Source organism: Mycolicibacterium sp. XJ1819, from assembly GCF_053483675.1.
This window is the reverse complement of sequence record NZ_JBEFST010000002.1, coordinates 1-114,386: the sequence shown is the minus strand read 5'-3', so window position 1 is coordinate 114,386 and position 114,386 is coordinate 1. Positions and strand designations below refer to the sequence as shown.

The window sequence follows — 114,386 nt, the reverse complement described above, 5'->3', positions numbered from 1 at the left end:
GCGCGGCGGCGCCGACCTCGCCGAAGTCATCGACTTCCTCGGCATTCCGGCATCCGCGCATCCGGTGGTCGAGGCGTCCTACTCGACGGAGCGCAGTTACGTGGAGATCGTCGCCGGTGACCACCGCGACGGTCACCGCATCAGCACCGACGTCGGCGTCAGCGTCGTCGACACCCGCGAGGGCCGGGTGCTCGTCGCGCCCTCGCGCGCCTACGACGGGGAGTGGGTGTCCACCTTCACCCCCGGCACACCGCTGGCGATCGCCACCGCGATGGAACGGCTCACCGCCACGCTGCCCGACGGGCCGTGGTTTCCGCAGTTGCAATTGACCAGAGACTTCGGCCTCGACCACAGAACGGAACCCCAGCAATGGCGTCAGACAGTTCATTGACCTCCACCTCGACGTTGCGGGCGACACCGATCGTGCGTGTCGCCGTGTTCGCCGCGGGCGGTCACGGCGATACCGGCGGAGGTCGCCTCACCGATATGGCGCTGCCGAGAGAACTTCCGCTGCGCGAGATCATGCCCGCGGTGCGCCGGATGGCCATGCCGACCGACGACGGCGACGGCACGCCGGTGGCGCTGTCGCTGGCACCGGTGGGCGGTGCGCCGTTCAGTCTGGACGCCACCCTGGACACCGTCGGTGTCGTCGACGGTGATCTTCTTGCGCTGCAGCCCCTTCCGGCCGGACCGGCCGCACCCCGGATCGTCGAGGACATCGGCGACGCCGCGGTGATCTTCTCCGCTGCGCGCGAGAAGCCCTGGGGCGCCGCGCATATCCAGTGGGGTGCGGGTATCGCGGTCCTGTGCTTGATCCTGGTCGTCACGGCGTTCGCCACCGCGCACCGGACCGTCACGGGAGACGATGTCGGTCTGTACGCGGCCAGCGGCGTCGCGGTCTTGACGGTGCTGGGCGCCATGTTGGCGCGGGCGCGTTCGGCGCGGTGGGCCACGGCGCTTTCGGTGACGGCGCTGGTGCCGATCGCGGCCGCGTTGGGACTGGCGGTGCCAGGGGAGTTCGGGCCGTCGCACGTGCTGTTGGCCGCGGCCGGGGTGGCGGCGTGGTCGATCGTGAGCATCACTCTGTTCGAGGGCGCGATCGCGATCCTGACCGCGGCCACCGTCGTCGGATCCGGAGCACTGGTCACCGCCGGGGCGGCCACGGTCCGGGAGCTGAGTCCGGTGGTCATCGCGTCGGTGCTGATCGTGCTGGCGCTGCTGGTCATCGTGCAGGCCGCCCAGTTGTCGGCGATGTGGTCGCGGCTGCCGGTTCCGGTGATCCCCGCGCCCGGTGACCCGACACCGTCGGCACCGTCTCTGCGGGTGCTGCAGGATCTTCCGCGCCGGGTACGGCTCAGCGACTCCCATCAGACCGGCTTCATCGCGGGCGGTGTCCTGCTGTCGACCGCGGGCGCACTGGTCCTCGCGGTGCCGCACGATGTTTCGCCCTGGGCCTGGTATGTGGTGGGTGCGCTGGCGCTGGGTGCGGCCCTGCGGGCGAGGATCTGGGACTCCGCTGCGTGCAAGGCGTGGTTGCTGAGTCAGCCGTTCCTGCTTGCGGTCTCGTTCCTCGTCGCGTTCGCCGTCGACGGCCGTTACCCCGCGGCGTGGTGGTCGTTGGCGGCCCTGGCCGGGCTGACGCTGGTGTGGGCGATCGCCGCGCTGTACCCGCGGGTCGCGTCGCCGGACACCTACTCGCTGCCGATGCGGCGGTTGGTGGGCTTCGCGGCCTCCGGCGTGGACGCATCGCTGATCCCGGTGTTGGCCTATCTGGTCGGCCTGTTCGCCTGGGTGCTGAACCGATGAGGAATCGGTGAGACACCAGAGGCTACGCACCGCGCTCGCCGCCGCGGCGGTCCCCTTGGCCGTCGCGGTCATGAGTTGTCCTGGCGCACAGGCGGTCAGCCCGCCACACGTCGACCCGGACGTGGCGCCGCCTGCGGGTGGCGCCGGGCCCGTGCAGCCGATGTCGCAGCGCGGAGCGTGTGTGACCACCGGAGTACTGCCGGGCACCGACCCCGGCGTGGTCAGCCCGAGCCAGGACACGTTGAAGCTCGCCGACGCGTGGCGGTTCAGTCGCGGCGACGGGCAGTTGGTGGCGGTGATCGACACCGGTGTGCGGCCCGGTCCGCGACTTCCCAACGTCGACCCCGGCGGTGACTTCGTCGAGGCCACCGATGGGCTCACCGACTGCGACGGCCACGGCACACTGGTGGCCGGCCTGATCGCCGGCCAACCCGGACCCGACGGATTCTCCGGCGTCGCCCCGGGCGCCCGGGTGCTGTCCATCCGGTCGACGTCGGCGCGGTTCTCGCCGAGGGAAGCCGGTGAGAACCCGGCGACGGCGCGCGTCGCGGTCGACGTCGCCACCCTGGCCCGCGCCGTGGTGCGCGCGGCGGATATGGGTGCCCGGGTCATCAACATCTCGGCGGTCACCTGCCTGCCCGTCAGTGAACCCCTCGACCAGGACGCGCTCGGCGCGGCTCTGCGCTACGCGGCGCTCGACAAGGACGCGGTGATCGTCGCGGCGGCCGGAAACAACCGGGCCGGACTGAATCCCGGCTCTGCTTGTCCCTCCAACCCGCTGTCGGCGCCCGGGCGGCCCGAGGATCCACGGAACTGGGCGGGTGTGACCTCGGTGTCGATCCCGTCGTGGTGGCAGCCCTATGTGCTCTCGGTCGGGTCGGTCTCGGCATCCGGGCAGCCGTCGGACTTCACGATGGCGGGCCCGTGGGTCGGCATCGCGGCGCCCGGCGAGAACATCTCGTCGGTCGGTAACGCCGACGGCGGCGGGCTGGCCAACGCGTTGCCCAACGATCAGGGCCGGCTCTTCGCGCTCAACAGTTCCAGCTTCGCCGCGGCCTACGTGTCCGGCGTTGCGGCCCTGGTACGCAGCCGGTTCCCCGAACTGAGCGCCGAGCAGGTGGTCGAGCGGCTGTCGGCCAGCGCGCAGGGCGCCGCCCGTGCACCGTCGAACCTGACGGGGGCCGGGATGGTCGACCCCGTTGCCGCGTTGACCTGGGACGTCTCCGACGCCGGTGACGCAGAGGTGAGACCACAACCCAAACCCGTTGCCGCGCCGCCACAACCCGGACCGCCAGATTCCACGCCACGCATCGTCGCCTATGTCGGCACCGGGGTGCTGGCGTTGGTCACCGTGGTGACCGCTGCTGTCGTCGGGCACCGACGCAGCGCCGGGACCGCGAACAGAACGGAGACAACGTGACCATCCGAATGACGTTGGTGCTGTTGGCCATCGTGTCCGCGGCGATGGCCTACCCATGGCAGTCGCCCACCGAGCGGTGGGCGGCGGGTATCGCGGGTTTCGTCGTGGTCGTCGCCCTGGCCTGGTGGCGCGGGCAGTTCGTCACCACCATGATCGGCCGACGATTGGGGGTGTGGCGTCGTAATCACCTCCGGCCCAAACCACGGCCCTCGAACCGGGTCACGATGCTGGTGCGCGTCGAGGACCCCGCAGGAGTCGGCCTGTCGCTGCCGGTGGTGGCCGGATATGTCGACCGGTTCGGTGTGCGGTGCGAGAAGGTGCGGGTCACCAGCCGCGACCGCGGCGGGGTCCGCATGACGTGGATCAGCCTGACGCTGGATGCCGGCTCCAATCTGGTGGCGCTGCAGGCCCGTTCGCCGGAGTTGCCGCTGTCCGACACCGCCGAGGTGGTCGCCAGGCGGATGGCCGACCACCTCCGGGAGGACGGACTGGACGCGACGATCGTGACCGCCGCCGAGGCGCCCGTGGCCGCACCGGCCCGGGAGAAGTGGAGCGGGGTCCGCGACGAGCGCGGGGTCGTGTCGGTGTTCGGAATCCCGGTCGATCACCGCTATTCCGAACGACTCGACGATGTGCGCGCGCAGCCCGTCGAAACCTGGACGGCGGTGGAGTTCGGCGGTACGGCGACACAGCCGACCGTGGCCTCGGTGTGCGCCTTGCGGACACCGGAACTGGTTCGGTCCGCGCCGGTCAGGGGTCTGGTTCGGCACGCCGGCGTGCAGGGCCTGTTGGTGACGGCGTTGGACCCGCAGTCCGATGAGCCGCTGGGTGTCCCGTATGTCGCGCTGTCGGGCCAGCTTGTGGAACGTGTCGACTGGCCGGCCGGTTCGGCGGCCGAGATCAGTCGAACATGAAGTCACGCATGAACCGAGTCATCCGGCGCAGGTAGTCGGGTTGGCTCACATGCAAGATGTGGTTTCCGGGAAACCAGTGAAAAGCGCAGCGGTCCCAGTGGTTCCACAGCATCTCGGCCTGCTCCGGTGGCGCTAGCCGGTCACCGAGCCCGGTGATGATCAGCCTGCGGTCCTTCGGCACCTTCGGCGAGTAGTTCAACGGTGAGGAATACTGCGTGGCCGTAGCGACGAGTTCGCGATCGGTGCCCGACAGCAGATTACGCACCTGCACAACCTTGTTGGCGGGAAACCATTCGTCAATGGTCCGGTCGGGTGTGACGACCGGAACGTTCGGGATCACCGCCTGAATCCTGTCGTCCACGCTGGCGATCAGGGCCGACGTATAGCCGCCCAGCGACATCCCCGTCAACGCGATCCGGTCCACACCGGTGAACTCCAGATAGTCGATGACCGAGCGGAAGTCGTGCACCGCTTGGGCCATGGCCTCGGCGAAGCCGGCGAATCCGTGTGCGAACATGCCGTAACCGCTGAACGGAGAACCCTTTTCGGCGCGGCTGCCGTGAAACGGCATCATGTAGAGCAGGACGTCATATCCGGAGCGGTAGAACCACGGCAGCGAGAAGAACAGGCCGTTGAACAGATAGGGCGATCCCATAAAGCCGTGGATGACACACAGTGTGGGGTGCGGTCCGTCGTCATGGCGCCAATGCTGGGCGTGTACGACGTTGTTGCGCACGTAGCCTCGGCACTGGTCACGCAGAGCGGGGTTGACGGCCTCGAAGCTGCTGTCGAATCGGATGTTGTGGACATTTCCTTTGGCCACCCACTCGGCGACCGGATTCGCGGGCCGGGAGGAGATCCGCGGCACGTTCGTCGGTGCGGGGAAGGCTGACTCCGGGTCTTTGGCCGCGGCAAGATCGGCGTAGAACTCAAAATGCCGGCGCTCGGCGCGGGAGTGCGACCGCCAACTACCGAGCACGGTGGGCAGCATGGTTGCGGCCAGCAACGACGCGATCCCCGTGCGCAGCGCGATATCGGCGACCGCCGATGAGTCGACGATGAAGCGTTGGCGCAGTGTGAGATCGGCGCGGCGCGGCAGACCGCGGGCGCTGGCGTCCGCACCGGGAACATCGGGGACGGGGATGGGCGGGTCGATCGGTGCGCTCACCTTCGCATGGTAACCCGGCGGGACGGGCAGAATGGGCTCGTGTGGAATCCGGATGTGTACTTGGCCTTCGCCGACCAGAGGGGGAGGCCGTTCTTCGACCTGCTCGCCAGGGTGGGCGCGGATGCCCCGCGTCGGGTCGTCGATCTCGGCTGCGGGCCGGGCAATCTCACCGTCAGCTTGGCGACGCGATGGCCCGACGCCGTGATCGAGGCGTGGGACAGCTCACCGGAAATGGTCGAGGCAGCACGCGAGCGCGGTGTCGACGCGAAGGTCGGCGATGCGCGGGACTGGAGGCCGCAAGCCGATACCGATGTGGTGCTGAGCAACGCCACCCTGCAGTGGATTCCCGAACATCCGAAGTTGCTGGTCGGGTGGGCGGGTCAGCTGGCGGCGGGCTCGTGGATCGGTGTGCAGATGCCGGGAAACTTCGAGGCCGCGTCGCATCAGGCGGTGCGGGACCTCGCGCATCGGCCTCCATTTGCGAAGCTGTTGCGGGACATGCCGTTTCGAGTCGGCAAGGTCATCGAATCTCCCGCCGATTACGCGGATCTGCTCACGCAGGTGGGGTGCACCGTGGACGCCTGGGAGACCACGTACATCCACGAACTCACCGGTGAGAATCCGGTGCTGGAATGGATCAGCGGAACGGCGCTGCGGCCGGTGAAGAGCCGGCTGACCGATCAGCAGTGGCGGCAGTTCCGGGCCGAACTGGCTCCGATGCTCGCTGCGGCCTATCCGGCTCGGTCCGACGGCAAGACGTTCTTCCCGTTCCGCCGGGTGTTCGTCGTCGCGCAGGTGATCTGAGCGTCTCGGGGTTATCCCCAACCGGAAATTCATCCACAGCCCAGACCTCGAGGCGGCGCCGCGCCGCGGGTCTTGTCACCGGGCGTCCTTAACGTCGGAGACATGTTCGATCAGCTGGTTTCAGCCGCAGCCGGGGCCCGGGACGCCGCGGCGGCGGGCGCGTGGGCGCGGGTGGAAAACGCGGCTTGCGCACGGCGGCTGGCCGCGATCGCCGACGAACTGGACCGCGCGTTCGCCGCCGCCGGATCGGCCGAACGTGAACAGTGGTGCCTCGACAACTGGGACATGGTTGCCGCGGCCGTGGCCGCTGAGCACGACGTCTCTCTGGGGGTCGCCTCCCATCAGCTCGTGATCGCCAGCGTCCTGCGTGAACGGCTTCCGCGCCTCGCCGAGGTGTTCGCGACGGGGGCGATCTCGTATCGGCTGGTGACCACGGTGGTATCCCGTACCCGGTTGGTCAGTGCCCCCGGGGCGTTGGATCAGATCGACACCGCGCTGGCCGCCCGGATCAGCCAGTGGGGGTCCTTGTCGGCGGCCAAGGCCGAGGCCGCGATCGATTACTGGGTCGACCGGCACGATCCGGCCGCGTTGCGCCGCACCGAGGTGAGCGCGCGGGGCCGGCACGTGGACGTCGCACCGGCCGAAGACGGGACCGGCCTGGCCTCGGTCGAGGCACGGTTGTTGGGCCACGACGCCGCCGCGCTGGACGACAGGTTGGACGCGATGGCCGCCGCGGTTTGTGAGCGCGATCCACGCACTGCAGAGCAGCGCCGCGCCGATGCGCTGGGTGTCCTTGGCCACGGCGGCGACCGCTTGGTCTGTGAGTGCGACGATCCCGACTGCGCGGCGGCCGGTATCGCACCCAGTGCGGTCGTCGTGCACACCATCGCCGAAGAGGCCTCCCTCAACGACGTCAGCCCGGTGCAGATCGACGGTGCGCCGCCGCCGGGGCCCACCCGCGAGCAGATGGGCGGTATGACGATCGCCGAACTGCTGGGCCCGCGCCCCGGGGACGCAGAGGGGCCGTCCGCGACGACTCCCGCGGTGATCATGGGGAAAGGGTTGCTGCCGGCGCCACTGCTGGCGGCGAAGGTTGCGCCCTCCGCCAAGGTGGTGCCGCTGGTTCACCCCGGTGATGACCCTCCACAGAATCGCCACACGCCGTCTTCCGCGCTGGCCTGGTTCGTGCGCTGTCGCGATATGACGTGTAGGTTTCCCGGCTGCGACCGGACGGCAACGAAGTGCGACATCGACCACACCATCGCCTACCCGGCGGGGCCGACGCAGGCGTCCAACCTCAAGGCACTGTGCCGAAAACACCACTTGCTCAAGACATTCTGCGGCTGGCGCGATCGACAGCTGCCTGATGGCACCGTCATATGGACCAGTCCTGGCGGCCAGTCGTACACCACACATCCGGGCAGTCGGCTACTGTTTCCCGCCCTGTGCCGGCCGACCGCGCCGGTGATCGCCGCAGAGATGCCGGACACCGGCGACGAGGTCGACCGTGGCGCCCGCACGTTGGCCATGCCTCGACGCCGCCGGACCCGCGCGGAGAACCTCGCCCGAGCGATCGACGAGGAGCGTCGACGCAACCAACCCGACGCCGAGCGACGCCTGGCCGAACGCAATCGACCGCCACCGTTCTAGCTGTTGACGGTAAACACCGAACTAGGGATGGTAAGGCACGCCGACCGCTCGGAAGACGTATTCGGGTGGCACGTCGAACGCCAGTGACCGCTGCGGCAGCCGGGCTAGCACATCGGCGGGAACCGCCACCTTGTACTGCAGCGAGAGTTGGCCTTCGAAGCGCTCGTCGACCGCCTGCAGGTCGACGTCGAGGCCCAGACCGGTCTCGGACAGTTCGGCCGTGACGGTCCCGGACTGCGGTGCGTCCCAGCGCTGGTCGACGGTGCGGCCCGCGAGCTTGGGCACGGTGGACAACGTGGCCAGGGCCCGTCGGTTGGTGAACACCACCGACCCGACGTAGCTGGCGACGTCCCCGCGCGCGCGTTTGCCCGGAATCTTGCCGCTGAACCGGCGGGTGACCGCTACGTACTCGGCGAGGAAGAGCACTCCCTCCGCCTCGACTTCAGCGCGCAGGTCTTTGGGCAGCGCTCCGATGCGGAGCAGCCTGCGCAGAATCACCGCCATGAGCAGCCACACTAATACGGCAGCGGATCGTGGGTGGTAGAGCTATTTCTGTGACATTCTCACGCCGCCGGCTGCTCGCCCTGGCGTTGGCCTGTGTCGCGGTCTACGCCCTGCTGTGGATCGGCTATGTGCTCCAGTGGAACTGGCTCGTCGCGAGCGACGCCGCCGCCCTGGAGGCGGCTCACCGTTTCGGGGCGTCCCGCCCGGGTTGGGTGACGGGGTGGGATGTGTTCTGCACGCTGCTGGGGCCGACGGCCTTCCGATTGGTGACGTTGGTGGTCATCGTCGTGGCTCTGGTGCGACGCCACCTCCGCGTCGCGATGTTCCTACTGATCAGCGTGGAGTTGGCGGGGCTGGTCACCGAGGTGGCCAAGGCGGCCGCCGATCGGCCCCGACCGGACACCGCGCTGGTCATCGCCCCGTCGACGTCGTTTCCGTCCGGGCACGCGCTCGGCGTGATGGTTGCGGTAGCGGCGTTGTTGACGATCATCTGGCCGGTGGTGAAGCCGTCGTTGCGGGGGTGGCTCGTTGGCCTCGGCGCAGTGATCGTCATCGCGATCGGGGTGGGCCGCGTGGTGCTCAACGTGCACCACCCCTCCGATGTGTTGGCCGGATGGGCTTTGGGCGCCGGGTATTTCGCGATCTGTCTGCTCCTGGTGGCACCGAGGCGGCCCGTCACGACAGTGGACGAAACACCGGCAGCGCCCGATAACGCACAGTGAAGCTGGCCTCGGTGCATTCGTTGCCCACCTCCCCGTCATGGGCGAGCACCGTGGGACCGTCGACCGCCGTGAAACGGAATTCGGGGACGTGCAGTTCGTGGTACAGCGGGCTGCGCTCGAGCTGACCGAACGCCAGCGCGGCGAGAATTCGGAGTTTGGCGAATCGGCGGCCGGTTTCCAGAAACCGCACATCCAACAGGCCGTCGTCCATTCGGGTTCGCCGTGACGGGGCGAATCCCGACGGCAGGTACAGCGAGTTGCCCAGGAAGAACAACGACGTCTGCACCGACGTGTTGTCGAAGCGGATCCGCACCGGCTCGTCGTGGCGCAGCACGTGCAGCATCGCGTAGAGACCGGCCAGCGGTTTGCCGATCTTGTGTTCGAGCTTCTCGCGGGTCTGCACGAAATGCGGATAGGCCCCGATGCTCGCGGTGTTGATCACCAGCCGGTCCTCGTTGAGACACGCCATGTCGACACACGCGACGCTGCCCTGCCGGATCGCGTCCACCGTGGCCGCGACCGTGTCGCAGCCGATGTCCTTGGCGAAGTGGTTGAACGTGCCGCCCGGGAACACCGCCAGCGGGACACCCGCCTGCACCGCGATGCCCGCCGCGCACGCCACCGTGCCGTCACCGCCCGCGATCGCGAGCACCTCGGCCTTCTCCGCGACCTTGCGCAGCACCTCCGTGACGTCGTCGTCCTCCGCGAGCTCGACGATCTCGGTGCGCGGCAACGCTTCTCGTACCTGATCGACCACTTCGGCGCCTGCCCCGCTCCCCGAGGCGGGGTTGACCACCAACGCAACGCCCGCGCCGTCCGGGCGCTGCGGCGTGTCCACCCGCAACGGATCGGCCGCCGGGATCTCGGTCGGCACGATCGGCGGCACCACCCGTGCCCCGAGCACCGCCACCCCGGCGCCGAGACCGAAGCCGGCCAGCACGTCACCGGGATAGTGCGCACCCGTGGCCACTCTCGACATGCCGACCAGACCGGCCAACAGCGCCAACACCAGCCCCAGCGGCGGACTCTCCAGACCGACCCCCACCGCGAACGCGGCCGCACTGGCCGAATGGCCCGACGGCAGCGAGTTCGACGTCGGCATCCGCCGCGCGCGGCGGGCCAGCGGCACCGGCAGGCTGTTGGGCCGCGCGCGCTTCCAGACCCGCTTGGCAGCCTGGTTGGTGATCAGGCTGGTCGCGGCGAGGGTGAGCACACCCCGGCCGGCGCCGCGCTTGGCCGACGGACCGCCGAACGCCCTCAGACCCGCGGCGATACCCAGCCAAAGCTTGGAGTGGTCGGCGGCGCTGGTCAGCCGCGGCATCACCGTGTCGAGCAGCGGGCTGGGCGACTCTGCGATCGCGTCGAATACCTCGCGGTCCAATGTCCCCAGACCCTGGCCGATCTGCCGGATGCCGCGTCGGCGCCGGGTGGGCAGCAGTTTCATGCCGGTAATCTATCCACGTTCTTGACAAATTATTTTGTCAATCGTGATGATGACGCAGGTGCTCGACGTTGAGGTGATCGCCGACCCGGCCGCCGCGGTCACCGCGCTCGACCCCATCAAGAGCCGGTTGCTTGCCGAGCTGAGCGAGCCCGCCTCGGCCGCCACGCTCGCGTCGCGGCTCGGCCTCGCCCGTCAGAAGGTCAACTACCACCTGCGCGCTCTGGAGGATCACCGGCTGGTGGCCGAAGCAGGTGTGCGCCGGTGGGGTGGCCTCAAGGAACGCCTGCTGGTCGCCAACGCGTCGTCCTACGTGGTGTCGCCGAGCGCTCTCGGCCCGGTCGCCGTCGACCCGGGACGCGCCGACGACCGGCTGTCGGCCGGTTACCTGATCGCGCTCGCGGCGCGCGCGGTGCGCGAGGTGGGTGAACTCTGGCGGCAATCGCGCCAGCAGAACAAGCGGTTGGCCACGCTGTCCATCGACACCGTCATCCGATTCCGCACTGCCGCCGACCGCGCCGCCTTCACCAGCGAACTCTCCGAGGCCGTCACCTCATTGGCGGCGCGTTACCACGACGAATCAGAGCCCCAGGGTCGCGCGTATCGAGTGATGGTTGCGGCCTACCCGAAACCGAACGAGGACCGGTGATGCCGCTGAGGAGGGACGACTCGGGACGGCAGCGATGGCCGGGCACGCCGGTGGCCGAGCGCGTGGACGCGAATTCCCGTGCCCGTCGGCGCCTAGCATGGGCTGATGCGCCGACTGCTGATCACGCTGTGCGCGGCGATCGTGCTCGTCGCCACGGCGCCGACCGGCCACGCGCAGAGTGCGCCGTGGTTCGCACACTATGTCGGTGACGCCAGCCAGGTGATTTCGGTTGTCGGCGTTGGGGGTTCGTCGGCGAAACTGGATGTGTACCAGCGCACCCCGGCGGGGTGGCAACCGATCGCCGCCGCGATCCCGGCATACGTCGGCGCCAACGGCATGGCCTCACGGACCCACGACGGCGAAAAGAAGACCCCGATGGGCTTCTTCACGCTCGACTTCGCGTTCGGCACCGCACCGAACCCCGGCGGAGGCCTGCGGTACGTGCAGGTGGGCCCCGACCATTGGTGGGACGGCGACATGGCCAGCCCGACCTACAACACCATGCAGGTGTGCAAGAAATCGCAGTGCCCGTTCGACACCGATCCCGCCAGCGGCACCGAGAATCTCGACATCCCGCAGTACGTGCACGCCGTGGTGATGGGGGTCAACAAGGAACGGGTGCCGGGCAACGGCGGTGCGTTCTTTCTGCACGCCACCGACGGCGGCCCGACCGCGGGCTGCGTGGCGATCGACGACGCCACGCTGGTGAAGATCATTCAATGGCTCAAACCGGGCGCGCTGATCGCCATCGCCCAGTAGCCGTCAAATATTAAGTGCCCGGCCGGTTTTCAACTTGAAGTCGAGGCCCTCCACCGACATGGTGGCGTCATAGGTGCGGTCGTACCCGGTCTTGCAGATCTTCCATCCGTCGGCGGTCCTACGGTACCGGTCGTGGTAGAACGCCGCGCCGATCAGCATGAAGTTGAAGTCGGGCACGATGACCCGGTCCTGCAGGTACCAGATACCTGAGGCCTCATCGCCTTCCAGGGTGATCTCGGGGTGGGTGACACGGTGTTCGGTGATGATGTTGGCGGGCATCGACGCACGCATGAACTCCACCAGCGAGTCCCTGTCGGTGAAGTGATGTGATTCGCCGATCGACGCGTCATAGTCGCCGACGATGTCCTCAGTGAGCGTGTCGGCGAACTCGTCCCAATGTTTGGTGTCGAGAGCCCGCAGATACCGGTACTTGACTTGTGTGATGTCGTCGATGTCACCCATGGTCGTCATTGGAGCACACGGTGAGGTTGCGTGTCGCCGGTCCCTCCAGCAGCGTGCCGTCGGGGGCGAACCTCGATCCGTGCAGCGGGCACTCCCACGACTCGTCGGCGTCGTTCCAGTTGACGATGCCGCCCAGGTGCGGGCACACCGGCGAGACCCGGTACTCCCTGCCATCCACCACCGCGCGGCCCTGCAGTTGCCACGGCGGGCCGCTGACCACGCCGCCCTCGTCGGGAGTGCGGTTGCCGATCCGGGTCACCGGCGTGATCCAGCCGCGGGCCAGGTACAGCCCCACCTGCGCGTTGATCTGCATCGCCTTCGGAATTCCGGACAGCTCGTGCGGACTCCAGCTGGCGAAGGCCTCCGCCCAGTCCATCCGGCCGCCGAGGATGCGGCTGGACAGCGCGAGCGCGGCCGCGGTGCCGTTGGTCATCCCCCACTTGTCGAAACCCGTTGCGACGAAGATCTTGTCGTTGCCGGGCAGGATGGGCCCGACGTAGGGCAGTTCGTCGATCGGTGAGTAGTCCTGTGCCGACCAGTAGTGCGTCTGCATCGCGCCGGGGTAGTGCAGTTTGGCCCACTGGTCGAGTTCCTGTACCGACGACGCGGGGTTCTTCTCGTGGCCGACGGGATGGCCGGCCCCGCCGACGATCAGCCGATCGCCGTCGGGGGTGGGCGCATAGCGCACCGATCTGGTGGGCGAGTCGGTGGAGATGTACATGCCGCGGGTCAGGCTGCCCGGCACCCGGTAGGCCATGCAGTAGGACCGGTTCGGCTTGAGCCGCGCGAAGAAGCCGCCGCGATCGAGGATGGGAATTCCGGTGGCCAGCACGCATTGTCCCGCAGCGACGTCGAACTCGTCGCCCGCACTGGTGCGCACACTCAGCGCCAGACGATCGCCCTTGCCCGAAACCCGTTGCACACGAACGTCTTGCGCCAACCGGCCGCCGCGTTCCTCGAGTTCCACGATGAGGCTGTCGAGCAGGGGCATCGGGTCGAACTGGGCCTGCTGGGCGAGGCGGACACCGCCGTGGAACGGGAACGGCACGTCGGCGTCGTCGACCCAGTCGACATCGAGACCCACGGCCTGACACGCCTCGAGTTCCTCGCGCGCCGCCGCGACCCCCTTCTGGGACTGGGCGTAGGTGTAGGCGTCCTCCCGCTGCACCGCGATGCCGTGGCCCTCGCAGTGCTGCACCAGCCACTCCTGTCCCTCGCGGTTCCCCTCCAGATACTGCTTGGCGCGTTTGACTCCGTGCTTACCGACGATCTTCGACATCTTGGTGCCCTGCAGCAGCGAGATTTTCGCGGTGGTGTTGCCGGTGGCGCCCGCGCCGGGGGCGAACGCCTCCAGCACCAGGACGTCCTTGCCCGCCCTTGCCAGCAGTACCGCGGTGACCAGACCGGTGATGCCCGCGCCGACCACCGCGACGTCGGCCGAACGGCCGGATTCGGTCAGCGCCCGCGACGGGGCCGACTCGGTGACGCGGTTTGCTAGCCACAATGAATTCATGGCCATGGTGGTACCCATTCGGGCCCACCCAAAACCGTGATGGCCGAACGCCGTTGGCTCCGGAGTGTCTAACCGATATCGGCAGGTCGGACGGCTATGGTGGCCCCGTTATGAGCGACCCGTTGGGGTTGTCGGTCGGGACGACGAACTTGGTCGCGGCGCGAGTCGGCAATCAACCTGTGACACGGCGTTCGGCGCTGACCATGCCCGGTGGCGGTGTGTTGAGCGGTTTCGTGGAGCGAGTCGGTGACCCGGTGCCACTGGTCGCACCCGACGGTTCCACCCATGACGCGGGCCGGTTGTTGGTCGAGGCGTTGGCGGCGATGGCGCGCACGAGCAGGGTGGCGCCCTCACCAGACCTCGCGGTCGCCGTGCCCGCCCACTGGGGGACCGCCACCGTGCGGGCCCTGCGCAGCGCACTGACCGCCGATCCGCATCTGGCACCGAACGGGCTGCCCGCGCGGCTGGTCTCCGACGCCGTCGCCTGCCTGACCGCACTGCACGCCAACCCCGGGCTGCCGTCGCACGGGGTGGTGGTACTGCTCGATTTCGGTGGCAGCGGCACCAGCATCACCTTCGCCGAGACCGGTGCGGCCTTCGAGCCGATCGGTGAGACCACCCGCTTCGCGGAGTTCTCCGGTGACCAGATCGACCAGACGCTGCTCGCCCGCATCCTGGACGGCGTCGCCGAAACCGGCGGCGTCGATCCGGCGGCGACCGCGGCGGTGGGCTCGCTGACCCGGCTGCGCGAGGAGTGCCGGCGCGCCAAGGAGCGGCTGTCCACGGACCAGGTCACAAGCCTTGCCGTCGAACTGCCCGGCTACCGGTCGGTGATCGAGGTGACGCGCGCCGAGTTGACCGACCTGATCGCAAGACCATTCGGCGGCGTGCTCGCAGCGCTGGAAAACGCCTTGAGCCGCAGCGGGATTGGCTGGTCGGATGTCTCTGCGGTGGTGGCCGTCGGCGGCGGTGCCAGCATCCCGCTGATCACCCACCGACTCTCGGAGCACGCCAGCGCACCGGTGCTGACGACGCCGCAACCCGCGCTGGACGCCGCGGTGGGCGCGGCGGTGTTCGCGGCCTACGGCGTGGAGGCCGCCGCCGAGACCGGACTGGCGCAGGCAGCTGCCGCCGATTTCGACACGGCAGCCTCGTCGCCGGCCTCGTCGACACTCAGCGCGCTGGCGTGGTCCCAGGACGACGACGTCGCCGATGACCTGGTGCCCTACACCGGCGAGAACCCCTATGACGTCGACGCCGCCGCCATGCGTTCACCGGTGCAGTACGTGCCGCCGACCGGGCCCATCGAGGAGCCGCGCGCATGGCAGCGGTTGCCGCAGTTGGTGATCGGGATCGCGGCCGCCGTCGCGGTGATCGCCGTCGGCGGTGCGGCGATCGCCTTGACCAGCGTGTCCAACAGCACGGCCACCGAGCCGCCGAGCGCACCCACCTCGGCGCCGCCGCCCAGCGCCGAACCGCCGCCGCCGCCGTCGAACCCACCGGTCGAGACCGTCACCGTCACCAACGAGGCACCGCCACCGGTCGTCACCCCACCACCGGTCACCACGTACGTCACCACCACCGCGCCGACGACCACGGCCCCCACCACGACGACCACCACGACGACGACCACCACGACAACGACCACCACGACGACGACGACGACAACGACGACGACCACGACCCCGACCACCACAACCCCGACCACCACCCCGATGACCACGACCTACCTCACGGTGCCGTTCGTTCCGGTGCCGATTCCCATCGAGGTGCCAAGGCAAGGACCCTGACGATGACTGTCCGCATTTTGACCACCGGCGCCGCGATGGCCCTGGCTGCGGGGATCACCGCGGGCGCCGCGGCGGCCACCCCGCCGTCCGGCGAGGTGGAACGCACCGACCTGGCCGAAGGCACCAGCACGGCACTGATCGCGATCGTCGCGGTCGGTGTGCCGACCACGCTGTACGTCCAGAACATCGTGCTCGGGCCGTCGGCGAGCAGCGGATGGCACACCCATCCCGGACCCGAGCACTCGGTGGTCAACGACGGCACCGTACATCTGCAGGTGGCCGGCGCATGCGCACCGGCAGCCTTCGCACCCGGACAGGCGATCTTCATCCCCGCCGGCGTTCCGCACGTCGTCTACAACGAGGGTCCCGAGCATGCCGAGGCGGTGGTCACCTACACGCTGCCCGCCGAGCGACCCGTCCGCGACGACGCTCCGGCGGCGTGTCCCTGAGGATTACCGCTGACCGGGGTATTCCGGCTCGTGGAACCGGTTGATGATCGGGATGCGCTCGATGATCCGGTCCCGAAGCCGCGGCTTCTGCGGTACCGGCGGAACATAGGCGGGCGCCGGGGGAGTATAGGCCGGAGCCGGCGCCGTGTACTCGGGCTCCGGCGGAACGAATTCGGGCTCGGGCGCGGTATAGGCGGGTGGCTCGTAGGCCGGTGCCGGTGCCTCCGGGGCGGGCGGAACGGCCATCGCGATGGTCTGCGCCACCACAAAACGCGCCTCCCGCGGCGTGGTCACCCGGGCGGGCTCCTCGGAAGCGGGCGCGGCCGTCGCGGTGGCAGCAGCGGATGCCTGGTCTGACGCTGACCCGTCAACGGCGTTGGCGGCCTGCGGTTCTCCGGTACTCGAACCAGGAGTGAGCCCGAGACTGATCGCCGCCGAAAGCGTCACCACGAACGTCACCGACGCCGCGACGAGCACCGAGGCCAGCGCCCCGATCCTCGACGGCAGCCGGGGACGGACGGCGGCCAACCCGTTCACCGCGCGTGCCGAGGCCAGCGCCGCGCCGCGGGCCATCGCGATGTCGGCCTCTGCGGCGGAGATCACCGGCGCCTGTCCCAGCGACTCCAGGCTGGACACCACCATGTCGAGGTCTTCGGCCGAGCCGACCACGAAGATCGCTTCGGGTTGCCAGTTGTCCAACTCCAACAGCGAGATCACCGAACTCGGCAACTCCACGACGTCGGTGCCGTCGAGGGCACGCCCGATCCGGTCCACGGCGACGCCTTCGGCGCTGACCGTGGCCACGACCGCGGCGTCGGGTTCCACGATGCACACCGCGACGTCGTCGTATTCGGTGATGTCGGCGATACCGTGGGCCAGCACGTCACCGGCCTCGAGTTCCGAGACCGCGATCACGTTGCCGAAGCCCCTTGCCGCCAAGGCGTCGAGCATCCCCGACGCCGCACTGTCGGCCTCGTCGGTCCAGGTCACGCCGATGGCGTGGAACCGGTCGTCGTCCCGGTCGACGAGGACCACGTCGAGCAGATCCTCGGGTTCGATGTCGTCGAGCAGATCGAATGCGCCGCGGTCCACGGTCGCGCCCTCGCCGGTCGTTCCTTCGACGAGCACCCACCGAACCGCGGTCGACGTCATCGATAGGCCGAGCACGAGGTCCATGACAACCCCCGATCCTGGTGTCAATCAGGACTGAGGTTACCCCGTGTCCCCGGCGCGGTATCGGGCAGTTACACCTTCACCTTGGTCAAATCCGTGCGCATCAGCCGCACCTGGTAGTTGCCCCAGGTCGACAGGTTCCAGAACAGGTACTGCTGTTCGGCCTCGGGCAGGTTGGTCGTGCCCGACCACGGATGGATGTACGGCGCGTACTTGCCGGACAGCGTCCAGGCGCCCACCAGGACCTTCGGCTCCGACCACAGGCCCTCGGGGGAGTCGGCTGTGCGCAGCACGATCCGGTTGCTCTGATCGCCGTAGAGCATCACGTACTTGCCCAGGTACGGGTTGTATTGCACCGACATCTCGCTGACGGTCGGGTACTTGGTGCTCTTGAAGAACCCGAAGAAACTGGTGGTCTTGCCCGGGAACAGCGGCGTGGCGGCCGACGGCGCGTTGGCGACCCACGACGAACCGTTCCAGTACTCGTACTTGGTGGCGTCGAGGATCTGGGTCTCCTGCACCCGCGACAGATACACGGTGCCCTTGCGTCCCGACGGTGTGCCGTAGGAATACACCCACCCCTGGTCGCTCTCCGCCGAACCCTCGGGCGGTTTGACGAACGCGCCCTGCTGGAAGTTCTCGTTGCCCGCGACGTAGGGCACCGTGGCCCGGCCCGCGGCCGCGGTGCGGATGCTGGTGGGTGCGATGCGCCAGGTCTGGCCGTTGTCGTCGGAGTAGGCGACACCGGAATAGTTCGTCGTCCACCGCCCCGCGGTGTCCCACGACCTGATCGACATGAAGCTCATGTACTGGCGCGCACCCAGCTCGTTGCCGTACCGGGTGGAGATGCCCGCGGTCGGGATGATCGTCACCTCGGGGCCGATCGCGTACGGCGGTTTCGGAGGCTGGCCGGGGCTGGGCAGAATCGGGTCCGACCAGTTCGGCCTCTCCATCGGCGACCCGCTGAAGATGTCGAACGGGACGCCGTTGGGCACGTACAGCCCGTCGTTGAGCTTGCCGTCCGCGCTGCGGAACAGGGTGTTGAACCGCCAGACCCCGGAGCGTGGGGCGGTCTGGAAGGTGTCGCCGAACGCGATCAGCACCTGACTCTCGTTGACGTCGGTGGTGGCGGGGTCGTCGGGGATGCCGTTGTCCCACATGATGCCGAGGTCGGTGCCGCCGATGGCAAACCGCGTCGTGGTGTTGTTCAGGTTGCCTTTACCGGTGAGGTATTCGATCCAGTGGGTGTTGGTGCTCACCTTCACCGGCTTGCGCGTCGTGCCGGGATAGTTGAGGACGGCGGCCGTCGCGAAGTCGGCCATCGCCAGCGCGGCGACCGGCACGCTGCCGACCGTGCGGGCGAGCGCGTCGACCGGTTGGCTGAACTCGCGGCGCGATCCCAGCCCGAGTACGGCCATGACGAACGGCGACCACACCGGGGCGCCCGGCAGGTTCGACGCGAATGCGCCGATGCCCAGGCTGGACAACAGGCCCACGACCACCCGCTGTAGAAGCGGCTGCTGGGCCGCGGTCTGCGGGCCGGCGAGCGCGACGGGAACGGTGTCCTCCTGCGCCGTCGTGGAGAACGACTGGGTGACGAACGTCAGATCGGTGTCCGCGCCGGTCTCGTCCAGGGCCGGGTCGTCGCGGGTGTCCAGCGTCTGCACCGAGTCGAAGGCCTCGACGGTCTTCGTATCGGTAGAGGTGTCGGTGACGGTGATGCGGGACTCTTCGGGCTCGGGCGTCACCGCCGACGTATGGCCGGTCGAGATCTGCATATCCCCGTTGTCCGCAGGTCCGTCCGGGCCGTCCTCGTCGTCCTCGACGGCGTCGCCGGGCTCGTCAGGGTCGTCGGGGTCGTCGGGGTCCCCGCCGACCTCGCCCAGGTCGGGGTCGGTGAGGGCTTCCTCGGTGTCCTCGGTGATGTCGATGTCGTCGGACGTCGGGTCCTCGGACGTGGCGTCCTCGCCCTCCGACGTCTGCACCTTGTCCTCTGTCGGCGCGTTGGCTGTCGGCGACCCCTCAGACGCCGACTGCGCGTTAGTCGACGTGGTCGTGTCACCTTCGGTCGCCCACGCCACAGAAGGCCCGGTTGCCACCGCGACCCCCACGCCAAGTACTACGGCCAATGCCCCCACGCGGCCGACGTATGCAGATGCACCCATTCCCCATCCTCGAATCATGCATCCCCGACTTGGGGCAAAGGTTCTCACATTTGACGCAGGCGTTCATAGCAAACGACAACAAAATCTCGGGGCCCGGCGAATCGAGCTACCCACGCGGGGCAGGGTTCAGGGCCATGGCGAAGAAGTCGAGGCGCCACAGTTCCTGAAAGAGTTTGCGCGCGTATTTCTCACGGGCGGCCGGACTGTGGTGCCGGCCCGCGCCCTCGGCGATCTCCCGGATGGTGCGCTGCCCGTCGGCCAGGCGCGCGTAGGGCAACTGGGTCTCGTCGAGACGCATCCGCCAGTCCGGGCGGTAGATCTCGTTGCCGGCCAGCCCGCACCGGTATCGCAATTCGGGAACGTAGTCGAGGCAGTCGAGGGTCGAGAAGTCGATCGCGTAGCTGCGTTTCGGCCGGTCGGGATGGCACGCGACGAAGAAGTGGCATGCGTTTCTGGTCTGGATGCGTTCCATCACCGACCAGATCTTCGGCTCCGGCAGCGTGTTCACCGCCGCGTAGAACGCGTTGTCCGGGGCGTGCAGGTCATGGGGATAGTAGGGGGCATTGAATATCCAGCCCGCGAACGTCAACCCGGCCGACTCGACGAGGTCGATGCAGTCGTCGACGGTGTAACTGCGGTCGCGGCCGTGCAGGAAGGTATCGACAAGACCGGCGTCGTACTGCAGGTCCGGCGCGATGCTCTGGTAAGCGGTGATCGGATGAAAGGACTCGACGATGGCCGCAGTCGCCTTGACCATCTGCAACCCCGCTTCGTCCTGCCGCAGGCCGAGATCACGGAAGATGGACTGCAGCATCTCGACGCCGGCCCGCCCGTAGCGCGCGTAGAGCATGATCGATGCGACACCGTCGGGACGCAGGCACCTGGCGAGCGCCTGCATGCCCGCCTGCGGATCGGCCAGGTGGTGGATCACGCCGGTCGACAACACCATGTCGAAATCTCGCTCCAGCGTGGGCAGGTCCTCGACGGGCAGCAGGTGCAGTTCCAGGTTCGACAGTCCGTGCCTGTCCTTGAGGTATTTCTGATGGTCGAGCGAGGGCTGGCTGATGTCCACCGCGACGACGTTGGCCTCGGGGTTGGTGAAGGCGTAGATCGCGGCTTGGTTGGTGCCGCAGCCGGCGATCAGGATGTCGAGCCCGGGTTTGTAATCGCGGTCGGGCCAGAGGATTCGGTGTGAGTGCGAGGGGTCGCCGTACTGCCAGTTGTCCTTGGTCCACGCTTCGAGATCATCGATGGGGGCTGGATACATCCACCGCTCGTACTGGTGCGTGACGACGTCGGCGCGAGGATCGGAACTCATTGCGCGGTGTTTTCCCCTTATTTGGCTGGCCGTAGGGGCAACATTACGCCCGCGCAAGGCGGCCGAGTGCCCGGATCAGGCGCCGGCGTCGGAACCCGACCCGGAGCCTGTGCCGCTGCCGGTCTTCTTCGGCTTCAGCCCACCCAGCACGCCGCCGACGGTGTTGGTGACTCCTCCGGTGACACCACCGACGACCCCCGTCACCCCGCCGACGGTGCCGCCCACGGTGTCGGTCACACCACCGGTGACACCGCCGACGACGCCGGTGACGCCGCCGACAACGCTGCCCACCGGTCCGGGTGCCTTCGGGGACGCCGACGGGCCTGCGGGTTTCGTCGTGGTGCCTGCCGGCTCGCCAGCCGGGCCCACATCGCCTGCCTTCTCGTCGATCTCCACGGCATTGACGCCGGTGTTCTCCGGCAGCAGTAGGGGATTGGCGGGCGCGCTGTTGCCCGTGGGTGCGCTCGACGGGGCCGCGACAGTCCGGGCCGACGCTGCCGCAGAAGCGTTGGCCGCCAACGGAGATGCGGCGGCGGAGGCCGCGGTGAGCGGATTGAGTCCGCCCGTCACGGCGCTGATGACCTCGCCGATTCCGCCGAGGCCGAGCGAACCGCCGCCAAGGATGCTGCTGAGCAACTTGAAGACTCCGGTGATGGCGTTGGGCGTACCCGGTGTGGGGTTGCCGCTGAAGAACTCCTTCTGAATGCCCGCGACCATCAGGTTGAAGATGTCGCCGGGTACCTGGGCCCAGTCGACGTCGGGGAACGACATGAACGGCGTCGCGTCGCCGGCCTGATCCAGGGTGCGGATGTAGGTTCCGTCGGGCATCCTCTTGACGTCGGTGTACCCCAGGTTGACCAGGCTGGTGAGTGCGGGCGCCAGGGCATTGGCCAACGTGCCCAGCGGATTCGGAAAGGCGCCCAGTGTCATCAGGTTGGTCAGGTCGGTCAGCAGGTACAGCGGTTCGAGCAGCGGAAGGCTGTTCGCCGGCATGGTGAGATAGACGTTGAGGGCCAACGGATCCGCGCCGATCCCGGTGAGGATGTCGGTGAGCGCCGCCTCGAGTTGCGGTGTCAGGTTGGACATGTCCACGCCGCGCAAGATGTAGGTGGGCAGCAGGAAGCCGACGAGGTTGTTGGCGATCGAGAACGGGTTCGGCCACGCCGCGAAGTCCGAGAACAGGTCGTACTCGACGGTGGCGTCGAACTTGACCGGCACCAGGTTCGCCCCGCCGAGCGCGAGCCCGGTGTTGAGGATCGGAACGCCGCCGCTGTGGGTCACCTCGGTGTCTGGTGTGACGGTGTCGATGCCGAACAACCTCGCGAAGGGATAGCCGCGGGCGAGCAGCCCGCCGTTGGCGCGACCGGGGTTGCGCAGCAACAACATCGGCAGAATCGTCAGGCTGCCCAGAAGCGGGTCGGTGGCCGCGGTCGGTGATTTCGCGCCGCCGGGTTGATACTGCAGGTCCTCGACGATCTGCGGGTACGCCGCTCCCGCGGCGAAGGCGCCCATCCCGAAGCCGACCACGATGGGGACACGGAGGTCGATCACGTCGAGACCTTCCGGAATCACCTCCACGACGGTGCCGAGCAGGTCGACCAGACCACCGAGATCGAGCACACCGCCGAGGTCCAGCAGGGCGTCGGGTCCGAGGATTCCGCCGAGATCCAACAACGGGTTCTGGCCCTCGAGCAGTTTGAGCCGGTCCAGCACCGTGGTGAGCAGGCCGTTCACCCCGATGGGTAGGTATTCGGTGTTGTTGACCTCCGCGGCAATGGAATTCGGCAGTCCGGGCACCCATCCGAGGTCCAGGCCGAGAAGCTTCAGCAGCGTGAACGCCGGCCCGGCCGTGATGAGGTTGAGGCCGGGGACGTTGAGGCCGGACAGATTGAGCGGATCGCTCAAGTCGATACCGAGCAGTCCCAGCAGCTTGCCCACCGTGGTGATGCCGGCCCCGTCGGTGATGCCGAGGGTCTGCAGGGCCGGCAGCAGCACACCGTCGGCGATGTCGAGGCCCAGCATTTCGGTGAGGATCGGCAACAGGTTGACCGGCGCGGAATCCAGCACGCCCAACAGCAGGTTGGGGGGAAGGCTGCGCAACAGGCTCTCGGGATCCATCCCCGCGGACCGGGCAAGCGCCATGAGGTTGATGTTGTTCGCGATCGCTTCGAGGATCGCCGCGGCGATGGCCTGCGACAGGTCGTATCCGGCGGTGCCCAGGCCACCGGTCAGGTCGGGAATCGCGTCCGGTTCAGGGAACATCGAGACGGCCGCGGTGAGTTCCACGTCGCGGTGCAGCATCTCCGGGGTGGGAGACGGGACGAGGCCGACTGTCAACGCGGCGACGGTCATGGTGGCCGCGCCGGCGAATGCGATCCTCTTGGTTTGCTTGCCGAGCCTGTGTGCGCGCTTGCGATCGTGTGTGCCCGACATGTCGTCCGACCTTTCGCCGCTGTCGCCCATTGGCCTCGCTGCACGCAGCCTATGACACCGCGAGCTAAATAATCAAGAATTACCAAATCCGTTATATCGGGTACTTTTGCTAGTCAAAAGTAACCGCTGCGTCAATAGAATACGTTCTATCTGCGCAGGTAAACAGGTTTTGAATGCGCAATTGGGCGTCGTCGGCGGTCTCGAGTCGCCACGGTTGACCGTTACGCTGCGTGCGATCACAGCAAATAAACGGGCCTGGGAGTGGTTGCCCAATATTGGGACACCACCCCCAGCATGAGGATGACTAGCATCGGGCGTGAGGCGCTTGATCAGCGCGGATTGATGATGGATCGCGGACCCCGGCCGAGAATCTTCGCCTCGATGATTGTTTGCTGAGGCGATGGCGTGCGAGTGTAGCTGTGCGGCGCGGTGATTCGGTTTGCCGGTGGAGTCACCGCCGGTCGCCGGTCCCGGCCGTTCGCGGCGTGGCTGCGGCGGATAACGGGTTGATAACAGTAAAATCTCAGCGCGATTACCTGCGGAAACGTGTCTAAGTAGCCATTGCGAGCTGATTTTCGCTTGATGAGCACGTAGAGTGCTACCCCGTGGGCCGGCACTCATTAGCTGCGAAGCGACGGAAGCCATCGGTTGGGGTGGCTGCCGCGATCCTCGGCCCGGCCGCACTCTTCTTTGCGATCAGAGCTGACGTGCCGCCTCCCGAAGTCGTGGCCGAACCCGAGCCGGGTGTGCAGGAGGCCGTCCCGTGCTGTCTGGAGATCATCGCGGCACCCGAGGGCCAGGCGCCCGTGCTGCAGATCGACCAGGCCGGCGCGAGCGCTGAGCGCGGCGACGTCGTCTCGGCGTCGCGGTGGCGCACTGTCGACCGGTCGCTGCCCGAAGGTGTGGCTCCCGAACGTGGACTTCAGGTCCGGACGATCCTCGCCTCCCGCGCGATCAGCGACGCGTTCCCGCAGATTCAGAACATCGGCGGGGTCCGGGCGGACTCGTTGCGGTGGCATCCCAACGGGTTGGCGCTCGACGTGATGATCCCCAACCCAACCAGCGCCGAGGGCATCAGGTTGGGCAACGAGATCGTCAACTTCGTCATGCGCAACGCGAAGCGGTTCGGCATTCAGGATGCGATCTGGCGGGGCGTCTACTACACACCGAGCGGCCCGTCGGGTAGTGGTAACGGGCACTTCGATCACGTGCATGTCACCACGACCGGCGGCGGATATCCCAGCGGCGGCGAGATCTACTTCCGCTGAGTTGTGGAGCCGGTGACGGGAATCGAACCCGCGTTCTCAGCTTGGGAAGCTGATGTTCTGCCATTGAACTACACCGGCCTGTTCGAGCACGAAGGCTAACACTTCAGCGGCTACGCTCGTCGGGTGCTGCTCTCCGATCGCGACATCCGGGCCGAAATCGACGCGGGACGCCTCGGCATCGATCCGTTCGACGACAGCCTGGTCCAGCCGTCGAGCGTCGACGTCCGACTCGACAATCTGTTCCGGGTCTTCAACAACACCCGCTACACCCACATCGACCCCTCGACGCGGCAGGACGACCTCACCTCCCTGGTCGAGCCGAAGGAGGGCGAGCCGTTCGTGCTTCACCCCGGCGAGTTCGTGCTCGGCGCGACGCTGGAGCGCTGCTCGCTGCCCGACGACCTTGCGGGACGGCTCGAGGGCAAGTCGTCACTGGGCCGGCTGGGGCTGCTGACCCACTCCACGGCGGGCTTCATCGACCCGGGGTTCTCCGGCCACATCACCTTGGAGCTGTCCAACGTCGCGAACCTGCCGATCACCCTGTGGCCCGGCATGAAGATCGGCCAACTGTGTCTGCTGCGGCTCACCAGCCCGGCCGAGTTTCCCTACGGCAGCTCGCAGGCCGGTTCGAAGTACCAGAACCAGCGCGGCCCCACCCCGTCGCGCTCGTACCAGAACTTCCTCAAGTCCGGCTGACCCGCCGGTGAGCGTTCGGTAACGCGGCGGAAATACGAAACAAAGCGGAAACACGCGCGTCCCGCGGCCGAAACGTAGGGTCGTCAGGCTCTTCTGCGACTGCGAGGGGAGCCCCGATGGACGCGATCGATCCCGCCGCCACCGCCTGGCTGCTGGCCGCCACCGCCATGGTTCTGCTGATGGCCCCGGGCCTGGCGATCTTCTACGGCGGGATGGTCCGCGCCACCGGCGTGCTCAACATGATCATGATGTGCTTCACCGCGATCCCGGGCTGCACGGTGGCCTGGTTGCTCATCGGCTACTCCCTGGCGTTCTCCGAGGACGTCGGCGGCGGAGTGATCGGCGACCTCGCGCACTTCGGGATGCTCGGCATCGACCCGACGACCGCGCGCGGAGCGGTGCCCGAACTGCTGTTCGCCACCTTCCAACTGACCTTCGCGATCGTCACCGCCGCGCTCGTCAGCGGCGGCATCGCCGACCGCGCGCGGTTCTCGGCCTGGGTGATGTTCGTGCCGGTGTGGACGATCGCGGTGTACGCCGTTGTCGCCCACTGGGTGTGGGGACCCGACGGGTGGCTGGTCGACCTCGGCGTCCTCGACTTCGCCGGCGGTCTGGTGGTTGAAATCGTCTCGGGCGCTTCGGCATTGGCGCTGGTGCTGGTGCTGGGCCCGCGGATCGGTTTCAAGAAGGACGCGATGCGCCCGCACAATCTTCCGTTCGTCCTTCTCGGCGCCGGCCTGCTGTGGTTCGGCTGGTTCGGGTTCAACGCGGGCTCGGCGTTGGCGGTCAACGGTACGGCGGCCGCGGTGTTCCTCAACACCCTGGTCGCCGGATGCCTGGGCATGCTGGGCTGGATCACCGTCGAGCGTTTTCGTGACGGCAAGCCGACGACGTTCGGTGCGGCCTCGGGGGTGGTCGCCGGCCTGGTCGCGATCACCCCGTCCTGCGGAACGGTGAACACCCTCGGTGCCCTGGCGGTCGGCCTCGCCGCGGGCATGATCTGCTCATACGCGGTCGGGTTGAAGTTCCGCTTCGGCTACGACGACTCACTCGACGTCGTGGGCGTGCACTACGTCGGTGGGCTCGTCGGTGTCCTGCTGATCGGATTCCTGGCCACCGAGGCCATGACGGCCGGACCCGAAGGGCTGTTCTACGGCGGCGGTTTCGCCCAACTGGGTAAGCAGGCGCTGGCCGCCGTCGTCGTCGGTCTGTATGCGTTCACCGTGACCTACGTGCTGGCCAAGGTGATCCACCTGGCGTTCGGGTTCCGCGTCAGCGCCGAGGACGAGACCGCCGGCGTCGACTTCACCCAGCACGCCGAGACCGCCTACGCCGAGGGCGTGCAGGGGCAGCAGCCGGTGCGCAGGCCCGTCTTCGGGGATCTCGCCGCCAAACCTGCCGGCCTCGGCGTCTTCGACCGGCAACCCGAGCCCGCCGACGACCCGGCGGAGTGAAATTCGGCCGGTTTGAACGGTGGGGCGCCACCTGTCGTTGTCCCGAGTAGGGTCGAAGTGCCGGTGAAGTGAACACCTGTGCCGTCACGGATCCGGTCCACAACTCGATTTCCGTCAGCAAATCGCCTTCGGATGTAACGCCTGCGCTGGTCGGGCCGATTAAGTACTAGTTGTCGGCTCATATCAGCGAAGGAGCCCAACGGCGATCTAGATAGCGTAGCAAACACTTTGGAGGTGTCTGTGGACATCGTGCTAGGTGTGTCGATGACACCTATGACGGTCCGCATGGTGCTGGTCGAGGGGGAAATGGCCGACGGCGTCACCGTCGACCACGACACCTTTGACGTGACTGCGGGCGACGGCTCGGCAACCTCGGTCGCGGCCGCTCAGGTAATGGATGCGATCCTCGGTACCCAGGAGAGCGCCAGCACCGGCGGTCACGACCTCAAGGCCATCGGCATCACGTGGAGTGACCACGCCGAGGCCACCGCCCTGCGCGGCATGCTCGCGGCGCGCGGCATCGACGAGGCGATGCTGGTCTCCGAGGGCCACGCCGCGGCGGCGCTGGCCCAGGCGGTGGGCAGGGCCGTGGGCTACGACACCACCGCGCTGCTGTTCATCGACCGCGACACCGCCACGCTGTCGGTGGTCCAGACCGACGGCGGGTCGGTCGTCAAGGTGCTCAGCCGCAGCCTGCACAGCGAGGACGCCATGGCGGTTCTGGCCGACATGGCCGCCGCCGTCGACGCGCAGGAGAGCCCGCCGCAGGCCATGTTCGTCGTCGGCTCCGGAGTCGACGTGGCATCGGTCAAGGAACATCTCGAGCACCTGCTGACGCTGCCGGTCAGCGCCCCTGACGAACCGGAGTTGGCGCTGGCGCGCGGCGCGGCGCTGGCAGCGGCCAACGCGCCGGCCTTCGAGGCGTCCACCGTCGGTCTGGCCTACTCCCAAGATCCCGACGGCACCACCGCCGGATCGGTGTATGCCGGTCTCGCGAACGCCCAGACCCAACTGGCACCGGTCGGCGCGGCCGGTGCCTCGCTCGTCGACTACGAACCGCAGACCGACCTGCAGCCCGCAGCCGAGGAACGCAAGCCGTTCCTGCTCGTCGGCAGTGCGCTGACCTCAATCTTCGTCGTCGGTGTTGTGGCCCTTGTCATTTCGCTGGCGGTCAGCATCCGCCCGACGGCCGACCAGCGGCCCAGTCCCGCCGAGAGCGCGATCGGTCCGAGCACCCCGGTGCCCGCGGCGCCGCTGGTTCCCGAGGCGGCGGCGCCCATCGAACCCCCACCACCGGCGCCGCCCGCCGAAACCATCAAGGCGCCGGTGCCCGTGGTGCAGGAGGCGCCGCAGGCCCCGCCACGCACCGTCTATGTCGAGGCGCCCGCACCCGCCCCGCAGGCCCCGCCGCCGGCGCCCCCACCGGCGGCCCCGCCACCACCGCCACCGGCCGCGCCGGTCCCGGTCCCGGCCCCGCCGGTGTATGTGCCGCCGCCGGTGTACAACCCGCCATCGATCTGGTACCCGCGGCAGCAGAGGCCGTGGGATCCGCCGTGGCGGCCGCCGCGGCCCACGTACCTCCCGCCCAAGCCGACGTACCTTCCGCCCAAGCCGACGTGGACCCCGCCGCCGCCGACATGGGTACCGTCACCACCCTCGCAGGTACCCACGCAGCAACCACCCCAGGTGCCGCCCTGGCAGAACGGCAGCGGCTCGAGCGGTTCGGGTTCGCAACGCTCGGGTTCCGAGCGGTCGGGCTACGGCGGCTCGGATTCCGGTCGCTCGCCGGGCGGATCGTCCGGTCGCGGCGGTTCGGGCGGCGGGTGCTTCCTGATCTTCTGCAACTAGTCATGGTGCCCGTGAAGCAACGCGCGCGCTGGCTGGCGCTGCACGGTTTCGTCCGCGCGCTGTCGCGGATCGGCGCGCGCCGCGGCGACCCCCAGGCCCGGCTGATCGCCGACCCGCTGGTGCGGGAGAACCCCGCCGCGTTCGCCGACGAAATGAGACGACGCGGTCCACTGGTCCGCGGTCGCGCCGGCCTGCTCACCTTCGACCACCAGGTCGTCAACGACCTCTTGCGATCCGACGACTTCCGCGTTTCCTCGCTCGGCGGCAATCTTCCCGCAGCGTTGCAGCGGGTGGTCCGCAGGACCGACCCCGGCCTGCTGCATCCCATCGAACCGCCGTCGCTGCTGTCGATCGAGCCGCCCGACCACACCCGCTGCCGCAAGTTGGTGTCGTCGGTGTTCACCACACGCGCGGTCGCGTCGCTACGCGAAGGTGTCCAGCGCACGGCCGACGAGTTGCTCGACGGCATCGATGACCGTACCGGCGTCGTGGACGTAGTGAAGGAATACTGCGCCCAGTTGCCGGTCTCGGTGATCAGCGAAATCCTCGGTGTCCCAGCACAAGACCGACCACGCATCCTGCGCTTCGGTGAGCTCGGCGCACCGAGCCTGGACATCGGACTGTCCTGGAAGCAGTATCTGCAGGTGCATGACGGCGTCGCCGGGTTCAACGACTGGCTCGCCGAACATCTGCGCCGATTGCGCCGAAACCCCGGTGAGGACCTGATGAGTCAACTCATCGCGGCTTCAGACGAGGGCGACAAACTGTCGGAGCGTGAACTGCAGGCCACCGCCGGACTGGTACTCGCAGCGGGTTTCGAGACGACGGTCAACTTGCTGGGCAACGGAATTCGAATGCTGTTGGGGGCCCCGCACCATCTGCAGACGCTGGCGGCGCGGCCGGAATTGTGGCCGAACGCCGTCGAGGAGATCCTTCGATTGGATCCGCCCGTACAGATGACCGCACGAGTGGCGCGCAAGGACATCGACGTCGCCGGGGTACGGGTGAACCGCGATGAGATCGTCGTCTTGCACCTGGCCGGCGCCAACCGCGACCCGAAGGTGTTCGACGATCCGCACCACTTCGACATCGAACGCGACAACGCGGGCAGGCACCTGTCGTTTTCCGGTGGCCGGCACTTCTGTCTGGGCGCCGCGCTGGCGCGCGCGGAGGGGGAAGTCGGATTGCGTACGTTCTTCGAACGCTTCCCGCAGGCACAACTGGCGGGCGACGGCAGCCGCCGCGACACCCGCGTGCTGCGTGGGTGGGCATCCCTTCCGATCAGGCTTGGAAAGGCGCGCACCACGGTAAGTTCGTGACCGTGGATTTCCGAGCGGCGCTGCTCGACCACACCCAGGCTTTCGGGGAGTTGATCCGCAGCGCAGACCCGTCGACGCCGGTACCGAGCTGTCCCGACTGGACGCTCAAGCACCTGTTGCGCCATGTCGGGCGCGGAAACCGGTGGGCCGCCCAGATCATTGCCCAGCGCCGCAGTGACCCGCTGGATCCCCGCGATGTCTCCGACGGCAAACCGCCCGATGATGCCGACGGCGCGATCACCTGGCTCAACGGCGGTGCGCAGCAGGTGATCATCGCCGTGGAGCAGGTCGGCTCCGACGCTCGAGTGTGGACGTTTCTCGGCACGCGTCCTGCGGGCTGGTGGATTCGCAGGCGTGTGCACGAGGTGCTGGTGCACCACGCCGACGCGGCCCTCGCGCTGGGCGCCGACTTCGAGCCGCCGCCGGAACTGGCGGCCGACGCGATCAGCGAGTGGATCGAGTTGATGACCGTCCAGGCCAAGCGGCAGTCACCGCCGCTGGCCGCGGGGCGCACGCTGCACTTGCACGCCACCGACGCCGGCCTGGGCCCGACCGGCGAGTGGACGATAGCCAACGACAGGAACGGAGTCGGCTGGACACACGAGCACGGTAAGGCCGATGTCGCGCTGCGCGGCCCCGCCAAGGATCTGCTGTTGGCGATCACCCGCAGGCGCCGGGTCGCCGACGACAGCATCGAGGTGTTCGGCGACACCGCGGTGTGGGACGCCTGGCTGGAGCACACACCGTTTTGAATACCGTAGTTTCACGACCATGACCACTTCGGAGATCGCGACGGTCCTCGCCTGGCATGACGCGCTCAACGAGCGTGACCTCGACACGTTGGCCCGGTTGTCCAGCAGCGATATCGAACTGGGTGACGCCCGCGGCGCCGCGCAGGGCCGCGAGGCCCTGCTCAAGTGGGCCCGCGGCCTCGATGCCAGGGTCGAGACGGGACGGATGTTCGTGCGCGACGGCGTGGTTGTCGCTGAACAGCAGATCACCTCGGTCACCGGCGAGACCGGTGCGGCGGCGTCGGCCTTCCGGGTGGTGCGTGACCACGTCACCTCGGTGTTCCGGCACCGCGACCTCGCGTCCGCGCTGGCGGCCACCGACCTCACCGAGCAGGACCTCGCCGACTGATGCGCGGCATCATCCTCGCGGGCGGGTCGGGCACGCGGCTGCATCCGATCACGATGGGGGTCAGCAAGCAGCTGGTGCCCGTCTACGACAAGCCGATGATCTACTACCCACTGTCCACGCTGATGATGGCGGGCATCCGGGACATCCAGGTCATCACCACCGCCGAGGACGCGCCGTCGTTTCACCGGTTACTCGGCGACGGTTCGCAATTCGGCATCGACATCACCTACGCGGTCCAGGACCGTCCGGACGGCTTGGCGCAGGCGTTCGTCATCGGCGAACAGCACATCGGTTCGAACTCAGTGGCATTGGTGTTGGGCGACAACATTTTCCACGGCCCCGGACTGGGCACCAACCTCCAGCGGTTTCAGAACGTCGACGGGGGAGCGATATTCGCCTATCGGGTGGCCAACCCGTCGGCCTACGGCGTGGTCGAGTTCGACGCGGCCGGCAAGGCGCTGTCGCTGGAGGAGAAACCCGCCGTCCCGAAGTCGCACTACGCGGTGCCCGGTCTGTACTTCTACGACAACGGCGTCGTGGAGATCGCCAAATCGCTGAAGCCCTCGGCGCGAGGCGAATACGAGATCACCGAGATCAACCAGGCCTACCTCAACGAGGGTAGGTTGTCGGTCGAGGTGCTCGCGAGGGGCACGGCGTGGCTGGACACCGGGACGTTCGACTCTCTACTGGACGCCAGCGACTATGTGCGCACGGTCGAGCGTAGGCAGGGGCTGAAGATCAGCGCGCCAGAGGAAGTCGCGTGGCGGCTCGGCTACATCGACGACACGCAGTTGGCATCGCTCGCGGAGACGCTGCTCAAATCGGGCTACGGGGACTATCTGCTCGAACTGCTGGAGCACTAGCCTGCGTCGCGAGCACGGCGGCGACGGCCGTCGTCAAGGGCACAGACAACGCCAGCGCGATCCCGCCTACCGCCGAACGCGCGATCTCGATGGCCACGCTTTCACTCGTGAGCACGTCGCCGAGGGAACGATTGGCGACGCTGAACAGCAGCAGCAGCGGCAGTGCGCTGCCCGCATACGCCAACACCAGTGTGTAGACGGTACTGGCGATATGGTCACGGCCCACCCGCATGGCGCCCACGAAGACCGCCCGCCGAGAGCCTCCCTCGAGTTCGGCCAACTCGAACACCGTGGAGGCCTGGGTGACGGTGACGTCGTTGAGCACGCCCAGCGAACCGACGATGAACCCGGCCAGCAGCAGACCGGTGATGGAGACGTTGCCGAGGTACGCGGCGACCTCGTTGTTCTGATCCTCCGACAGACCGGTGAGGTGGGCGAGTTCGATTGCTGCCCAAGACAAGAAGGCGGCGAGTGCGAGCGATGCGAGCGTCCCGAGCAGCGCGGCGCTGGTGCGCAGGCTCACACCGTGCGCAAGGTAGATGACCGCGTACAGAATGATCGCCGAGGACACCAACGCGACGGGAATGGCGCCGGCCCCGTCGCGCAGGGCAGGCAACATGAACGCCACCAGTACGAGGAACGCGACGACGATGCCGATCAATGCGCGTAACCCGCGCCACCCCGCCACCGTGACCACCACGACCGCGAACACCAGGGCCAGCGCGAACAGTGGCCACCCGCGCTCGTAGTCGTAGAACGCGTACGTCGTGGTGCCCACGGCGTCGACCTGGCGACTGAGCCGGATGTCCTCACCGGCCGCCAGGTTGGGTTGGCCCGGTCCGCCGCTGAACTCCAGAACGGTGTTTGCGCCCTCGTTCGGCCCGGAGTCGATCGCGATCACCGCCTGCACGCACTCGGCGCCTTGGCCGCCGGGTGCTGGTGCCGGCATGGCGGTGAGCACACGCCCCACCGATGCGCTGCCACACGTAGCGACACCGGTGGCCACCACATGGCCGGCCTCGGTGGTGACAGCACCGCCCGCCGCGTTCTGGAAGGGCAGTGGGATGTCGGTCTTCTGCTCACTGGGCCACAGCCAGGCTGCACCGGTCAGCACGACGACGCCGATGGCGACGAGCGCTCCGACGACGATCTTGGCGGCCAGAGGACCCAATGGTGCAGGGCCGGTGAAAGTATGGGAATGACCGTGCGAGTGCGTCACCCGCAACAGGGTAGAGCGCCAGCGGCTACTTTCGCGCAGTCGCCGTCACGATCGGCATCTCGACAATCATTCCGTCGTCATCGACAAAAGCCTGCCAGCGCGCGACGACCTCGTGCTCGAACTCCTGTCGGTGCACGTCGGCGGCCGCCGAGACGAACCCCGCGATCGGTGTGACGTGGAGGTACTGCCACAGGAAATCGGCTGGCGGCGGTAGTCGCATCGTCTTCGTCGAAGTCGCGACCGTCACGTCTTCGAAGTTGTTGTCCTGCAGGAGTCGACGAAGTTCGTCCTCGCCAAGTGAGAAGATTCCGCGCACGAAGCCGGGAAGGTCCCTGCTGACATGGCGACCGAGCGCCTCGGCCATGATCTCGAACAGCGGTGGCATGGTTCCGGGTACGTTGACGGCGAGGCGACCACCGGGCGATAGCACCCGTCGCATCTCTCGCACGGCTGCAGACCGATCCGGAAAGAACATCAGGCCGAGCTGACACAGCACCAGGTCATAGGACTCGTCCACAAGCGGAAGCGCCGCGGCGTCCCCCTGCTGCCAATCGATGACCGCTCCGGAATGTTCGGCGGTCGCGGCCGCCTCCAGCATCTCCGGAACCAGATCCACCCCGACGACCTTGCCGTCGGCTCCTACCCGTTCGGCGGCCAGTCGAGTGACGACACCGGTGCCGCAGGCGACATCGACGATGTACTCGCCCGATTGGGGCGCGGCCGCCTCGATCAGGTCGGCGGCCAGCGGGGCGGGAATGACCGGGACGAAGTCGCGAGCGTAGTTGTCGGCTTCGGCCCGCCGGAGATCGCGGTAATCAATTTGATGAGACATGACCGACACGGTAGGGACGCGAGGGCTGTTGCCGCGTCGACCGAACTCACCATTCTGACGCTTTCGCATGGTCAGATCTCACCACCCGGTCAAACGAGGTGTTGCTCGTAGGCGTAGGCGGTCGCGGCTGCGCGGGACGACAACCCCAGCTTCGCGAAGATGTTCTGCAGGTGACGTGCGATGGTGTGCTCGCTGAGCACCAGGTGCGCGCCGATCTCGCGGTTGGTCTTGCCGGCCGCGACAAGCCGTAGAATCTCGCACTCGCGTTCGGTGAGCACACCCGGCTGTCGCCGTGAGGTTCCGGTCAGTTCGGCCAGCCGGACCAGGTCGGGAGTGGCGCCAAGCTTGCCGAAGGTTTCCCTGGCTGCGTCGAATTCCATTGCTGCCGAGTCGGCGTCGCCGAGTTCACGGCATGAGAGGCCGATCTGGACCCGGGTCCGCGCGGCCTCGTAGGGCATTTCCAGCTCTTGCCACGCCGTCCATGCCCGCCGCAGGTCGGCCAGTGCCGCCGAGGCATCACCTTCGGCCAGAACCGTCGCCCCGTTGGCATGTGCGGCGACCGCGTGCACGTACAGCGCATCGATGCCCGAGGCGAGCATCGAAAGCTCCTGTGCGCTGACGTGCGCGCTCGCGACATCTCCCACCGCGAGCATGATGTCGACGTGCGCGGCCAGTATGGCGGGGCGGCGCGCCGGGTCCGGTATTGCCTCTACCGCGCGACGGATGGTGGCCACGCAGTTGGAGGCGTCGCCCTCGGCCAACCGCAGAAGCGCCAGCCCCGGTAACGGTTCGTAGCCGCAGCGGTTGGCTTGGCGGTAGGCGGATTCCGCCGCCTCGGGCTCACCGCGCAACCGGTGCAGTTCGGCGCACTGGTATGCGGCGAGGCCCAGCATCGGATATGCGGGCTGCTCGAGCCGTTCGCGGGCGCGGCGGGCCATCGTGGTGGCGGCGCCCCACGCGCCGTGAATTTGCAGGATTTGTGAACGGTGTACCAGGCAGGCACCCCGGTAGGGCACCAGATCGGGCTGGGCGTCGCACCAGCCGCTCAACGCCTCGGTCCACTCCGCAGCGCGGCGGAGGTCGAACGCCCCCATACACGTTTCGATCACAGCGCAGTAGACGATGCCTGCGGGGATGGGTGACACCTCCCCGGTGGTGACGCTCACCATCACCTCGTCGAGCAGCGCCATGCCCGTCGCGGTGTCGCCAGAAGCGATCGCTGCCTGGCCCTGACCCAGGCAAGCAAGTGCCGCCACATCCTTGTCCCCGAATTGCGCAGCGAGTTGCCCGGCCTCGACGAAAAGCGCGTGCGCGCCGGCGTGGTCGCCGGCACCCATCGTCTGAAGACCCGCGGGCACATGTAGGTACCTGAGGGCGTCCTCACCCACGTGTGCCTCGTCGACCAGACGCCGGATCCGTCCGAGCCATCCGCTGGCGCGCGCCATTCTTCCGTGCAGGACCATCAGTCCGAGCGCCAGCCAGAACGCGCAGCGGGCGGCGCCACCGGGATCGTCGCGGGCCAGAAATGCCAAGTAGGCGCGCTCCCAGGCGTGACAGCACTCGCGGTCCTCGCCGAGGAGGTAGGCCGCCACAGCCAGGCGTTCGAGATCATCGGCGGTCGGCGTCTCGCTCGTATCGATGAGACACTCGTATACCTCGGTCCAAGCGTGGCGCTCGAACGCGTTGGTTGCCGCCTCGATCGTGCCGGCCACGACCGAAAGTCTTGCGCACAACTGTGGTCGTGACAACCGTCCGGCGAGATTTAGGTGCGCTACTGGCGGTAGCTGACCAGGAAGTTGCCCATCCGCTCGATGGCGTTGGTCAGGTCACGTGCCCACGGCAGCGTGACGATGCGCAGATGATCCGGTGTGGGCCAATTGAAACCGGTGCCCTGGGTCACCAAAATCTTCTCTTGCAGCAGCAGGTCGAGCACGAGTTGTTCGTCGTCGACGATGTCGTAGACCTCGGGATCGAGCCGGGGGAATGCGTAGAGTGCGCCCTGGGGTTTGACGCACGACACCCCGGGAATCTCGTTGAGCATCGACCAGGCCACGTCGCGCTGTTCGAGCAGCCGACCGCCGGGCAGCACCAGATCGTCGATGCTCTGATGGCCGCCCAACGCCACCTGAATCGCGTGCTGGGCAGGCACATTCGGACACAACCGCATGTTGGCGAGCAGGCTGATTCCTTCGATGAAGCTCGCCGCGTGGTCCTTGGGGCCGGTGATGGCCAGCCAGCCGGAGCGGTATCCCGCCACCCGGTAGGCCTTGGACAGGCCGTTGAACGTCAACGTGAGCACGTCGGGCGCCACCGAGGCCATCGCGATGTGCTTGGCGTCGTCGTAGAGAACCTTGTCGTAGATCTCGTCGGCCAGCAGCAGCAGTTGGTGCTTGCGCGCGAGATCGCCGATCTGGGTGAGGACTTCACGGCTGTAGACCGCGCCGGTCGGGTTGTTCGGGTTGATCACCACGATGGCCTTGGTGCGGTCGGTGATCTTGGATTCCAGGTCGGCGATGTCGGGATTCCAGCCCTGTGTCTCGTCGCACAGATAGTGCACCGGGGTGCCACCGGCCAGCGACGTCGACGCGGTCCACAGCGGATAGTCGGGCGCCGGGATCAACACCTGGTCGCCATTGTCCAGCAGCGCCTGCAACGTCATGGTGATCAACTCGGAGACACCGTTGCCCAGATAGACGTCGTCGACGTCGAAGCGCGGAAAGCCATCGACGAGTTCGTAGCGGGTGACCACCGCCCGCCGGGCTGACAGGATGCCCTTCGAATCCGAGTAGCCCTGCGCATCGGGCAGCGCCTGGATGATGTCGCGCATGATCACGTCGGGCGCCTCGAAACCGAACGGCGCGGGGTTGCCGATGTTCAGGCGCAGGATGCGATGGCCCTCGGCTTCGAGACGGGTCGCGTGTTCATGCACGGGACCGCGGATCTCGTAGAGGACGTCCTGCAGCTTCGACGACTGCGTGAACGTGCGTTGCCGCGGATGCTGTCCGGCAGCTTGAAACGGCACGTGGTGGGTGGTCACACAGACCATTTTCGCACCGCAGTCCAGCGAATTTCCAATAACGCTGGTAGCGCCGCTGTCAGACGGCCTCAAAGCTACCGTTTGCCGGGCGGACGCGCTCCCTTGGCGATACCGAGGCCCTTCACCGGTGGGGCGGGCTTTTCGCTGTCGCCGTCCGCGGAAGGCTCAGGGGCAGCTTGTGATTCGGGCTCGGTGGTCGCCTCTGGCTGTGGCGCAGCGGGTTTCGGCGCCGCGGCCTTCTTGGCGCCCGGTCGCCGCGCACCCGGTGCGATGCCAAGGCCCTTGACCTCGGGTTCGGGTTCGGGTGCGGCGGTGCCGGTGTCGGCGCTCGGCGGCGTGGGGGCGGCCTTCTTGGCACCCGGTCGCTTGGCCCCCGCGGCGATGCCCAGCCCCTTGGCCGGCGCCGCCTTCGCGGGTGCGGCCGACTGTTCGGCGGCCTCGGCCGGCGCCGCAGCCTTCTTGGCACCTGGCCGCTTGGCCCCGCCCGCGATACCGAGCCCGGTGACCGGCTTGGTCTGCGAAGGCGTCTCCGCCGGCTTGGTTGCCGTCGCGGCCTGCGCGGTCGGTTCGGGTTTGGCCTGCGCCGTCTTCTCGGCCGGGGCGGAGGCGGCGATCTTGGCCGCGCGCTCCTCGGCTTCCTTTGCCGCCGTTCCCTTTTCGGGCAGCGTGACGGTGCTCTTGTCGAGTGAGCCCAGCAGCAGCTGCGCCACGTCGACAACCTCGGCCTTCTCCACCTCACGGGCGGCAGCGACCTCGTCGACACCGTCGGTGATCATCACCCGGCAGAACGGGCAGCCGGTGGCGATGGTCGAGGCGGTGTCCATGGCCTCTTCGGTGCGCTCGGTGTTGACGCGCTTGCCGATGTGCTCTTCCATCCACATCCGCGCACCGCCGGCGCCGCAGCACAGGCCACGGTCCGCATGGCGCGGCATCTCGGTCAGCTTGGCCCCCGACGCCCCGATCAGCTCACGCGGCGCCGCGTACTCCTTGTTGTGCCGGCCCAGGTAGCACGGATCGTGGTAGGTGATCTCGATCCCGCCGTCGGCGGGTTTGACCGGCACCAGCTTCTTGTCGCGGACCAGCCGGTTGAGCAGCTGGGTGTGGTGCAGCACCGTGTACGTGCCGCCGACCTGCGGATATTCCCGACCCAGTGTGTTGAAGCAGTGCGGGCAGGAGGTGACGATCTTGCGGTCCACCCGCTCGACGCCCTCGAACAGCTCGTTGAGGGTCTCCACGTTCTGGGCGGCCAGCTGCTGGAACAGGAACTCGTTGCCCGAGCGGCGGGCGGAGTCGCCGTTGCAGGTCTCGCCCTCGCCGAGCACCAGGAACTTCACCCCGGCGGTGGCCAGCAGCTCGGCGACGGCCTTGGTGGTCCGCTTTGCCCGGTCCTCGTAGGCGCCTGCGCAGCCCACCCAGAACAAATACTCATAGCCGTCGAACGACTCGACGTCCTTGCCGTAGACCGGGACGTCGAAGTCGACCTCGTCGATCCAGTTGGTGCGGTCCTTGGCGTTCTGCCCCCAGGGGTTGCCCTTGGTCTCCAGGTTCTTGAACAGCACGCCGAGCTCGCCGGGGAACTCCGACTCCATCATCACCTGGTAGCGGCGCATGTCGACGATGTGGTCGATGTGCTCGATGTCCACCGGGCACTGCTCCACGCAGGCGCCGCACGTGGTGCACGACCACAGCACGTCAGGGTCGATGACGCCGCCCTGTTCGGCGGTGCCGACCAGCGGGCGGGTGGCCTGCGCCGGGCCGGAACCGAGCACCCGGCCGAAGCCGGACTCGGGAACGTGATGCTCCTCGGCGTGCTTCTCGCCGCGCAGTTCCTCGCCGACACCGCCCTCGGGGGTGTTCTCCAGCGGGGATTCCTTGTCGCCCAGGATGTATGGCGCCTTGGCGAACATGTGGTCGCGCAGGTCCATGATCACCAGCTTGGGCGACAACGGCTTTCCGGTGTTCCACGCCGGGCACTGCGACTGGCAGCGGCCGCACTCGGTGCACGTGGTGAAGTCGAGGTAGGCCTTCCAGGTGAAGTCCTCGATCTTGCCGCGGCCGAGCACCGCGTCCTCCGGCGGATCCTCGAAGTCGATCGGCTTGCCGTCATATTCGACGGGCAGCAGCGGGCCGAGGCCGTCGGGCAGCCGCTTGAACGTGACGTTGATGGGTGCCAGGCCGATGTGCAGGTGCTTGGAGTGCAACACGATGAGCAGGAACACCAGCATGACCGCGATGTGGCCCAGCAGTGCGATGGTCTCGATCCACTCGTTGGCGGTGGTGCCGAGCGGGCTCATCACCCACCCCATGAACTGTGAGAAGAACGCTCCATTGCCGTAGGGCAGGGCGTCGGTGTTCACCGCGGCGCCGCGCACCAGCGCGTAGGTCCAGATGACGTTGAAGATCATGAACAGGATCAGCCAGGCGCCGCCGGTGTGGGAGCCGTAGAAGCGCGAATCGCGGCCGTGTTCCTTGGGTTCGGTGCGCATCCGGATGATCGCGAACGTGATGATGCCGAGCAGCACGGCGACGGCGAAGAAGTCCTGCAGGAAGCCCAGCGCGTCCCACTTGCCGATGAACGGGATGTGGAAGTCGTGGACGAACAGCAGGCCGTAGGCCTCGAGGTACACCGACGCGAGGATGAAGAAGCCCCACATCGTGAAGAAGTGCGCGAGGCCCGGAATCGACCACTTCAACAGCCGGGTCTGCCCGAACACCTCTTTGATCTGAATGGCGATGCGGGTACCGAGGTTGTCCTTGCGGTTGTTTTCCGGGCTGGTCGGCGCGCCCGCGCGGATCAGGTTCGTCAGCCACAACACCCGTTTGGCGGCGAAAACCAGCACGAGCGCCGTCATTCCGAGTCCGACGACGAGCCTGATCAGCATTTGGGTGTCCACCGCGTGCCTCCCGTTTTCAAGTTACTCAATGGTAACTTCCGGTAAGTTACCGACCGGTAACTATCGCTCAGGGCCTGTTCAAGCCGGGCTCATAGTTGCACCTCGCGGGGAAACAGCGCTACGAAGGCTGCCCTAACTAACCTCCCGCCCCGTTGCCGGGGTCGATGGGCGGGGTCTCGTCGTCCGCGCTGCCACCGTCACCGGGACCCGGGTCGATGGGCGGGGTGTCCGGCGTCGTCGGCTCCGTGGGTTCCTCGGTGGGTTCCTCGGACGGATCGGGTGGCGCCGGCGGTGGTGTCTGTTCGGGGGTGGACCCCCCGGTCGGCTCCACGGTGGGCTCGGGGGTCGGCGGTGGCGGGGTGTGCGGGGTTGGCTGGGCCGGTGGTGGTGCGGTCACCGGCGCCTGCGGACGCAGCGGGAGGCTGCGCTGCGCGGGCTGAACCACCACGGTGGTCACCTCGGGGGCCTGCGGCGCCGGGGGTGCGGGAGAAGAAGCCGGCGCCGCAGGCGTGGGGGAGGGCGCGACCGTGGTCGCCGCCTCGATCGGGCTGGAGGCGCTCGTCAACTGAAAGACGCCGTACACCGCCACGGTGAGCAGCGCCGCGGCCGACAACACGAACAGGGCCAGCGGGGCGCGCCGCGGCGGCTCCTGTGGTGCCTGCCGGTCGCCGGCACCGAACGCGAGGGCGGGCCGGGCGTCGGTCATGGGGATCAGGGGATCGACGTAGGGCAGCTCGTCCTCGGTCTCGTCCTGTGACCACGCGAGTTCCCCGACACCGGTGGTCGCGGCGGCGAGGCCGGGGGCCGGCGTGATCGTGGTTCCGGTCTCGACGACGCGGCTGCGCAGACCGATCAGGGCGGCGCCCTCGGCCGCGCACAGGTGCGGCCGGGGGGTGGTCACCACGGCCGTGCGCAGATGCTCCGAGAGCCGTTGAGTGACCCACGGGATACGTGCGCCCCCACCCACCGTGGCCACCGCCGTGACCGTCGTCGACGGGACGCCGTAGCGCTCGAGTATGTCGTCGAGCGCGGCCAGCAGCGCAGTCAGGGGTTCGTGCATCAGTTCTTCGAGTTCGGCGCGGGTGACGCGGACTTCGGTGCGGTGTGCGGCCCCCTCGGCGCTGACCGACGTCACGGTCTCCGAGGACAGCCGCTCCTTGGCGCGTCGGCACTCCTCGCGCAGCGCCGTCAGGGACCCGACCATCGCGGTGCCCGACGGGTCGGCCTGCGAGGTGTCGAGACCGCCGGACCCGGCGATGACGTGGCGCAACAGCGCCTGGTCGAGTTGGTCGCCGGAGAAGTCGGCGAACCGGACCGTCTCACCGACAAGGGCGTAGTTCGACGATGCGTTGGCCAGCGTGATGCTGGTGCCGCTGCCGCCGAAGTCGGCCAGCACGATCACGCCCCGGGTCGGCAGGCCGGGAGCTGCGCTCAGCGCCGTCAGTGCGGCAGTCGCATCCGAGACCACGGGCACGCCGCCACGCATGGCGCGGCGCATGACGTCGACGGCGGAGGCGCGCCAGTGTGCGGGCACCGCGACCGCCATGGCGGTGGCGAGCACGCCCGCCGTCAGCGACTGCGCGAGGTCGTCGAGCGCCTCGGCGAGCAGGAGTTCGGCGCGGTGAGCGCTGCCGTCGGCGGCCACCATGGGCACCGGATCTCCGACGCGGTCGACGAAGCCGCTGAGCCGCTGGCCCTGTCGCGTCGCCTCGCAGCGGCGGGTCAGCGCGGCCTGTCCGTTGCGGGTTCCCGCCAGGTTGGTGGCACCGACGGACAGACCCAAACAATGGCCGGGTGTGGCGTGCTGAGTGAACATGCGAACGAACTTATGGCCGCAAGCGGCTCCGCAAATCCGGTGCGGCGCCCCTGGCCGGACGGGCCCCTACGGGGGTCCGCGCATAGGGGCTCGGGTGTCGTTAGGGGTTAGGTGTTCGTCAGCATCGCCCGCAGCATCGAGAACATCTCCGAACGCGATTCCGCCCCGAGCCGTCGGCGGATGCGGGCGACGTGATGCTCGACGGTCTTGGCCGAGATGAACAACTGCGCGCCGATATCGCGGTACGGCATGCCCAGCAGCAGCAGTTCGGCGACCTCGCGCTCCCGGTCGGACAGCCGCGACGACGGCGGCCGGGCACCCTGGTCGACGGGCGTGGCCGCCGCCTGCTCGCCCGGGCCCGGCGTGTCGTCGACGAGGGCGCTCTGTTTGAGATCGCGGGCCAACTGAAGCATCGCCCCCGACACCCGCCCGTCGGGCGTTTGCAGCGCCGCCTGGCCCGCCAACCGGGTGGCGTCCCAGGTGAGACCCACCTGCGACAGCGCGCGCGCGGCCGCGGTGACGTCGTCGACGTCGACGTGGTTGGCCAGTACCCGCAACCAGGTGCGGCCCCCGGTGGACAGTGCCTTGGCGAAGGCGCTCTGGCCGGCGGCGGCGGTCAGCGCCTGCCCATGCGGGGCCACCGCATCCGGCGAATTGGCCAGGATTCCGGCGTGCACACCCGCCCAGTGCAGCGGCACCGACCACAGCGGCGGGTCGCCGAGGGCTCCGAGCAGTCCGAACGCCTCGTCGAGGGTGTGCTGCAGCCGGTCGACCTGACGCAGCCGGGCCGCGGCCACCCACAGTTCTCCCAGCGGCAGCAGGGAAAACAGGTCGATCGAATACTCGGCGAGCACCTCGACCGCCCGGTACCAATGTGTCTGCAGTGCGCCGCTGTCGCCGCTGCGCCTCGCGATCGCGGTCTGCAGTGCGGCCGCCCACAGTGCGTCGCGACGATGCAGCGCGGCGCCCCCGTCGGTGTCCGCCGTCGCTGCGGTGACGGCGGCGGTCGCGGCGGGCAGCTGACCGTCCTGCATCCGCACCCAGCCCAGCAGCAGCCGGTGCCGTCGCGTGACGAAGACCGCATCTCGGTTCTCGTCGACCGCCGCGCGCACCGCCAGGCCGATCACGCTGCGGGCCCGCACCGGATCGCCGCCGTGCAGGGCCACCAGCGTCACCAGCGCGGCCGGGGTGTCCGGTGCGACGCCGGCCGGCCCATGGTCGGTGGCGATCGACTGGCCCAGGCGTGCGACCGCGGCGGGGTATGGGCCCTCCAGCGACAGCAGCAGGCCTTCGGCCAGGCTGCGGGCCGACCGCGCGGTCGAGGTGGGCGGTCCCGCGCTCTCGGCGCTCAGCGCCGTGCGGGCCGCGGGCAGGTCGCCCGCGGCAAGCGACGAGATGGCCCCCGCGGCGCCGACGAATGCGTCCGGATACGGGCCGAGCCACCGGAACAGGTCGGCCGCCTGCGCGGCGCTGCCGTCGTGCATGGCGATGCTCGCCGCGATCCGCACCGCGGCCGCGCGTTCGGCGACGTCGTCGGAGCGCAGCAATTCGTCGGCCAACCGGCCGGCGGTGGCACAGTCACCGGTCAGTGCGAGCGCGTCGGCCAGCCGCGAGTGCAACTCGGTGGCGCCGGCGTCGGCGGCCGCCCGGTACATCCGCGCGGCCTGCGCGGGGTGTTGACGGCTTTGCGCCGCGAGATCAGCGAGTGCCTCGGCCAGCCGGTCGTCGCGCAGTCCGTGTTCTGCCAGCCGCAACGCCAGAGATGTTGACAGCGTGCCAGATTCGAGTTGGGACACCAGCAACGAGATCTCGACGTCATGGTGTCGCGCGGCGCCGATGATCTGGGCGATGCACCGGTGCACCAGGTTGGTGAAGGCCGGCGGATGCGACGGGTCGATCAGCCCGCTGGCGCGGGCGCGGTCCACAAGTGCCTGAGCCTGGTCGCCGTCGACCCGCAACGCCCCCGCGACGTCATCGGGTCCGAGGCCGGTGCCCAGCGACGACACCAGCAGCGTGTCGAGTACAGGTTCGTCGAGCCTGCGCAATCGGTCGATCAGTGCGAACTCCGCGGCCCGTGCCATCGCCGCGGCGGGCGCCTGATCGTCGGGTGACTCCGCGGCGCTCAGCGCCGGTTGCAGCAGGAACGGTAACCCGGCGGTCGCCATCATCAGCGATCTGACAATGTCCGAAGTCGCTGTGCCGCCGAGAGTTTCGGAGGCAACACGTCCGACGTCCGCAGGCCGAAGCGTGCCCAAGGCCACGATCGGGTTCTCGCGTTCGATGGCGGTTGCCAACGCGCGCAGGGCCGGTCGGTGCGCCAGCGGTTCAGCCGCCACCACCACCGTCGACTCCGGATCGGCCAACCGGTCGCCGAGTCGGCCGAGTTCGTCATCGCCGAGCAGGTGCGCGTCGTCGATGACCACCGCGGCCGAGGGATCGTCACCGTCGCGCGGCGTTCTGGTGAGCACCGGTACCTCTGCGGTGCGCAGGGCGTCACGCACCGCGGTCAGCACCGACGTCTTGCCTGTGCCGACGCCGCCGGAGACCAGCATTTTGACGGGTTCGGTGGGCGCGGCGATCAGCGCGGCCACGGCCTCGCGCGCTGGCGGCGGGATGTCGCGGGGCAGTTCCGACGCCGGGTTGGCCATGGGTCAGGGCTCGTCGATCGGCGCCAACGCCTCGGGCGATGTGGTGGTCGGCGGCTCCTCGGTGGTCGTCGGCGGCTGCGTCGTGGTGGTCGTGGTCGGCTGGGTGGTCGTCGTGGTCGTCGTCGTGGTGGTCGTGGTGGTGGTCGTCGTCGTGGTGGTCGTGGTGGTGGTCGGCGTTGTGGTCGTGGTCGTCGGCGGGGGTGGCGGCGGCACGACCGTCGTGCTCGGCTGTCCGTCGGAGCCCGTCACGGTGATCGTCTGCGGGGGTTCCGAAGTCGCGGGTTGCTCGGGTGACGGGCCGGTTTCCACGGTGGTCGCGGTCTCGGTCACCGGCTCCGAACTGCCGCTGGTGCCTGTCAGGGTGATCGCCAGCCCGCCGATGGCCAGCAGCGCGGCGGCCGCAGCCACCCCGAACAGAACGGTCGGACGCCGGTACCACGGCAGCGGCTCGTCCGGCGGCGGGTAGCCCTCCTCCTCGTGGGCGAATTCCATTGGTGGGCGGGCATCGCCGGTGCCGGGCGCGAACGTGTAGTCCTCGCCGGTGTAGGGCACGGGGTCACCCGGTGAGTCGTCCTGCGACCACGCCAACGCGCGGAACGTGGCCGACGCCGCCCCGTCGGAAGCCGACTCCGCGGCAGCCACACCGGCCGCACCCGCCGCCCACGCGCCGGGTGCCATTCCCGTGGGTGCGTCCGCGGCTTCGGCCATTCCCGTTGCCGCAGCTGCACTGTCGGCGACCAGCGCGGCACCGGCCGCCACGTTGAGTTGCGACTGCGGGGTGGTGACCACGGGCGCCCGCAACCGGGTGGACAGCTGCTGAGTGACCAGCGGGATGTTCGCGCCGCCGCCGACCGTCGCCACCGCGGAGATGTCGGCCGGTGAAATATTGTTGCGCTGCAACGCGTCTTCCACGGTATTGAGTAGGCCCGCGAGCGGCGTGGAGATGAGTTGCTCGAGTTCGGTCCGGGTCACCCGCACATCGGAGCGGAAGTCGGGCAGGTCCACGGGGATCACGCTCGCCGTTTCCGCGGACAACCGCTCCTTGGCCTGCCTGCACTCGTCTCGCAGCCGCGCCAACGAACCGACCGCCGCCGTACCCGCCGGATCGCGGTCGCCGGCCTGCGTCACACCGGCCAGCACGTGGTTGAGCAGCGCCTGGTCGATGCCGTCGCCGGAGAACTCCGGATAGCGCACGGTCTCGCCGATGGCGTCGAAGTTCGACCCCGCATCGGCCAACGTGACGCTGGTACCGCTGCCGCCGAAATCGCACAACACCACAACGCCGTCGGTCGGCAGGCCCGGTGCGGCCTGTAGCGCCGCCAGCGCCGCCACCGAGTCGGGGATGAGTGCGGGCGCTACGCCGTCGGGTGCCAGGGCGGGCGCGGCCCGCAACGCTCCGCGGAGCGCGCCGACGGTCGCGGGGCCCCAATGTGAGGGCACCGCGATCGCGATCGGTGCGCCGCCGCCGACCGTGTTGGCCATCGCGGCGAGGGCCTCGACCAGCACCCGTTCTCCGCGGTGGGGTGAGCCGTCGGCAGCGACCAGGGGCACCGGATCGCCGACCCGTTCGACGAATCCGCTCAGCACCAGACCGTGCTGGCCGGGGTCGGGCTGATAGTCGGTCAGATACTCGGCGGGGACCCCGACCACGGGGGGTCGGTTATCGAAAACGGTCAGGATGGACCGGCGCATGACCGGGGGACGGCCTATCCTGGCCGCCACCAGATTGGTCATCCCGATCGACAACCCGAGTGAGTCGCTCATCAATCCCCTCATTCGGCCGCTCCTCACGATAACGGCTGGCGTGGGTGGGCGAGGGCCAACCTACGGCACCTGCCCCTAATGCGGAGGAAACCCCTAATGCCGTGTCCCCTAATGCCATCGGCGCAGCGGTGGGTTCAGCACCGATCACCGCACCCGCGGGCGTCGATAACATCGGGTCAGATGATCTTCGACCGGGAAGGAGGGTTTTCATGGCTAACTCGTTGCTGGACTTCGTCATGTCGTTGGTACGCGACCCCGATGTCGCCGCCCGCTACGCCGAAAACCCCGACCAAGCCATCCTTGACGCCAATCTGACCAATGTCACCAGCGCGGACGTCAGCAACCTGATCCCAGTGGTGGCGGAGTCGTTGTCCACTACTGTGCCGACGGCGGGCGCTGACAGCCTGGTCGGTGACATGGCCGGCAACGTCTGGGCAAGTGGCGCGGCAACCGCGGCGTTCGACGCGTTCGACGCCCATGTGCCCGTCGCGTCTCTCGACGACGTGCCCTCGGTGATCAGCGACCTGTCCGAGCAGCAGGACCTGCAGTCGGGCCTCGATGTCCTCGCCGACGCCGGCGTGCCCGGTGCCGTCGGTGACGACGATGCGCCGCTGATCCTCGACCAACCGGTCGTCGACGATCTGCCCGCGGCCGGCGGCGACCCCGGCGATCTCGGCCCCACCGTCATCGAGGTCGACGACATGGATTCCAACGCCTCGGGCTTCGACATCTTCTAGGTGAGCGATCGACAGGTTCCTCCCCTAATCACAGAAACTGCGCGGTCGGCGACGACCGCGCAGTTTCTGTTTTCGCCGCTGGTCAGAGCGGCCCCCAAGCAATCCCCTAATCCCCTAATCGCCGACCCCGAACCACCCCGGGATACCCGACCGCAGGGAGGGGCTTCGACCCCGTTTCGCAGGGCCTGCGAGCTCCATAACGTAGTGACCAGATCGCCGGACAGCCCGGTGACAAGCTCCCCCACAACGCAAGCGAAAGGACCACCGAAATGACGAACGTAATCGACTGGATTCTCGACCTGTTCCGCGACCCGGTCCGGGCCCAGGAGTTCATCGCCGACCCCAGCCGCTCCATGGCCAGTGCAGGCGTCTCCAACGTCACCGCGGCCCAGGTGCAGTCCGTCGCGGCCACCGTGGCGCCCGCCGCGGTCGTGCACGGCGGCGGCGACCCCGTCCAGGGCCTGCAGCAGGCGGTCGCCCAGACCCACGGCATCGCCTTCACCCCGCAGCGCCAGACCGAGGTGCTGTCCAACAACGACACGCTCAGCCACAACGACACCCGTTTCCTGAGCCCCGAGTACGACGTGAACAACGTCGCCGGCGGGGATCAGCAGCAGGGCGCCGTCAACCTGGGCCTGGAGTTCGGGGACATCACCTTCGGTGACAAGACCACCAACACCGCCACCGACGGCGGCGTGGTCAACACCGGCACCGCGGGCGACATCGACGCCACCAACGTCGACGGGGACGGCAACGTCGTCGGCGACAACAACGACAACGTCAACACCGGTGACATCGACGACTCCAACGTCAACATCGGCGATGGCAACGAGATCGACGACAGCGGCGACATCACCGCCGGCGGCGACGTCATCAAGGACAACGAGGGTCCGGTCATCAACGACGTCGACATGAGCGGCGGCGACGGTGGCGGCGCGGTCGGCGGCGACGGCGGCGGCGGCCTGATCGGGGTCGGCAACGACGGTGGTGACGCGACTGGCGGCGCAGGCGGCGCAGGCGGCGTCATCGTCATCAACGACAACGACACCACCACCAACAACGTCGACGGCAACCAGACCACGGTCGGCGACATCGGTGGCGACATGTCCGGCAGCGTGTCCGGCGGCACCAGCGTCGAGGACAACTCCGTCGACAACTCGGTGGACAACTCGGTGGACAACTCCGGCCAGGACAACTCCGTCGACAACTCCGGGCAGGTCAACACCAGCGTCGACGTCGACACCACCGTCGACGCCGGCCTGTTCTGACCGACCGCATCCGCACTGGCGCAACTGGCGGGGATCGAAAAGCGATCCCCGCCAGTTCGCACGTCTACCGTTGGTAGACGCGCATCGACTCGAGGACTCCATGACCAAACCCAGCGACCCACGCAAGGTCATCGTCGAACTCATCGACCACACCAGCAAGATCGCCGACGCCCACGAGCGCGCCGACCTGGTCGACCGGATGGCCCGAGCCAAGGCCCGCATCACCGACCCGCAGATCCGGGTGGTGGTGGCCGGTCAGCTCAAGCAGGGCAAGAGCCAACTGCTCAACTCGCTGCTCAACGTGCCGGTGGCCCGGGTCGGCGACGACGAGAGCACGGTGCTGGCGACCGTGGTGTCCTACGGCGAGAACGCCACCGCGAAGCTCATCGTCGCGCGACCCGACGGCGAGGAGCCCGAGGCGATCGAGATCCCGATGGCCGACATCAAAAACGATCTGCGCCGGGCGCCGCAGGCCCGCGGCAGAGAGGTGCTGCGGGTAGAGGTCACCGCGGCCAGCCCACTGCTGAAGAACGGGCTGGCGTTCATCGACACCCCCGGCGTCGGAGGGCACGGCCAACCGCATCTGTCGTCGACGCTGGGCCTGCTGCCCGACGCCGACGCGGTGCTGATGTGCAGCGACACCAGCCAGGAGTTCACCGAGCCGGAAATGACGTTCATGCGGCAGGCCTTCGAAATCTGCCCTGTCGCAACGATCCTCGCCACCAAGACCGACCTGTATCCGCACTGGCGCCAGATCGTGGCGGCCAACGAGGCCCATCTGGACCGCGCCGGGCTGTCGATCCCGATCATCCCGACGTCATCGCTGCTGCGCAGCCACGCCATCCAGCTCAACGACAAGGAACTCAACGAGGAGTCGAACTTCCCGGCCATCGTGAAGTTCCTCAGCGAAGAGGTGTTGTCGCGCCAGAACGACCGCATCCGCGACCATGTCGTGGCCGAGGTGCGCTCGGCGGCCGAACATCTGACGTTCAAGGCCAGTGCCGAACTCTCGGCGCTGAACGACCCCGACACCCGCGACAGGCTCACCGAGGACCTCGAACGCCGCAAACAGGAGGCGCAGGACGCGCTGCAGCACACCGCGCTGTGGCAGCAGGTCCTCAACGACGGGATCGCCGACCTGACCGCCGATGTCGACCACGACCTGCGCGGCAGGTTCCGCATCATCACCCAGCACATCGAGAAGAAGATCGACTCGTGTGATCCGACCCATCACTGGGCCGAGATCGGCACCGAGTTGGAGAATGCGATCGCCACCGCCGTCGGCGACAACTTCGTCTGGGCCTATCAACGCGCCCAGGTGCTCGCCGAGGAAGTGGCGCGCACGTTCGTCGAGGCCGGCCTGGAAGCCGTCAAGATGCCCCACATCGACGCGCGCGACATGGGCGCCAGCCTCGGCGAGATCAAGTCGCTGGCCAACCTGGAGGCCAAACCGGTGGGCAAGGGGCGCAAGCTCACCATGGGCATGCAGGGGTCCTACGGCGGGGTGCTGATGTTCGGCATGATGACGTCGTTTGCCGGCCTGGGCATGTTCAACCCGCTGTCGATCGGTGCCGGGCTGCTGATGGGCCGCACCGCCTACCGGGAGAACATGGAGAACCGGATGATGCGGGTGCGAAACGAGGCGAAACTGAACGCGCGCCGGTTCATCGACGACGTGTCCTTCGTCGTCAACAAGGAATCCAGGGACCGGCTCAAGGGCATCCAGCGCCAACTACGCGACCACTACCGGGCCATCGCCAACCAGACCACCAGGTCGCTGAACGAATCTCTGCAGGCCACCATCATGGCGGCCAAACTCGAGGAAGCCGAACGCGATACGCGGGTCCGCGAACTCGAGCGCCAACTCAACATCCTCAAACAGGTGCTCGACCATGCGGTGAAACTGGCGACCGAGGGCCAGTCCGCGCGCGAGCCCGCGAAAGCCACGTGACGGCGATGTCGATCCTGGATTTCACCACCGAGCTCTTCCGTGAGCCCGCGACGTTGCGCGGGTTCGTCGACGACCCGCAGCAGGCGCTGGCGCAGGCCGGCTTTCCCGATGCCACGCCCGAGCAGATCTACGACCTGATGCCGCTGGTGGCCGAGTCCATGCCGCCGGACCACCCCCTGCAGGAGGTGGCGCACGCCGCTGATCCCGCGGCGGCGCTGCGGGCACTCGACATCGACGAGGTGATCGCCGACAGCCACGACCACCACCGTGACGTGGCCCAGATCGAGAAGGCGATCGGCACGCCGGAGACCCTCGGCGCAGTCGGGCGCACGGTCGTCTGCGGGCCCGGTGCGGATCCCGAGCCGTCGGTCAAGGCCATCTCGACGACCGACCTCGACACCGGCGCGACTCGGGAGAAGGCGCTCGGCGAGGAGGTCGCCGACGACCCGCTGACCCCGCAGATCGAGGGGGCGCCCGAACTGCCCGACGTGGAGTATCCGGACGTTGCGGTCGCCCACGAGCTCGTGGGGGACGGACTCGACGAGCCGCTGGACGAGCCCCAAGTGGATTCGGTGGTTTGGGGCAAGGCCCTCGAATGACGCGGCGGTGCCTAAGCTGAAACTCCGGTCACTGCCGTCGAGTGGGAGAACAGCCGAGGTAGCGCGAGATGAGCACGAGCGATCAGGTGCGCGCGATCCTGGGTGGCACCATTGCGGCCTATCGGGCCGATCCGGCCTACCGCCAGCGCCCCGACGTGCACAACGAGCTGGAGCGGATCGGCCGTCGACTCAACCAGCCCATCCGCATCGCGCTGGCCGGGACGCTCAAGGCGGGCAAGTCAACCTTGGTCAACGCGCTCGTCGGCGAGGACATCGCGCCCACGGACGCCACCGAGGCCACCCGCATCGTCACCTGGTTCCGGCATGGGCCGACGCCGAAGGTGACCGCCAACCACCGCGGCGGCCGACGGTCCAACGTGCCGATCGGCCGCGACGCGACCGAGGGCGGGTTGACGTTCGACTTCGCCAGCCTTGACCCCGAGGACGTGGTCGACCTCGAGGTGGAGTGGCCGGCCGCGGAGTTGATCGACACCACGATCATCGACACGCCGGGCACGTCGTCGCTGTCGCGCGACGTCTCCGAACGCACGCTGCGCCTGCTGGTGCCCGACGACGGGGTGCCCCGGGTCGACGCCGTGGTGTTCCTGCTGCGCACGCTCAACGCCGCCGACATCGCGCTGCTCAAGCAGATCGGCGAGTTGGTCGGCGGGTCGGCGGGGGCGCTGGGGGTGGTCGGCGTCGCGTCACGCGCCGACGAGATCGGCGCGGGCCGGATCGACGCCATGCTTTCGGCCAAGGACGTGGCCAAGAGGTTCACCAGCGAGATGGAGCAGACCGGCATCTGCCAGGCCGTGGTGCCGGTGTCCGGGTTGCTCGCGCTGACCGCGCGCACGCTGCGGCAGAGTGAGTTCGTCGCGCTGGAGAAGCTGGCCGGGGTGGACGCGGCCGAGTTGACGAAGGCGATGCTGTCGGCGGATCGGTTCGTGCGGGAGGACAGTGAGTTGCCGGTCGACGCGGCCACCCGCGCGGCGCTGCTGGACCGCTTCGGCATGTTCGGGATCCGGATTTCGATCGCGGTGTTGCGCGCCGGGGTCAGTGACTCGGTGGCGCTGGCCGACGAACTGCTGGAACGCAGTGGGCTGGTGGCGCTGCGCGAGGTCATCGACCAACAGTTCGCGCAGCGGTCTGATCTGCTCAAGTCGCACACCGCGCTGCTGTCGCTACGACGGTTCGTGCAGACCAACCCCATCTACGCTACACCGCACATCATCGCCGACATCGACCCGCTGCTCGCCGACACCCACGCCTTCGAAGAACTTCGCCTGCTGTCCCAATTGCGTTCCCGCCCAACGACCTTGAACGACGACGAGATGGCCTCGCTGCGCCGAATCATCGGCGGATCGGGGACCGACGCGGCCAGCAGGCTCGGGCTGCAGCCCGAGACGTTGCACGACGGGCCGCGTGCGGCGTTCGCGGCCGCTCAGCGCTGGCGGCGCCGGGCCGAGCATCCGCTCAACGACCCGTTCACCACTCGTGCGTGCCGGGCCGCGGTGCGCAGCGCCGAGGCGCTGGTTGCCGAGTACGCATCCCGCGGGATGCCCGGGCCCGTCCCCGGGCCGCGGGGTTAGCGGCCGCCGACCCGGATCATTCGGGGGGTGCGGTCACCGTTTCGGTCTCGGTCACCGTGCTGGTGCTGACGCTGGTGGTCGGTTCGACGGTGGTGGTCGTCGTGGTCGTGGTGGTCGGCTCGGTGGTCGTCGTCGTGGTGGTCGTGGTGGTGGTGGGCTCGGTGGCGGTCGGGGTGACCGTCTCGGTGACCGTCTGTGGCGGGGCAGTCGTGGTGAGGACCGCGCGCGACGTCGTGGTGAGCGGGGTGAGGGTGGTGGGCTCCGTCGGTGCGTCGTTGCCGGTGATCAGCTTGGCCAGGCCGTAGACGATCAGCGCGATGATCACCGCGCCGAGCGCGCCGAATGCGACCAGCGCCGCGGGCCGTCGGTACCACGGAACCGGTTCCTCGCCGGGCGGGCCGTAGTACTGCGTCGGTGCGTCGTCCGGGTAATAGGGGTCTTCGGGGGGTCCGTTGGGCGCCACGGGCACCGATCCTATGCGCTCAGGGCCGGGGATTGAATGTGCGCGTCACATTCGTGCGCGGGGTGCGGCGCGTGGTGCGCTCCGACGATCCGTCCCCGTCGTCGCGGCGGGTCGTGCGCGTGGTGGTCTCGGTGGTCTCGGTGGTGGTGTCGGTGGTCTCGCTCGTGGTGCTGGAGGTGATTTCGCTGGATGTGGTGCTGGCCCCGGGTTCGAGGTCGGTGGTCTGTGGGGGGCTGGTGCTGGTGATCGTCTGGGTGGTGGTGGTCGCCGAACTGGTGGCCGTCGCGGAGTAGCTGGGTTCGACGTAGTACAGCGGGGCCTGCTCCGGTTCGCTGAACTGGCGTGCCACATACGACAGCACGAGCACCACGATGCCGATCACCACGAGGCCGGCGATGCTGGCGCCGACGACCGCGGGAGTGCGGTGGTGCCAGGGTTCGTCCTGGTGCTCGTCGTCGAAGTCCGGTCGGGCCACGGCCACCGATAGTAGCCCGGTGTTGCTCGGCGGGGCCTGCTCAGCCGAGCTGCGGGATGACCTCACTCGCGAAGTACTCGACGTGATCGAGGTCCGACATGTCCAGAACTTGCAGGTATACGCGCTGCACACCGAGTTCCCGGTAGGCGCCGAGCCGGTCGGCGATCTCCGCGGCGGTGCCGACTGTGGGGGAGTTGCTGCGTAGTTCGTCGATGTCGCGACCGATGGCGTCGGCGCGCCGGTTGACCTCGTTGTCGTCGCGGCCCGCGCACACCACGAAGGCCGCCGAGTAGGTCAGCGAGTCGGCGGCGCGTCCGGCGTCGACCAGCGCCGCACCCACCCGCTCGAACTGCGTCTTGATGACCTCGGCCGGCGCGAACGGCACGTTGAACTCCGCGGCGAACTGCGCGGCCAGCGCCGGCGTGCGCTTGGCGCCCATACCGCCGATGATGACCGGCGGATGCGGCGACTGAACGGGTTTGGGCAGCGCGGGCGAATCGGTGAGCGTGTAGTGGTCGCCGTCGTGGTCGAACCTCTGGCCGGGCGGCGTCTGCCACAGGCCGGTGACGATCTGCAACTGCTCGGTGAGCCGGTCGAACCGCTCACCCAGCGGCGGGAACGGGATGCCGTAGGCGGTGTGCTCGGCTTCGTACCACCCCGAACCGATTCCGAATTCGACACGCCCGCCACTCATTTCGTCGACCTGGGCGACGGCGATCGCCAGCGGGCCCGGATAGCGGAAGGTGGCGGACGTGACCAGCGTGCCCAGTCGGATCGAGGTGGTCTCGCGGGCGATCGCACCCAGCGTCACCCAGGAGTCTGTCGGCCCGGGCAGGCCGTCGCCGCTCATCGCGGTGTAGTGGTCGGAGCGGAAGAATGCCGAGTAGCCTGCGGCTTCGGCGGCGCGGGCGACGGCGAGTTGGTCGGCGTAGGTCCCACCCTGCTGGGGTTCGACGAAGATACGGAAGTCCACGACGCTCAGGGTAATGCGCCGCGAGGGTCAAAGCCCGCGGCGAGCCTCGCGCACCGCCTGGACGGCCTGCGCGTCGGAGAACGTCAACCTGGCTTCGTCACGACCGGCGACGAACAGGGTCAGTTCCCCGACCTCGCCGGTGACCGTCAACTCCTGGCCGCGGCCGACGGTGGCGACCGTCTCGCCATCCGGGGTGCGCAGCGTCACCCTCGCCGGCGTCTTGCCCAGGGTCAACCGGGCCATCACCGGCAGCGGACGACGCAGCGCGGTGAGGGTACCGGCGTCCAGTGTTCTTGGTTCCCAGGATGATTGAGCACGACGGACGTCCTCGTGGTGGATGAACATCTCGTTCATGTTGGCCACCGAGTCCACGAGCCGGAAGGGCGAGTACAGCGGCGGACCGGAGGCGATCTTGCCCAACAGCTCCTCCCACTGCGCGGACTGCGCGGTCTGCCGCTGCACCTTGTCGGTGTAGCCGGCCAGCAGCGGGATCGTGATTCCGGGGGTGGCGTCGAGCCGGCGTTCCCGAACCACCAGATGTGCCGCGAGATCACGGGTGGTCCAGCCCTCGCACAGGGTCGGGGCATCGGGGCCGACCGCACGCATGCTGGCCACCAGTGCCGCGCGTTCCCGTTGTGAGGGGCTCATGCCGTCGCCATCGCGGCGTAGCCCTCGGCCAGCGACCGAAGCTGGGAAGCGCCGTCGCCGGTGAAGGCCGACCCGTGCATGATCGCCAGCGTGGTCGGGTTGAGCGCGGCGAGTTGCTCCAGGGTCGGGCCCAGGTTCGTGGTCAGGCCGGTGGCCCGGAAAATCGACTCGGCCTCCAACGCTGGTGCCACACAATCTGATTCGGTCAGCGCGGGACACTGGCCGGTGTGGCTGAGCAGGTCACCGGCCAGCAGCGTGGAGGTGGTCTCGTCAAACCACAGCGCCGCCTCCCAATTATGCGGCACGTGCGGGGTGGGCAGGAACCGCAATCGGTGCCCGCCGATGTCGTGCACGCCGTCGTCGGGCGCCACGACCGGCGGGCGGTCGCAGAGATCGATCAGCGACACCATGCATGCCAGCGCACCGTGGACGACCTCGGCCTGGGGTGCGGCGTCGAGCAGCAGGTTCACCGCGCCGCACTCGTCGGCTTCGACGTGACCGAAGGAGATCCAGCGCAGTTTCTCCAGTGGCACCACCCGGTTGATGGCCGCAGACACCGATCCGAACATCTGGCGGTGCCCACAGTGGAACAGCAGCGGCTCGTCACCGGTCAACAGGAACTGGTTGAAGGTGAAGCCTCGCTCGGTGACGTCGGGAACGTAGGTGGACAGGCGATATATATCCGTCCCGATCTCGTCGACGGTGGTCTCCATGGCCTCGATTCTGCGCCGATTTCTGCCAGTGAGTGGCGAAATTACCGCGGGGGCCATTACGCATGCGTAAATAGTTAAGGCGCAGGGTATTTCGCTGCAGCGGCTGATCGTTTTCCCACTCGTCGAAGTCTTTGCGTTGGTAACGTTGCGCTTTGATGACGTTCGCGAACCGAACGATTCAGCAACCGACGACGATGTTGGCGGTCCTCACCATGACCACGGGGATGGTCGAGGCGGTCAGCTTTGTCGGCCTCGGGTTCGTGTTCACCGCGATGATGACCGGCAACCTGCTGTTCATCGGATTCGGCATGGTGCACACCACGCAGGAAGTGTCGATGGCCGGGTCGTCCGTGGCGCTGCTGGCGTTCATGGCCGGGGCCGCTGCGGGAAACCGCGTCAACAGTGAACTGGTCGGGCGCCTCGCCGGGCGCTGGCTGGCGCCGGCCGTGTGCGGGGAGGCGCTGGTGATCCTGGCGGCGGCGCTGGCCGCGGTGGGGGTGGCCAGCCGGCCGGATCACCTGTCCGCGCGGCACCTGGTCGTCATCGCCGTGTTGGCCACGGCCATGGGGTGGCGCAACGCGACCATTCGACGGGTGGCCATGCCGGACATGCTCACGACGCTGGTCACCGGGTCACTGACCGCGGTACTGATGGGTCCGTTTCGGGGCCCGGTGCTGTGGCGGGCGGCCTCGGTGGTCGCGATAGTGGTCGGCGCCGTCATCGGCACATTGCTGCTCTGGCTCAATCCCACCGCTGCCCTGCTGGCCGTTGCGGGAATCGAACTGTGCGTCGCCACCCTGAGCCGCGGCATCGAGGTCAAGACCTGAGCCCGCAGCGGCTCACACGTTCCAGCGCACCATGTCCCGACCGGGGTGTGCCTGGTGCCAAGCCTCGATGGCGAGGTTCCACTCGTCGCCGTCCAGCGAGGTCAATGCGGCCGGGAAGATCCCGTCCTCCTCCTTCCTGATGTGCTCGAACAGGTCGTCGACCGCGTCGCGGATGGCTTGCTGGTGCGTGAGGTCAGTGAGGTTCACCCCGGCCAGCAGGTCTTCGAGCTCGCGGTGTTCGCGCACCAGCGGGGCGATGTGCTCGGCGAACAGGTCGTCCTTGCTCATGACCTTGAACAGACCGTTCTCTTCGGCCCGCCAGTGCGACCGCAGCTCGTCGGCCATCTCGGCCAGCAGGCGGTTCGCGGACTGCAGGTCGCCGCGGTCGATGGCGTGGACGGCCTCGCGACCGAGGTTGAGCGAAGTGGCGTGTTCGCTGATGTAGTCGCGGATCAGCGGCACGTCGCGGCAGCCGCAGTACTGGCACATGACCCGACCGTACTAACGATTGGCTGCATCGAGTGTGCGCGCACGGCGCCGAAACTCGAAAAATGCCGCCGCAGACGCACACTGGGCGCCGTCACCGCACATTCGGGCCCGCAGCGGCGAAACAAGGCCCCGGGACGGGAACAAATGGTGTGGGCGACCCGTTGTGAGCAGAGAACAGTTGAGTGGACTAGGCTCAAGTCTGGTTTGACAGGATGCCACCGGACGGAGCAGTCTTGAGTCCGGTGCACTCAGACCCGTAGCAGATTAATTCAGGAGGCAAACTATGGCTCGTGCGGTCGGAATCGACCTCGGGACCACCAACTCCGTCGTCGCGGTACTGGAGGGTGGCGACCCCGTCGTCGTCGCAAACTCCGAGGGCTCCCGCACCACGCCGTCGGTTGTCGCGTTCGCGCGCAACGGCGAGGTGCTGGTGGGCCAGCCCGCCAAGAACCAGGCGGTGACCAACGTCGACCGCACGATCCGGTCGGTCAAGCGTGAAATCGGCACCGACTGGTCGATCGAGATCGACGGCAAGAAGTACACGGCGCCGGAGATCAGCGCCCGCGTGCTGATGAAGCTCAAGCGGGACGCCGAGGCGTACCTGGGTGAGGACATCACTGACGCGGTCATCACCGTGCCCGCGTACTTCAACGACGCCCAGCGTCAGGCCACCAAGGACGCCGGCCAGATCGCCGGCCTCAACGTGCTGCGCATCGTCAACGAACCGACGGCGGCGGCGCTGGCCTACGGCCTGGACAAGGGCGAGAAGGAACAGACCATCCTGGTGTTCGACCTCGGTGGCGGCACGTTCGACGTCTCGTTGCTCGAGATCGGCGAGGGTGTCGTCGAGGTCCGCGCCACCTCGGGTGACAACCACCTCGGCGGTGACGACTGGGACGACCGCATCGTCGAATGGCTGGTGGAGAAGTTCAAGGCCACCTCGGGCATCGATCTCACCAAGGACAAGATGGCCATGCAGCGGCTGCGTGAGGCCGCCGAGAAGGCGAAGATCGAGCTCAGCTCCAGCCAGAGCACCTCCATCAACCTGCCCTACATCACCGTCGACGCGGACAAGAACCCGCTGTTCCTCGACGAGCAGCTGACTCGTGCCGAGTTCCAGCGCATCACCCAGGATCTGCTGGACCGCACGCGCAAGCCGTTCCAGTCGGTGATCGCCGACGCCGGCATCTCGGTGTCCGACATCGACCACGTCGTGCTGGTGGGCGGTTCCACCCGGATGCCCGCGGTCACCGAGCTGGTCAAGGAGATGACCGGCGGCCAGGAGCCCAACAAGGGCGTCAACCCCGACGAGGTTGTCGCGGTGGGCGCTGCGCTGCAGGCCGGTGTGCTCAAGGGTGAGGTGAAAGACGTTCTGCTGCTTGATGTCACGCCGCTGTCGCTCGGTATCGAGACCAAGGGTGGCGTGATGACCAAGCTGATCGAGCGCAACACCACGATCCCCACCAAGCGCAGCGAGACCTTCACCACCGCCGACGACAACCAGCCGTCGGTGCAGATCCAGGTCTATCAGGGTGAGCGTGAGATCGCCGCGCACAACAAGCTGCTCGGCAGCTTCGAGCTGACCGGTATCCCGCCGGCACCGCGCGGTGTGCCCCAGATCGAGGTGACGTTCGACATCGACGCCAACGGCATCGTGCACGTCACCGCCAAGGACAAGGGCACCGGCAAGGAGAACACCATCCGCATCCAGGAGGGCTCCGGCATCTCCAAGGAAGAGATCGACCGGATGGTCAAGGACGCCGAGGCGCACGCCGAGGAGGACCGCAAGCGGCGCGAGGAGGCCGACGTCCGCAACCAGGCGGAATCGCTGGTCTACCAGACCGAGAAGTTCGTCTCCGAGCAGCGTGAAGCCGAGGGTGGTTCCAAGGTCCCCGAGGACACCCTGACCAAGGTGGACGCGGCCATCGCCGATGCCAAGAAGGCGCTGGAGGGCACCGACATCGCCGAGATCAAGTCGGCGATGGAGAGGCTCGGCGTCGAGAGCCAGGCGCTCGGCCAGGCGATCTACGAAGCCACCCAGGCGCAGCAGGGTGACGCCGGTGGTGGCCCGGATGGCGGCGCTGCCGGGTCGTCGGCTGACGACGTGGTGGACGCCGAAGTTGTCGACGATGATCGGGAGAACAAGTGAACCAAAACGATTCGTACGAGCCGGTGACCGTCACCGACAAACGGCGTATCGATCCCGAGACCGGCGAACTGCGTGATCAGGCATCCGGGCCGGCCCCCAGTGGGCCGGCGCCGGACGCCGCCGAGGCACAAGCTTCGGACTCGGCTGCCGCGTCGGAGGAAGTCACCGAACTGAAATCGACGCTGCAACGCGTCAAGGCGGAGTACGACAACTACCGCAAGCGCACGCTGCGCGACCAGCAGGTCATCGCCGATCGGAGCAAGGCCGCGGTCATCACCGAGCTACTGCCGATCCTCGACGACCTCGACAGGGCGCGCAGCCACGGCGACCTGGAATCGGGCCCGCTGAAGGCGCTCGCCGACAAACTGGTCGACACCCTTGAAGGACTTGGTCTTTCGGGATTCGGTGAAGAGGGCGACGACTTCGACCCCGAACTGCACGAAGCCGTGCAGCACGAGGGGGAGGGCACACATCCCGTCGTGGGGCACGTGATGCGTCGCGGCTACAAGGTGGGCGAGATGGTGGTGCGCCACGCCATGGTCGGTGTCGTCGACACCGTGCCCGAGCCCGCCGAGGACGGTTCGGCCGATAACGAATCCGGCTGACCGCTGCACATCGAGAATGAGACTGCGATAGACCTACAAGCGCGGAAGGAGGTGACGCGGTATGGCCCAGCGTGAATGGGTCGAAAAGGACTTCTACAAGGAGCTCGGCGTCTCCTCCGACGCCAGCATCGACGAGATCAAGCGGGTCTCACGCAAACTGCAGGCCAAATACCACCCGGACCGCAACCCGGGGGACAAGGCCGCCGAGGACCGCTACAAGGCGGTCTCGGAGGCCAAGGCCGTCCTGACCGACGAGGCCAAGCGCAAGGAGTACGACGAGACGCGGCGGCTGTTCGCCAACGGCGGCTTCGGTCGGGGTCGGTTCAGCGGTGGCGGCGCCAACTTCGGCGGGTTCAGCGGGGACGGCGTCGAGTTCAACCTCAACGACCTGTTCGACGCGGCCGGCCAGACCGGCGGTGCCAACATCGGCGACCTGTTCGGTGGCCTGTTCGGTCGGGGCGCACAGCAGCCACGGCCGAGCCGACCGCGTCGCGGGAACGACCTGGAGACCGAGACCGAGCTGTCGTTCATGGAGGCCACCAAGGGTGTGATGATGCCGTTGCGGCTCACCAGCCCGGCGCCGTGCACCAATTGCCATGGCAGCGGCGCACGTCCGGGAACCAGTCCCAAGGTGTGCCCCAACTGCAACGGCGCCGGAGTGGTCAGCCGCAACCAGGGCGCGTTCGGCTTCTCCGAACCGTGTACCCAGTGCCGCGGCAGCGGCTCGATCATCGAGCACCCCTGCCAGGAGTGCAAGGGCACCGGAGTGACGACCAGGACGCGCACCATCAACGTGCGCATCCCGCCCGGTGTGGAGGACGGCCAGCGCATCCGGCTGGCCGGCCAGGGCGAGGCCGGGCTGCGCGGAGCGCCGTCCGGTGACCTGTACGTGACCGTACATGTGCGCCCGGACAAGGTATTTGGCCGCGACGGCGACGACCTGACCGTCACCGTTCCGGTCAGCTTCCACGAATTGGCGTTGGGCACCACGCTTTCGGTGCCGACGCTGGACGGCAAGGTCGGCGTCCGGGTGCCCAAGGGCACGTCGGACGGCCGCATCTTGCGGGTGCGTGGACGCGGCGTGCCCAAACGCGGAGGCGGAAGCGGCGACCTGCTCGTCACCGTGCGCGTTGCGGTACCGCCGAACCTCGAGGGGGAGGCCGAGGAGGCGTTGAAGGCCTACGCGAAAGCGGAGCGGGACAGCGGGTTCGACCCGCGGGCGAATTGGGCAGGTGCGTGATGGCCAAGCGACCTGAAGACGAAGCGCGCACCTTCATGATCTCGGTGGCCGCGGAGTTGGCGGGCATGCACGCCCAGACGCTGCGTACCTACGACCGGTTGGGCCTGGTGCGCCCACAGCGCACCTCCGGCGGCGGCCGACGCTACTCGACGCACGACGTGGAGTTGCTGCGCGAGGTGCAGCGGCTCTCCCAGGACGAGGGTGTGAACCTGGCCGGCATCAAGCGCATCATCGAGCTGACCAATCAGGTCGAGGCGCTGCAGAGCCGGGTCAAGGAACTTACCCGCGAGGTCGAGGAACTGCGGCGATCGCGACCGAAGAGCACCGCGCTGGTGGTGTGGCAGCCGCGCAAGGGCGCGCGCTGAGCCACCTCAGGTGACCGCGATCGAAAAGCGCAGCGTCTCGGGCTTGCCCGGCATCGCATACCGGTAGGAGCCGCGACGTAGTGCGTCCGTCGGTGCGGCCATCGGCTCGAACGCGACGACGTCGTCGTTGCGCGGCGCGAAGACCTGGGCGGCGGGATAGCCCTTCTCCAGCGTCACGTCGACGCGGCGGTCACCGCCGGCGATCGAGAACACCGCACCCTCGGGCACCTCGTCGAAGCCGTCGTCGTACTCCACGTTCTTGAGCGGTTCGGTGGTTCCCGTCCACGGTTCGTGCTGCCCGGTCGGGATGCCCCAGTTGTCCACCGGCAGGTGGCGCATCGTCGGTGTGGTGATCCGCCAGTGCTCGCGGGGCACCCCCGGAATCGTCAGATACGGGTGATAGCCGAAGCACAGCGGCACCGCCGCCGCCGTCGTCGGCATCACGGTGGTTTCGATGGTGAGTTTGCGGTCTTCGAGCGTGGCGTGCTGGGTGAGCAAGTGCGGGAACGGAAATGACGCGAGTAGCCGCGGTTTGCCGCCGAAGTCCAGCACCGCAGTCAGCGAGTTCTCCGAGCGTGCGGTGACCAGCCAGCCGGGATAGGCCGCGAGCACGCCATGGATGGGCACGCCGTGCTCGTCGGTGCGCACGCCGCCGGTGCCCGGTGTCAACGTGACGACGGCGCCGTGGATCCCGTACTTGCTCGCGCTCAACCGGTTCGCCCACGGGTACAGGATCGGGATGCCCATCGTCTTGCCGGTGGTCATGTAGGCGTTCAGCCCGCGGCGCTGGCCGAGGAACTCGTCGCCGCCGTCGGCGAACGAACTGCCCACCATGCCGGCCACCGGAACGAACGTCGCGGTCATCGACGAGGACGGGTCCTTCAGCGTGACGCTCTGAAAGTCGACCATGGCTGCCGATCCTGCCACCTCGGCGGTGCGCCACCGCGGATTCGGCGTGATTACCTGGTCACCGCAGGTTTTCACACCGAAATCGCCATCAGTTTGCCAGCGGATCGTGCTGAATCCGTTCGGCGGGTGCCCCTTTGGCGATCAGCGTGGCCTTGGTGGCCTCGACCATCGCGGGCCCGCCGCAGATCAGGATCTGCCGGTCGCCCCAGTTGCCGTATCGGGTCACCACCTCGGGCAGTCGGCCGGTCTGGCGTACATGCAGCCCGCGCGGCGGCTGTACGTCGGGATAGTCGCGGGCCCACGGTGGGTCGCTGTTGTACTCCGACACCGGCGTCACCGACAGCCACGGGTTCTGCGAGGCGATCTGCCACAGCGTGGGCAGATCGTAGAGATCGCAGGGATAGCGGCCGCCGAAGAACAGGTGTACCCGCGGGTTCACCCCCCACCGGGTGAGGTCCATGATCAGCGCGCGCAGCGGCGCCAGGCCGGTGCTGCCCGCAACCATCAGGACGTCTCCGCCGTCACGGTCGATCTTGAGCCCGCCGTGGGGGCTGGAGACCCGCCACCGATCGCCGGGTCTGGTCTCGTTGACGATCGCGGTGCTGACCATTCCGCCGGACACCGAGCGGATGTGGAACTCGATCCCGGCGCCGGCGTCGGCCGGAATGGCGGGGCTGAGGTAGCGCCAGCGGCGTGGCCACTGGGGCACCTGCACGGTGACGTACTGGCCGGGGTGATACGGCAGCGGACGATCCATCTGCACCCGCACCACCGAGACGTCGCGCGTGGCCCGGTGGTGTTCGATCACCGTGCCATCGCAGTACGCCGGGCCCTGCTCGGCCTCGGCGGCACCGCGCATCACGCCGATGATCAGCGCCACCGCGTCGTGGGTGGCCTCGGCGACCCGGTCGTCCCAACTGTCGGCCAGATGTCCCCGCAGCGTGTTGAACAGCGCGGCCTGCATGGTGTCGTAGTGCCGTTGCGTGACACCGTATTTTCGGTGGTCGCGGCCCAGTTGGGCGAGGAACGCCACCGGCTCGGTGGCCCGTTGTGCGACGAGTTCGGCGAACACCCAGGACATGGCGTGGGCGAACGCCTGCCGCTGCGCGTCCATATCGGGGGGAAACAGGTCGCGGGCCGAGAAGTCGATGGCGAACCAGTTGGTGTAGAACGCCCGGATCAGCTCGTCGGAGCCGCGCGCGGGGTCGACCGCGTCGAGCAGCAAGCGCAGCGCGTCACGGTCGTCGAGTCCCACGCCGTTCGATAGTAAGTCAGTCGACGACCGCCCTCCGCTGCCGAACCGCGGCGGCCACGACAAGTGCCGTTCCCAGCGCCACCCAGCAGGTCAGCACGACGATCGAGGCGGCGCCGCCGGCCCCGTCGAAGAAGGCCGCCGAGCGCAGCAGGGTGCCGTTGGCGCCCTGGGGCAGGTACTGGCCGAACGTGCCCCATCCACTCGGGAGCAGCTCGGGCGCGGTGTTCAGACCCGACAGCGGGTTGCCGACCAGCAGCGCGGTGAGCGCGCCCAGGGCAAGGCCGACGCGGCCGAACAGCGAACCGAGGCCCAGCAGGGTCAGCCCGGTGGCCAGCGCGCCGAGGGTCAACGCACCGGCGACGCCCAAGAAGTTCGCGTCGATGGAGCCCAGCACGTAGCGCAGCAGCGCGGCGATCGTCAGACCTGCGACACCGGCGAACACCACGGCCGCCGCAAACCGCGTCCACACCTCGCGCTTGAGCACCAGCACCAGCGCGACGGCCGGCAGCAGACCGGCCAGGGTGATCGGCAGCGCCGAGGCGGCCAGACCCGCGCCGCGGGGGTCGTCGGTGGTCGGCGGGGCGAGGTCCTCGACGCGCAACGGTGCCGCGCCGGTCTGCGCAGCGATGCCCTGCCCGATCTGGGTGAGCATCTGCGCGATCATCGGGCTGCCGCCGGTGGCGATCAGCAGGCTGGGCCCGCCGGGCCCGAATGCCAAGCCGCCGTATACCTCTCGGCTTTCGATGGCGTCGCGCAGCGCGGCTTCGCCGGGGTAGTAGGTGACGTCGAACGCGCCGGGCGCCCGCTCGTCGAGTTGCGCGGTGATCTGCCCGCCGGCGGCCTGCGGTCCGGCGATGCCGATCGGCACGTCGTGCGGCGCGGTGCGGGCGGCGGGCAGTGCGAAGGCGATCGAGACGACCGCGAGCACGATCGTCAGCACGACGACGACGCCCGCTGCGCGGATCGCTGCCGGGGGTTCGTGAGTCGCTGCGTGATCGTGGTGGCGCGGCACCATTTCCGTGGCCATGTTGAACTCTTTTCATTCACCGTTGAATTATTGCCAGGCGAGCGTAACGCCGGGGCGGATTGTTTTCAACAGTCATTGAAATGTTATTGTCGTCATATGCCCTCACCAGCCAGGACGCCGAAGAAGCGCGGCCGTCGCCTCGGGGAACCGGTGTCCCGCGATGCGGTATTGGCCGCCGCCAGGCGCCGGTTCGCGACCGAGGGCTACGAGAAGACGACGCTGCGGGCCATCGCGCGCGACGCTCACGTCGACCCGTCGATGGTGCTGTATCTGTTCGGCTCGAAGGCAGATCTGTTCCGCGAATCGCTGCGACTCATCCTCGATCCCGACATGCTGGTGGCCGCGCTCAGCGGCCGCGCGGACGGCGAGCCCGACATCGGCACCCGGATGGTGCGCACCTACCTGAGCATCTGGGAGTCGCCGGATTCGGGCCCGACCATGGTGGCGATGCTGCAGTCGGCGACGTCTAATTCCGATGCGCACGAAGCCTTTCGGGGCTTCATGCAGGACTACGTGCTGACGGCGGTGTCCGGGGTGCTCGGCGGTGACGAGCAGTCCCGGCTGCGCGCGATGCTGGCCGCCAGCCAGTTGGTGGGGACGGCGGTACTGCGTTACGTGATGAAGGTGGCGCCACTGGCCACCCTGTCCGGCGACGACCTGGTGCGGCTGATCGCACCTACGGTGACGCGGTATCTGACCGCCGACGCGGCCGAACTCGGGCTGCCCGAGTCATAGATTGTGGATTCCCTTGTAGGCCACCATCAGACCGATCACGATTAGGATCACCGCCATCAGCAGCGCATGCTGACGCTCCATCCAGTCCTTGAGCCGCGCCAACGGCGCGTCGAGGCGATCGCCCGAGACGGCGTAGCCCAGCACGGGTAGCGCGACGGTGGAGCCGGCCACCGCGACGAACCACACCACGGCCGCCCACACATCCGACCGGCCCAGCCCGGCGGTGCCGATTGCCAAACCGGCTGCGGCGCAGATGAACAGCACCTTGGGATTGACGACGGTGAGTGCGCCCGCCGCGCCGAACGCGCGAGCGGGGGTGAGCCGGCCCAGGCTCTGCATCCACTTCGGGGTGTGCGTGGACTTGTGCCGGGTGAGCCAGCGGTAGATGCCGAAGGCCACCAGCGCGGCGCCGACCGCGATGCGCAGCCACGACGCCCACTCGGGGGGCTTTCTGCCGAGCCCGCCGAGCAGGCTGGAGATGCCGAGGAAGGCCGTCGTCAACGCCGCGATGCCGATCAGCCAGCCGGCCAGAAACGCCAGGCCGGTCGGGCGCGGTCGCGGGGAGTGCAGAACCAGCACGGCCGGGATGATCGACAGCGGGGACAGCGCCACCACGAGCGCCAGCGGAATGAGTTCGGTCAGCACCGAGCTCGGCATATGACGTCCACCTCTCTCGATTCACACGGACTTACACGGTTCGGCCTGCGCGATACCGGCAGGCCTTCCATTCGGCGCCCTCACGGACGAACTCGACGTCCAGCGTCTTTGGCTGCTCGTGGTTGACGGCCTCGAAGCGGACGTTGGCGACGGCTACCGACGCCGGGTCGCCGGCGACGTTCACGGAGTTGACGGCGATTCGGGTGGGCCCGTCGGTTCGTCGACTCTGCTGCCAGTGAGCCTGGAAGCCCTCGACGCGCAGCACGTCGGTGCACAGGTAGGTGGCGAACGTCGCGAAGTCGAAGCGGTTGTAGGCGTCGTTCATCTCGACGAGCACGTCGCGGACCCGGTCCTGGTCGGTGGCCGCCCCGGCCGTGCCCGGCGCGAGCACGGTCAATGCGGCGGCAACCCCCAACGCGCACACCAGGCGGCCCATGGCATCAGCGTGGCCGATGACCGGCCGAAATCGGCGTGATGAGCGTTGGCGTGTCGCATGCCGCAAAATTGTCGAAGTTGAGCGGAACAGACTCAACCTTGACGACGTTGAGTATCACGACAAGCATTTTCCCCATGCCCGAAAATTGATCGGAGGAAGTCGTGGACTCGTTCAACCCGACGACCAAGACGCAGGCTGCGCTGACCGCGGCGTTGCAGGCGGCCAGCACCGCCGGCCACCCGCAGATCCTGCCTGCGCACTTGTTGATGGCACTGCTGACGCAGAACGACGGCATTGCCGCCCCGTTGCTCGAGGCCGTCGGGGTCAACCCCGCGAGCATTCGCACCGAGACGCAGCGCCTTCTCGACAAGCTCCCCAGCGTCAGCGGGGCCAGCGCGCAGCCACAGCTCAGTCGGGAATCGCTGGCCGCGATCACCACCGCCCAGAACCTGGCGACCGAGATGGACGACGAGTACGTCTCGACCGAGCATCTGATGGTCGGCCTGGCCACCGGTGACTCCGATGTCGCCAAGCTGCTGACCGGTCACGGCGCCTCCCCGCAGGCGCTGCGCGAGGCTTTCGTCAAGGTTCGCGGCAGCGCCCGGGTCACCACCCCCGATCCCGAGGGCAGCTATCAGGCGCTGGAGAAGTACTCCACCGACCTGACCGCCCGCGCGCGCGAGGGCAAGCTCGACCCGGTCATCGGGCGGGACAACGAGATTCGCCGCGTTGTGCAGGTGCTGAGCCGTCGTACCAAGAACAACCCGGTGCTCATCGGTGAGCCGGGCGTGGGTAAGACCGCGATCGTCGAGGGCCTGGCCCAGCGCATCGTCGCGGGCGACGTACCCGAGAGCCTGCGCGACAAGACCGTCGTCTCGCTGGATCTCGGTTCGATGGTCGCCGGCTCGAAGTACCGCGGCGAGTTCGAGGAGCGGCTCAAGGCCGTGCTCGACGAGATCAAGGAGTCGGCGGGCCAGATCATCACGTTCATCGACGAACTGCACACCATCGTCGGCGCGGGAGCGACCGGCGACGGTTCGATGGACGCGGGCAACATGATCAAGCCGATGTTGGCCCGTGGCGAACTGCGCCTGGTCGGCGCCACCACGCTCGACGAGTACCGCAAGTACATCGAGAAGGACGCCGCGTTGGAGCGCCGTTTCCAGCAGGTGTACGTCGGTGAGCCCTCGGTCGAGGACACCATCGGCATCCTGCGCGGGCTGAAGGACCGCTACGAGGTGCACCACGGCGTGCGCATCACCGACTCCGCGCTGGTGGCGGCGGCGACGCTGTCCGACCGCTACATCACCAGCCGGTTCCTGCCGGACAAGGCCATCGACCTGGTGGACGAGGCCGCGTCACGGCTGCGGATGGAGATCGACTCGCGGCCCGTCGAGATCGACGAGGTGGAGCGGCTGGTGCGTCGCCTCGAGATCGAGGAGATGGCGCTGTCCAAGGAAGAGGACGACGCATCCAAGGAGCGGCTGGAGAAGCTGCGCGCCGAGCTGGCCGACCAGAAGGAGAAGCTGGCGGAACTGACCACGCGTTGGCAGAACGAGAAGAACGCCATCGACGTGGTCCGCGAGCTCAAGGAACAGCTGGAGGCATTGCGCGGCGAGGCCGACCGTGCCGAGCGCGACGGAAACCTGGAGCGGGCCGCCGAGCTGCGCTACGGGCGCATCCCGGAGGTCGAGAAGAAGCTCGACGCCGCGTTGCCGCACGCCGAGGCGCGTGAGGACGTCATGCTCAAGGAAGAGGTCGGCCCCGACGACATCGCCGGCGTGGTCGAGGCGTGGACCGGTATTCCGGCCGGGCGGATGCTCGAGGGTGAGACCGCCAAGCTGCTGCGGATGGAAGACGAGCTGGGCAAGCGCGTCGTCGGCCAGAAGAACGCGGTGCAGGCGGTTTCCGACGCGGTGCGGCGCAGCCGGGCCGGTGTCGCTGATCCGAACCGGCCGACGGGTTCCTTCATGTTCCTCGGCCCGACCGGCGTCGGTAAGACGGAGCTGGCCAAGGCGTTGGCGGAGTTCCTGTTCGACGACGAGCGGGCGATGGTCCGCATCGACATGAGCGAGTACGGCGAGAAGCACTCGGTGGCTCGGTTGGTCGGTGCGCCCCCGGGCTACATCGGCTACGACCAGGGTGGTCAGCTGACCGAGGCCGTGCGTAGGCGCCCGTACACGGTGATCCTGTTCGACGAGATCGAGAAGGCACACCCGGACGTGTTCGACGTGCTGCTGCAGGTTCTCGACGAGGGCAGGTTGACCGACGGTCAGGGCCGCACCGTCGACTTCCGCAACACGCTGCTGATCTTGACGTCCAACCTGGGCGCTGGTGGCAGCGAGGAACAGGTGATGGCCGCGGTGCGCTCGGCGTTCAAGCCCGAGTTCATCAACCGGCTCGACGATGTGATCGTGTTCGACGGGCTCAACCCCGAGGAACTGGTCCACATCGTGGACATCCAGCTCGAGCAGCTGGCTAAGCGGTTAGCGCAGCGTCGATTGACGCTGGAGGTGTCCCAACCCGCGAAGAAGTGGCTCGCTGAGCGCGGGTTCGACCCGCAATACGGCGCCCGTCCGCTGCGTCGGTTGATCCAGAAGGCGATCGGCGATCAGCTGGCGAAGCTGCTGCTCGCGGGGACCGTGCACGACGGCGACGTGGTGCCGGTCAACGTCAGCCCGGACGGCGACTCGCTGGTCTTGGGCTGACCCGTGCGGGATGGCGCGCTTGAGATAGGACCGTGATCTGCTCGAGTTCGGGATTTGGTGGTCCGTGCCAGTAGGCTGACCGTAATGGTGCCGCTTTGGTTCACGCTGTCCGCACTCTGTTTCGTGGGTGCGGCGGTGCTCTTGTACGTGGATATCGACCGTCGACGCGGCTTGGGCCGCCGTCGTAAATCATGGGCGAAATCGCACGGCTTCGATTACGAACACGAATCCAGCGACATCCTCAGCCGCTGGAAGCGTGGCGTGATGTCGACCGTCGGCGACGTCACCGCCAAAAACGTCGTACTCGGCCAGATCCGCGGCGAGGCGGTGTTCATCTTCGACCTCGAGGACGTCGCGACTGTCATTGCGCTGCACCGCAAGGTGGGCACCAACGTCGTGGTCGACCTGCGCCTCAAGGGCATCAAGGAGCCCCGCGAGAACGACATCTGGCTGCTCGGGGCGATCGGCCCGCGCATGGTCTACTCCACCAACCTCGACGCGGCCCGACGCGCGTGCGACCGGCGGATGGTGACATTCGCCCACACCGCGCCCGACTGCGCCGAAATCATGTGGAACGAGGAGCACTGGACGCTGGTCTCGATGCCGGTCACCAGCACCCGGGCGCAATGGGACGAGGGCCTGCGCACCGTGCGCCAATTCAACGACTTGCTGCGGGTGCTTCCGCCGACGCCGCAGGCCATGGCGGGCCAGTCGGTGGCCAGGCGCAGCTCGTTGCCGGGCCGTCCGCTCAAGCCCGCGCCGTCGCGCGCAGAGGCGGCACCGCGGGCCGAGGCGCCCCCGGGCCGCGCCGATGCCCGCTACACCCCGCCGTCCCCCGGCCGCCGGGAAGCGGTCCGCAGGCAGCCGCCGCCGTCGCGAAACGGACGTCAGTCCCCGCACTATCAGCGGTAAGTACTCTCTAGGGCATGTCACGCCCTGTCGCACTGATCACCGGGCCGACGTCCGGGCTGGGCGCGGGATTCGCCCGCAGATACGCCGTCGACGGCTACGACCTGGTGCTGGTGGCCCGCGACGTCGCGCGGCTGGAGCGGCTCGCCGCCGAACTGCGCGACGAAGCCGGGGTCAACGCCGAGGTTCTGGTCGCCGATCTGGCGCAGGCCGGCGACCGCGCCAAGGTCTGCGACCGGCTCGCCGAGGGCGTCCGAGTGCTGGTCAACAACGCCGGCTTCGCCACCGCGGGCGAGTTCTGGAGCACCGACTACGCCGTGCTGCAGTCCCAACTCGACGTCAACGTCACCGCGGTCATGCAACTGACCCACGCCGCGCTGCCGTCGATGCTCGACGCCGGCGCGGGCACGGTGATCAACGTGGCGAGCGTCGCCGGCCTGCTGCCCGGGCGCGGGTCGACGTACTCGGCGTCGAAGGCGTGGGTGATCGCGTTCACCGAGGGGCTGGCCAACGGCCTGGGCGGCACCGGTGTCGGCGTGCACGCGCTGTGCCCGGGTTTCATCCGCACCGAGTTCCACGAACGCGCCGGCATCGAGATGAGTGGCACCCCTTCGTTTCTGTGGCTGCAGGTCGACGACGTGGTGCGCGACACCATGGCCGACGTCGCCAAGGGCAAGGTTCTCATCGTTCCGGGCGTGCAGTACAAGGCGCTGACCACCGGAGGCCGGCTGGTGCCGCGGAACCTGGTGCGGGCCATGACCAAAGTTGTCGGCCGCGGTCGCAACCGGACCTGAGCCACGGCAAGTGTCTGTGCGTTCAGTGATCGCGGGCCTGGCCGCGCTCGTCTTGATCGCGTCGGCGTGCGCCGGCGACGACGAGAACCTCCACCCGTACGCCGCCCAGACCGCTTCCGTCGGGGAGTCGCTGGCCATCCTCGGCTGGAACATGTCGGTGTCCAACCTGCGGTTCGACGGTGAGCACGTGCTCGTCGACGTCGACGCCTCGCCGTCCGAACACGGTGGCGGACACGCCGATCCCAAGGATTTGCGGTTCGGTCTCTACGGTGCGCTGGCCCATCCGATCGAGGCCGATGCGATCGGCGGTTGCCGCGACGTGACCGACCTCGCGGTACAGCCGCTGTCGGCGCCCTCACCCGACCGGCTCAGCGGCACAGTGTGTTTGGGGCCGCAGCGGGACCAGTCCCAGGTGCGTGGGGTGTACGTGTATTCGCCACGCGATCGGATCGCGGGCACCACCACCGCGTGGCCCGCGGCGTTTCCCGTTGGCCTGCCGTCGACGCGGGAGCACGACACCGGTCTGGCGCTCAAGACCACCAGCCTCGACGCGTTCCGGGCCGACGGCGCCATGCTCAGCCCGACGGCGCTCGGCGACCCCAACGCGTTCACCGGCGCGGGCTACATGCTGCTCGGTCTCGAAATCGACGGGCTGGCAGCGCAATACGGTGACGTCTCGACGGCCCGCGGCGGACCGACGATGGTGGCGGTGGCGCCCACCAGGCCGGCGCCGGGGCTGAGCCACGCCTGCGACGTCTACGGGGCGTCGGTGCTCGTGCTGCCTGACGCCTCGCGCGACGCGGTCGCGGTGAAAGTGACCCTGTGCACCCAGGGCGAGATCAACGCCGCACTGCTCTATCCCACGGTGTCGCTGATCGGCACCCACGCCGCATTGTGGACCACCCGTGAATGAGCCGGGCCCGACCGAATGGGGCGAGGGCCCCGGCGTGGGTCCGTGGCAGGGCCCGCCACCGGACGACGAGCGCTACGACCCCGCACTGTTGCGTGACGGGGACCGGCGCAATGTGGTTGACGCGTACCGCTATTGGATGCGGGAGGCGATCATCGCCGACATCGACACCCGCCGACACCCGCTGCACATCGCGATCGAGAACTTCGGCAACGACGCCAACATCGGTGCGGTGGTGCGCACGGCCAACGCCTTCGCCGTCGACACCGTGCACATCGTGGGCCGGCGACGCTGGAACCGACGCGGCGCGATGGTGACCGACCGCTACCAACGCCTGCGCCACCACGACACCACCGCCGAGTTGCTGACGTTCGCCGCGGGTGCTGGACTGACCGTCGTGGCGGTGGACAACGTGGCGGGCGCCGCGCGCATCGAACACACCGCGCTGCCACGCGAGTCCCTGCTGATCTTCGGCCAGGAGGGCCCCGGGATCACCGACGACGCCAAAGCGGGTGCGGCGCTCACGGTGTCGATCGCTCAATTCGGCTCCACCCGCAGCATCAACGCGGCGGTGGCCGCCGGTATCGCGATGCACACCTGGATCACGCAACACGGGGACATCGACAAGGCCTGGTAGGGCAGGATCGACACATGGATCAGGTATGGGCCAACAGGGCGGCCAGCGCAGAGGCGGCGATCACCCGCCGCCACCTGAAGAGGTTGTGGGGGCTGCCGGGCACCCAACTCGGCGTGGTGGCCTGGCCGGCGGCCCGTAACCACAAGTTGTTCGGGGTATGGCACTACTGGTGGCAGGCGCACCTGCTGGATTGTCTGGTCGACGCGCAGGTGCGCGATCCGCAACCCGAGCGCAGGTCCAGGATCGCCCGCCAGATTCGCGGTCATCGGTTGCGCAACACCATGCGGTGGACCAACGACTACTACGACGACATGGCGTGGCTGGCGCTGGCCCTCGAGCGCGCCGGGCGGCTGGCGGATGTGCCGCACACCAGGGCCCTGGACAAGCTCGCCGAGCAGTTCCTCAACGCGTGGGTGCCCGAGGACGGCGGCGGCATCCCGTGGCGCAAACAGGACCAGTTCTTCAACGCCCCCGCCAACGGTCCGGCGGCGATCTTCCTGGCCCGCCACGACCGGTTACGCCGCGCCCAGCAGATGGCCGACTGGATCGACGAGTTACTGATCGACCCGGAGACCCACCTGGTGTTCGACGGGATCAAGGGTGGCTCGATGGTGCGCGCGCAGTACACCTACTGCCAGGGTGTGGTGTTGGGGCTGGAAACCGAACTCGCCGTGCGCACCGACGACGCAGACCACGCCGGGCGGGTCCAACGGCTGGTGGCCGCGGTGCGCGACCACATGGTCACCAACGGTGTCATCCGGGGCGCGGGTGGCGGGGACGGCGGCCTGTTCAACGGGATACTGGCCCGCTATCTGGCCCTGGTGGCCACCGCGCTTCCGCAGGCCACCACCGAAGACGCCGAAGCCCGCGACACCGCGCGTTCGCTGGTGCTGCAGTCCGCCGAGTCGGCGTGGGAGAACAGACAGACCGTGGACGGGCTGCCGCTGTTCGCCGCGTTCTGGGACCGCACCGCCGAAATACCCACCGCGGCAGGCACGGAAGCGCAGTTCGTCGAGGGCGCGGTCAACGCTTCCGAGGTGGCCGAACGCGACCTGTCAGTGCAACTGTCGGGCTGGATGCTCATGGAGGCGGCTCACCACGTGGCCCGGACGTGACCTCAGAGGCAGATCCCGGCGCCGTTGCTCGGTTGCCTGCACGGTTCAGTCGCGACCCGAAGGCGGTCAAGACCAAGGAAAACGCCGCGGTGGCGGTGCTGCTGGCGTTCACCCTGGCCGCGCTGGTGTGGGCCAACAGCCCGTGGGCCCAACACTACTGGGGTCTACTGGACACCTACGTGGGCATCACGCTGGGCACCCACCACTTCGATCTGACCGTCAAGCATCTGATCAACGACGGCCTGATGACGTTCTTCTTCTTCATCGTCGGCCTCGAGGTGAAGCGCGAATTCGCCATCGGGGAACTCACCGACCGGTCGAGGGCGGCGGTGCCCGTGGTCGCCGCGGCCGCCGGTCTGGCGGTACCGGCCGTGGTGTTCTGGTTGTTCAACCCGTCCGGCGACAACGCTCACGCGTGGGGCGTGGTGATCTCCACCGACACCGCGTTCCTGGTCGGCGCGCTGGCCCTGGTCAAGCCCAAATTCCCGGGGCGACTGCGGACCTTCCTGCTCACCCTCGCAGTCGTCGACGACGTCGGCGCCCTGATCGTGATCGCCCTGTTCTACTCCGACGAGATCAGGGTCGTGCCGCTGGCGGTGTCGGTGCTGCTGTTCGTCGCGGTCATCCTGGTGCGGTTCCTGCCCGGCGCCCGCGGGCCCGCCTACGCGGTGCTCGGCTTCGCACTGTGGGTGACGATGTTCTTGGCGGGACTGCACCCGACACTGGCCGGGGTGGCCGTCGCGCTGCTGATCCCGGTCTTCGAACCCGAACGCCAACAGGTCGAACAGGCGGTCGAGGTCATCCGGGCATTTCGCCAGTCGCCCAACTCCACCTATGCGCGCACCGCCACCCGCCGTCTGCGCCAATCGATTTCGATCAACGAACGACTGCAGACCGACGTCGGACCGTACGTGTCCTTCCTGGTGTTGCCGTTGTTCGCGCTGGTCAACGCCGGCGTGCGGTTGGACGCGGCCAGCCTGACCGCCGCGGCGCGGTCGCCGCTGACGTGGGGCATCGTCGCGGGCCTGGTGATCGGGAAGTTCATCGGCATCAGCGGCGCGACGTGGTTCATGCAACGTACCGGCCTCGGGCAACTGGCGCCGGGGTTGACGCTGCGGCGGGTGACCGGCGGTGCGTGGCTGTCGGGCATCGGGTTCACCATTTCGCTGTTCATCGTCGACATCGCGATCAGTGACCCGGCGCGCCAGGATCAGGCCCGCATCGGCGTGATCGCCGCGTCGCTGATCGCCCTGCTCTTCGGGTGGGCGACGTTCCGCATCACGGATCTGATCAGTCCGCCGGAACCTGTCGGCGTCAAGCTCATTCGTCCCGTCGATCCCGACCGTGATCGCCTCCAGGGTGACCCGAACGCCCCGCTGACGCTGGTGGAGTACGGCGATTTCGAGTGTCCGTTCTGCAGCAGGGCCACCGGGGCGATCGAGGAAGTCCGCGCGCATTTCGGTGATGACCTCTGCTACGTGTGGCGCCACCTGCCCGTCGAGCGGGTGCATCCGAGGTCGTTCGACGCCGCCAGGGCCAGCGAGGCCGCGGCGCTGCAGGGCAAGTTCTGGGAGATGGAACGCGAACTGTTCGCCCACCAGGACGATCTGGAGTGGTCGGACATGTACCGGTACGCGGTGGCCAGCGGCTGCGACATCGAACGCTTCGACCAGGACGTGCGGGTGCACTCGGCCAAGGTGCTGCGTCGGGTGCAGGACGACGCGCAGGACGCCGAGGCGATGGACCTCAACTCCACGCCGACGTTCTTCGTCAACGGAAAGCGTCACACCGGCCCGTGGGACGCGGCCAACCTGATCCGCGCCCTGGAGGCGGGTCGGCGACGAACGGAGGCGCCCTAGGGCGTGTCGATGACCGGTTGGGCCAGTTGCGCGGCGGCGCGCTTCGCGGCGCGGCGGCGCTTGTACCACTCGATGAACATCGGCAACACCGACACCACCACGATCGCGATGACGATCGGCTCGAGGAGCTGCTGCACGGCCTCGAAACGGCCCAGCCAGTACCCGAGCAATGTCAGCCCGACGCCCCACACCACCGCGCCGAGGATGTTGAACAGCGCGAACACCGGGTAGCTCATCCGGGCGGCCCCGGCGGTGATCGGGGCCAGCGTGCGCACGATCGGCACGAACCGCGCGATCACGATCGCGAACGGTCCGCGCTGCTCGAAGAACACGTGCGCCTCGTCGAGATACTTCTGTTTGAGGAACCGGGCGTCGGGTTTGAACATCGCGGTGCCGATGTTGCGGCCGATCCAGTAGCCCACCTGACCACCGAGGATGGCGGCGACCGGGATGAAGATCAGCAGCTGCCAGAGCTGGAAGTTGATCGCGGTGCCGTCCTCGGCCAGCGCGGCGGTGCCCGCGGCCAACATGCCCGCCACGAACAGCAACGAATCGCCCGGCAGGACGGGGAACAGCACCCCGGACTCGACGAAGATCACGACCAGAAGGCCCACCAGAGCCCACCCTCCGAAGTACCCGAGAAGCGTCATCGGGTCCAGGAAATCCGGCATCAGCGCCAGCTGGTCGCCGGCCGCCGAGTAAAGGGTGGAGGTCACAAGGCCCAAAGATACCGCTCGTGGTCGCCGAACTGCGAAACGTCGATGTCGAGCGGCCGGGCGGGCCCGTCGTTACGCTCGGGTATGCCCACTCACCGAGCCGTTCTCGTCGACGCCGCGGGCGCCGCGCTACGGCTGGCCGACGTCGAAACCGCTCGGCCACCGTGCGACCACGTCCGCATCAAGGTGGCGGCCTGCGGCGTGTGCGGCACCGACCACGGCATCGTCAACGGTCAGTTTCCCGGGTTGACGTGGCCGGTGACCCCGGGGCACGAGATCGCGGGGACGATCGCCGAACTCGGCGAGATCACCGACGACTCCGGCGGCGGATTTCGGGTCGGCGACCGGGTCGCGGTCGGGTGGTTCGGTGGCAACTGCAACAGCTGCGTGCCCTGCCGCCGGGGCAGGTTCATGCAGTGCGCACGGATGCAGGTGCCCAGCTGGCATTACCCGGGCGGCTACGCCGAGTCGGTCACGGTGCCGACCACCGCGCTGGCGCGCATCCCGGACGGACTGTCCTTCGCCGAGGCCGCCCCGATGGGGTGTGCGGGCGTCACCACCTTCAACGCGCTGCGCAAGACGGCGGCGGTGGCCGGTGATCTGGTCGCGGTCCTCGGTATCGGCGGACTCGGCCATCTCGGGGTCCAGTGGGCCAGGGCGATGGGCTTCGAGACGGTGGCGATTGCGCGGGGCGCCGACAAGGCCGACGACGCTCGCGCGCTGGGCGCGCACCACTACATCGACTCGACCGCCGGGGATGTCGCGTCGGCTCTGCAGGCCGTCGGCGGCGCGGCGGTGGTGTTGGCCACCGCGGCCAACTCCGCGGCGATCGGCCAGACCGTGGGCGGGTTGGGCCCGGAGGGCGAACTGGTGGTCGTCGGGGTGTCTCCCGACCCGCTGCCGATCAGCCCGATGGACCTCATCACAGCCGGCCGCCGGGTGACCGGGCACCCCTCCGGCACAGCCCGCGATGTCGAGGAGACCATGGGTTTCGCCGTGCAGTCCGGGGTGCGTGCGCGTATCGAGGAACGACCGCTGGCCGAGGCCGCCGACGCCTACGCGGCGATGGAGGCAGGCCGGGTGCGCTACCGCGGCGTGCTGACCGTCTGAGAGGACCACTCATGGCCATCGCAACACCCGAGATCTACGCCGAGATGCTGGACCGGGCCAAGGCGCACGCTTTCGCGTTCCCGGCGATCAACTGCACGTCGACAGAGACCGTCAACGCCGCCATCAAGGGCTTCGCCGATGCGGGCAGTGACGGGATCATCCAATTTTCCACGGGCGGAGCGGAATTCGCCTCCGGCCTAGGAGTCAAGGACATGGTGACCGGTGCCGTCGGCCTCGCCGAGTTCGCCCACGTCGTCGCCGAGCGGTATCCGGTGAACGTGGCACTGCACACCGACCACTGTCCGAAGGACAAGCTCGACACCTACGTGCGCCCACTGCTGGCGATCTCGCGCGAGCGAGTCGCCGCCGGCGGGCGCCCGCTGTTCCAGTCGCACATGTGGGACGGTTCGGCGGTGCCGATCGACGAGAATCTGGCGATCGCGCGTCGACTGCTCGACGAGGCCGTGGCGGCCAGGATCGTGCTGGAGATCGAGATCGGGGTGGTCGGCGGCGAGGAGGACGGGGTGGCGCACGAGATCAACGACAAGCTCTACACCACCGCCGAGGATTTCGAGAAGACGGTCGAGGCGCTGGGCGCTGGCGAACACGGCCGGTACCTGCTGGCCGCGACGTTCGGCAACGTGCACGGCGTCTACAAGCCGGGCAACGTCAAGCTACGGCCCGACGTCCTTGACGAAGGGCAAAAGGTCGCCGCGGCAAAACTCGGGTTGCCTTCGGATGCAAAGCCTTTCGACTTCGTTTTCCATGGCGGCTCGGGTTCGCTGAAATCCGAGATCGAGGAGTCGCTGCGCTACGGCGTGGTGAAGATGAACGTCGACACCGACATGCAGTACGCTTTCACCCGGCCGGTCGCCGCGCACATGTTCGCCAACTATGACGGGGTGCTCAAGGTCGACGGTGAGGTCGGCGACAAGAAGACCTACGATCCGCGCAGCTATCTGAAGAAGGCCGAGGCGTCGATGGCCGAGCGCGTGGTGGAGGCCTGCCGCGACCTCAACAGTGCGGGCCGGTCGATCGCGCTCAGTTGACGGGTGCCTGACAGACCTTCCACTGCTCGTCGCGGAATTCCAGGTCGAAGCTGCGCGTCGAGCGGGTCTGCGGTGCATAGGCCATGAACGCGGTGACGTTGGCTTCGGCGTGATCGCCGTTGACCACCACCTGGTCGATGCTGGCGACCACCGGGTACCGCTTGGCGGCGGCCACCCGCTTGTGGATCTCGGCCCACGTCTTGTCGTCGTATCTGACGTAGCTGTCCCGTTTGGCGCCGCAGGTGATGCTGCGCAGCGTGGCCAGATCGCCGTTCTGGATCGCGGTGTCGAAGGTCTCGATGGTCTGGCGGACCTGGTCTTCCTGCGACACCTTGGGCGTCGAGGCGCGGGTCAGCAGCACGGTGCCGAGCACCGCGACGGCCACCAGCGCGGCGATCACCAGCAACAGCGCCACCACCCAGCCCCAGCTGCGACGGTGAGGCTGCGCTGGAGACGATTCGTCCCGAGGCGGAATATGCTGGGGAGCAACGGGTTTAACGGGGCCACCGGCTCCCGGCGGGGTGGCGAACACCTCGGTGGCCGGATCCGCGGGAGTGTCGATCCGCTGCGTCGAGCCGGCGTCGAACCCCGAGGGGGCGGTGAACCGGCGCTCGGGCGGTGGGGACTGTTCGTCGGGTTGCTGCTCGTGCGTCTGAGCCGGCGCCATCACTTCGGTCACCGGCTCGTGCTCGGGATCCGGTTGAATCGCCTCGGTGGGCGCTTCACCGGCGGCGGTGCCGTCGCCCAGCCTGTCGCCCCCCGTCTCGGCAACCGCGTCGGTGACGTCATCCGGCTGATCAGGCCCTGGTGGGTTCGTCATCCGTGCTGCAGTCCTCCCTTACGACGCTACCGCCGGAAGCTTAGCGATCCGCATGCCGCCGCGCCGTTGACGCACGGCACAATGGGGTCATGACGCGGATGGGAGATCTTCTGGGACCGGATCCCGTGCTGTTGCCCGGCAACCCCGGGGCCGAGCAGGAGTTGGCGGACGCCGAGAACCCGGCCATCGTGGCGGCCGCTCATCCGTCGGCCTCGGTGGCGTGGGCGGCGTTGGCCGAGGAGGCGTTGAGCGAGGACAAGGCGATCACCGCCTACGCGTACGCGCGCACCGGTTATCACCGCGGTCTCGATCAATTGCGCCGCAACGGCTGGAAGGGCTTCGGACCGGTGCCCTACAGCCACGAACCAAACCGCGGATTTCTGCGTTGCGTGGCCGCCCTGGCACGCGCCGCCGACGAGATCGGCGAAACCGACGAATATCAGCGCTGCGTGGATCTGCTCGACGACTGCGACCCCGAGGCGCGCGCGAAGCTCGGGCTTTCCTGACCCCGGCTCACTCCGCCTCACAGCGGCAGTCGGCGGTGCTGTCGGGGTGCTCCACCTGAACGGTCGAATGATCCAGGCCGCGCTCGGCGAGTACCGTGCGGGCGTCGTCGAGCACCAGCGCGGAATCGCGGGTGCTGGTCAGGTGCGCGGTGACCATGTCCTTGCCGGGAACCAACGTCCACACGTGCAGATCGTGCACCTCGGTGACGCCCTTGACGGCGCCCAGTGCGGTGCGTAACTCCTCGACGTCGATGTGGGCCGGGGAGGACTCCGACAGGATCCGAAGGGCCGCACGGGCCAGCGAGAGCGCGCGTGGCAGCACCCACAGCGCCACGAAGACCGCCACCACGACGTCGGCGTAGGGCCAGTGCGTCGTCACCGTCACGATGCCCGCGATGAGCACCCCGACACTGCCCACGGTGTCGGCGAGGACCTCCATGTAGGCGCCCTTGACCGCCAGGCTGTCCTTGGAGTGCGAGCGCAACAGCAGCACGACCACGCCGTTGGCGGCCAATCCGGCCAGCGCGACCACGATCATCGGCACACCGGGTATCTCCGGCGCATCGCCGAGTCGGCGGATCGCCTCGAAGAGGATGAAACCGGCCACACCGAACAGCAGCACGGCGTTGGCGACCGCGGTGAACACCTCGGCCCGGTGCCACCCGTAGGTACGGGCAGGTGACGTGCTGCCGCGGCGGGCCAGCAGCACCGCGGTCAGGCCCATGAACATCGCCACCAGGTCGGTCAGCATGTGGCCCGCGTCGGCGAGCAACGCGATCGAGTCGATGATCAGCGCGGTGGACAGTTCGACGATGAAGAAGACGGTCAGAATCGCCGCGGCGATGAGCATCCGGCTGACCCGGGCGTCCCGCTGGCTGTGATCGTGGCCGGCACCCATACCCAGCAATATATGCGTAAATTCGCATATGTTTCAAGTTCCTCGGGCCGAGCAGGGCACTTTTCCCGGCACTTTTCCCGGCGCTTTTCCCGGCGAGCAGACGCAAATTCAGCCGACACGCCGGTGAAAGTGCGGAGTTTCCGTCTGCTCGCGAGGGGCGCGAGGGGAGGGAACGGTCAGAACCAGGCGGACCAGAATCGCGTCAGCGCGTTACCGGCGCCCACCAGCTGACGGGGTACGCCGGAGATGTCGAAGAACCACAGCACGACGTCCCAGAACCACTGATTGAGCCCCGGGGTGAGCAGCAGGATCAGCAGGATGAAGAAGCCCCACTGCTTGGCCGGCTGCAACGCCCGCTGGGTCTGGGGGCTCAGGTGCGGCTCCAGGGCGCCGTAGCCGTCCAGGCCGGGGATCGGCAGCATGTTCAGCACGAATGCGGTCACCTGCAAAAACCCCAGGAACGCCACCCCCGACCAGAACACCGAGCGCTGCGGGTCGCGCATCAATGCGGTCAGGCCCAGCAGCGCGATGGCGAAGACCAGGTTGGTGGCCGGGCCCGCGAGGCTGACGAGTGTCTTCTGCCGTCGCGTCATGAACGAGGTTCGCACCCACACCGCTCCGCCGGGCAACCCGATGCCGCCGATCGCGATGATCAGGATCGGCAACCCGATCGACAGCAGCGGGTTGGAGTATTTCAACGGGTTCAGCGTCAGGTAGCCGCGGACCGGCACGTCGTGGTCGCCGAAGCGCCACGCGGTGAAGGCGTGGGCGAATTCGTGCAGGCACAGCGTCACCACCCAGCCGGCGATGACGAAGACGAACACCCCGACATATGCCAGCAGTCGCGGCGCGTCGGCGGCGACCCATGCCAGCGCCCCGCCGACCGCCGTGAGCGCGACGATCGCGATGAAGATCGGGCTGGGCCGCACCGACTGGCGCAGCGGATGGACGTTCACGGCTTGACGCTACCTCCCCGCGAGTGCGCCATTTCGTCGAGTTCGGTGGCGCGTCAGCTCACCCGCAACCAGCCCTCGGTGTGCCGGTAAAACGTCGACCGCTTGACCTGCCGCGGCGCCGCGACCCCGTCGCGCACCACCGTGGCGCCCGACGTGCCCAGCTGGGCGGCCCGTCCGACCGCCCAGCGCCGCGGCCGCCTGCCGATGACGGCCGCCCGCAGTCCCGGCATCGTCGAGGTCGGCTCGATCCGCACGCCGCTCACCTCACCGTCGAAGAGCACCGTGTCGTCGACGACGGCCTCACCGTGCAGCGGGTCGCCACGCCACTCGGCCGCCCCGACGATCACCGTGCCGGTGTCGTCGCGGATCAGCGGTACCCGCGTCGCGGTGCCGTTCAGGACCCGTCGCGCCTGCCAGCGTCGCCGCACGTGGCCCACCTCGACGTCGAGCCGGCCGGTGCGCATCAACCGGGTCAGCGTGGCGGCCAGATCGGCGTCCGAGCCCACCACCACCAGCCGTCGGCAGTCCGCATCGGCGGTGTCGACGACCGGCAGCCTGCGCAACACACGGGGCAATCGTCGACCGCCGCACAGCAACACCGCGACGTCGGCTGGGCTAGTGTGGGTCACCGGCTGCACACACTTACTCGAGCCATAGAGCGGGAGATTAAGCCATGCCGGCAATCGTGCTCATCGGCGCCCAGTGGGGCGACGAGGGCAAAGGAAAAGCGACCGATCTGCTCGGTGGTCGCGTGCAGTGGGTAGTGCGCTACCAGGGTGGCAACAACGCCGGGCACACCGTGGTGCTGCCCACCGGCGAGAACTTCGCCCTTCACCTGATCCCGTCGGGCATCCTCACCCCCGGAGTCACCAACGTCATCGGCAACGGCGTCGTGGTCGATCCCGGGGTGCTGCTCACCGAGCTGCAGGGCCTGCAGGACCGCGACGTGGACACCGAGCGGCTGTTGATCTCCGCCGACGCGCACCTGCTGATGCCCTACCACGTGGCGATCGACAAGGTCGTCGAGCGCTATGCGGGCAGCAAGAAGATCGGCACCACCGGCCGCGGCATCGGGCCCTGCTACCAGGACAAGATCGCCCGCATCGGGATCCGGGTCGCCGACGTGCTCGACCCCGGTCTGCTGGCCGAGAAGATCGAAGCCTCGCTCGAGCTCAAGAACCAGGTGCTCGTCAAGATCTACAACCGCAAGGCCATCGACGCCGCCGAGGTGGTCGACAACCTGCTGCAGCAGGCCGACGGGTTCCGCCACCGGATCGCCGACACCCGTTACCTGCTGAACACCGCCCTGGAACGGGGCGAGATCGTGCTGTTGGAGGGATCGCAGGGCACCCTGCTCGACGTCGACCACGGCACCTATCCCTATGTCACGTCGTCGAATCCGACGGCCGGGGGCGCCGCGGTGGGCTCCGGAATCGGCCCGACGCGCATCACCACGGTGCTGGGCATCCTCAAGGCCTACACCACCCGGGTCGGATCGGGACCGTTCCCCACCGAACTGTTCGACGAGAAGGGCGAATACCTGTCCAAGGCGGGCGGGGAGGTCGGGGTGACGACCGGCCGCCGCCGCCGCTGCGGCTGGTTCGACGCGGTCATCGCGCGCTACGCCACCCGCGTCAACGGCATCACCGACTACTTCCTCACCAAACTTGATGTGCTGTCCAGCCTGGAGACGGTGCCGGTATGCGTCGGCTACCGAATCGGCGGCCAGCGCGTCGACGACATGCCGATGACCCAGTCCGACATCGCCCGCGCCGAGCCGATCTACGAGGAGTTGCCGGGGTGGTGGGAAGACATCTCCGGCGCCCGGGAGTTCGACGACCTGCCCGCGAAAGCACGCGACTATGTGCTGCGACTGGAAGAGCTTGCCGGAGCATACGTTTCGTGTATCGGTGTGGGCCCGGGCCGGGATCAGACGATCGTTCGCCGCGACATCCTGGCCGGCCGGTCGTGACCGCGCCCGACGATCCGCATCAGCTCGACCCCGATTACGACAAGCACGGCGGCTTCCCGGAGTTCGAACCCGCCGACCCCGGCCCGGGGTTCGGGCGCTTCCTGGCCGCGATGCGACGCGTACAGGATCTGGCGGTGTCGGCGGCACCGGACAGTGAGACCTGGGAGCAGGCCGCCGACAAGGCCGAGGAACTGGCCAAGCTGCTCGGCCCGTTCGAAGCCCCCGAGCTCGTCGGGCCCGCCAACCGGGTGCCCGATTTGCCCGGCTCCGGCAGCTTGCTTATGCCTCCGTACCGGATCGTCGAATTCGGCGCTGACGGAGTGGAATTGACCGTCGAGTTCAGCCGGTTCTCGGTGGGCGGCAACAGTGCTGTACACGGTGGAGTGCTGCCGCTGCTGTTCGACGAGATATCCGGCATGGTCGTGCACACCGTCGGCCGACCGATCAGCCGCACCGCGTTTCTGCACGTCGACTACCGCAAGGTGACGCCGATCGACACCCCGCTGACGGCTCGCGGCTGGCTCCGGGAGACGCAGGGCCGCAAGGCTTTTGTGAACGCGGAGTTGCGTGACCCCGAGGGCAACGTGCTCGCCGAGGCCAACGCGTTGATGGTCCAGCTACTACCCGGACAGCCCTGACTCGTGCATCGGCTCGCGACGCCCAGGGCCGCCGCGGTGGCCGGTGTGCTGTTCGCGTTGTTCTTCGGCACGACGATCGTCCTCATCCGCACCGCCCTGCCCGACGGCGGTGAACCCGGGTCTCAGTGGATCGCGGGTGCCAGCGGACAATTTCGGGTCTCGGCGATCCTGGTGCCGTTCGCGGGCATCGCGTTCCTCTGGTTCATCGGCGTCATCCGCGACGGGTTCGGCCGCTACGAGGACAAGTTCTTCGCCACGGTGTTCATCGGCAGTGGCCTGCTCTTTCTGGCCATGATCTTCGCGGCGTCCGGGGTGGGGGCGGGCCTGGTCGCCATCAAGGACGAGGCCGACGTCACGGCCCGCGATCAGTTGGCCGGGTTCGGTCAGGCGATGCTCGAAGTCCTCAGCACCACATACGGATTGCGGATGGCGGCGGTGTTCATGATCTCGCTCGCGACCATCTGGCTGCGGACAGGTCTGATGCCGCGTTGGCTGGTGATCGTCACGTACCTGACCGCGGTGGGGCTGCTGGTCGCCGCCGACATCAGCTTGTGGCTGGTGTTGGCCTTTCCCCTTTGGGTGCTGGTGGTCAGCGTCTTGCTGCTGGTGCGGAACGCTTTACTCGACGACCAGCGTCAAAGCCTGTGATGGACACAGTTTCACCGCTTCGCGGACCCGGTCGGCCTCGTCGTCGGGCAACTCGCCGGCCAGCACCACCACGATGCCGTCGTCGTCCTGGTCGAAAACCGCATCGGCGACCATCACGCAGTTACCCGCCTGGATGCACACATCGCGGTCGGCTTGCACTCTCACCAGCTCACCTCCAATGACTTCAGACCGTAGATGAAGTGAAAGGAGCGGAACTGCACCTCGCCGAAATCCTCGGCCAGCGCCAGCGTGGGGAAGCGGCGCAGCACCGCCGGGAAGGCGATGCGCATCTCCATGCGGGCCAGCGGGGCGCCGAGGCAATGGTGGACGCCGTGGCCGAATCCGAGGTGGCCGATCGCGCCGCGGCCGATGTCCAGGGTCTCCGGCGAGTCGATGAAGTCCGGATCGCGGTTGGCCGACGGCAGCGACACGAACACCAATTCCCCGGCCGGGATGTGCACACCGGCGATCTCGACGTCGGTGGTGGTGATGCGCGGGATGGCGCTGTGCACGATCGACAGCCAGCGCAGCAGTTCCTCGACCGCTGGGCCGACGGCGGCGTCCTCGTCGCGGACCGCCGCCAACTGGTCGGGACGTCGCAGCAGCGCCAGCACACCCAAGCCGAGCATGTTCGACGTGGTTTCGTGCCCGGCGAGCAGCAACAGGCCGGCGATGCCGACGAGTTCGTCGTCGCCGAGTTCGGCGCCGTGTTCCCGTACCAGCATGCCCAGGATGTCCTCGCCGGGATGCCGCCGCGCCCGCTCGACCAGCGACTGCATGTATGCGCGGCCCTGACGCTGCAGGTCGAGGCGTTCGGGGATCGGGATGGACAGGTCGAGTTGGCGTGCACTGCGCCTCTGGAAGTCCGCGCGGTCGTCGTAGGGCACACCCAGCAACTCACAGATCACCAGCGAGGGGATCGGCAGCGCGAAGTGCTCCACCAGATCCACTGGCGGACCGGCGTTTTCCATTGCGTCGAGGTGCTGGTCGACGATCTCGACGATCCGCGGCTCCAGCCGCTTCATCCGGCGGATGGTGAACTCCGGAGTGAGCATGCGTCGCAGCCGCTGATGCTCGGGTGGGTCCAGGGCGAGCAGGTTGCCGGCCCGCGCGCTGGCCACTTCTTCGTCTGAAAGCGTTGGTGCCCCGGGGATCACGAATCCCGACGGCCTGGTGTTGGAGAACCGCTGGTGGTCCGACAGCACGGCCTTGATGTCGTCGTGGCGGGTGACGAGGTAAACCTGCATGCCGAACGAGTTGGTGGTGACGCGCACCCCGCCGCTCTCGCGGATCTCGCGCAGTTCGGGGGTGGGGTCGAACCCGTCGCGCCGCATGTGCAGCGGCGGAAGTTCGGCAGCCTGGGTCATCCTTTGACGTTACCCGCGGGTGGGCTCGCGCAGGGCGGGCCACCAGATGCGCGGTCCGATCAGCGTGAACAGCGCGGGAATGATCACCGTGCGCACGACGAAGGTGTCGAGCAGGATGCCCAGCCCCACGATGATGCCGACCTGGGTCAGCACGATCAGGGGCAGCACCCCGAGCACGCAGAACACCGAGGCCAGCACGATGCCGGCGCTGGTGATGACGGCCCCGGTGGCCGACACCGCGCGCACGATTCCGTTGCGGGTGCCGTGCCCGGGTGTCTCCTCGCGGGCGCGGGTGACCAGGAAAATGGTGTAGTCCACGCCGAGCGCCACCAGGAACAGGAACGCGAACAACGGCGCGGTGTTGTCCAGCGCGGGGAAGCCGAACAGGTGCACGCTGGCCCAACCGCCGAGGCCGAGCGCCGCCACCGAACTGAGCACCGTCACCGCCACCAGGAGCAGCGGTGCCAGCGCCGATCGCAGCAGCACGTAGAGCACCGCCAACACGACGGCAAGGATCGCGGGTATCACCACCGCCCGGTCGTGGCCTGCGGCGGCGCCGGCGTCGCGGGCGGTGGCGTCGCTTCCCCCGACCAACGCCGCGGAGTCCACGTCACGCACCGAATTCCGCAGTGCGTCAACGGTGTCGAACGCCTCGTCGGATGCGGGTTCGGCATCGAGGACCACCGACCACTGGACCAGACCGTCCGGGCTGCGGCCGGTCTGCGTGACAGACACCACCCCAGGGGTCTCGGCGATCGCACGCTCGATGTCGGCGGCGTCGCGGCCCAGCGCGATGACCCGGGTGGGATCGGTCAGACCGCTGGGAAAGTGCGCGGCCAGCGTCTCGTAGCCGCTGACGGACTCGGCCTGCACGCGAAACTGTTCGGTCTGCGACAGCCCGACCGGGGTGGACAGCAGCCCCGTGCACAACAGCGCCAGCGCTGCGATGGAGATCACCGCGACGCGGCCCGGTCGGCGGGCCACCGACTCGGCGATGCGGTGCCAAACGCCGCTGTCGGTGAGGGGTTTCGCCCCGACCTGAGGAACGAACGGCCAGAACAACCGTCTGCCGAACAACCCCAGCAGCGGCGGCAGCACCAACAGCACGTACACCGCGGCCACCACCAAACCGGCCGCCGCCTGCACGCCGAGACTGCGGACACTGGGTGAGGACGCCAGCAGCAACGTCAACAGCGCCAACACCACGGTGGCGTTGCTCGCGACGACCGCCGGCGCGGCGCGACGCACCGCGGTGCCCAAGGCGTCGCGGTGGTTGTCGTTGCGGCCCAGCTCTTCTCGATACCGGGAGATGAGCAGCAGGGCGTAGTTGGTGCCGGCCCCGAACACCAGGACGCTGGTGATGCCCGACGTCGAACCGTCGGGGCTCATGCCCAGCGCGCCGGCCGCGGTCGCGCCGATCACCGCGGCGACCCGGTCGGCGAAGCCGATCACCGCCAGCGGCACCAGCCACAACACCGGCGAGCGATAGGTGATGATCAGCAACAGCGCCACCACGGTCGCGGTCACCACCAACAGCGTGACGTTGGCGCCGGAGAACGAGTTCGCGATGTCGGCGCCGAACGCGGGCCCGCCGGTCACCTGGGTGCGCAGATCGCCGGGGAGGCCGTCGCCGACGCTGCGCCGGAGTTCCTTGATCGCGTCGTTGAGTTCGAAGCCGCTGAGGTCGCCGTCCAGCGGCGCCGCGGCCAGGGCGGCCTTGCCGTCGACGGAGATCTGGGCCGGCCACTTCTGCTCGATGGCCGCGCGGTCCGCGGGGTTGAGCACGCCACCGTCGTCGCGGGTGACCACGATGATCGCCGGGGTGCGGTCACCGCCGGGAAACTGAGCGGCCAGCGCCTCGACGCGGGCGGACTCCGCGTTGTCGGGTACCGGCACCGGTGAGCGCTGGCTGGAGTCGTCGCTGCCGATCACCGCCAGAAGCGCGGCCGAAACCGCGACCACCGCCAGTGCCAGAACCCCCGCCAACCGTCTGCCCATGCCTTCCACCTTTCAGCGACTTGACTAGTAACCGCAATCGGCGCCGCCTAAGCGGGCGCCGTAGCGGGCATCTGGCAGGCTGGTTGCGACATGAGCGAACCGACTGAGGGCCCGCAGGACTCCGCCGTGATGCTGCTGGGTGCCGGTGAGATGAGCCGTGAACTGGCGTTGGCGTTCCAACGGCTGGGTACCGAGGTGATCGCGGTGGACCGGGACGCCGAGGCGCCCGCGTACCGGGTGGCAGACCGGTCCGAAGTCGTCGACCTCGGCGACGCCGACGCGCTGACCGCGGTCATCGCGAAGGACAAGCCGCGCTATGTCCTGGCCGAAACCGGCCTGGTGGCCGCCGAGGCGCTGATCGCGGTCGCCGAGAGCGGGTCCGTCGAGGTGTTCCCCACGCCCCGCAGCACCCGGCTCTCGTCGGACCGGGAGGGCCTGCGGCGGCTGGCCGCCGACGAACTGGGCCTGCCCACCGCCCCGTTCTGGTTCGCCGGCTCGGTGGAGGAGCTCACGGCGGTGACCCAACATGCCGGCCTTCCGCTGGTCGTCAAGCCGATCTCGGCGTCCCCCGGCGAAGGGGAATCGGTACTGGTACGCCAGGAGGACGTCGAACCGGCGTGGCGCCGCGCCGTCACCGCCGGCCGCGTGCCGACCGCCAGGGTGATGGCCGAGACGGTCGTCGAGGTCGACTTCGAGATCACCCTGCTCACGGTGCGGACCACGGGTCCGACGGGGCCGACGGTGCACTTCTGCGAGCCGATCGGTCACCGCCGCGTCGACGGTGAAGTGCTGGAATCCTGGCAGCCGCAGCAGTTGACGCCCGCGGCGCGCGACGCCGCCAAGTCGATCGCTGCACGCATCGTGAACTCGCTGGGTGGGCGTGGTGTGTTCGGCGTCGAACTGCTGGTCCGCGGTGACGAGGTGTACTTCGACAATGTCCGTCCCCGGCCCTCTGACACCGGGCTGGTGACACTACGCTCGCAACGACTTTCGCAGTTCGAGTTGCACGCCCGCGCGATTCTGGGGCTGCCGGTCGACACCATCATGATCTCGCCCGCCGCCGCCGACATCACCTACGCCGATGCCGCCGATGCCGATGCCACGACCGGCGCCGAGGACCTCCGCGCGGTACTCGCCGAGGCCCTTGACGTCGCCGAGAGCGACGTCAGGCTGTTGCGCCGGCCAGAGGAGACCGAGACGCGGCGATGCCTGGGGGTGGCGCTGGCGACCGCGCCCGATCCGATCATCGCCCGGGACAGGGCACGGCGGGTCGCCGCCGCGTTGCGACGGCTCCGGTGACGCCGTGACCGAACCCAATCCGGATCCCGAACCCGTCGACCGGCCGACCGCCCTGCCGTTTCTGGTGGCCTTGGCGATATTTGGGATCGTCGTGATCGCAATCGGGCTGCTGAACATCTTCGGCGGCGACGACCGCCCCGCCGACCAACAGGTCGCGACCGCCATCGTCGGGCAGAACGACGCGCTGCAGCGGCAGAACTACTCCGACTTCCGCGAATTCACCTGTCGGTCAGAGCAGCGCTCCGAGGCCGAAGTGATGTCCACTCAACGTGATTCAGAGAACAAGAAGGGCGCGCGATTTGTCGACGACGTCACCGAGGTGGCCATCGACGGTGATCGTGCCACCGCCAAGGTGACGTTCCACTTCGACAAGGCCCCGGACGACAAGACCGAAGTCGGCATGACGTTCGTGCGCGAGGACGGAGCGTGGAAGGTCTGCTCACCGGGCCCCAAGTAGCTGTGGGACACTCACGTTCGTGAGCTACGCCGGAGACATCACTCCCGAGGAGGCCTGGAAGCTGCTGAGCGAGGACCCCGAGGCCGTCCTGGTCGACTGTCGCACCGACGCCGAATGGCGATTCGTCGGGGTACCCGATCTGTCGGCACTGCGACGCGATGTGGTGTTCATCGAATGGAGCCGTTCGGACGGCACGCACAACGAACGCTTCGTCGACGAGCTGAAATCCGCGGGCGTCACACCGGAGGTGGGCGGGCAGCGGCCGGTGGTGTTTCTGTGCCGCTCAGGCAACCGTTCGATCGGCGCCGCCGAGGCCGCCACCGAGGCTGGAATCGCCCCGTCCTACAACGTGCTCGACGGTTTCGAGGGCCACCTGGACGAGAGTGGTCACCGTGGCGCCAGCGGCTGGAAGGCCGTCGGACTTCCGTGGCGGCAATCATGAGTTCGCAGAAGCCCTCCATCCGTACGCCGATCGAGCTTCCCGACGGAGTGAGCCAGGCCACCATCGGCGCGCGCGGCGGGATTCTGCGCTCGGGCTTCGACGAGACCGCGGAGGCGATGTACCTCACCTCCGGCTACGTGTACTCGTCCGCGGCCGAAGCGGAGAAGGCGTTCACCGGGGACATCGACCGTTACGTGTATTCGCGCTACGGCAACCCGACCGTGTCGATGTTCGAGGAACGGTTGCGGCTCATCGAGGGCGCCCCGGCCTGTTTTGCCACCGCCACCGGAATGGCTGCGGTGTTCACCTCGCTCGGTGCGCTGCTGGCCGCCGGAGACCGACTGGTGGCCGCACGCAGCCTGTTCGGGTCGTGCTTCGTGGTGTGCAACGAGATACTGCCGCGCTGGGGTATCGAGACCGTGTTCGTCGACGGTGAGGATCTGGCGCAGTGGGAGGCGGCCCTGTCGGTGCCCACGCAGGCGGTGTTCTTCGAGACACCGTCCAACCCGATGCAGTCGCTGGTGGACATCACGGGCGTGTGCGAGATGGCCCACTCCGCAGGCGCGAAAGTGGTGCTGGACAACGTGTTTGCCACGCCGATCCTGCAGAGGGGGATTCCACTCGGTGCCGACGTGGTGGTGTATTCGGGCACCAAACACATCGACGGCCAGGGCCGGGTGCTCGGCGGAGCGATTCTCGGCGACGAGCAGTACATCGACGAGTCGGTGCAGAAACTGATGCGCCACACCGGTCCCGCGCTGAGTCCGTTCAACGCCTGGACGCTGCTGAAGGGATTGGAAACCCTTGCGGTGCGGATGGAGTATCAGAATGCCTCCGCGCAACGCATCGCCGAGTTCCTGGAGAGTCATCCGGCGGTGAGTTGGGTGCGTTATCCGTTCCTGCGGTCCCATCCGCAATACGACCTGGCCCGGCGGCAGATGACCGGCGGCGGGACCGTCGTGACGTTCGAACTCAAGGATGCGAGCAAGGCGCGGGTGTTCGAGGTGCTCGACAAGCTGACGATCATCGACATCTCCAACAACCTCGGGGACTCCAAGTCCCTGGTCACCCATCCGGCCACCACCACGCACCGGGCGATGGGCCCGGAGGGCCGCGCCGCGATCGGACTCGGTGACGCGGTGGTGCGGATCTCGGTGGGGCTGGAGGGCACCGAGGATTTGATCGCCGACATCGACCGGGCTCTGAGCTAGGTGTCCCGCCGGGATTCGGCGCAGGCCAGACGTCAGAAGGCGGAGGCCAAGAAAGCGCGCAGGCGTAAACGGCAGGCCGACCGCGACGCCCGGTGGATCCCCGATGAAGTGCTCGACGGGTTGTCCGGCGACATCGAGTTGGCCGCCGTGCTGGAATCCTTCGACGAGCGGATCACCGAGCGCGGCTGGGTCTTTGACGAGGACTCCTCCGACGACGAGTCCGCGTTGTGGTGCTTTCCGGACTCGGCGATCCAGACCGATGACGACGACGTCGTCGCGGCGACGACGGTAGTGCTGATCGCCGACGAGGGTGCCGAGATCGCGCACGTCGTGTTCGTCGGCACGACCGACGATTACCAGTTCAACCTCGACGAACTGTTCGAGTGTCTCGACGTCGTCGAGGCCTACCGGTTCGGCGACCCGGCGCCGACGTTCCAGGTCGCCTAGCCGCCTGCGGTCTCGGATGGCCCTTCGACGACGCCCTGGGCGGCCCGCGCCCGCTGTTCGTAGTTCTGCCGTGCTGTGGTGTCGAAGTCCAGGAACACCCGGTCGAGGCCCAGCTTCTTGTTCATCCAGCGACGTCCGCGCGGTCCGAGCAACTGCGCGGCCTGCGCGGTGAACCGCAGCGGCGCGGGCACCGACACATGAGTCTTCGGCTTCTCCAGCGTCCTGACGACGGCCTTGGCGATGTCCTCGGGCTCGACGGGTTTGATCGCCCCGCCGCTCGCGGTGCCCGAGATGAGTTCGGTGTTGGTGAACGGCGGCATCACCACCGAGACGTCGACGCCGTGCGGAGCGACCTCGTCGGCCAGCGCCGCGGACAACCCCACGACACCGAACTTCGCGCCCACATAGACCACCTGCCCGGGCACCGGGATCAGGCCCGACAGCGAGGCGATGTTGACGATGTGCCCACGGCGCCGCGCGATCATGTCGGGCAGCACCAACTGGCAACCGGTGATCACGCCGTAGAGGTTGACCTCGATCGAGGACCGGATGGCCTGCTCGGACTGGTCGAGGAACGGGCCGATGGGCATCACGCCCGCGTTGTTGATCAGCACGTCGATGTGCCCGCCACCATCGGTGCGCGCCTTGTCCAGGAAGGCCGCGAACGACTCCCGGTCGGTGACGTCGAGCGGATAACCCGACACCGGCCCCAGTTTGGTCAGTTGTGCCACCGCCGACTCCTGGAAGGCGACGTCGCGGTCCCCGATGACCACCCGGGCCCCGCGCGCCAACAGCGCTTTCGCGGTGGCGTAGCCGATGCCGCGGGCGGCGCCGGTGATCGCGACGGTCTTGCCGCTGATGTTGTCCATGGGGCCAAACTTTACACGTGTCAAGTTTGGTGTGGAATGCCTTGCGGACATCGGTGTTGGATCTCTACATGAAGGCACGTGACGGTGGCGCCGCGCTCGATCGGCTCAGGTTCGTGGCGGTCGGCCAGCACGACCCGCTCGTCGAACCCCTGCTGGCGGAGCTGGCGGTCGAATACGCGTCCCGGTACGGGGGCAGCGAGGAAGCGGTGTCTCGGTGGCTGCGCAACCATCCGCCCGAGGACTTCGCCGCGCCCGACGGTGGCCTGCTGATCGGGCTGTGGGACCACGAGCCCGTCACCGGCGGAGCGTTTCGCCGCTTCGATGCCGCCACCGCCGAACTCAAGCGCATCTGGACCGACAATCGCTACCGCAGAAGGGGATTCGCGAAGGCGCTGTTGGCCGAACTGGAGACCCGGATCGCGGCCCGCGGCTATCGGCAGGCGTATCTGACCACCGGTGACCGTCAACCCGAGGCGGAACTGCTCTATCTGTCCGCGGGCTACCGCCGGCTGCCCGAGCCGCTGCCCGCCGAGGGCGAGGTCTACCCCGTCGCATTCCAGAAGACCCTGTGAGCGCAGCCGATAGGCTGGCGGGATCGGCCTGGCGATGTCACAGATGACAGTGGGGTGGTTGCTGCTGGCAGCCGCCGTGCTGACGTTCGTGTTCGGCTTCGCGTCCCGGGCGTTCATCGGCAACCGCCGCGACACCAGGTTCGTGCGCGCACTCGTGCGGATCTTCCGAAAGACGGGGGTGGCGCGGGTGTTGTTCGGACAGTTCGAAGACGACGTGCTCAACGACGACGAACTCGACAGCATGATCCTGATGCCGACGGTGGTGCTGGCCTGCGGGTTGTGCCTGACCGCGATCTTCCTGCTCGGCTACGACACGCTGGCTTGACGTCGCGCCCGCTCTGCGGCCTCGCGGACCGGGCCCCGCCACACCGGGCCGTGACCCGGAAGCATCACGTCGGTGTCCAGCAGCGCCAGCGCGGCCAGGCTGCGCACGCAGCCGTCAGGGTCGTGGTTGAACAACCGCGGCAGCAGCTGCGGGCCGGTGCGCGGAGCCAGCGGGTGCCCTGTCACCAGTGCGTCACCGCTGACCAGCACCCCGTCGACGATGAACGAGCAGTGCCCGCCGGTGTGGCCGGGCGTGGGAATCGCCATCGGCGTGCCGGGCAACCCGGCGGCGACCTGTTCGGTCAGCGCCTGCGCGCTGGGAATGCCGTCGCGGGTCAGCGCGCCCTTGCGGGTGATCGCCAGCGACCACGCGAGATAGCGCGGCTGCCAGATGTGTTTGGCGATGTTGACGGGTGAGGCCTGCTCCAGGTACTCACGCTTGGAATGGCCGACCTCCGAGGCGTGGCAATACACCGGTGTGCCATGGTTTTTCGCAAACCAGATGGCCGAACCGAGATGGTCGACGTGTGCGTGGGTCAACAGGATCGCCCGCAGGTCGTCGACACCGAAGCCGAGCCGGCCCATGGTGGCCAACACGTCGTCGCGGCTGCCGGGGAAGCCGGCGTCGATCAGCATGACGCCGTCGCCGTCGGCGACCAGGGTCCAGTTGACCAGGTCGGTGTGGGCGAAATGGACGGCGTCGGTGATCCGAACGAGCTCGGGCATGGTCGGTGCCATCCGGCGAGTGTAGGAGCGGTGGGGTAGAAACGAACACGTGGCTGAACTCAAACTCGGATACAAGGCGTCGGCGGAGCAGTTCGCGCCTCGCGAACTCGTCGAACTCGGCGTCGCGGCCGAAGAGCACGGCATGGACAGCGCGACGGTCAGCGACCATTTCCAGCCGTGGCGCCACGAAGGGGGTCATGCGCCGTTCTCGCTGGCCTGGATGACCGCGGTGGGTGAACGCACGAAACGGCTGATCCTGGGCACGTCGGTGCTGACGCCGACGTTTCGCTACAACCCCGCCGTGATCGCCCAGGCGTTCGCGACGATGGGGTGTCTGTATCCGGACCGGGTCTTCCTCGGGGTGGGCACCGGTGAGGCGCTCAACGAGATCGCCACGGGCTACGAGGGCGACTGGCCCGAGTTCAAGGAACGGTTCGCCCGGCTGCGCGAGTCGGTCAGGCTGATGCGGGAGTTGTGGCTCGGTGACCGGGTGGACTTCGACGGCGAGTACTACCGCACCAAGGGCGCCTCCATCTACGACGTGCCCGAGGGTGGCATCCCGGTGTACATCGCCGCGGGCGGGCCCGTGGTGGCCAAGTACGCCGGCCGCGCGGGCGACGGCTTCATCTGCACCAGCGGCAAGGGCCCGGAGCTCTACCAGGACAAGCTGATCCCGGCGGTCAAAGAAGGCGCCGAGGGCGCAGGCAAATCCGTCGATGACATCGACAAGATGATCGAGATCAAGATCTCCTTCGATCCCGACCCGAACCTGGCGCTGGAGAACACCCGGTTCTGGGCGCCGCTGTCGCTGACCGCCCAACAGAAGCACAGCATCGACGACCCGATCGAGATGGAGAAGGCCGCCGACGAGCTGCCCATCGAGCAGGTCGCCAAGCGGTGGATCGTCGCCTCCGATCCCGACGAGGCGGTGGAGAAGGTCGGCCAGTACGTCGACTGGGGCCTCAACCATCTGGTGTTCCACGCCCCCGGGCACGACCAACGCCGTTTCCTCGAGCTGTTCAAGAAGGACCTGGCGCCCCGGCTGCGCAGGCTCGGCTGACCGGCGCCGTTGCCTTAGGCTGACACGCGTGGCTGAGCGCTACTCGGGGATCTACGTCGCCTCGCCGGAGGGCGACACCGGCAAGTCGACGATCGCGCTAGGCATCCTGCACCGGCTGGTGGCCACCGTCGCCAGGGTCGGCGTCTTCCGTCCGATCACCCGTCGCGGCGAGAAGCGCGACTACATCCTGGAGCTGCTGTTGTCGCAGGCCGCCACGGACCTCTCCTACGAGGACTGCGTCGGCGTCACCTACCAGCAGTTGCACGAGGATCCCGAGGCGGCCATCGGTGAGATCGTCGACCGATATCACCGCGTGGCCGACCAGTGCGATGCGGTGCTGATCGTGGGTAGCGACTACACCGACGTCGCCGCGCCCAGCGAGCTGTCGACCAACGCGCGTATCGCGGCCAACCTGGGAGCGCCGGTCGTGCTGGCGGTCAAGGCCAAGGGCCGCAGCCCGGAGCAAGTGGCGGAGATCGTCGACATCTGCCTGGCGGAAATCGCCGCGCAGCACGCACACACGGCGGCGGTGGTGGTCAACCGGGCCGACCCGGACGCGATGGGAGCCGTGGCCGCCGCGCTGGAGCAAGTCGCACCGAAGTCGTATGTGGTACCAGAAGAGCCGCTGCTGGTTGCCGCATCGGTGGCCGAGCTGCAGGACGCGGTGGAGGGCACGCTGCTCAGCGGTGATCCGGCGCTGCTCTCGCGTGAGGCGATGGACCTCATGGTCGCGGGTATGACAGCCGAGAGGGTCCTCGAGCGGCTGTCGGAGGGGGTGGCCGTCATCGCCGCCGGTGACCGCTCCGATGTGGTACTAGCATTGGCCAGTGCCCATGCCGCCGAAGGCTTTCCGTCATTGTCCTGCATCATCCTCAACGGCGGTCTGGAACTTCACCCGTCGATCGCCGCTCTGGTGGAGGGTCTGGGGTTGCGGCTGCCGATCATCGCCACCGGGTTGCGTACCTTCGAGACCGCCAGCCGCGTGGCCTCTGCGCGTGGCCGGGTGACGGTGACCTCGATACGCAAGATCGACACCGCGATAGCGCTGATGGAGGAACACGTCGACGTCGCGGATCTGTTGGACCACTTGGCGATCCCCATCCCCGCGGTGGTCACCCCACAGATGTTCACCTACCAACTGCTGGACTGGGCGCGGTCGGACCGCAAGCGCATCGTGTTGCCCGAAGGTGAGGACGACCGGATCCTCACCGCGGCAGGCCGACTCCTGCACCGTGGGGTGGCCGACCTGACGATCCTGGGCGACGAGACGCTGATCCGCTCCCGGGCAGCCGAACTCGGTGTGGACCTGTCGGCCGCCCAGGTGCTCGACCCGAAGACGAGCGAGCTGTGCGACAAGTTCGCCGAGCAGTACGCGGAGTTGCGAAAGCACAAGGGCATCACCGTCGAACAGGCCCGCGAGGTCATCCACGACGTGTCCTATTTCGGCACCATGATGGTGCACAACGACATGGTCGACGGCATGGTGTCGGGGGCGCGGCATACCACCGCCCACACCGTGCGACCCGCGTTCGAGATCATCAAGACCCTGCCCGATGTGTCGACGGTGTCCAGCATCTTCCTGATGCTTTTGGCAGACCGGGTGCTGGCCTACGGTGACTGCGCGATCGTGCCGGACCCGACGGCCGAGCAGTTGGCCGACATCGCGATCTCCTCGGCGCGCACCGCAGCCACTTTCGGCATCGAACCCCGGGTGGCCATGCTGTCGTACTCGACCGGGACCAGTGGCACCGGTGCCGACGTCGACAAGGTCAGGGCGGCAACGGAGTTGGTGCGCGAGCGGGAACCCGACCTGCTGGTCGACGGACCCATCCAGTATGACGCGGCGGTGGAACCGTCGGTCGCGAAGACGAAGATGCCCGATTCCAAGGTCGCCGGTCGGGCCACCGTGCTGATCTTCCCCGACCTCAACACGGGCAACAACACGTACAAAGCGGTGCAGCGCAGTGCCGCTGCGATCGCGATCGGGCCGGTGTTGCAGGGGCTGAACAAACCGGTCAACGACCTGTCGCGGGGAGCGCTTGTCGAGGACATCGTCAACACCGTGGCGATCACCGCGATCCAGGCGCAGGGGGATAACCGTTGACCGGGCGACCGCGCACGGTGCTGGTGGTCAATTCGGGCTCGTCGTCGTTGAAATGTCAACTCATCGACCCTGATTCGGGTGTATCGCTGGCCGACGGCACGGTGGAGCGGATTGGCGAGGACTCCTCGCTGGCGGGGATGACCGTCGGTGAGCGCGAGACCAGGCGCGACGGCCCGGCCATCGCCGATCATGAGCACGCGCTGCGCACCGCTTTCGATCTGCTCGACGAAGCCGGCGCGAGCCTGGACACGTTCAACCTGGTTGCGGTGGGCCACCGCGCGGTACACGGCGGGCGTGCCTTCTATGAGCCGACCCCGGTGACCGACGAACTGATCGCGAAGATGCGCGAACTGGCCCCGCTGGCGCCGCTGCACAATCCTCCCGGTGTGCTCGGCATGGAGGTGGCGCGCAAGATCCTGCCCGGTCTGCCCCACATCGCGGTATTCGACACGGCCTTCTTCCACGACCTGCCCGCTGCGGCCGCCACCTACGCCATGGATCGGAAAGTAGCCGAGCAGTGGCACATTCGCCGCTATGGGTTTCACGGCACGTCGCACAAATTCGTCAGCGAGCAGGCGGCGGAATTCCTCGACGCCCCGCTGGGATCGCTGAACCAGATCGTGCTGCATCTCGGCAACGGCGCTTCGGCGTCGGCGATCGTCGGAGGGCGGCCAGTGGACACCTCGATGGGGTTGACCCCACTGGAAGGCCTGGTGATGGGTACCCGCCCAGGTGACATCGACGCCGGCATCATCTTCTATCTGACCCGCACCGCGGGCATGACCGTCGACGAGATTGACACCATGCTCAACCGCCGTTCTGGGGTGTTCGGGCTCGGCGGCGAGATCGACTTTCGCGAATTGCACGCGCAGATCGACAACGGCGACGCCGCAGCGCGGTTGGCCTACGACGTGTATATCCACCGGCTGCGCAAGTACATCGGCGCATACCTGGCGGTGCTCGGGCATACCGATGTCATCGTCTTCACCGCCGGCGTGGGTGAGAACGACGCGGTCGTGCGCCGCGACGCGCTGACCGGTCTGACGGGCCTGGGTGTCGAACTCGACGAGCACCTCAACGACAGTCCTGCTCGTATCGCGCGGCGCATCTCTGCCGAGAAGTCGCCGACGGCGGTGCTGGTGATCCCCACCAACGAGGAACTGGCGATCGCCCGCGAGTGCATTACGGTGCTGGCTTCCTAGGCGCCGCGTCGAGTGTGCGCCCACGGCGGGAAATCCGGCGAAAACCCGCCGCCTGTGCACAGTCAGAGCCCTAGACGCACAGTGGACCTCTGACTGTCGGATTCACATGCCAGTGTCGCGGCATGGGGGGCTTGAAGATACCGTTCGTCGGCAGTGAGGCTCTTGTTGCCTGCGCCGTCAACCGACATCAATTGCGGACGCGATATCGCGCGCTGTTTCCGGATGTCTACGTGCCGCGGCCAAGCCGTCGCTTCGGGAGCGCATCGCGGCGGCATGGCTGTGGTCACATCGACAAGCGACGATCGCCGGCCTGGCCGCTGCGGCGCTGCACGGGACCAAATGGATCGACGCGGACACACGAGTAGAACTTGTCCACACCAACGCGCGGACGCCGGCGGGCATCCTCGTTCGTCGCGATGCGCCGCTCGATGACGAAGTCATGATGATCGACGGCCGCGCGGTCACGACGCCCGAGCGCACCGCCTTCGATCTCGGTAGGCGGGGAAAGCTGCGCTCCGCGGTCGCCCGGTTGGATGCACTGGCTCGCGCCACCGATTTCAAAGTCGCAGACGTCCTTGCCATCGCGGAGCGACACCCCGGTGTCCGCGGACTGCGCCAGCTTGAAACCGCACTGGATTTGATGGACGCCGGCGCCCAGTCGCCGAAGGAAACCTGGGTGCGCCTGGTCCTCATCGAGGCGGGGTTTCCGCGCCCGCAGACCCAGATTCCGGTGTTCGGGCCAGACGGATGTCCGATCTATTACCTCGACATGGGCTGGGCGGAGTTGATGTTGGCCGTGGAGTACGAGGGCCGCGACCACCAGACCGACCGACCACGGTATGTCCGCGACATCAAGCGTCTGGAGTACGTGGAACGGGAGCGGGGGTGGACGATGGTGCGGATTGTCGCCGAGGACCGCGACCGCGATGTCATCGAACGGGTCGGTCGCGCCTACGCCATTCAGACATCGGTTGTGCGGTGACGGCGTTCAGTGTGCGCGTAGGGCGCGATTTCGCCGCCAGACCCGCCGTGGACGCACACTCGAGGCTAGCTTCTCACGGGCTTCGCCCCGCCGTGGTGGACGAAAATCTGTTGGTCCCCCTGGTCGGGCACGTGGTTGTGTCGGCAGTGGCCCGAGGTGATGCTGATGGGGTGTTTCGGTCGACCCCGGTCGCTCTATGTTGCCGTGTGAGCCCGCAGGCTAGCTTGGGGTGGAGGGCACATCTTGTCCACGGGAACCGTGGAATGTTGCCAGCGAGCACGAGTGTCAGTTTCCTGTTTCACTCCCGCCCTCCCCGAAACACCCTCCACAACAACGAATTACGGCACATCAGATTGAGGTGATGGGTGATGGATGTGATGCACCCGCGGTGCGCGGGGATCGACTGTTCGAAGAAGGACGCCAAGGTCTGCCTCCGGGTGCAGGGCCAAGGCCGACCACAGGCCACGTCCGCGACGGTGACGACGTGGGGTGCGGTGACCAGCCAGATCCTGGCGCTACGTGAGCACCTACTAGCGGCGAAGGTCACCTGTGTGGTCATCGAATCCACCAGTGACTATTGGAAACCGTTTTACTATCTGCTCGACGACGGACTGGACGTGGTGCTGGTCAACGCCGCCTCGGTGCGCAACCTGCCCGGCCGTAAGACTGACGTCTCTGATGCCGCGTGGCTGGCCGATCTGGGCGCCCATGGGCTGGTGAAAGCGTCGTTTGTTCCTCCGCCTCCGATCCGGGCGTTGCGGGATCTGACGCGCACCCGCACCGTGATCACCCGCGAGCGCACCCGCGAAGTGCAGCGACTGGAGAAACTGCTCGAAGACGCCGGGATCAAGTTGTCCTCGGTGGCCTCCAACATCACCGGCGTTTCCGGGCGCGCCATGCTGGAGGCGTTGATCGCCGGGCAACGCGATCCTGCCGTGCTCGCCGAGCTGGCCCAACGCCGGATGCGGTCGAAGATCCCAGCCTTGACCCAAGCCCTGACCGGACGATTCAACGACCACCACGCGTTCATGGCGCGACTGTTCTTGGACCGCATCGACGCCCACACCACCGACATCAGTCGACTCGATGAGCGGATCGAGGAGGCGATGGAACCTTTTCGCCCCGCCCGGGAGCTGCTGATGAGCATCCCGGGATTCTCCCGGATCGTGGCTGAGGTGTTCATCGCCGAAACCGGCGGTGACATGAGCGTGTTTCCCACCGCCGGACACCTGGCTTCCTGGGCGGGAGTCTCACCCGGTTCCCACGAGTCCGCCGGTCGAGTGAAGTCGACCAAGACCCGGCCTGGCAATCGCTACCTCAAAGGCGTCCTCGGAATCGCTGCGCTCTCCGCCGCCCGCTCCAAAAACACCTACTTCGCCGCCAAATACAAACGGATCGCCACACGCCGCGGCCCGATGCGCGCCATCGTCGCCATCGAACACGCCATGATCATCGCCGCCCACAACATGCTCACCAACGGTGACTTCTACCGCGACCCCGGCGCCGATTACTACACCAAACACGTCCCCGCCAAGACCAAGGCCCGCGCGGTCAGTCAACTCCAAGCTCTCGGCTACCGAGTCACCCTGCAACCACTCACCCAATCCGCATAACCCCACCACACAGCCGGGTCACCGGTTGTGGTCACCCAATTTTCGTGTCAGGCGAGCGTGCCTACCTCGTCGAGCACCGACCGCGACTCCTCCACCGGGAGCACACCGTCGTGATCGCACACCATCAACAGCCGGCGGACCTGTCGTCCCGCGCGCACCGTCCACGTCATCCCGTAGCGACTGCAGGTCATGTTGATGTTGTGCAGCGCGGCGAACCCGTCGGTGCCGAAGAAGTCCACCAGCCGAAGGTCGAGCACCAGATGCGACGATCCGGCGACCTGGCGTTCGATGTAGCCGCACAGCATGCGGCTGTTGGTGGCGTCGATCTCGCCTTCGACGGTGACCACGACCGTGGACGGCATCGGATGATGCGCGCAGAACACCCCTCGCTGGTGGGTTTCCCGGACATCAAGAGCGCGGGGATCCGGCCGGAAAACCCGACAGGTAGTAGAAACAGCCATTGCTGGCCTCCCTCAGCCGAACACACATTCGTACCGTGGTGGCTGTGAACTCAACCTGACGAGAACGCTACTACGGAATCCGCGGCTCCACCATGACTACAGCGGATCTTCGTAATGGCCGCTGACCTCGGATTATTGCGGGCGCACAGACTTTCGGCGTCGACACACTGCCTCGTGTCGATCCGGCAGCTACGGATTCCGTCGTTGCTGCGTTGCCGGTGCCGTGTCCACTCGGTGAGGTCAGAACGTGCTCGTGGGACGCACGCTGTTCGCCAGGTCCACCAGTGCATAGCGATGCGACTGAGTCGGCGCCACCCGCGCGAGGCTGCGCAGCGCAGCTTCGACCCCCAATTGCAGACCGTGCTCGGTGAAGGGGAACCCGAGGATGTGGTTGGTGCTCGCGGTGTTGTCGGCCAGCCAGTCCATCGCGGTGCCCAACACCAGCGCCCGGATCTGCAGCACCCGCGGTTCGGTGTCGGGTAACGCCTCCACCCTGCGGGCGGCGTCGCGGATGTGCTGCTCGGTGATCTCGCTGGTCGAGCGGCCGGACAGCAGGGTGACCGCGCTGGTCAGCCGCGCCGTGGTGAAATGCCGCGACATGGCGGGCACCTGGTCGAGTGTGCGCACCGCGGCGTCGCGGTCACCGGCCGCCGACTGCGCGCGGGCCAATCCGAAGCCCGCCGAGATGATGCCGTTGTCCGTCGACCACACCGTCTCGTAGAACTTGCGTTGCAGGCCCTCGTTGGAACCGGCCAGTTCGGCGGTGGCGGCCAACGCCAGCTTCGGAGCCAACTCGCCCGGCAGAGTGTCGAGCACCTCGGTGAAATGCTTTATCGCCGAGTCATAGTCGGCGGTCAGCACCTCCGACACCGCACGGAACCACGCCAGCCGCCAGCTCCATCCCACCCGGTCGGCCAGCTCGTCGAGCTTGCGGGTGGCCTTGGCGACGTCGCCGAGATCGAGCAGCGCGCGCACCTCCATCAGCGGCAACTCCACCGACTCCGACAGGTCGATGCCCTCGGAGTCCAGTGCGCCGTGTCGGGCCGCGCGTAACTGGTCCAGGGTCTGGACGGGCTGGCTCAGTACGCTGGCCGACAACACCGCCGCCCCCACATCGGTGGGATCGACCAGCGGCACCTGCAGCGCCCTGACGATCTCCTGCGCAGTCAGCTTCTCCGAATGCACCTGCCCGTCGAGGTACACATCGGTGTGCGCGACCAGTAGATCGATCCCGAACGTCGAGCGGGTGGGCGAGAACACCGTCGACAAGCCGGGTCGCGGAACCCCGGTGTCCTGGGCGACGACTTCGCGCAGCACACCGAGCAACTGGCTCGACATCTCGTCGGTGGTGGCGAACCGCCGCCGGGGATCGGGATCGATGGCGCGGCGCAACAGCCTGCCGAACGAGTCGTACTGTGCGAGCACCGGATCGTCCTCGGGCAGACCGTCGACGTAGCGGCCCCTGCGGGTCCGCAGATTCAACGTCAGCGCCGCGAGCGTGCGGCCCACCGTGTAGATGTCGGTGGCCACCGTCGGTCCGGTGCGCACGATCTCGGGTGCCTGATATCCCGGTGTGCCGTAGAGGTAGCCGAACGAGTTGATCGTCGACACCGCCCCGAGGTCGATCAGCTTGAGCTGCTCCTCGGTGATCATGATGTTCTCGGGCTTGAGGTCGTTGTAGGTCAGACCGATCGAGTGCAGATACCCCAGCGCGGGCAGGATTTCCAGCATGTAGCCGATGGCCTGAGCGACAGGCAGTTTCGTACCCTTGGCCTGTTTGAGTGAGGTACCGCCGACGTACTCCATCACGATGTAGCCGACGGGGTTGGCGTGCTTGTCCTCGTGCTCGACGAAGTTGTAGATCTTGACGATCCCCGGGTGGGTCACCTCGGCGAGGAACTGCCGCTCGGCCATCGCGATCTTCTGCGCTTCGGCGTCGCCGGAATGCACCAAACCCTTGAGCACGACCGGACGTTGGTTGACGTTGTGGTCCAACGCCAGATACACCCAACCCAAACCGCCGTGGGCGATGCAGCCCTTGATCTCGTACTGGTCGGCAACCATGTCGCCCGGATTCAGTTGCGGCAGGAAGGAATACGCGCTTCCGCAATTGGGGCACCAGCCCTCCGACTGCGCTGGGGCGTCGTCAGACGACCGACCGACCGGGCGGCCGCAGTTCCAGCAGAAGCGTTTGGACTCGGCGACCACCGGGTTGGTCATCAACGCCTCGAGCGGATCCTTGGCGGGCACGCGGGGGATCTCCACCAGGCCACCGCCGAGGCGGCGGGTCCGCGACAACGCCCGGGTGACCGTGGTGTGGTCGTGGGGTTCGGTGTCGCCGGTGCCCGCCGAGGTGCTGTCGAGGTCGTCGTCGTCGAACTGCGGACGGTAGACCGCTTGGGTGGCCATCGGCCGCACCGTGGAGGCCGAATCCATGGTGAGCTCGTCGAGGTCGGCCGGCTGGGTCCCGGCCGTCGGCTCCTCCTGCATGTCCGACATCAGCCCGAATACCTCGGGACCGGGGGCGCGGGCGCCGGACCCAGCACCGTTAACCACTTGCGGTACAGCGCGTTCCACGTCCCGTCCCGCCGAATGCGCTCCAGGGTCCCGTTGACGAAGCGGACCAACCCGGTGTTCTGCAGGTTGATGCCGATCCCGTACGGCTCCTGGTTGAGGCTGGGACCCACGATGTGCAGGTAGGGATCCTGGGCCATCAGGCCGGCCAGTATCGAGTCGTCGGTGCTGACCGCGTCGACCTGCAACTGCTGCAACGCGACCAGGCAGTCCGCCCACGTCACGACGCCGACGATGATCGGCGGCGGGGTGATCTGGCGCATCCGTTCCAGCGAGGTGGTGCCCTTGGCGACGCATACCCGCTTGCCGGACAGGTCCGACGGCTGCGAGATCGCCGAATCGCGCGGTGCCAGGATCCGCTGGTTGGCGGTCAGGTACACGGTGGAGAAGTTGACCAGCTTCTTGCGCTCGCAGGTGATCGTCATGGTCTTGACGACGACGTCGACCTGGTTGTTCTGCAGCGCCGCGATGCGGTCGGCCGACGACAGGATGCGGTATTCCACCTGGGAGGGCGTGCCGAAGATGTCGCGGGCGATCTCGCCCGCGATGTCGACGTCGAAGCCGGTGATCTGGCCGGTGATCGGGTCGCGGAAGGAGAACAGGTTGCTGCCGATGTCCAGGCCGACGATGAGCCGTCCGCGCGCGCGGATGTTGTGGACGGCGGCGTCGGCCTCGGTCTGGTTGGTGAACGGGCGCAGGCTGGCGGTGCGATTGCAGTCGTCATCGTCGTCGAGGGCGCGCGCCGGTTCCGGTGGCAGTTCCTCCATGCCCTCCGGCGTCGGCGGCGCCAGGGCGACGCCGGGCATCGGTGTCGTCGCCGCCACCTGGGCGCAGCCCGCCAGCATCGCGGCGACCAGCAGGGCCGCGAGCTTGCCGGGTAGGTGACCCACGATTCTCATCCGTATTCACTCAACCTCGGCCACAGGCCCAGCGCCAGCGCGACGGCGGCCACGACGCTGAGTACCGCGGCGCCGACGGTCGCGCCCGAGAGCACCCGGTAGGCGCTGACGATGTTGTTGCGGAGCTGGCTGCGGCTCTCCTCGATGCCTTCGGTCAGCGCCTCGTCGAGGCGGTCGAACGCGGGGGTGGAGTCGTCGTCCCCGGTGCCCAACGCGACCTGTGTGGCGGCCTGGTAGTTACCCACGCTGATGTAGGCGTTGATGCGATCGTCCGCGGCGCGCCACCGCTTGAGCAATTGCTCGGCGTCGGCGAGGTCGCTCTTGTCGATCGCGTCGTCGCGCGCGAGATACTCCGAAAGTTGTTCTTGCATCATGTCGATGCGTTGGTAGTAGGACTGCTTGCGGACCTCTTCGTCACCGCGCCGGATCAGCGACAGCGTCTCGTCGGCTCGCGCCTGCTGGGCGGTGATGGCCAGGTTGGTGATGGTCTTGAGGGATTGGGCCGCGGTGTCTTTGGCACTGCGGCTGTCGGCGGTGGAGACGATCAGCGCGGTGCCCACCCACACCAACATGATCAGCACTGCCAGACCCCCGGCGACCAATCCGATGTTGATGCGCCTGCGGGTGCGGCGGGCCAGCCAGCGGTTGGCGAACACGCCGAACAACAACGTGGCCAGTACCACCAGGATCACCGGCCCGGGGATGCGCGCCGACGCCGTCGTCTCGGCGTCCACTCGCGACGACGTCGCCTCGTAGAGACGCTCGGCGCGCGGCAGTATCTCGCTCTGCATCAGCGCCGACGCCTCCGACAGATACGACGAGCCGACGGGATTTCCGGCCCGGTTGTTGGTGCGCGCGGTCTCGATCAACCCGGTATACACGGAAAGTTCGGCGTTGACGCGGCCGAGGAGTTGCACCAGCTCTTCGTCGGTCAGACCGCTGGAGGCGCGGGTGACGGCGACCGACGCGTCGGTGATGGCCTGTTCGTAACGGTGGCGCACCGGACGCGGTTCGGCCCCGGCGATGAACGCGGTGGCGGCCGCGGCATCGGCCACCGACAGCGTCGTGTACAGCTGTCCGGCGGCGAACGCCAGCGGCTCGGTGTGGTTGAGAACGGTGGTCAGCGCCTGTTGGCGGTCATTGATCGTGGTCGAGGTGGCGAACGCGCTGGCGATCACCAGAGCGGTGAGGACGAAACCGATGGTCAGGATGCGGCCGGGGGTGGTCCAAAAGAACCACCAGCGCGGGTGCGCCGGTGTGGTGGGCGATCGCGACGCGAGCGGCTCGGTCGACGGGTGCGCCAACTCCACAGTCAATGCGCGCGGACCTCATCTCGGTGCTTCCGGGCGGTCGTTCCGGCCGGTGTCAACTCTATAAAAGAATCCTAAGAGTTTCACGGAGCACGCGCGTCCGTATCCTGAAGCCGTGCGTGGCGACGGTGATGGCTGGGTCATGTCCAATGGTGTGGCGTTCTGGGGAAGGCACGGTGCGGCGGGTCTGCTGTTGCGGGCGCCGCGTCCGGACGGCATGACCGCGGTGCTGTTGCAGCACCGCGCGCCGTGGAGCCACCAGGGCGGCACCTGGGGATTGCCCGGCGGCGCGCGTGACAGCCACGAAACGGCCGAGCAGGCCGCGGTTCGCGAGGCCCACGAAGAAGCCGGCCTGGTGGCCGAGCAGATCACGGTGCGCAAGATCGAGGTCACCAAGGAGATTCAGGGATCCGGCGGCGTCGTCGAGTGGACCTACACGACCGTCATCGCCGATGCCCCCGAACTGCTGGCCACCACACCCAACCGGGAGAGCGCCGAATTGCGGTGGGTGGGCCTCGACGACGTGTCGGCGTTACCGCTACATCCCGGTTTCGCGGACAGCTGGCGGCGACTTCGCGAGCTGACGGCCTCCATCCCGCTGCTGGTCAACCGGCAGGGTTGAGCGCTTCCTTCAGGCGGCGGGCCGCCGCGCGTGGGTCGTCGGCGGCGGTGATCGCCCGCACCACCACGATCCGGCGGGCACCGGCGGCCAGAACGTCTGTAACCCGTTCGGTATCGATGCCGCCGATCGCGAACCACGGCTTGTCGGTGTGCATTTCGGCGGTGGCGCGCACCAGGTCGAGACCCGGCGCGGGGCGGCCGGGTTTGGTCGGGGTGGGCCAGCACGGGCCGACACAGAAGTAGTCGACGTCCTCAGCGATGGCCGCGGCCACTTGGTCCCGGTCGTGGGTGGAGCGTCCGATCACCACGTCGGGTCCCACGATGCCCCGCGCGACCGGCAGCGGCAGGTCGTCTTGACCGAGGTGCAGCACGTCGGCGCCGGCGGCCAGGGCGATGTCTGCCCTGTCGTTGACGGCCAGCAGCGCATGGTGGCGTCGGGTCGCGTCGGCGATCGTGGCCAGCGCCTGCAGTTCCTCGCGGGCCTCCAACGGGCCGAACTGGCGCTCGCCAGGCGAACCCTTGTCCCGTAACTGGACGATGTCGACGCCGCCTGCGAGCGCCGCGTCGACGAATTCCGCGAGGTCACCGCGCTCCCGTCGGGCGTCGGTGCACAGATACAGCGAAGCGGTGGCGAGGCGTTGAGGGGCTTTGTGCACACCGTGACGCTAGCGACTACGGTGGGTAACTGACACGGGAGTCCCGGGATCGAGGACTGAGAGTGGGCACGTCCTGCCCTTACCGTCACACCTGATCCGGATCATGCCGGCGAAGGGAGGGGTTTTGGTCAAGGGATCACTAGCGGTTGTCGGTGGTGGCGTCATCGGCTTGTCGGTCGCGCGCCGTGCGGCATTGGACGGATGGGCCGTTCGGGTGCACCGCAGCGATGTCCGTGGCGCGTCGTGGGTGGCCGGCGGCATGCTGGCACCCCACAGTGAGGGCTGGCCAGGCGAAGAAGGGCTTCTGCAACTCGGCCTGGCGTCGCTTGCGCTGTGGCGCGGGCCGTTTCTGGACGGCCTGCCCGAAAGTGTCGTGACGGCCCGCGAGTCGTTGGTGGTCGCTGTGGACAGGGCCGATGCCACCGACTTGAAGACCGTCGGCGAATGGCTGGCCGCACAGGGGCATCCGGTTGAGTTGACCAACACCGCGCGCGATATCGAACCGCTGCTCGCGCAGGGCATTCGGCACGGATTTCGCGCGGAAACGGAGCTGGCAGTAGACAACCGGGCGGTCGTCGAAGCGCTCGTCTCGCACTGTGACCGGCTCGGCGTGCAGTGGGCGCCACCGGTATCCGATCTCGCCGACGTCAACGCCGACACCGTCGTCATCGCCAACGGCGTCGACGCACCGACACTGTGGCCGGGTCTGCAGATCCGGCCGGTCAAGGGCGAGGTTCTTCGCCTACGCTGGCGACGAGGATGTATGCCGGTGCCGCAACGGGTGATTCGGGCTCGTGTCCACGGCCGTCAGGTGTACCTGGTACCTCGCCGCGACGGGGTGGTCGTCGGCGCGACGCAATACGAACACGGTCGTGACACGGCGCCGGCGGTCACCGGTGTGCGTGAGCTGCTCGACGACGCGTGTGCCGTGATGCCCTCGCTGGGTGAGTATGAATTCGCCGAGTGTGCAGCAGGTTTGCGGCCGATGACGCCGGACGGCCTGCCTCTTGTCGGACGCCTCGACGAGCGGACGCTGGTGGCCGCGGGGCACGGGCGCAACGGCTTCCTGTTGTCGGCATGGACGGCCGAGGCCATCGTGGGGGAACTGAATGGCGTACCGGTGCCCGAGGCGGGCTTGGTGGGGGTGAGCGCGGATGCGAAGAGTGGAGGCTTTCGATGAAGGTCACTGTGAACGACGAACCTGTCGAAGTGGACGATCAGACGACAGTCGCGATGTTGTTGGAGAACATGGGCTTTCCGGAGAAGGGGATTGCGGTGGCGGTGGACTGGTCGGTGCTGCCGCGCTCGGAGTGGGACACGCCGCTGTCCGACGGTGTGCGGGTGGAAGTGGTGACGGCGGTGCAAGGTGGCTGATTCGAAATTGACCATCGGGGGCCGCGAGTTCGGCTCCCGGCTGATCCTGGGCACCGGCGGCGCGGCGAACCTCGCGGTGCTCGAGGAGGCGCTCATCGCATCCGGGACGGAGCTGACCACCGTGGCGATGCGCCGCGTCGACCATGAGGGCGGCACGGGTGTGCTCGACCTGTTGAACCGGCTGGGCATCACGCCATTGCCGAATACGGCCGGGTGTCGCGGCGCAGCAGAGGCGGTACTGACCGCTCAACTGGCGCGCGAGGCGTTGGGCACGGAGTGGGTGAAGCTGGAAGTGATCGCCGACGAGCGCACGCTGCTGCCCGACGCAGTCGAGTTGGTCAGGGCTGCTGAGCAGTTGGTCGACGACGGGTTTATCGTGTTGCCCTACACCAACGACGACCCGGTGTTGGCCCGCCGCCTCGAAGACACCGGTTGTGCGGCGGTGATGCCGTTGGGCTCGCCGATCGGGACGGGTCTGGGTATCGCCAACCCACACAACATCGAGATGATCGTCGATCAGGCGTCGGTACCGGTGATCCTCGACGCCGGCATAGGTACGGCCAGCGATGCCGCCATGGCGATGGAATTGGGTTGCGATGCAGTTCTTTTGGCTAGTGCGGTGACGCGATCTGCCAACCCGCCGATGATGGCAGCAGCGATGGCGGCCGCCATCACCGCCGGATATCTGGCCCGGCGTGCCGGCCGAATCCCGAAGCGGTTCTGGGCACAGGCGTCCAGCCCGTCGCTGTAAGGCCTATGACGTCGGGTTTGGCCGAAGCCACCCACGTTTGCCGAGTTCGGGATGCAAGACGTCGTCGTGCCACAGCACGCATCCGGTGGTGACGGCGGGATCGGCGAGTGCCACCCGCACGGTGGCTTCGGCGAAATCATCTGCATTGGCCCAGTCGGTCTCATCTGGAATTGCCACCAGATTGCCAGGTGTCAGTATCGGTGCCGACGGCAGCAAGGCGTTGACCGCGATGCCGTGATGGTGCATTTCCACTGCGACCGATTGGGTCAGGTGTTGCAGCGCAGCCTTGTTCGCGCCGTAAGCGATCGGACCAGCCGCGTCGGACTGGGTGTACGGACCTTCACCCGGTACGAATGCGGCCTGAGATCCGATGTTCACGATGCCGCCGCGGCCCGATTCGATCATGTCCGGAATCACAAGTTGCATCAGTCGGTATGAGGCGAACACACCGATTTCGAAGTGCAAGCGAAACGCCTTGAGTGGCAGGTCAACGAATGCGGCCGGACGTATGACGTCCGCGGCTTGTGTCGATGCGGGTGATGCCGGCGGGCGCGTTGAGCGCTGGCCTTCCGGTGTCGGTCGGCCCGGCGTGGTGAGGGCGGCGTTGTTGACCAACAGGTCGACCGGACCCAATTCGCTTCGCGCGGTTTCGTACACGCGCTCAATGTCTTCGGGACGCGACAAATCCGCCGCGACGGCGATTGCCTTCCCGCCCGCACGCGTGATGTCGTCCACGACTTCGTGGATCGTCCCCGGATGCAGCGGACTCCACTCGGTTTCGGTTCTGGCCACCACCGCGACCGCGGCGCCTTCACGGGCGAACGTGACGGCGATCGCCTTGCCCATTCCGCGACTGGCGCCCGTCACGATCGCGACACGACCGTCCAGTCGCCGGGATTGCGTCATTGCACAGCCTCCATTTGCTTGGTGACGACCGTCGTCAGCCGAGGGGGTTCCAGTGGGGTTGGCGCTTCTCGGCGAAGGCGGTCAGTGCCTCTTGGGTGTCGCCCGTTTGCGAGCACATGATCTGCGTACGATTCTCGAGGTCGATCGCGTGCCGAAGCGATGGAGCGTCGACGTTCTGCCAGAAGGTTTGCTTCGTCATCCAGACCGACATCGGCGAATTCTTGGAGATGTCGCGGCAGATCTCGACCGCGCGGTCCACGACGCTGCCGTCGTCGACGACCTCGAGGACGAGGCCGATGTCTTTGGCCTCCTGTGCCTCAAAGATGCGGCCGGTCAACATCAGTTCTGCCGCTCGTGACGCTCCCACAAGTCGCGGCAGGAAATAGCTGGTACCCATGTCGCATGCCGAGATACCGATGGTGATGAACACGGCGCCAAAACGGGCGGCCGGCGTCGCCAGTCGAATATCGCTCGCGAGCGACAGCGAGAATCCGCCACCGACGGCAACACCGTTGATCGCGGCCACTACCGGCGGTCGAAGATTGTGGATCTTCTCGTGCAGCGACGCGATCTTCTCCTGTAAAGCGAACATTCCGCTGACGTCATCGACGGCAAGACTCGTATCGGTGAGGTCGGCCCCCGAACAGAAGCCGCGCCCGGCGCCGGTGAGCACGATAGCCCGCACAGACTTCGAGGAGTTCAATTCGGTTAGAGCCGCGTGCATCTCGTCGATCATGCCCACAGCCAGCGCGTTGAGCTTTTGTGGCCGGTTCATGGTCATGACCATGATTCCCGGTTCGGCTTCCTCGACGTTGAGTTCAGACACCGGCGGTTCCTCTCCTGATGCGTCTAGGGCCGCACTATAGGCGGCGGGCACCGGACTGTCCGGGCGGCCGCCGAAGCGTGTCATCATGGCCGGATGATCGAGTTGGCTGGGCTGACCAAGGTGTTCGGTCGAACTCGCGCGGTCGACGGACTGACCTGCTCGATCGAGCCAGGTGTCGTCACCGGGTTCCTGGGGCCCAACGGGGCGGGGAAGACCACCACGATGCGGCTGATCCTGGGACTGGATCGACCGACGGCGGGCACGGCCACGATCGACGGACAGCCCTACCGTCGGCTGAACAATCCGTTGCGCACAGTCGGGGCTTTACTCGACGCGCGGCAGGCCCATCCCAACCGTTCTGCTCGAAACCATCTGCGCTGGATGGCGGCGACAAACCGGATTCCGGGAAAACGGGTTGACCGGGTCCTGGAGATGGTCGGTCTGGAGTCCGTCGCTGACAAGAAGGCGGGCACACTGTCGTTGGGCATGAGCCAGCGGCTCGGCATAGCGGGGGCGCTGCTCGGTGATCCGGCGGTGTTGCTGTTCGACGAACCGGTCAACGGGCTGGACCCCGAAGGGGTCCGATGGGTGCGCACGCTGATGCGATCGCTGGCGGGTGAGGGGCGGACGGTGTTCGTCTCCAGCCACTTACTTGCCGAGATGGCCAATACCGCTGACCGTTTGGTGGTGATCGGAAAGGGCAGGTTGATCGCGTCGACGACGGTCACCGAGTTCATCAGCAGATCGGGTGCCGATGTCGTCCGGGTGCGCAGCCCGCAGATGGCCGCGCTCCACGGTGTTCTCGTGCAGGCGGGTTTGACCGCCCAGCAGGCACCGGGCGACTCCGCCCTGCTGGTGCGTGGCGCGCGGATCGAGGTTGTCGGTGAACTGGCGGCTCGTCACGGAATAACCCTGCACGAGTTGAGCGCTCAACAGGCTTCACTCGAAGAGGCATACATGAAGATGACCGACGACGCCGTCGAGTATCGGACGGCGAAGCCATGAGCATGGTTGGCCTTCTCAACGCCGAGCGGATCAAGATGCTGACCACGCGATCCACGCTGTGGATCGCCGCCACGGTCGCTGCGCTCAGCCTGGTGCTGGCGGCAGCCCAGGGGGCACTCGCCCATACCGAGTCGCCGCTGCCACCAGAACGCACGGCAATCGGCATTGCGGTGTTCGGGGTGCCGGTGTTGATGGTGTTGGCCTCGATGACCATGACGGCCGAGTACCGGAGCGGAATGATCCGCACCACGTTCATCGCCGCCCCGGCGCGCACAATGGTGCTCGTCGGTAAAGCGACCGTGGTGGCGGTGTTTTCGGCCGTCTACGCCGGCCTCATGGCGATCGGGTCCGTGGTGATCGCACGGCTCTTCGCCACATCACGGGCGGCCACCGTGTCCTTGGCGTCGCCCGACGCCCAGCGGGTGGTTGTCGTCATCGCTGTTTACGCAGCACTGGCCGCGGTGCTGGGGGTCGCTGTCGGCGCAATTCTGCGTGCAGCGCCCGGCGCCGTCGCGGTGCTGTTGCTGTGGCCGTTGGTCGTCGAACCGATGCTGGCCAACTTGCCCGACGTTGGTACCGCGGTCGGGCCTTACCTGCCGTTCGGGAACGTCTTCATCGCTGCCGACGTGCCGTGGCTGTATCCGGTGTACGACATGCCGTGGGGTCCGGGCGGTTCGCTGCTCTACTTCGCGGCGTTGGTCGCGGCGGTTCTCGGGGCTGCGATCGTCGTGTTGAACGCCCGAGACGCCTGACGCCGCCCCTCAGCAGCGCGTCCGCGGATTGCGCTGATCGGCGTCATCACCTATGCCACAGCGGGTCTGGGGCAAAGTCACGCCTGAGGCGTCCGTGACGCAAGGGTCGCGAGAAGACCACTCTGAGGTCGGCGTGAAGCAGGGGTACCAAGGCTCTTGCACCCGCAAGTATCTGCGGGTTCGTCAATTTACCCACCCCGTCCGGGGCGGTGTCCCGAAGTTGCAATCGGAAAATTCTGAGGATGAGTCAGCAAACTATCTAGTTCTTTAGCGTAACGAAACAGAGTGTTTGCTGGTTTAGGGATCTGTGAACCACGGTGACCGGGAATGCTGAACGCCGTGGCGGGTGCAGTGATCTTGACGGCACACGGGGAAGGCCGGTAGTGCACTGAAACTATGCGCCATTTTTACAGTTAGCGCCGTTTTGAGCGATAGATATCCAACCATACGGTCGGGTTTCCGGCCCTCAAGATCGCGGTATGGCACTGGGTCGTCCGGCCTGAATGGGCGATCTGGCGGCCAGCGTTGGGTGTGGTTTCTAGCTTCGCTAGCCCATTGAGTGGCGCAAACCACATTGCGTGTGGCAAAATCCCGCGGTGGGACAGAACTCCCGAAATTGGGAGATCTTTTCCAGCGCCGACAGTGCGGGCAGGCAGGTCTTTCAACGAAGAGAGGTCGGGTCAATGGGTGAGCGGAAGCCGCGGGGTAGACATCGGGCACCGAGTCGACGGCAATCAATGTTCGAGTTGCCTCAGGGCGGACGTCGTGTTGCCCCGTCAAAGCAGAACCCGTTGATAAAGAGCCGAGGTATCGGCGCGACGCTTTTCGCCGGTGGCATGGCCATCGCGCTGGGGGCTTCGACTCTGGCGGTGCCGACGCCCGTGCAACTCATGTATGCAGAAGCACAGTTGCCGAGCGGTTCCTGGTTCGCGCCGAGGATGCCCGAAACCTTGATGACCGAGGGCGTGTCGGAAGTCCGGTTCCCCGAAAACCGCCCCGGAAGCTCCTCAGATGGTTCGTCGTCGGGTTCATCCTCTGGTTCGTCGTCCGATGGCGACTCGGACTCGGACGTGGGCTCTGACTCAGATTCGGAGACCTCCTCCGGAGGTGGATTGATCGGTGGCGCCCGGACGGGGGGAGGGGGCGTTTCCACCAACAACCTGATCGGTGGCGTTCTGGACGGAACTTTGGGCGACGTTCTGGACGGGACTGTTGGTGATGTTCTTGATGGGACGTTAGGTGATGTTCTTGATGGGACGTTGGGTGACGTTGTTGACGGCACGCT

At 67.8% G+C, this 114,386-nt stretch carries 105 protein-coding genes, 1 tRNA gene and 2 pseudogenes (1 of these 108 running past the window's edge); 62 read left to right on the top strand and 46 right to left on the bottom strand.

Going from position 1 to position 114,386, the window contains the following annotated elements; all coding sequences use genetic code 11:
• From ABQE89_RS02430 to eccE, 4 genes are all read left to right on the top strand, one after another.
• On the top strand, positions 1–391 hold the final stretch of the coding sequence (locus ABQE89_RS02430; RefSeq protein ID WP_448413772.1) for an ESX secretion-associated protein EspG. The gene continues 485 nt to the left of window position 1, outside the view; the window shows 391 of its 876 coding nt (coding positions 486–876); its start codon lies beyond the left edge, outside the window; it ends in the stop codon at positions 389–391.
• Positions 370–1,806, top strand: a complete 1,437-nt coding sequence (eccD, locus tag ABQE89_RS02425) for a type VII secretion integral membrane protein EccD (protein ID WP_448413770.1) — start codon at positions 370–372, stop codon at positions 1,804–1,806. Before ABQE89_RS02430 ends, eccD begins: the two co-directional genes overlap by 22 nt.
• Before the next feature lie 70 nt (positions 1,807–1,876).
• Positions 1,877–3,226, top strand: coding sequence for a type VII secretion-associated serine protease mycosin (gene mycP / locus ABQE89_RS02420; RefSeq protein WP_448414179.1), 1,350 nt, complete (start codon positions 1,877–1,879; stop codon positions 3,224–3,226).
• On the top strand, positions 3,223–4,140 hold the full coding sequence (gene eccE / locus ABQE89_RS02415) for a type VII secretion protein EccE (protein WP_448413768.1): 918 nt from the start codon (positions 3,223–3,225) through the stop codon (positions 4,138–4,140). Before mycP ends, eccE begins: the two co-directional genes overlap by 4 nt.
• On the opposite strand, the gene ABQE89_RS02410 is transcribed toward eccE, so the two are convergent.
• Positions 4,127–5,308, bottom strand: a complete 1,182-nt coding sequence (locus ABQE89_RS02410; RefSeq protein WP_448413766.1) for an alpha/beta hydrolase family protein — start codon at positions 5,306–5,308, stop codon at positions 4,127–4,129. The two genes, eccE and ABQE89_RS02410, sit on opposite strands and share 14 nt — an antisense overlap.
• A gap of 39 nt (positions 5,309–5,347) precedes the next feature.
• Here ABQE89_RS02410 and ABQE89_RS02405 point away from each other — a divergent pair, with 39 nt between their 5' ends.
• The gene (locus tag ABQE89_RS02405) at positions 5,348–6,112 is read left to right on the top strand and encodes a trans-aconitate 2-methyltransferase (protein ID WP_448413764.1); all 765 of its coding nucleotides are present in this window, start codon (positions 5,348–5,350) and stop codon (positions 6,110–6,112) included.
• A 102-nt stretch (positions 6,113–6,214) separates the two neighbouring features.
• Positions 6,215–7,762, top strand: a complete 1,548-nt coding sequence (locus ABQE89_RS02400; RefSeq protein WP_448413762.1) for an HNH endonuclease signature motif containing protein — start codon at positions 6,215–6,217, stop codon at positions 7,760–7,762.
• Between the two features lie 21 nt (positions 7,763–7,783).
• Here ABQE89_RS02400 and ABQE89_RS02395 read toward each other — a convergent pair whose 3' ends face one another.
• Positions 7,784–8,266 carry a hypothetical protein gene (locus ABQE89_RS02395; protein ID WP_448413760.1) on the bottom strand — a complete coding sequence of 161 codons (483 nt, stop codon included), beginning with the start codon at positions 8,264–8,266 and terminating at the stop codon, positions 7,784–7,786.
• 50 nt (positions 8,267–8,316) lie between these two features.
• On the opposite strand from ABQE89_RS02395, the gene ABQE89_RS02390 reads away from it, so the two are divergent.
• Positions 8,317–8,988, top strand: a complete 672-nt coding sequence (locus ABQE89_RS02390) for a phosphatase PAP2 family protein (protein ID WP_448413758.1) — start codon at positions 8,317–8,319, stop codon at positions 8,986–8,988.
• On the opposite strand, the gene ABQE89_RS02385 is transcribed toward ABQE89_RS02390, so the two are convergent.
• Entirely contained in the window at positions 8,942–10,432 is a 1,491-nt protein-coding gene (locus tag ABQE89_RS02385; protein ID WP_448413756.1) for a bifunctional phosphatase PAP2/diacylglycerol kinase family protein, read from the bottom strand. The genes ABQE89_RS02390 and ABQE89_RS02385 overlap by 47 nt on opposite strands.
• 58 nt (positions 10,433–10,490) lie before the next feature.
• On the opposite strand from ABQE89_RS02385, the gene ABQE89_RS02380 reads away from it, so the two are divergent.
• Positions 10,491–11,078 carry an ArsR/SmtB family transcription factor gene (locus ABQE89_RS02380; RefSeq protein ID WP_448414177.1) on the top strand — a complete coding sequence of 196 codons (588 nt, stop codon included), beginning with the start codon at positions 10,491–10,493 and terminating at the stop codon, positions 11,076–11,078.
• Between the two features lie 105 nt (positions 11,079–11,183).
• Positions 11,184–11,837 carry a L,D-transpeptidase family protein gene (locus ABQE89_RS02375; protein WP_448413754.1) on the top strand — a complete coding sequence of 218 codons (654 nt, stop codon included), beginning with the start codon at positions 11,184–11,186 and terminating at the stop codon, positions 11,835–11,837.
• Positions 11,838–11,840: 3 nt separating this feature from the next.
• Here the strand turns inward: ABQE89_RS02375 and ABQE89_RS02370 are convergent, their stop codons facing one another.
• Together ABQE89_RS02370 and ABQE89_RS02365 are read right to left on the bottom strand one after the other, a co-directional pair.
• Entirely contained in the window at positions 11,841–12,299 is a 459-nt protein-coding gene (locus ABQE89_RS02370; protein WP_448414175.1) for a nuclear transport factor 2 family protein, read from the bottom strand.
• On the bottom strand, positions 12,292–13,812 hold the full coding sequence (locus ABQE89_RS02365; RefSeq protein WP_448413752.1) for an FAD-dependent oxidoreductase: 1,521 nt from the start codon (positions 13,810–13,812) through the stop codon (positions 12,292–12,294). The genes ABQE89_RS02370 and ABQE89_RS02365 overlap by 8 nt, the downstream gene beginning before the upstream one ends.
• Before the next feature lie 110 nt (positions 13,813–13,922).
• Between ABQE89_RS02365 and ABQE89_RS02360 the strand changes: the two genes are divergently transcribed.
• Both ABQE89_RS02360 and ABQE89_RS02355 read left to right on the top strand, forming a co-directional pair.
• On the top strand, positions 13,923–15,602 hold the full coding sequence (locus ABQE89_RS02360; RefSeq protein WP_448413750.1) for an Hsp70 family protein: 1,680 nt from the start codon (positions 13,923–13,925) through the stop codon (positions 15,600–15,602).
• A 2-nt stretch (positions 15,603–15,604) separates the two neighbouring features.
• Complete coding sequence (locus tag ABQE89_RS02355) at positions 15,605–16,051, top strand: cupin domain-containing protein (RefSeq protein WP_448413748.1); 447 nt, start codon at positions 15,605–15,607, stop codon at positions 16,049–16,051.
• A gap of 3 nt (positions 16,052–16,054) precedes the next feature.
• Here ABQE89_RS02355 and ABQE89_RS02350 read toward each other — a convergent pair whose 3' ends face one another.
• From ABQE89_RS02350 to ABQE89_RS02335, 4 genes are all read right to left on the bottom strand, one after another.
• Entirely contained in the window at positions 16,055–17,227 is a 1,173-nt protein-coding gene (locus tag ABQE89_RS02350) for a DUF7159 family protein (protein WP_448413746.1), read from the bottom strand.
• Positions 17,228–17,295: 68 nt separating this feature from the next.
• A complete protein-coding gene (locus tag ABQE89_RS02345) occupies positions 17,296–19,389 on the bottom strand; it encodes a glycoside hydrolase family 183 protein (RefSeq protein WP_448413744.1) in 2,094 nt (697 codons plus the stop codon).
• Between the two features lie 106 nt (positions 19,390–19,495).
• Complete coding sequence (locus ABQE89_RS02340) at positions 19,496–20,707, bottom strand: class I SAM-dependent methyltransferase (RefSeq protein WP_448413742.1); 1,212 nt, start codon at positions 20,705–20,707, stop codon at positions 19,496–19,498.
• A gap of 75 nt (positions 20,708–20,782) precedes the next feature.
• A complete protein-coding gene (locus ABQE89_RS02335; RefSeq protein ID WP_448413740.1) occupies positions 20,783–23,140 on the bottom strand; it encodes an alpha/beta hydrolase family protein in 2,358 nt (785 codons plus the stop codon).
• Positions 23,141–23,745: 605 nt separating this feature from the next.
• Here ABQE89_RS02335 and ABQE89_RS02330 point away from each other — a divergent pair.
• On the top strand, positions 23,746–24,408 hold the full coding sequence (locus ABQE89_RS02330) for a VldE C-terminal domain-containing protein (RefSeq protein WP_448413738.1): 663 nt from the start codon (positions 23,746–23,748) through the stop codon (positions 24,406–24,408).
• A gap of 4 nt (positions 24,409–24,412) precedes the next feature.
• Here ABQE89_RS02330 and ABQE89_RS02325 read toward each other — a convergent pair.
• Positions 24,413–24,486: transfer RNA gene (locus ABQE89_RS02325), tRNA-Gly, on the bottom strand.
• A gap of 45 nt (positions 24,487–24,531) precedes the next feature.
• On the opposite strand from ABQE89_RS02325, the gene dcd reads away from it, so the two are divergent.
• The 7 genes from dcd to rfbA all read left to right on the top strand — a co-directional run bounded on the left by dcd (position 24,532) and on the right by rfbA (position 31,728).
• Positions 24,532–25,104, top strand: coding sequence for a dCTP deaminase (gene dcd / locus ABQE89_RS02320; protein ID WP_448413736.1), 573 nt, complete (start codon positions 24,532–24,534; stop codon positions 25,102–25,104).
• 116 nt (positions 25,105–25,220) lie between these two features.
• Positions 25,221–26,558, top strand: coding sequence for an ammonium transporter (locus tag ABQE89_RS02315; RefSeq protein WP_448413734.1), 1,338 nt, complete (start codon positions 25,221–25,223; stop codon positions 26,556–26,558).
• Between the two features lie 240 nt (positions 26,559–26,798).
• On the top strand, positions 26,799–28,406 hold the full coding sequence (locus ABQE89_RS02310) for a DUF7159 family protein (protein WP_448414173.1): 1,608 nt from the start codon (positions 26,799–26,801) through the stop codon (positions 28,404–28,406).
• A 2-nt stretch (positions 28,407–28,408) separates the two neighbouring features.
• Positions 28,409–29,725, top strand: coding sequence for a cytochrome P450 (locus ABQE89_RS02305; protein WP_448413732.1), 1,317 nt, complete (start codon positions 28,409–28,411; stop codon positions 29,723–29,725).
• Positions 29,726–29,727: 2 nt separating this feature from the next.
• Complete coding sequence (locus ABQE89_RS02300; protein ID WP_448414171.1) at positions 29,728–30,477, top strand: maleylpyruvate isomerase family mycothiol-dependent enzyme; 750 nt, start codon at positions 29,728–29,730, stop codon at positions 30,475–30,477.
• 19 nt (positions 30,478–30,496) lie between these two features.
• A complete protein-coding gene (locus ABQE89_RS02295) occupies positions 30,497–30,865 on the top strand; it encodes a nuclear transport factor 2 family protein (protein ID WP_448413730.1) in 369 nt (122 codons plus the stop codon).
• Positions 30,865–31,728: a glucose-1-phosphate thymidylyltransferase RfbA gene (gene rfbA, locus ABQE89_RS02290; RefSeq protein WP_448413728.1), complete on the top strand. Its 864-nt coding sequence runs from the start codon at positions 30,865–30,867 to the stop codon at positions 31,726–31,728. Before ABQE89_RS02295 ends, rfbA begins: the two co-directional genes overlap by 1 nt.
• Here rfbA and ABQE89_RS02285 read toward each other — a convergent pair.
• From ABQE89_RS02285 to ABQE89_RS02250, 8 genes are all read right to left on the bottom strand, one after another.
• The gene (locus tag ABQE89_RS02285; protein WP_448413726.1) at positions 31,682–32,947 is read right to left on the bottom strand and encodes a YibE/F family protein; all 1,266 of its coding nucleotides are present in this window, start codon (positions 32,945–32,947) and stop codon (positions 31,682–31,684) included. The two genes, rfbA and ABQE89_RS02285, sit on opposite strands and share 47 nt — an antisense overlap.
• 25 nt (positions 32,948–32,972) lie before the next feature.
• Positions 32,973–33,779 carry a class I SAM-dependent methyltransferase gene (locus tag ABQE89_RS02280; RefSeq protein WP_448413724.1) on the bottom strand — a complete coding sequence of 269 codons (807 nt, stop codon included), beginning with the start codon at positions 33,777–33,779 and terminating at the stop codon, positions 32,973–32,975.
• A gap of 89 nt (positions 33,780–33,868) precedes the next feature.
• Positions 33,869–35,491, bottom strand: a complete 1,623-nt coding sequence (locus ABQE89_RS02275) for a LuxR C-terminal-related transcriptional regulator (RefSeq protein ID WP_448413722.1) — start codon at positions 35,489–35,491, stop codon at positions 33,869–33,871.
• A gap of 59 nt (positions 35,492–35,550) precedes the next feature.
• The gene (locus tag ABQE89_RS02270) at positions 35,551–36,825 is read right to left on the bottom strand and encodes a pyridoxal phosphate-dependent aminotransferase (protein ID WP_448413720.1); all 1,275 of its coding nucleotides are present in this window, start codon (positions 36,823–36,825) and stop codon (positions 35,551–35,553) included.
• 65 nt (positions 36,826–36,890) lie between these two features.
• The gene (locus ABQE89_RS02265) at positions 36,891–39,710 is read right to left on the bottom strand and encodes a heterodisulfide reductase-related iron-sulfur binding cluster (protein ID WP_448413718.1); all 2,820 of its coding nucleotides are present in this window, start codon (positions 39,708–39,710) and stop codon (positions 36,891–36,893) included.
• A gap of 136 nt (positions 39,711–39,846) precedes the next feature.
• Complete coding sequence (locus ABQE89_RS02260; RefSeq protein WP_448413716.1) at positions 39,847–41,526, bottom strand: Hsp70 family protein; 1,680 nt, start codon at positions 41,524–41,526, stop codon at positions 39,847–39,849.
• Between the two features lie 107 nt (positions 41,527–41,633).
• Positions 41,634–44,174 (bottom strand): isoniazid response ATPase/transcriptional regulator IniR, encoded by a 2,541-nt coding sequence (gene iniR, locus ABQE89_RS02255; RefSeq protein WP_448413714.1) that lies wholly within the window; start codon positions 44,172–44,174, stop codon positions 41,634–41,636.
• 3 nt (positions 44,175–44,177) lie between these two features.
• On the bottom strand, positions 44,178–45,938 hold the full coding sequence (locus ABQE89_RS02250; RefSeq protein WP_448413712.1) for an Hsp70 family protein: 1,761 nt from the start codon (positions 45,936–45,938) through the stop codon (positions 44,178–44,180).
• Between the two features lie 209 nt (positions 45,939–46,147).
• Between ABQE89_RS02250 and ABQE89_RS02245 the strand changes: the two genes are divergently transcribed.
• The 5 genes from ABQE89_RS02245 to ABQE89_RS02225 all read left to right on the top strand — a co-directional run bounded on the left by ABQE89_RS02245 (position 46,148) and on the right by ABQE89_RS02225 (position 52,082).
• Positions 46,148–46,675 carry an Rv0340 family IniB-related protein gene (locus tag ABQE89_RS02245; protein ID WP_448413710.1) on the top strand — a complete coding sequence of 176 codons (528 nt, stop codon included), beginning with the start codon at positions 46,148–46,150 and terminating at the stop codon, positions 46,673–46,675.
• Between the two features lie 269 nt (positions 46,676–46,944).
• Positions 46,945–47,943 carry an IniB N-terminal domain-containing protein gene (locus ABQE89_RS02240; protein ID WP_448413707.1) on the top strand — a complete coding sequence of 333 codons (999 nt, stop codon included), beginning with the start codon at positions 46,945–46,947 and terminating at the stop codon, positions 47,941–47,943.
• Between the two features lie 100 nt (positions 47,944–48,043).
• The gene (locus ABQE89_RS02235) at positions 48,044–49,894 is read left to right on the top strand and encodes a dynamin family protein (RefSeq protein ID WP_448413705.1); all 1,851 of its coding nucleotides are present in this window, start codon (positions 48,044–48,046) and stop codon (positions 49,892–49,894) included.
• Between the two features lie 5 nt (positions 49,895–49,899).
• Positions 49,900–50,493, top strand: a complete 594-nt coding sequence (locus ABQE89_RS02230) for an IniB N-terminal domain-containing protein (RefSeq protein ID WP_448413703.1) — start codon at positions 49,900–49,902, stop codon at positions 50,491–50,493.
• A 68-nt stretch (positions 50,494–50,561) separates the two neighbouring features.
• Entirely contained in the window at positions 50,562–52,082 is a 1,521-nt protein-coding gene (locus ABQE89_RS02225) for a dynamin family protein (protein ID WP_448413701.1), read from the top strand.
• A 16-nt stretch (positions 52,083–52,098) separates the two neighbouring features.
• Here the strand turns inward: ABQE89_RS02225 and ABQE89_RS02220 are convergent, their stop codons facing one another.
• From ABQE89_RS02220 to ABQE89_RS02200, 5 genes are read right to left on the bottom strand one after another with little or no spacing between them, the layout of a single operon-like run.
• On the bottom strand, positions 52,099–52,545 hold the full coding sequence (locus tag ABQE89_RS02220) for a hypothetical protein (protein ID WP_448413699.1): 447 nt from the start codon (positions 52,543–52,545) through the stop codon (positions 52,099–52,101).
• Positions 52,546–52,564: 19 nt separating this feature from the next.
• Positions 52,565–53,020, bottom strand: coding sequence for a hypothetical protein (locus ABQE89_RS02215; RefSeq protein ID WP_448413697.1), 456 nt, complete (start codon positions 53,018–53,020; stop codon positions 52,565–52,567).
• A gap of 40 nt (positions 53,021–53,060) precedes the next feature.
• Positions 53,061–53,993 (bottom strand): LLM class F420-dependent oxidoreductase, encoded by a 933-nt coding sequence (locus ABQE89_RS02210; RefSeq protein WP_448413695.1) that lies wholly within the window; start codon positions 53,991–53,993, stop codon positions 53,061–53,063.
• 27 nt (positions 53,994–54,020) lie between these two features.
• The gene (locus ABQE89_RS02205; protein WP_448413693.1) at positions 54,021–54,641 is read right to left on the bottom strand and encodes a TIGR03085 family metal-binding protein; all 621 of its coding nucleotides are present in this window, start codon (positions 54,639–54,641) and stop codon (positions 54,021–54,023) included.
• Positions 54,638–55,354: an oxygen-binding di-iron domain-containing protein gene (locus tag ABQE89_RS02200; protein ID WP_448413691.1), complete on the bottom strand. Its 717-nt coding sequence runs from the start codon at positions 55,352–55,354 to the stop codon at positions 54,638–54,640. Before ABQE89_RS02200 ends, ABQE89_RS02205 begins: the two co-directional genes overlap by 4 nt.
• 155 nt (positions 55,355–55,509) lie before the next feature.
• On the opposite strand from ABQE89_RS02200, the gene ABQE89_RS02195 reads away from it, so the two are divergent.
• Positions 55,510–56,181, top strand: coding sequence for a YoaK family protein (locus tag ABQE89_RS02195; RefSeq protein WP_448413690.1), 672 nt, complete (start codon positions 55,510–55,512; stop codon positions 56,179–56,181).
• A 12-nt stretch (positions 56,182–56,193) separates the two neighbouring features.
• On the opposite strand, the gene ABQE89_RS02190 is transcribed toward ABQE89_RS02195, so the two are convergent.
• A complete protein-coding gene (locus ABQE89_RS02190; protein ID WP_448413688.1) occupies positions 56,194–56,670 on the bottom strand; it encodes a hemerythrin domain-containing protein in 477 nt (158 codons plus the stop codon).
• A gap of 283 nt (positions 56,671–56,953) precedes the next feature.
• On the opposite strand from ABQE89_RS02190, the gene dnaK reads away from it, so the two are divergent.
• From dnaK to ABQE89_RS02170, 4 genes are all read left to right on the top strand, one after another.
• On the top strand, positions 56,954–58,819 hold the full coding sequence (gene dnaK, locus ABQE89_RS02185; RefSeq protein WP_448413686.1) for a molecular chaperone DnaK: 1,866 nt from the start codon (positions 56,954–56,956) through the stop codon (positions 58,817–58,819).
• Positions 58,816–59,424, top strand: coding sequence for a nucleotide exchange factor GrpE (gene grpE / locus ABQE89_RS02180; protein WP_448413684.1), 609 nt, complete (start codon positions 58,816–58,818; stop codon positions 59,422–59,424). Before dnaK ends, grpE begins: the two co-directional genes overlap by 4 nt.
• A gap of 61 nt (positions 59,425–59,485) precedes the next feature.
• Positions 59,486–60,664, top strand: a complete 1,179-nt coding sequence (gene dnaJ / locus ABQE89_RS02175) for a molecular chaperone DnaJ (RefSeq protein WP_448413682.1) — start codon at positions 59,486–59,488, stop codon at positions 60,662–60,664.
• A complete protein-coding gene (locus ABQE89_RS02170) occupies positions 60,664–61,029 on the top strand; it encodes a heat shock protein transcriptional repressor HspR (RefSeq protein ID WP_448413680.1) in 366 nt (121 codons plus the stop codon). Before dnaJ ends, ABQE89_RS02170 begins: the two co-directional genes overlap by 1 nt.
• Positions 61,030–61,035: 6 nt before the next feature.
• Here ABQE89_RS02170 and ABQE89_RS02165 read toward each other — a convergent pair whose 3' ends face one another.
• The 3 genes from ABQE89_RS02165 to ABQE89_RS02155 all read right to left on the bottom strand — a co-directional run bounded on the left by ABQE89_RS02165 (position 61,036) and on the right by ABQE89_RS02155 (position 64,220).
• A complete protein-coding gene (locus ABQE89_RS02165; protein WP_448413678.1) occupies positions 61,036–61,938 on the bottom strand; it encodes an aldose 1-epimerase in 903 nt (300 codons plus the stop codon).
• Between the two features lie 88 nt (positions 61,939–62,026).
• Positions 62,027–63,193, bottom strand: a complete 1,167-nt coding sequence (locus ABQE89_RS02160; RefSeq protein WP_448413676.1) for an FAD-binding oxidoreductase — start codon at positions 63,191–63,193, stop codon at positions 62,027–62,029.
• Positions 63,194–63,209: 16 nt separating this feature from the next.
• Positions 63,210–64,220: an ABC transporter permease gene (locus tag ABQE89_RS02155; protein WP_448413674.1), complete on the bottom strand. Its 1,011-nt coding sequence runs from the start codon at positions 64,218–64,220 to the stop codon at positions 63,210–63,212.
• A gap of 96 nt (positions 64,221–64,316) precedes the next feature.
• On the opposite strand from ABQE89_RS02155, the gene ABQE89_RS02150 reads away from it, so the two are divergent.
• Positions 64,317–64,955 carry a TetR/AcrR family transcriptional regulator gene (locus tag ABQE89_RS02150; protein WP_448413672.1) on the top strand — a complete coding sequence of 213 codons (639 nt, stop codon included), beginning with the start codon at positions 64,317–64,319 and terminating at the stop codon, positions 64,953–64,955.
• On the opposite strand, the gene ABQE89_RS02145 is transcribed toward ABQE89_RS02150, so the two are convergent.
• Both ABQE89_RS02145 and ABQE89_RS02140 read right to left on the bottom strand, forming a co-directional pair.
• Positions 64,950–65,612, bottom strand: a complete 663-nt coding sequence (locus ABQE89_RS02145; RefSeq protein WP_448413670.1) for a GAP family protein — start codon at positions 65,610–65,612, stop codon at positions 64,950–64,952. The genes ABQE89_RS02150 and ABQE89_RS02145 overlap by 6 nt on opposite strands.
• Positions 65,613–65,643: 31 nt before the next feature.
• A complete protein-coding gene (locus tag ABQE89_RS02140) occupies positions 65,644–66,048 on the bottom strand; it encodes an Rv0361 family membrane protein (protein WP_448413668.1) in 405 nt (134 codons plus the stop codon).
• A 161-nt stretch (positions 66,049–66,209) separates the two neighbouring features.
• On the opposite strand from ABQE89_RS02140, the gene clpB reads away from it, so the two are divergent.
• The 7 genes from clpB to nhaA all read left to right on the top strand — a co-directional run bounded on the left by clpB (position 66,210) and on the right by nhaA (position 74,980).
• Positions 66,210–68,756, top strand: a complete 2,547-nt coding sequence (gene clpB / locus ABQE89_RS02135) for an ATP-dependent chaperone ClpB (protein WP_448413665.1) — start codon at positions 66,210–66,212, stop codon at positions 68,754–68,756.
• 84 nt (positions 68,757–68,840) lie between these two features.
• Positions 68,841–69,668, top strand: a complete 828-nt coding sequence (ttfA, locus tag ABQE89_RS02130; RefSeq protein ID WP_448413664.1) for a trehalose monomycolate transport factor TtfA — start codon at positions 68,841–68,843, stop codon at positions 69,666–69,668.
• A 14-nt stretch (positions 69,669–69,682) separates the two neighbouring features.
• On the top strand, positions 69,683–70,459 hold the full coding sequence (locus tag ABQE89_RS02125; RefSeq protein ID WP_448413662.1) for an SDR family NAD(P)-dependent oxidoreductase: 777 nt from the start codon (positions 69,683–69,685) through the stop codon (positions 70,457–70,459).
• A gap of 10 nt (positions 70,460–70,469) precedes the next feature.
• Complete coding sequence (locus ABQE89_RS02120) at positions 70,470–71,372, top strand: hypothetical protein (RefSeq protein WP_448413660.1); 903 nt, start codon at positions 70,470–70,472, stop codon at positions 71,370–71,372.
• Positions 71,365–72,006, top strand: a complete 642-nt coding sequence (locus ABQE89_RS02115) for a TrmH family RNA methyltransferase (RefSeq protein ID WP_448413658.1) — start codon at positions 71,365–71,367, stop codon at positions 72,004–72,006. Before ABQE89_RS02120 ends, ABQE89_RS02115 begins: the two co-directional genes overlap by 8 nt.
• Before the next feature lie 14 nt (positions 72,007–72,020).
• A complete protein-coding gene (locus tag ABQE89_RS02110; protein ID WP_448413656.1) occupies positions 72,021–73,121 on the top strand; it encodes a glycoside hydrolase family 76 protein in 1,101 nt (366 codons plus the stop codon).
• Positions 73,118–74,980 (top strand): Na+/H+ antiporter NhaA, encoded by a 1,863-nt coding sequence (gene nhaA, locus ABQE89_RS02105; RefSeq protein WP_448413654.1) that lies wholly within the window; start codon positions 73,118–73,120, stop codon positions 74,978–74,980. Before ABQE89_RS02110 ends, nhaA begins: the two co-directional genes overlap by 4 nt.
• On the opposite strand, the gene ABQE89_RS02100 is transcribed toward nhaA, so the two are convergent.
• Positions 74,977–75,651 (bottom strand): VTT domain-containing protein, encoded by a 675-nt coding sequence (locus ABQE89_RS02100; protein ID WP_448414169.1) that lies wholly within the window; start codon positions 75,649–75,651, stop codon positions 74,977–74,979. The two genes, nhaA and ABQE89_RS02100, sit on opposite strands and share 4 nt — an antisense overlap.
• A 129-nt stretch (positions 75,652–75,780) precedes the next feature.
• Between ABQE89_RS02100 and ABQE89_RS02095 the strand changes: the two genes are divergently transcribed.
• Entirely contained in the window at positions 75,781–76,806 is a 1,026-nt protein-coding gene (locus tag ABQE89_RS02095; protein ID WP_448413652.1) for an alcohol dehydrogenase catalytic domain-containing protein, read from the top strand.
• Positions 76,807–76,817: 11 nt separating this feature from the next.
• Positions 76,818–77,855, top strand: coding sequence for a class II fructose-bisphosphate aldolase (gene fbaA / locus ABQE89_RS02090; protein WP_448413650.1), 1,038 nt, complete (start codon positions 76,818–76,820; stop codon positions 77,853–77,855).
• Here fbaA and ABQE89_RS02085 read toward each other — a convergent pair.
• The gene (locus ABQE89_RS02085) at positions 77,848–78,675 is read right to left on the bottom strand and encodes an Rv0361 family membrane protein (protein ID WP_448413648.1); all 828 of its coding nucleotides are present in this window, start codon (positions 78,673–78,675) and stop codon (positions 77,848–77,850) included. The two genes, fbaA and ABQE89_RS02085, sit on opposite strands and share 8 nt — an antisense overlap.
• Positions 78,676–78,764: 89 nt before the next feature.
• Between ABQE89_RS02085 and ABQE89_RS02080 the strand changes: the two genes are divergently transcribed.
• Positions 78,765–79,181, top strand: coding sequence for a DUF3151 domain-containing protein (locus tag ABQE89_RS02080; protein WP_448413646.1), 417 nt, complete (start codon positions 78,765–78,767; stop codon positions 79,179–79,181).
• A gap of 7 nt (positions 79,182–79,188) precedes the next feature.
• Here ABQE89_RS02080 and ABQE89_RS02075 read toward each other — a convergent pair whose 3' ends face one another.
• From ABQE89_RS02075 to ABQE89_RS02065, 3 genes are all read right to left on the bottom strand, one after another.
• A complete protein-coding gene (locus ABQE89_RS02075; protein WP_448413644.1) occupies positions 79,189–80,079 on the bottom strand; it encodes a cation diffusion facilitator family transporter in 891 nt (296 codons plus the stop codon).
• A 176-nt stretch (positions 80,080–80,255) separates the two neighbouring features.
• A complete protein-coding gene (locus ABQE89_RS02070; protein WP_448413642.1) occupies positions 80,256–81,035 on the bottom strand; it encodes a site-2 protease family protein in 780 nt (259 codons plus the stop codon).
• 53 nt (positions 81,036–81,088) lie between these two features.
• Entirely contained in the window at positions 81,089–81,664 is a 576-nt protein-coding gene (locus ABQE89_RS02065; RefSeq protein ID WP_448413640.1) for a peptidase M50, read from the bottom strand.
• A gap of 44 nt (positions 81,665–81,708) precedes the next feature.
• On the opposite strand from ABQE89_RS02065, the gene ABQE89_RS02060 reads away from it, so the two are divergent.
• Genes ABQE89_RS02060 through ABQE89_RS02050 form a run of 3 tightly spaced genes read left to right on the top strand, consistent with a single transcriptional unit; the run spans position 81,709 to position 84,293 of the window.
• Positions 81,709–83,007 (top strand): adenylosuccinate synthase, encoded by a 1,299-nt coding sequence (locus ABQE89_RS02060; RefSeq protein WP_448413639.1) that lies wholly within the window; start codon positions 81,709–81,711, stop codon positions 83,005–83,007.
• Positions 83,004–83,645, top strand: a complete 642-nt coding sequence (locus ABQE89_RS02055) for a PaaI family thioesterase (RefSeq protein ID WP_448413637.1) — start codon at positions 83,004–83,006, stop codon at positions 83,643–83,645. Before ABQE89_RS02060 ends, ABQE89_RS02055 begins: the two co-directional genes overlap by 4 nt.
• Before the next feature lie 3 nt (positions 83,646–83,648).
• Positions 83,649–84,293, top strand: coding sequence for a hypothetical protein (locus ABQE89_RS02050; protein WP_448413635.1), 645 nt, complete (start codon positions 83,649–83,651; stop codon positions 84,291–84,293).
• On the opposite strand, the gene ABQE89_RS02045 is transcribed toward ABQE89_RS02050, so the two are convergent.
• The 3 genes from ABQE89_RS02045 to ABQE89_RS02035 are packed head-to-tail and all read right to left on the bottom strand — an operon-like array spanning position 84,264 to position 87,658.
• Positions 84,264–84,458: a ferredoxin gene (locus ABQE89_RS02045; protein WP_448413634.1), complete on the bottom strand. Its 195-nt coding sequence runs from the start codon at positions 84,456–84,458 to the stop codon at positions 84,264–84,266. The genes ABQE89_RS02050 and ABQE89_RS02045 overlap by 30 nt on opposite strands.
• Positions 84,455–85,660 (bottom strand): cytochrome P450, encoded by a 1,206-nt coding sequence (locus ABQE89_RS02040; RefSeq protein WP_448413631.1) that lies wholly within the window; start codon positions 85,658–85,660, stop codon positions 84,455–84,457. The genes ABQE89_RS02045 and ABQE89_RS02040 overlap by 4 nt, the downstream gene beginning before the upstream one ends.
• 9 nt (positions 85,661–85,669) lie before the next feature.
• Positions 85,670–87,658, bottom strand: a complete 1,989-nt coding sequence (locus tag ABQE89_RS02035; RefSeq protein WP_448413629.1) for an MMPL family transporter — start codon at positions 87,656–87,658, stop codon at positions 85,670–85,672.
• A 90-nt stretch (positions 87,659–87,748) separates the two neighbouring features.
• Between ABQE89_RS02035 and purT the strand changes: the two genes are divergently transcribed.
• Genes purT through ABQE89_RS02010 form a run of 5 tightly spaced genes read left to right on the top strand, consistent with a single transcriptional unit; the run spans position 87,749 to position 91,514 of the window.
• A complete protein-coding gene (gene purT, locus ABQE89_RS02030; protein WP_448413627.1) occupies positions 87,749–88,957 on the top strand; it encodes a formate-dependent phosphoribosylglycinamide formyltransferase in 1,209 nt (402 codons plus the stop codon).
• A gap of 4 nt (positions 88,958–88,961) precedes the next feature.
• Positions 88,962–89,414 (top strand): Rv0361 family membrane protein, encoded by a 453-nt coding sequence (locus ABQE89_RS02025; RefSeq protein WP_448413625.1) that lies wholly within the window; start codon positions 88,962–88,964, stop codon positions 89,412–89,414.
• Positions 89,415–89,433: 19 nt separating this feature from the next.
• The gene (locus tag ABQE89_RS02020) at positions 89,434–89,856 is read left to right on the top strand and encodes a rhodanese-like domain-containing protein (protein ID WP_448413623.1); all 423 of its coding nucleotides are present in this window, start codon (positions 89,434–89,436) and stop codon (positions 89,854–89,856) included.
• Positions 89,853–91,067, top strand: coding sequence for an O-succinylhomoserine sulfhydrylase (locus tag ABQE89_RS02015; RefSeq protein WP_448413621.1), 1,215 nt, complete (start codon positions 89,853–89,855; stop codon positions 91,065–91,067). The genes ABQE89_RS02020 and ABQE89_RS02015 overlap by 4 nt, the downstream gene beginning before the upstream one ends.
• Entirely contained in the window at positions 91,068–91,514 is a 447-nt protein-coding gene (locus ABQE89_RS02010; RefSeq protein WP_448413619.1) for a hypothetical protein, read from the top strand.
• Here the strand turns inward: ABQE89_RS02010 and ABQE89_RS02005 are convergent.
• Positions 91,511–92,383 carry an SDR family oxidoreductase gene (locus tag ABQE89_RS02005; RefSeq protein ID WP_448413617.1) on the bottom strand — a complete coding sequence of 291 codons (873 nt, stop codon included), beginning with the start codon at positions 92,381–92,383 and terminating at the stop codon, positions 91,511–91,513. The two genes, ABQE89_RS02010 and ABQE89_RS02005, sit on opposite strands and share 4 nt — an antisense overlap.
• A gap of 68 nt (positions 92,384–92,451) precedes the next feature.
• Here ABQE89_RS02005 and ABQE89_RS02000 point away from each other — a divergent pair, with 68 nt between their 5' ends.
• Positions 92,452–92,955, top strand: coding sequence for a GNAT family N-acetyltransferase (locus ABQE89_RS02000; protein WP_448414167.1), 504 nt, complete (start codon positions 92,452–92,454; stop codon positions 92,953–92,955).
• 34 nt (positions 92,956–92,989) lie between these two features.
• Entirely contained in the window at positions 92,990–93,280 is a 291-nt protein-coding gene (locus ABQE89_RS01995; RefSeq protein WP_448413615.1) for a hypothetical protein, read from the top strand.
• On the opposite strand, the gene ABQE89_RS01990 is transcribed toward ABQE89_RS01995, so the two are convergent.
• Positions 93,262–94,017 (bottom strand): MBL fold metallo-hydrolase, encoded by a 756-nt coding sequence (locus ABQE89_RS01990; protein ID WP_448413613.1) that lies wholly within the window; start codon positions 94,015–94,017, stop codon positions 93,262–93,264. The two genes, ABQE89_RS01995 and ABQE89_RS01990, sit on opposite strands and share 19 nt — an antisense overlap.
• A 37-nt stretch (positions 94,018–94,054) precedes the next feature.
• On the opposite strand from ABQE89_RS01990, the gene fgd reads away from it, so the two are divergent.
• From fgd to ABQE89_RS01965, 5 genes and pseudogenes are all read left to right on the top strand, one after another.
• Positions 94,055–95,065: a glucose-6-phosphate dehydrogenase (coenzyme-F420) gene (gene fgd / locus ABQE89_RS01985; protein WP_448413611.1), complete on the top strand. Its 1,011-nt coding sequence runs from the start codon at positions 94,055–94,057 to the stop codon at positions 95,063–95,065.
• Positions 95,066–95,093: 28 nt separating this feature from the next.
• Positions 95,094–97,169 carry a phosphate acetyltransferase gene (pta, locus tag ABQE89_RS01980; protein ID WP_448413609.1) on the top strand — a complete coding sequence of 692 codons (2,076 nt, stop codon included), beginning with the start codon at positions 95,094–95,096 and terminating at the stop codon, positions 97,167–97,169.
• Positions 97,166–98,371: an acetate kinase gene (locus ABQE89_RS01975; protein WP_448413607.1), complete on the top strand. Its 1,206-nt coding sequence runs from the start codon at positions 97,166–97,168 to the stop codon at positions 98,369–98,371. The genes pta and ABQE89_RS01975 overlap by 4 nt, the downstream gene beginning before the upstream one ends.
• A gap of 122 nt (positions 98,372–98,493) precedes the next feature.
• Positions 98,494–99,353: pseudogene (locus tag ABQE89_RS01970) on the top strand (hypothetical protein).
• 368 nt (positions 99,354–99,721) lie between these two features.
• A complete protein-coding gene (locus ABQE89_RS01965) occupies positions 99,722–100,966 on the top strand; it encodes an IS110 family RNA-guided transposase (RefSeq protein WP_448413605.1) in 1,245 nt (414 codons plus the stop codon).
• Positions 100,967–101,013: 47 nt separating this feature from the next.
• On the opposite strand, the gene ABQE89_RS01960 is transcribed toward ABQE89_RS01965, so the two are convergent.
• The 4 genes from ABQE89_RS01960 to glnX form a co-directional block, all read right to left on the bottom strand.
• Positions 101,014–101,427, bottom strand: coding sequence for an STAS domain-containing protein (locus ABQE89_RS01960; RefSeq protein WP_448413603.1), 414 nt, complete (start codon positions 101,425–101,427; stop codon positions 101,014–101,016).
• A 240-nt stretch (positions 101,428–101,667) separates the two neighbouring features.
• Positions 101,668–103,926 carry a serine/threonine-protein kinase PknG gene (locus tag ABQE89_RS01955; RefSeq protein ID WP_448413601.1) on the bottom strand — a complete coding sequence of 753 codons (2,259 nt, stop codon included), beginning with the start codon at positions 103,924–103,926 and terminating at the stop codon, positions 101,668–101,670.
• A complete protein-coding gene (locus tag ABQE89_RS01950) occupies positions 103,926–104,900 on the bottom strand; it encodes a glutamate ABC transporter substrate-binding protein (protein ID WP_448413599.1) in 975 nt (324 codons plus the stop codon). Before ABQE89_RS01950 ends, ABQE89_RS01955 begins: the two co-directional genes overlap by 1 nt.
• The gene (glnX, locus tag ABQE89_RS01945; protein WP_448413598.1) at positions 104,897–106,216 is read right to left on the bottom strand and encodes a protein kinase G-activating protein GlnX; all 1,320 of its coding nucleotides are present in this window, start codon (positions 106,214–106,216) and stop codon (positions 104,897–104,899) included. The genes ABQE89_RS01950 and glnX overlap by 4 nt, the downstream gene beginning before the upstream one ends.
• A 109-nt stretch (positions 106,217–106,325) precedes the next feature.
• Here glnX and ABQE89_RS01940 point away from each other — a divergent pair, with 109 nt between their 5' ends.
• Positions 106,326–106,832 carry an NUDIX hydrolase gene (locus tag ABQE89_RS01940; protein WP_448413596.1) on the top strand — a complete coding sequence of 169 codons (507 nt, stop codon included), beginning with the start codon at positions 106,326–106,328 and terminating at the stop codon, positions 106,830–106,832.
• Here the strand turns inward: ABQE89_RS01940 and thiE are convergent.
• A complete protein-coding gene (gene thiE / locus ABQE89_RS01935; RefSeq protein ID WP_448413594.1) occupies positions 106,816–107,487 on the bottom strand; it encodes a thiamine phosphate synthase in 672 nt (223 codons plus the stop codon). The genes ABQE89_RS01940 and thiE overlap by 17 nt on opposite strands.
• A gap of 103 nt (positions 107,488–107,590) precedes the next feature.
• On the opposite strand from thiE, the gene thiO reads away from it, so the two are divergent.
• Genes thiO through thiG form a run of 3 tightly spaced genes read left to right on the top strand, consistent with a single transcriptional unit; the run spans position 107,591 to position 109,612 of the window.
• Positions 107,591–108,667 (top strand): glycine oxidase ThiO, encoded by a 1,077-nt coding sequence (gene thiO, locus ABQE89_RS01930; protein ID WP_448413592.1) that lies wholly within the window; start codon positions 107,591–107,593, stop codon positions 108,665–108,667.
• Positions 108,664–108,861 carry a sulfur carrier protein ThiS gene (gene thiS / locus ABQE89_RS01925; RefSeq protein WP_448413590.1) on the top strand — a complete coding sequence of 66 codons (198 nt, stop codon included), beginning with the start codon at positions 108,664–108,666 and terminating at the stop codon, positions 108,859–108,861. Before thiO ends, thiS begins: the two co-directional genes overlap by 4 nt.
• Positions 108,854–109,612, top strand: a complete 759-nt coding sequence (gene thiG, locus ABQE89_RS01920) for a thiazole synthase (RefSeq protein WP_448413589.1) — start codon at positions 108,854–108,856, stop codon at positions 109,610–109,612. Before thiS ends, thiG begins: the two co-directional genes overlap by 8 nt.
• A 3-nt stretch (positions 109,613–109,615) precedes the next feature.
• Here thiG and ABQE89_RS01915 read toward each other — a convergent pair whose 3' ends face one another.
• Both ABQE89_RS01915 and ABQE89_RS01910 read right to left on the bottom strand, forming a co-directional pair.
• Complete coding sequence (locus ABQE89_RS01915) at positions 109,616–110,518, bottom strand: SDR family NAD(P)-dependent oxidoreductase (RefSeq protein WP_448413587.1); 903 nt, start codon at positions 110,516–110,518, stop codon at positions 109,616–109,618.
• A gap of 34 nt (positions 110,519–110,552) precedes the next feature.
• The gene (locus ABQE89_RS01910) at positions 110,553–111,431 is read right to left on the bottom strand and encodes an enoyl-CoA hydratase/isomerase family protein (protein WP_448413585.1); all 879 of its coding nucleotides are present in this window, start codon (positions 111,429–111,431) and stop codon (positions 110,553–110,555) included.
• A 6-nt stretch (positions 111,432–111,437) separates the two neighbouring features.
• Between ABQE89_RS01910 and ABQE89_RS01905 the strand changes: the two genes are divergently transcribed.
• From ABQE89_RS01905 to ABQE89_RS01895, 3 genes and pseudogenes are all read left to right on the top strand, one after another.
• Positions 111,438–112,349 carry an ABC transporter ATP-binding protein gene (locus ABQE89_RS01905; protein WP_448413584.1) on the top strand — a complete coding sequence of 304 codons (912 nt, stop codon included), beginning with the start codon at positions 111,438–111,440 and terminating at the stop codon, positions 112,347–112,349.
• The gene (locus tag ABQE89_RS01900; RefSeq protein WP_448413582.1) at positions 112,346–113,101 is read left to right on the top strand and encodes an ABC transporter permease; all 756 of its coding nucleotides are present in this window, start codon (positions 112,346–112,348) and stop codon (positions 113,099–113,101) included. The genes ABQE89_RS01905 and ABQE89_RS01900 overlap by 4 nt, the downstream gene beginning before the upstream one ends.
• An 836-nt stretch (positions 113,102–113,937) precedes the next feature.
• A pseudogene (locus ABQE89_RS01895) lies at positions 113,938–114,386 on the top strand (hypothetical protein); the annotation flags it as partial.

What these genes read in the sequence shown, in the direction of transcription:
- ABQE89_RS02075 (WP_448413644.1), bottom strand. Translation starts at nt 80,079, where the DNA reads ATGGGTGCCGGCCACGATCACAGCCAGCGGGACGCCCGGGTCAGCCGG.
- dnaK (WP_448413686.1), top strand. Translation starts at nt 56,954, where the DNA reads ATGGCTCGTGCGGTCGGAATCGACCTCGGGACCACCAACTCCGTCGTC.
- ABQE89_RS02245 (WP_448413710.1), top strand. Translation starts at nt 46,148, where the DNA reads ATGGCTAACTCGTTGCTGGACTTCGTCATGTCGTTGGTACGCGACCCC.
- ABQE89_RS02385 (WP_448413756.1), bottom strand. Translation starts at nt 10,432, where the DNA reads ATGAAACTGCTGCCCACCCGGCGCCGACGCGGCATCCGGCAGATCGGC.
- iniR (WP_448413714.1), bottom strand. Translation starts at nt 44,174, where the DNA reads ATGGCCAACCCGGCGTCGGAACTGCCCCGCGACATCCCGCCGCCAGCG.
- ABQE89_RS02355 (WP_448413748.1), top strand. Translation starts at nt 15,605, where the DNA reads ATGACTGTCCGCATTTTGACCACCGGCGCCGCGATGGCCCTGGCTGCG.
- ABQE89_RS02040 (WP_448413631.1), bottom strand. Translation starts at nt 85,660, where the DNA reads ATGACCCAGGCTGCCGAACTTCCGCCGCTGCACATGCGGCGCGACGGG.
- ABQE89_RS02155 (WP_448413674.1), bottom strand. Translation starts at nt 64,220, where the DNA reads ATGGCCACGGAAATGGTGCCGCGCCACCACGATCACGCAGCGACTCAC.
- ABQE89_RS02250 (WP_448413712.1), bottom strand. Translation starts at nt 45,938, where the DNA reads ATGAGCGACTCACTCGGGTTGTCGATCGGGATGACCAATCTGGTGGCG.
- ABQE89_RS02060 (WP_448413639.1), top strand. Translation starts at nt 81,709, where the DNA reads ATGCCGGCAATCGTGCTCATCGGCGCCCAGTGGGGCGACGAGGGCAAA.
- ABQE89_RS02005 (WP_448413617.1), bottom strand. Translation starts at nt 92,383, where the DNA reads ATGGACAACATCAGCGGCAAGACCGTCGCGATCACCGGCGCCGCCCGC.
- ABQE89_RS02240 (WP_448413707.1), top strand. Translation starts at nt 46,945, where the DNA reads ATGACGAACGTAATCGACTGGATTCTCGACCTGTTCCGCGACCCGGTC.
- ABQE89_RS01965 (WP_448413605.1), top strand. Translation starts at nt 99,722, where the DNA reads ATGGATGTGATGCACCCGCGGTGCGCGGGGATCGACTGTTCGAAGAAG.
- ABQE89_RS01915 (WP_448413587.1), bottom strand. Translation starts at nt 110,518, where the DNA reads ATGACGCAATCCCGGCGACTGGACGGTCGTGTCGCGATCGTGACGGGC.
- ABQE89_RS02340 (WP_448413742.1), bottom strand. Translation starts at nt 20,707, where the DNA reads ATGAGTTCCGATCCTCGCGCCGACGTCGTCACGCACCAGTACGAGCGG.
- ABQE89_RS02260 (WP_448413716.1), bottom strand. Translation starts at nt 41,526, where the DNA reads ATGTTCACTCAGCACGCCACACCCGGCCATTGTTTGGGTCTGTCCGTC.
- ABQE89_RS01995 (WP_448413615.1), top strand. Translation starts at nt 92,990, where the DNA reads ATGTCACAGATGACAGTGGGGTGGTTGCTGCTGGCAGCCGCCGTGCTG.
- ABQE89_RS02370 (WP_448414175.1), bottom strand. Translation starts at nt 12,299, where the DNA reads ATGGGTGACATCGACGACATCACACAAGTCAAGTACCGGTATCTGCGG.
- ABQE89_RS02125 (WP_448413662.1), top strand. Translation starts at nt 69,683, where the DNA reads ATGTCACGCCCTGTCGCACTGATCACCGGGCCGACGTCCGGGCTGGGC.
- ABQE89_RS02280 (WP_448413724.1), bottom strand. Translation starts at nt 33,779, where the DNA reads ATGTCTCATCAAATTGATTACCGCGATCTCCGGCGGGCCGAAGCCGAC.
- ABQE89_RS02315 (WP_448413734.1), top strand. Translation starts at nt 25,221, where the DNA reads ATGGACGCGATCGATCCCGCCGCCACCGCCTGGCTGCTGGCCGCCACC.
- dnaJ (WP_448413682.1), top strand. Translation starts at nt 59,486, where the DNA reads ATGGCCCAGCGTGAATGGGTCGAAAAGGACTTCTACAAGGAGCTCGGC.
- ABQE89_RS02295 (WP_448413730.1), top strand. Translation starts at nt 30,497, where the DNA reads ATGACCACTTCGGAGATCGCGACGGTCCTCGCCTGGCATGACGCGCTC.
- ABQE89_RS01905 (WP_448413584.1), top strand. Translation starts at nt 111,438, where the DNA reads ATGATCGAGTTGGCTGGGCTGACCAAGGTGTTCGGTCGAACTCGCGCG.
- ABQE89_RS02165 (WP_448413678.1), bottom strand. Translation starts at nt 61,938, where the DNA reads ATGGTCGACTTTCAGAGCGTCACGCTGAAGGACCCGTCCTCGTCGATG.
- rfbA (WP_448413728.1), top strand. Translation starts at nt 30,865, where the DNA reads ATGCGCGGCATCATCCTCGCGGGCGGGTCGGGCACGCGGCTGCATCCG.
- ABQE89_RS01910 (WP_448413585.1), bottom strand. Translation starts at nt 111,431, where the DNA reads ATGATGACACGCTTCGGCGGCCGCCCGGACAGTCCGGTGCCCGCCGCC.
- ABQE89_RS02110 (WP_448413656.1), top strand. Translation starts at nt 72,021, where the DNA reads ATGGATCAGGTATGGGCCAACAGGGCGGCCAGCGCAGAGGCGGCGATC.
- ABQE89_RS02375 (WP_448413754.1), top strand. Translation starts at nt 11,184, where the DNA reads ATGCGCCGACTGCTGATCACGCTGTGCGCGGCGATCGTGCTCGTCGCC.
- ABQE89_RS01990 (WP_448413613.1), bottom strand. Translation starts at nt 94,017, where the DNA reads ATGGCACCGACCATGCCCGAGCTCGTTCGGATCACCGACGCCGTCCAT.
- ABQE89_RS01950 (WP_448413599.1), bottom strand. Translation starts at nt 104,900, where the DNA reads ATGAGAATCGTGGGTCACCTACCCGGCAAGCTCGCGGCCCTGCTGGTC.
- ABQE89_RS02095 (WP_448413652.1), top strand. Translation starts at nt 75,781, where the DNA reads ATGCCCACTCACCGAGCCGTTCTCGTCGACGCCGCGGGCGCCGCGCTA.
- thiO (WP_448413592.1), top strand. Translation starts at nt 107,591, where the DNA reads ATGCCGGCGAAGGGAGGGGTTTTGGTCAAGGGATCACTAGCGGTTGTC.
- ABQE89_RS02145 (WP_448413670.1), bottom strand. Translation starts at nt 65,612, where the DNA reads ATGCCGAGCTCGGTGCTGACCGAACTCATTCCGCTGGCGCTCGTGGTG.
- fbaA (WP_448413650.1), top strand. Translation starts at nt 76,818, where the DNA reads ATGGCCATCGCAACACCCGAGATCTACGCCGAGATGCTGGACCGGGCC.
- thiS (WP_448413590.1), top strand. Translation starts at nt 108,664, where the DNA reads ATGAAGGTCACTGTGAACGACGAACCTGTCGAAGTGGACGATCAGACG.
- ABQE89_RS01900 (WP_448413582.1), top strand. Translation starts at nt 112,346, where the DNA reads ATGAGCATGGTTGGCCTTCTCAACGCCGAGCGGATCAAGATGCTGACC.
- purT (WP_448413627.1), top strand. Translation starts at nt 87,749, where the DNA reads ATGAGCGAACCGACTGAGGGCCCGCAGGACTCCGCCGTGATGCTGCTG.
- ABQE89_RS02345 (WP_448413744.1), bottom strand. Translation starts at nt 19,389, where the DNA reads ATGGGTGCATCTGCATACGTCGGCCGCGTGGGGGCATTGGCCGTAGTA.
- eccD (WP_448413770.1), top strand. Translation starts at nt 370, where the DNA reads ATGGCGTCAGACAGTTCATTGACCTCCACCTCGACGTTGCGGGCGACA.
- ABQE89_RS02225 (WP_448413701.1), top strand. Translation starts at nt 50,562, where the DNA reads ATGAGCACGAGCGATCAGGTGCGCGCGATCCTGGGTGGCACCATTGCG.
- ABQE89_RS02195 (WP_448413690.1), top strand. Translation starts at nt 55,510, where the DNA reads ATGACGTTCGCGAACCGAACGATTCAGCAACCGACGACGATGTTGGCG.
- ABQE89_RS02190 (WP_448413688.1), bottom strand. Translation starts at nt 56,670, where the DNA reads ATGTGCCAGTACTGCGGCTGCCGCGACGTGCCGCTGATCCGCGACTAC.
- ABQE89_RS02395 (WP_448413760.1), bottom strand. Translation starts at nt 8,266, where the DNA reads ATGGCGGTGATTCTGCGCAGGCTGCTCCGCATCGGAGCGCTGCCCAAA.
- ABQE89_RS02035 (WP_448413629.1), bottom strand. Translation starts at nt 87,658, where the DNA reads ATGGGCAGACGGTTGGCGGGGGTTCTGGCACTGGCGGTGGTCGCGGTT.
- ABQE89_RS02140 (WP_448413668.1), bottom strand. Translation starts at nt 66,048, where the DNA reads ATGGGCCGCCTGGTGTGCGCGTTGGGGGTTGCCGCCGCATTGACCGTG.
- ABQE89_RS02230 (WP_448413703.1), top strand. Translation starts at nt 49,900, where the DNA reads ATGTCGATCCTGGATTTCACCACCGAGCTCTTCCGTGAGCCCGCGACG.
- ABQE89_RS02080 (WP_448413646.1), top strand. Translation starts at nt 78,765, where the DNA reads ATGACGCGGATGGGAGATCTTCTGGGACCGGATCCCGTGCTGTTGCCC.
- ABQE89_RS02365 (WP_448413752.1), bottom strand. Translation starts at nt 13,812, where the DNA reads ATGAATTCATTGTGGCTAGCAAACCGCGTCACCGAGTCGGCCCCGTCG.
- ABQE89_RS01960 (WP_448413603.1), bottom strand. Translation starts at nt 101,427, where the DNA reads ATGGCTGTTTCTACTACCTGTCGGGTTTTCCGGCCGGATCCCCGCGCT.
- ABQE89_RS02150 (WP_448413672.1), top strand. Translation starts at nt 64,317, where the DNA reads ATGCCCTCACCAGCCAGGACGCCGAAGAAGCGCGGCCGTCGCCTCGGG.
- ABQE89_RS02360 (WP_448413750.1), top strand. Translation starts at nt 13,923, where the DNA reads ATGAGCGACCCGTTGGGGTTGTCGGTCGGGACGACGAACTTGGTCGCG.
- ABQE89_RS02085 (WP_448413648.1), bottom strand. Translation starts at nt 78,675, where the DNA reads ATGACGAACCCACCAGGGCCTGATCAGCCGGATGACGTCACCGACGCG.
- ABQE89_RS01955 (WP_448413601.1), bottom strand. Translation starts at nt 103,926, where the DNA reads ATGTCGGACATGCAGGAGGAGCCGACGGCCGGGACCCAGCCGGCCGAC.
- ABQE89_RS02350 (WP_448413746.1), bottom strand. Translation starts at nt 17,227, where the DNA reads ATGGACCTCGTGCTCGGCCTATCGATGACGTCGACCGCGGTTCGGTGG.
- ABQE89_RS02235 (WP_448413705.1), top strand. Translation starts at nt 48,044, where the DNA reads ATGACCAAACCCAGCGACCCACGCAAGGTCATCGTCGAACTCATCGAC.
- mycP (WP_448414179.1), top strand. Translation starts at nt 1,877, where the DNA reads ATGAGTTGTCCTGGCGCACAGGCGGTCAGCCCGCCACACGTCGACCCG.
- ABQE89_RS02100 (WP_448414169.1), bottom strand. Translation starts at nt 75,651, where the DNA reads ATGCCGGATTTCCTGGACCCGATGACGCTTCTCGGGTACTTCGGAGGG.
- ttfA (WP_448413664.1), top strand. Translation starts at nt 68,841, where the DNA reads ATGGTGCCGCTTTGGTTCACGCTGTCCGCACTCTGTTTCGTGGGTGCG.
- ABQE89_RS02270 (WP_448413720.1), bottom strand. Translation starts at nt 36,825, where the DNA reads ATGGTCTGTGTGACCACCCACCACGTGCCGTTTCAAGCTGCCGGACAG.
- ABQE89_RS02000 (WP_448414167.1), top strand. Translation starts at nt 92,452, where the DNA reads ATGAAGGCACGTGACGGTGGCGCCGCGCTCGATCGGCTCAGGTTCGTG.
- ABQE89_RS02170 (WP_448413680.1), top strand. Translation starts at nt 60,664, where the DNA reads ATGGCCAAGCGACCTGAAGACGAAGCGCGCACCTTCATGATCTCGGTG.
- ABQE89_RS02335 (WP_448413740.1), bottom strand. Translation starts at nt 23,140, where the DNA reads ATGTCGGGCACACACGATCGCAAGCGCGCACACAGGCTCGGCAAGCAA.
- ABQE89_RS02305 (WP_448413732.1), top strand. Translation starts at nt 28,409, where the DNA reads ATGGTGCCCGTGAAGCAACGCGCGCGCTGGCTGGCGCTGCACGGTTTC.
- ABQE89_RS02015 (WP_448413621.1), top strand. Translation starts at nt 89,853, where the DNA reads ATGAGTTCGCAGAAGCCCTCCATCCGTACGCCGATCGAGCTTCCCGAC.
- ABQE89_RS02200 (WP_448413691.1), bottom strand. Translation starts at nt 55,354, where the DNA reads ATGGAGACCACCGTCGACGAGATCGGGACGGATATATATCGCCTGTCC.
- ABQE89_RS02205 (WP_448413693.1), bottom strand. Translation starts at nt 54,641, where the DNA reads ATGAGCCCCTCACAACGGGAACGCGCGGCACTGGTGGCCAGCATGCGT.
- ABQE89_RS02400 (WP_448413762.1), top strand. Translation starts at nt 6,215, where the DNA reads ATGTTCGATCAGCTGGTTTCAGCCGCAGCCGGGGCCCGGGACGCCGCG.